General features: G+C 35.2%; 91 protein-coding genes, 2 tRNA genes and 18 pseudogenes (1 of these 111 only partly in view). 56 read left to right on the top strand and 55 right to left on the bottom strand.

Annotated features, from left to right (window positions below):
• The 4 genes and pseudogenes from ACFZP3_RS02310 to ACFZP3_RS02295 form a co-directional block, all read right to left on the bottom strand.
• Positions 1 to 12 carry the 5' end (the start) of a cytoplasmic incompatibility factor CifB gene (locus ACFZP3_RS02310; RefSeq protein ID WP_386086769.1) on the bottom strand. The gene continues 3,408 nt to the left of window position 1, outside the view, so the window shows 12 of its 3,420 coding nt (coding positions 1-12); its start codon is at positions 10 to 12; the stop codon falls past the left edge of the window.
• A gap of 53 nt (positions 13 to 65) precedes the next feature.
• The gene (locus ACFZP3_RS02305; protein WP_386086768.1) at positions 66 to 1,535 is read right to left on the bottom strand and encodes a cytoplasmic incompatibility factor CifA; all 1,470 of its coding nucleotides are present in this window, start codon (positions 1,533 to 1,535) and stop codon (positions 66 to 68) included.
• A gap of 289 nt (positions 1,536 to 1,824) precedes the next feature.
• Positions 1,825 to 2,358, bottom strand: coding sequence for a pyrimidine dimer DNA glycosylase/endonuclease V (locus tag ACFZP3_RS02300; RefSeq protein WP_386086767.1), 534 nt, complete (start codon positions 2,356 to 2,358; stop codon positions 1,825 to 1,827).
• A 20-nt stretch (positions 2,359 to 2,378) separates the two neighbouring features.
• A pseudogene (locus ACFZP3_RS02295) lies at positions 2,379 to 2,930 on the bottom strand (Rpn family recombination-promoting nuclease/putative transposase); the annotation flags it as partial.
• Here ACFZP3_RS02295 and ACFZP3_RS02290 point away from each other — a divergent pair.
• Positions 2,925 to 3,500: pseudogene (locus tag ACFZP3_RS02290) on the top strand (Rpn family recombination-promoting nuclease/putative transposase); the annotation flags it as partial. The pseudogenes ACFZP3_RS02295 and ACFZP3_RS02290 sit on opposite strands and share 6 nt — an antisense overlap.
• 320 nt (positions 3,501 to 3,820) lie before the next feature.
• On the opposite strand, the gene ACFZP3_RS02285 reads toward ACFZP3_RS02290, so the two are convergent.
• The 6 genes and pseudogenes from ACFZP3_RS02285 to ACFZP3_RS02260 form a co-directional block, all read right to left on the bottom strand.
• Positions 3,821 to 5,302 carry an ankyrin repeat domain-containing protein gene (locus ACFZP3_RS02285; protein ID WP_386087100.1) on the bottom strand — a complete coding sequence of 494 codons (1,482 nt, stop codon included), beginning with the start codon at positions 5,300 to 5,302 and terminating at the stop codon, positions 3,821 to 3,823.
• Positions 5,303 to 5,320: 18 nt separating this feature from the next.
• A pseudogene (locus ACFZP3_RS02280) lies at positions 5,321 to 5,458 on the bottom strand (ankyrin repeat domain-containing protein); the annotation flags it as partial.
• Positions 5,449 to 6,792, bottom strand: a complete 1,344-nt coding sequence (locus ACFZP3_RS02275) for an ankyrin repeat domain-containing protein (protein ID WP_386087099.1) — start codon at positions 6,790 to 6,792, stop codon at positions 5,449 to 5,451. The gene ACFZP3_RS02275 and the pseudogene ACFZP3_RS02280, both read right to left, overlap by 10 nt.
• Before the next feature lie 987 nt (positions 6,793 to 7,779).
• Positions 7,780 to 14,895 (bottom strand): annotated as a pseudogene (locus tag ACFZP3_RS02270) (ankyrin repeat domain-containing protein); the annotation flags it as partial.
• Between the two features lie 54 nt (positions 14,896 to 14,949).
• Positions 14,950 to 15,282: a hypothetical protein gene (locus ACFZP3_RS02265; RefSeq protein ID WP_386086766.1), complete on the bottom strand. Its 333-nt coding sequence runs from the start codon at positions 15,280 to 15,282 to the stop codon at positions 14,950 to 14,952.
• A gap of 331 nt (positions 15,283 to 15,613) precedes the next feature.
• On the bottom strand, positions 15,614 to 16,747 hold the full coding sequence (locus tag ACFZP3_RS02260; RefSeq protein WP_386086765.1) for a hypothetical protein: 1,134 nt from the start codon (positions 16,745 to 16,747) through the stop codon (positions 15,614 to 15,616).
• 743 nt (positions 16,748 to 17,490) lie between these two features.
• On the opposite strand from ACFZP3_RS02260, the gene ACFZP3_RS02255 reads away from it, so the two are divergent.
• The 5 genes and pseudogenes from ACFZP3_RS02255 (at position 17,491) to ACFZP3_RS02235 (ending at position 23,932) form a co-directional block, all read left to right on the top strand.
• Entirely contained in the window at positions 17,491 to 17,694 is a 204-nt protein-coding gene (locus ACFZP3_RS02255) for a hypothetical protein (RefSeq protein ID WP_386086764.1), read from the top strand.
• Positions 17,695 to 18,414, top strand: coding sequence for a hypothetical protein (locus tag ACFZP3_RS02250; protein ID WP_386086763.1), 720 nt, complete (start codon positions 17,695 to 17,697; stop codon positions 18,412 to 18,414).
• Positions 18,415 to 18,437: 23 nt separating this feature from the next.
• Positions 18,438 to 19,668: pseudogene (locus ACFZP3_RS02245) on the top strand (IS256-like element ISWpi15 family transposase).
• 236 nt (positions 19,669 to 19,904) lie between these two features.
• A complete protein-coding gene (locus tag ACFZP3_RS02240) occupies positions 19,905 to 21,674 on the top strand; it encodes a hypothetical protein (protein ID WP_386086762.1) in 1,770 nt (589 codons plus the stop codon).
• A complete protein-coding gene (locus ACFZP3_RS02235) occupies positions 21,665 to 23,932 on the top strand; it encodes a hypothetical protein (RefSeq protein WP_264735337.1) in 2,268 nt (755 codons plus the stop codon). The genes ACFZP3_RS02240 and ACFZP3_RS02235 overlap by 10 nt, the downstream gene beginning before the upstream one ends.
• Positions 23,933 to 24,021: 89 nt before the next feature.
• Here ACFZP3_RS02235 and ACFZP3_RS02230 read toward each other — a convergent pair whose 3' ends face one another.
• The 5 genes from ACFZP3_RS02230 to ACFZP3_RS02210 all read right to left on the bottom strand — a co-directional run bounded on the left by ACFZP3_RS02230 (position 24,022) and on the right by ACFZP3_RS02210 (position 28,267).
• Positions 24,022 to 24,999, bottom strand: coding sequence for a hypothetical protein (locus ACFZP3_RS02230; RefSeq protein ID WP_264735336.1), 978 nt, complete (start codon positions 24,997 to 24,999; stop codon positions 24,022 to 24,024).
• A gap of 95 nt (positions 25,000 to 25,094) precedes the next feature.
• Positions 25,095 to 26,198, bottom strand: a complete 1,104-nt coding sequence (locus tag ACFZP3_RS02225; RefSeq protein ID WP_309166543.1) for an ankyrin repeat domain-containing protein — start codon at positions 26,196 to 26,198, stop codon at positions 25,095 to 25,097.
• A gap of 170 nt (positions 26,199 to 26,368) precedes the next feature.
• Positions 26,369 to 26,584, bottom strand: a complete 216-nt coding sequence (locus tag ACFZP3_RS02220) for a hypothetical protein (protein WP_264688148.1) — start codon at positions 26,582 to 26,584, stop codon at positions 26,369 to 26,371.
• 174 nt (positions 26,585 to 26,758) lie between these two features.
• Positions 26,759 to 27,937, bottom strand: a complete 1,179-nt coding sequence (locus tag ACFZP3_RS02215) for a hypothetical protein (protein WP_265044988.1) — start codon at positions 27,935 to 27,937, stop codon at positions 26,759 to 26,761.
• 138 nt (positions 27,938 to 28,075) lie between these two features.
• Positions 28,076 to 28,267, bottom strand: a complete 192-nt coding sequence (locus ACFZP3_RS02210; protein WP_386086761.1) for a hypothetical protein — start codon at positions 28,265 to 28,267, stop codon at positions 28,076 to 28,078.
• 61 nt (positions 28,268 to 28,328) lie between these two features.
• Between ACFZP3_RS02210 and ACFZP3_RS02205 the strand changes: the two genes are divergently transcribed.
• From ACFZP3_RS02205 to ACFZP3_RS02195, 3 genes are all read left to right on the top strand, one after another.
• Positions 28,329 to 28,496: a hypothetical protein gene (locus tag ACFZP3_RS02205; RefSeq protein ID WP_386086760.1), complete on the top strand. Its 168-nt coding sequence runs from the start codon at positions 28,329 to 28,331 to the stop codon at positions 28,494 to 28,496.
• Positions 28,481 to 28,774 carry a transposase gene (locus tag ACFZP3_RS02200; RefSeq protein ID WP_253309376.1) on the top strand — a complete coding sequence of 98 codons (294 nt, stop codon included), beginning with the start codon at positions 28,481 to 28,483 and terminating at the stop codon, positions 28,772 to 28,774. Before ACFZP3_RS02205 ends, ACFZP3_RS02200 begins: the two co-directional genes overlap by 16 nt.
• A 158-nt stretch (positions 28,775 to 28,932) precedes the next feature.
• A complete protein-coding gene (locus ACFZP3_RS02195; protein ID WP_151807721.1) occupies positions 28,933 to 29,421 on the top strand; it encodes a transposase in 489 nt (162 codons plus the stop codon).
• A 179-nt stretch (positions 29,422 to 29,600) separates the two neighbouring features.
• Here the strand turns inward: ACFZP3_RS02195 and ACFZP3_RS02190 are convergent, their stop codons facing one another.
• Positions 29,601 to 30,767, bottom strand: a complete 1,167-nt coding sequence (locus tag ACFZP3_RS02190) for an aspartate kinase (RefSeq protein WP_386087098.1) — start codon at positions 30,765 to 30,767, stop codon at positions 29,601 to 29,603.
• A 90-nt stretch (positions 30,768 to 30,857) separates the two neighbouring features.
• Positions 30,858 to 31,794 (bottom strand): annotated as a pseudogene (locus ACFZP3_RS02185) (IS481 family transposase); the annotation flags it as partial.
• 127 nt (positions 31,795 to 31,921) lie between these two features.
• Here ACFZP3_RS02185 and recJ point away from each other — a divergent pair.
• Positions 31,922 to 33,661, top strand: coding sequence for a single-stranded-DNA-specific exonuclease RecJ (gene recJ, locus ACFZP3_RS02180; RefSeq protein ID WP_386086759.1), 1,740 nt, complete (start codon positions 31,922 to 31,924; stop codon positions 33,659 to 33,661).
• Between the two features lie 18 nt (positions 33,662 to 33,679).
• On the opposite strand, the gene ACFZP3_RS02175 is transcribed toward recJ, so the two are convergent.
• Positions 33,680 to 34,852, bottom strand: a complete 1,173-nt coding sequence (locus ACFZP3_RS02175) for an NADH-quinone oxidoreductase subunit D (protein ID WP_253309374.1) — start codon at positions 34,850 to 34,852, stop codon at positions 33,680 to 33,682.
• Between the two features lie 274 nt (positions 34,853 to 35,126).
• Between ACFZP3_RS02175 and ACFZP3_RS02170 the strand changes: the two genes are divergently transcribed.
• The 6 genes and pseudogenes from ACFZP3_RS02170 (at position 35,127) to ACFZP3_RS02145 (ending at position 40,079) form a co-directional block, all read left to right on the top strand.
• Positions 35,127 to 36,305, top strand: a complete 1,179-nt coding sequence (locus ACFZP3_RS02170; RefSeq protein ID WP_386086758.1) for an aspartate aminotransferase family protein — start codon at positions 35,127 to 35,129, stop codon at positions 36,303 to 36,305.
• An 88-nt stretch (positions 36,306 to 36,393) separates the two neighbouring features.
• A complete protein-coding gene (locus tag ACFZP3_RS02165) occupies positions 36,394 to 37,677 on the top strand; it encodes an HlyC/CorC family transporter (protein WP_386086757.1) in 1,284 nt (427 codons plus the stop codon).
• Positions 37,678 to 37,690: 13 nt separating this feature from the next.
• Entirely contained in the window at positions 37,691 to 37,957 is a 267-nt protein-coding gene (locus ACFZP3_RS02160) for a DUF2312 domain-containing protein (protein WP_064125346.1), read from the top strand.
• Positions 37,950 to 38,615: a UbiX family flavin prenyltransferase gene (locus ACFZP3_RS02155; RefSeq protein WP_253309371.1), complete on the top strand. Its 666-nt coding sequence runs from the start codon at positions 37,950 to 37,952 to the stop codon at positions 38,613 to 38,615. Before ACFZP3_RS02160 ends, ACFZP3_RS02155 begins: the two co-directional genes overlap by 8 nt.
• Entirely contained in the window at positions 38,599 to 39,477 is an 879-nt protein-coding gene (folD, locus tag ACFZP3_RS02150; RefSeq protein WP_253309370.1) for a bifunctional methylenetetrahydrofolate dehydrogenase/methenyltetrahydrofolate cyclohydrolase FolD, read from the top strand. The genes ACFZP3_RS02155 and folD overlap by 17 nt, the downstream gene beginning before the upstream one ends.
• Positions 39,478 to 39,694: 217 nt before the next feature.
• A pseudogene (locus ACFZP3_RS02145) lies at positions 39,695 to 40,079 on the top strand (transposase).
• Between the two features lie 47 nt (positions 40,080 to 40,126).
• On the opposite strand, the gene ACFZP3_RS02140 reads toward ACFZP3_RS02145, so the two are convergent.
• The 4 genes and pseudogenes from ACFZP3_RS02140 to ACFZP3_RS02125 form a co-directional block, all read right to left on the bottom strand.
• Complete coding sequence (locus tag ACFZP3_RS02140) at positions 40,127 to 40,342, bottom strand: transposase (RefSeq protein ID WP_373457553.1); 216 nt, start codon at positions 40,340 to 40,342, stop codon at positions 40,127 to 40,129.
• A 2-nt stretch (positions 40,343 to 40,344) separates the two neighbouring features.
• Positions 40,345 to 40,689 (bottom strand): annotated as a pseudogene (locus tag ACFZP3_RS02135) (transposase); the annotation flags it as partial.
• Between the two features lie 12 nt (positions 40,690 to 40,701).
• Positions 40,702 to 41,563 (bottom strand): IS630 family transposase gene (locus tag ACFZP3_RS02130; RefSeq protein WP_386086489.1). Its coding sequence is split into 2 segments (ribosomal slippage): positions 40,702 to 41,239 and positions 41,238 to 41,563, totalling 864 coding nucleotides; the frame shifts between segments, so codons are not numbered across the junction.
• A 65-nt stretch (positions 41,564 to 41,628) separates the two neighbouring features.
• Positions 41,629 to 41,832: pseudogene (locus tag ACFZP3_RS02125) on the bottom strand (transposase); the annotation flags it as partial.
• 223 nt (positions 41,833 to 42,055) lie between these two features.
• Between ACFZP3_RS02125 and ACFZP3_RS02120 the strand changes: the two are divergent.
• From ACFZP3_RS02120 to hemA, 5 genes and pseudogenes are all read left to right on the top strand, one after another.
• A pseudogene (locus ACFZP3_RS02120) lies at positions 42,056 to 43,071 on the top strand (IS110 family transposase).
• Between the two features lie 223 nt (positions 43,072 to 43,294).
• Entirely contained in the window at positions 43,295 to 43,495 is a 201-nt protein-coding gene (locus tag ACFZP3_RS02115) for a hypothetical protein (protein ID WP_265017217.1), read from the top strand.
• 803 nt (positions 43,496 to 44,298) lie between these two features.
• Complete coding sequence (gene htpG, locus ACFZP3_RS02110) at positions 44,299 to 46,203, top strand: molecular chaperone HtpG (protein ID WP_386086756.1); 1,905 nt, start codon at positions 44,299 to 44,301, stop codon at positions 46,201 to 46,203.
• 159 nt (positions 46,204 to 46,362) lie between these two features.
• The gene (locus ACFZP3_RS02105) at positions 46,363 to 49,017 is read left to right on the top strand and encodes a lipase family protein (RefSeq protein WP_386086755.1); all 2,655 of its coding nucleotides are present in this window, start codon (positions 46,363 to 46,365) and stop codon (positions 49,015 to 49,017) included.
• A 68-nt stretch (positions 49,018 to 49,085) separates the two neighbouring features.
• On the top strand, positions 49,086 to 50,294 hold the full coding sequence (gene hemA / locus ACFZP3_RS02100) for a 5-aminolevulinate synthase (protein WP_253307234.1): 1,209 nt from the start codon (positions 49,086 to 49,088) through the stop codon (positions 50,292 to 50,294).
• Positions 50,295 to 50,412: 118 nt separating this feature from the next.
• On the opposite strand, the gene ACFZP3_RS02095 is transcribed toward hemA, so the two are convergent.
• From ACFZP3_RS02095 to rimM, 3 genes are all read right to left on the bottom strand, one after another.
• Positions 50,413 to 51,108 carry an inositol monophosphatase family protein gene (locus ACFZP3_RS02095; RefSeq protein ID WP_386086754.1) on the bottom strand — a complete coding sequence of 232 codons (696 nt, stop codon included), beginning with the start codon at positions 51,106 to 51,108 and terminating at the stop codon, positions 50,413 to 50,415.
• A gap of 8 nt (positions 51,109 to 51,116) precedes the next feature.
• Positions 51,117 to 51,683 carry an elongation factor P gene (gene efp, locus ACFZP3_RS02090; protein ID WP_386086753.1) on the bottom strand — a complete coding sequence of 189 codons (567 nt, stop codon included), beginning with the start codon at positions 51,681 to 51,683 and terminating at the stop codon, positions 51,117 to 51,119.
• 62 nt (positions 51,684 to 51,745) lie between these two features.
• The gene (rimM, locus tag ACFZP3_RS02085) at positions 51,746 to 52,252 is read right to left on the bottom strand and encodes a ribosome maturation factor RimM (protein WP_386086752.1); all 507 of its coding nucleotides are present in this window, start codon (positions 52,250 to 52,252) and stop codon (positions 51,746 to 51,748) included.
• Positions 52,253 to 52,512: 260 nt separating this feature from the next.
• Here rimM and ACFZP3_RS02080 point away from each other — a divergent pair, with 260 nt between their 5' ends.
• On the top strand, positions 52,513 to 56,067 hold the full coding sequence (locus tag ACFZP3_RS02080; protein ID WP_386086751.1) for a DEAD/DEAH box helicase family protein: 3,555 nt from the start codon (positions 52,513 to 52,515) through the stop codon (positions 56,065 to 56,067).
• On the opposite strand, the gene ACFZP3_RS02075 is transcribed toward ACFZP3_RS02080, so the two are convergent.
• Positions 56,048 to 57,244 (bottom strand): aspartate aminotransferase family protein, encoded by a 1,197-nt coding sequence (locus tag ACFZP3_RS02075; protein WP_386086750.1) that lies wholly within the window; start codon positions 57,242 to 57,244, stop codon positions 56,048 to 56,050. The genes ACFZP3_RS02080 and ACFZP3_RS02075 overlap by 20 nt on opposite strands.
• 65 nt (positions 57,245 to 57,309) lie before the next feature.
• Between ACFZP3_RS02075 and ACFZP3_RS02070 the strand changes: the two genes are divergently transcribed.
• Both ACFZP3_RS02070 and ACFZP3_RS02065 read left to right on the top strand, forming a co-directional pair.
• The gene (locus ACFZP3_RS02070; protein WP_264688069.1) at positions 57,310 to 58,737 is read left to right on the top strand and encodes a sensor histidine kinase; all 1,428 of its coding nucleotides are present in this window, start codon (positions 57,310 to 57,312) and stop codon (positions 58,735 to 58,737) included.
• Positions 58,738 to 59,016: 279 nt separating this feature from the next.
• Positions 59,017 to 59,976: pseudogene (locus tag ACFZP3_RS02065) on the top strand (IS630 family transposase).
• A 179-nt stretch (positions 59,977 to 60,155) separates the two neighbouring features.
• On the opposite strand, the gene ACFZP3_RS02060 reads toward ACFZP3_RS02065, so the two are convergent.
• Positions 60,156 to 61,766 carry an ankyrin repeat domain-containing protein gene (locus ACFZP3_RS02060; RefSeq protein WP_386086749.1) on the bottom strand — a complete coding sequence of 537 codons (1,611 nt, stop codon included), beginning with the start codon at positions 61,764 to 61,766 and terminating at the stop codon, positions 60,156 to 60,158.
• Between the two features lie 141 nt (positions 61,767 to 61,907).
• Between ACFZP3_RS02060 and ACFZP3_RS02055 the strand changes: the two genes are divergently transcribed.
• The 6 genes and pseudogenes from ACFZP3_RS02055 (at position 61,908) to ACFZP3_RS02030 (ending at position 67,577) form a co-directional block, all read left to right on the top strand.
• Entirely contained in the window at positions 61,908 to 63,095 is a 1,188-nt protein-coding gene (locus ACFZP3_RS02055; protein ID WP_253307243.1) for an MFS transporter, read from the top strand.
• Positions 63,096 to 63,155: 60 nt separating this feature from the next.
• A complete protein-coding gene (locus tag ACFZP3_RS02050; RefSeq protein WP_253307244.1) occupies positions 63,156 to 63,461 on the top strand; it encodes an integration host factor subunit alpha in 306 nt (101 codons plus the stop codon).
• A complete protein-coding gene (locus tag ACFZP3_RS02045; protein WP_253307245.1) occupies positions 63,461 to 63,796 on the top strand; it encodes a MerR family transcriptional regulator in 336 nt (111 codons plus the stop codon). Before ACFZP3_RS02050 ends, ACFZP3_RS02045 begins: the two co-directional genes overlap by 1 nt.
• A 53-nt stretch (positions 63,797 to 63,849) precedes the next feature.
• Positions 63,850 to 64,455 (top strand): murein hydrolase activator EnvC family protein, encoded by a 606-nt coding sequence (locus tag ACFZP3_RS02040; RefSeq protein ID WP_253310003.1) that lies wholly within the window; start codon positions 63,850 to 63,852, stop codon positions 64,453 to 64,455.
• Positions 64,456 to 64,467: 12 nt separating this feature from the next.
• A complete protein-coding gene (gene leuS / locus ACFZP3_RS02035; RefSeq protein ID WP_386086748.1) occupies positions 64,468 to 66,975 on the top strand; it encodes a leucine--tRNA ligase in 2,508 nt (835 codons plus the stop codon).
• Positions 66,976 to 67,192: 217 nt separating this feature from the next.
• Positions 67,193 to 67,577: pseudogene (locus ACFZP3_RS02030) on the top strand (transposase).
• 18 nt (positions 67,578 to 67,595) lie between these two features.
• Here the strand turns inward: ACFZP3_RS02030 and ACFZP3_RS02025 are convergent.
• From ACFZP3_RS02025 to ACFZP3_RS01980, 10 genes and pseudogenes are all read right to left on the bottom strand, one after another.
• A pseudogene (locus ACFZP3_RS02025) lies at positions 67,596 to 67,943 on the bottom strand (IS110 family transposase); the annotation flags it as partial.
• Positions 67,944 to 68,244: 301 nt separating this feature from the next.
• Positions 68,245 to 69,324 carry a DNA replication/repair protein RecF gene (recF, locus tag ACFZP3_RS02020; protein ID WP_264328634.1) on the bottom strand — a complete coding sequence of 360 codons (1,080 nt, stop codon included), beginning with the start codon at positions 69,322 to 69,324 and terminating at the stop codon, positions 68,245 to 68,247.
• Between the two features lie 16 nt (positions 69,325 to 69,340).
• Positions 69,341 to 69,808, bottom strand: a complete 468-nt coding sequence (gene bcp, locus ACFZP3_RS02015; RefSeq protein WP_264688477.1) for a thioredoxin-dependent thiol peroxidase — start codon at positions 69,806 to 69,808, stop codon at positions 69,341 to 69,343.
• Positions 69,809 to 70,110: 302 nt separating this feature from the next.
• A pseudogene (locus ACFZP3_RS02010) lies at positions 70,111 to 70,326 on the bottom strand (PD-(D/E)XK nuclease family transposase); the annotation flags it as partial.
• A gap of 9 nt (positions 70,327 to 70,335) precedes the next feature.
• Positions 70,336 to 70,665: pseudogene (locus ACFZP3_RS02005) on the bottom strand (ankyrin repeat domain-containing protein); the annotation flags it as partial.
• Positions 70,666 to 71,047: 382 nt separating this feature from the next.
• Entirely contained in the window at positions 71,048 to 72,130 is a 1,083-nt protein-coding gene (locus ACFZP3_RS02000; protein ID WP_386086747.1) for an RDD family protein, read from the bottom strand.
• Between the two features lie 273 nt (positions 72,131 to 72,403).
• Positions 72,404 to 73,492, bottom strand: coding sequence for a Fic family protein (locus ACFZP3_RS01995; RefSeq protein ID WP_253309131.1), 1,089 nt, complete (start codon positions 73,490 to 73,492; stop codon positions 72,404 to 72,406).
• A gap of 227 nt (positions 73,493 to 73,719) precedes the next feature.
• Positions 73,720 to 74,073: a DUF4143 domain-containing protein gene (locus ACFZP3_RS01990; protein WP_265016809.1), complete on the bottom strand. Its 354-nt coding sequence runs from the start codon at positions 74,071 to 74,073 to the stop codon at positions 73,720 to 73,722.
• Between the two features lie 853 nt (positions 74,074 to 74,926).
• Complete coding sequence (locus tag ACFZP3_RS01985) at positions 74,927 to 75,145, bottom strand: type II toxin-antitoxin system RelE family toxin (protein ID WP_253309132.1); 219 nt, start codon at positions 75,143 to 75,145, stop codon at positions 74,927 to 74,929.
• A 15-nt stretch (positions 75,146 to 75,160) separates the two neighbouring features.
• On the bottom strand, positions 75,161 to 75,379 hold the full coding sequence (locus tag ACFZP3_RS01980; protein ID WP_253309133.1) for a hypothetical protein: 219 nt from the start codon (positions 75,377 to 75,379) through the stop codon (positions 75,161 to 75,163).
• A gap of 150 nt (positions 75,380 to 75,529) precedes the next feature.
• On the opposite strand from ACFZP3_RS01980, the gene ACFZP3_RS01975 reads away from it, so the two are divergent.
• The 7 genes and pseudogenes from ACFZP3_RS01975 to ACFZP3_RS01945 form a co-directional block, all read left to right on the top strand.
• The gene (locus ACFZP3_RS01975; RefSeq protein ID WP_253309134.1) at positions 75,530 to 75,994 is read left to right on the top strand and encodes a hypothetical protein; all 465 of its coding nucleotides are present in this window, start codon (positions 75,530 to 75,532) and stop codon (positions 75,992 to 75,994) included.
• Between the two features lie 105 nt (positions 75,995 to 76,099).
• Positions 76,100 to 78,034, top strand: a complete 1,935-nt coding sequence (gene mnmG, locus ACFZP3_RS01970; protein ID WP_386086746.1) for a tRNA uridine-5-carboxymethylaminomethyl(34) synthesis enzyme MnmG — start codon at positions 76,100 to 76,102, stop codon at positions 78,032 to 78,034.
• A gap of 5 nt (positions 78,035 to 78,039) precedes the next feature.
• On the top strand, positions 78,040 to 79,707 hold the full coding sequence (locus tag ACFZP3_RS01965; protein WP_386086745.1) for a M24 family metallopeptidase: 1,668 nt from the start codon (positions 78,040 to 78,042) through the stop codon (positions 79,705 to 79,707).
• Positions 79,708 to 79,826: 119 nt separating this feature from the next.
• Entirely contained in the window at positions 79,827 to 80,192 is a 366-nt protein-coding gene (locus tag ACFZP3_RS01960; protein ID WP_096641498.1) for a hypothetical protein, read from the top strand.
• 620 nt (positions 80,193 to 80,812) lie between these two features.
• Entirely contained in the window at positions 80,813 to 81,010 is a 198-nt protein-coding gene (locus ACFZP3_RS01955; RefSeq protein ID WP_264688017.1) for a transposase, read from the top strand.
• A 232-nt stretch (positions 81,011 to 81,242) separates the two neighbouring features.
• Entirely contained in the window at positions 81,243 to 81,371 is a 129-nt protein-coding gene (locus ACFZP3_RS01950) for an IS3 family transposase (protein ID WP_353270857.1), read from the top strand.
• A gap of 63 nt (positions 81,372 to 81,434) precedes the next feature.
• Positions 81,435 to 81,581, top strand: a pseudogene (locus ACFZP3_RS01945) (transposase); the annotation flags it as partial.
• 252 nt (positions 81,582 to 81,833) lie between these two features.
• Here ACFZP3_RS01945 and ACFZP3_RS01940 read toward each other — a convergent pair.
• Positions 81,834 to 83,030: a hypothetical protein gene (locus ACFZP3_RS01940; RefSeq protein WP_253309138.1), complete on the bottom strand. Its 1,197-nt coding sequence runs from the start codon at positions 83,028 to 83,030 to the stop codon at positions 81,834 to 81,836.
• A gap of 1,389 nt (positions 83,031 to 84,419) precedes the next feature.
• On the opposite strand from ACFZP3_RS01940, the gene ACFZP3_RS01935 reads away from it, so the two are divergent.
• The 8 genes and pseudogenes from ACFZP3_RS01935 to ACFZP3_RS01900 all read left to right on the top strand — a co-directional run bounded on the left by ACFZP3_RS01935 (position 84,420) and on the right by ACFZP3_RS01900 (position 89,552).
• Positions 84,420 to 86,213 (top strand): reverse transcriptase/maturase family protein, encoded by a 1,794-nt coding sequence (locus ACFZP3_RS01935; protein WP_386086651.1) that lies wholly within the window; start codon positions 84,420 to 84,422, stop codon positions 86,211 to 86,213.
• A 168-nt stretch (positions 86,214 to 86,381) separates the two neighbouring features.
• Positions 86,382 to 86,576, top strand: a pseudogene (locus tag ACFZP3_RS01930) (PD-(D/E)XK nuclease family transposase); the annotation flags it as partial.
• Positions 86,574 to 86,768: a hypothetical protein gene (locus ACFZP3_RS01925; RefSeq protein ID WP_386086744.1), complete on the top strand. Its 195-nt coding sequence runs from the start codon at positions 86,574 to 86,576 to the stop codon at positions 86,766 to 86,768. The pseudogene ACFZP3_RS01930 and the gene ACFZP3_RS01925, both read left to right, overlap by 3 nt.
• A 166-nt stretch (positions 86,769 to 86,934) precedes the next feature.
• Positions 86,935 to 87,201 (top strand): hypothetical protein, encoded by a 267-nt coding sequence (locus tag ACFZP3_RS01920; protein WP_265017506.1) that lies wholly within the window; start codon positions 86,935 to 86,937, stop codon positions 87,199 to 87,201.
• Positions 87,202 to 87,209: 8 nt separating this feature from the next.
• A complete protein-coding gene (locus ACFZP3_RS01915; RefSeq protein ID WP_253309103.1) occupies positions 87,210 to 87,449 on the top strand; it encodes a reverse transcriptase N-terminal domain-containing protein in 240 nt (79 codons plus the stop codon).
• Positions 87,450 to 87,604: 155 nt separating this feature from the next.
• A complete protein-coding gene (locus tag ACFZP3_RS01910) occupies positions 87,605 to 88,024 on the top strand; it encodes a reverse transcriptase domain-containing protein (RefSeq protein ID WP_386086743.1) in 420 nt (139 codons plus the stop codon).
• Positions 88,009 to 88,755 carry a group II intron maturase-specific domain-containing protein gene (locus ACFZP3_RS01905; RefSeq protein WP_386087097.1) on the top strand — a complete coding sequence of 249 codons (747 nt, stop codon included), beginning with the start codon at positions 88,009 to 88,011 and terminating at the stop codon, positions 88,753 to 88,755. The genes ACFZP3_RS01910 and ACFZP3_RS01905 overlap by 16 nt, the downstream gene beginning before the upstream one ends.
• A complete protein-coding gene (locus ACFZP3_RS01900; RefSeq protein WP_386086742.1) occupies positions 88,752 to 89,552 on the top strand; it encodes an Rpn family recombination-promoting nuclease/putative transposase in 801 nt (266 codons plus the stop codon). Before ACFZP3_RS01905 ends, ACFZP3_RS01900 begins: the two co-directional genes overlap by 4 nt.
• 34 nt (positions 89,553 to 89,586) lie before the next feature.
• Here ACFZP3_RS01900 and ACFZP3_RS01895 read toward each other — a convergent pair whose 3' ends face one another.
• A complete protein-coding gene (locus tag ACFZP3_RS01895; protein ID WP_386086741.1) occupies positions 89,587 to 90,150 on the bottom strand; it encodes a latrotoxin-related protein in 564 nt (187 codons plus the stop codon).
• 47 nt (positions 90,151 to 90,197) lie between these two features.
• Between ACFZP3_RS01895 and ACFZP3_RS01890 the strand changes: the two genes are divergently transcribed.
• On the top strand, positions 90,198 to 90,455 hold the full coding sequence (locus ACFZP3_RS01890; protein ID WP_301282656.1) for an ankyrin repeat domain-containing protein: 258 nt from the start codon (positions 90,198 to 90,200) through the stop codon (positions 90,453 to 90,455).
• A gap of 158 nt (positions 90,456 to 90,613) precedes the next feature.
• Here the strand turns inward: ACFZP3_RS01890 and ACFZP3_RS01885 are convergent, their stop codons facing one another.
• The 5 genes and pseudogenes from ACFZP3_RS01885 to ACFZP3_RS01865 form a co-directional block, all read right to left on the bottom strand.
• Positions 90,614 to 91,723 (bottom strand): hypothetical protein, encoded by a 1,110-nt coding sequence (locus ACFZP3_RS01885; RefSeq protein ID WP_386086740.1) that lies wholly within the window; start codon positions 91,721 to 91,723, stop codon positions 90,614 to 90,616.
• Positions 91,724 to 92,098: 375 nt separating this feature from the next.
• Positions 92,099 to 92,235, bottom strand: a pseudogene (locus ACFZP3_RS01880) (IS4 family transposase); the annotation flags it as partial.
• A 204-nt stretch (positions 92,236 to 92,439) separates the two neighbouring features.
• Entirely contained in the window at positions 92,440 to 94,251 is a 1,812-nt protein-coding gene (gene glmS / locus ACFZP3_RS01875; protein WP_253309670.1) for a glutamine--fructose-6-phosphate transaminase (isomerizing), read from the bottom strand.
• A gap of 32 nt (positions 94,252 to 94,283) precedes the next feature.
• Entirely contained in the window at positions 94,284 to 94,730 is a 447-nt protein-coding gene (gene yajC / locus ACFZP3_RS01870) for a preprotein translocase subunit YajC (RefSeq protein WP_253302548.1), read from the bottom strand.
• Positions 94,731 to 94,867: 137 nt separating this feature from the next.
• Positions 94,868 to 94,944, bottom strand: a tRNA-Asp gene (locus ACFZP3_RS01865).
• A 192-nt stretch (positions 94,945 to 95,136) separates the two neighbouring features.
• On the opposite strand from ACFZP3_RS01865, the gene rpsB reads away from it, so the two are divergent.
• The 7 genes from rpsB to ACFZP3_RS01830 are packed head-to-tail and all read left to right on the top strand — an operon-like array spanning position 95,137 to position 99,958.
• Positions 95,137 to 95,985 (top strand): 30S ribosomal protein S2, encoded by an 849-nt coding sequence (gene rpsB / locus ACFZP3_RS01860; RefSeq protein WP_386086739.1) that lies wholly within the window; start codon positions 95,137 to 95,139, stop codon positions 95,983 to 95,985.
• The gene (gene tsf / locus ACFZP3_RS01855; protein ID WP_386086738.1) at positions 95,966 to 96,826 is read left to right on the top strand and encodes a translation elongation factor Ts; all 861 of its coding nucleotides are present in this window, start codon (positions 95,966 to 95,968) and stop codon (positions 96,824 to 96,826) included. Before rpsB ends, tsf begins: the two co-directional genes overlap by 20 nt.
• Before the next feature lie 10 nt (positions 96,827 to 96,836).
• Positions 96,837 to 97,571 carry a UMP kinase gene (pyrH, locus tag ACFZP3_RS01850; RefSeq protein ID WP_386087096.1) on the top strand — a complete coding sequence of 245 codons (735 nt, stop codon included), beginning with the start codon at positions 96,837 to 96,839 and terminating at the stop codon, positions 97,569 to 97,571.
• A 7-nt stretch (positions 97,572 to 97,578) separates the two neighbouring features.
• Positions 97,579 to 98,136: a ribosome recycling factor gene (gene frr, locus ACFZP3_RS01845; RefSeq protein ID WP_164224746.1), complete on the top strand. Its 558-nt coding sequence runs from the start codon at positions 97,579 to 97,581 to the stop codon at positions 98,134 to 98,136.
• A gap of 6 nt (positions 98,137 to 98,142) precedes the next feature.
• On the top strand, positions 98,143 to 98,646 hold the full coding sequence (locus ACFZP3_RS01840) for a hypothetical protein (RefSeq protein ID WP_264688263.1): 504 nt from the start codon (positions 98,143 to 98,145) through the stop codon (positions 98,644 to 98,646).
• Entirely contained in the window at positions 98,647 to 99,342 is a 696-nt protein-coding gene (gene uppS, locus ACFZP3_RS01835; RefSeq protein ID WP_015589050.1) for a polyprenyl diphosphate synthase, read from the top strand.
• Entirely contained in the window at positions 99,332 to 99,958 is a 627-nt protein-coding gene (locus ACFZP3_RS01830) for a phosphatidate cytidylyltransferase (RefSeq protein WP_386086737.1), read from the top strand. Before uppS ends, ACFZP3_RS01830 begins: the two co-directional genes overlap by 11 nt.
• A 24-nt stretch (positions 99,959 to 99,982) precedes the next feature.
• Here ACFZP3_RS01830 and ACFZP3_RS01825 read toward each other — a convergent pair whose 3' ends face one another.
• Together ACFZP3_RS01825 and coaD are read right to left on the bottom strand one after the other, a co-directional pair.
• Positions 99,983 to 100,174 carry a zinc-finger domain-containing protein gene (locus ACFZP3_RS01825; RefSeq protein ID WP_253309666.1) on the bottom strand — a complete coding sequence of 64 codons (192 nt, stop codon included), beginning with the start codon at positions 100,172 to 100,174 and terminating at the stop codon, positions 99,983 to 99,985.
• A gap of 68 nt (positions 100,175 to 100,242) precedes the next feature.
• A complete protein-coding gene (coaD, locus tag ACFZP3_RS01820; RefSeq protein WP_253309665.1) occupies positions 100,243 to 100,749 on the bottom strand; it encodes a pantetheine-phosphate adenylyltransferase in 507 nt (168 codons plus the stop codon).
• An 81-nt stretch (positions 100,750 to 100,830) separates the two neighbouring features.
• Here coaD and ACFZP3_RS01815 point away from each other — a divergent pair.
• Positions 100,831 to 100,903 (top strand) — tRNA-Phe (locus ACFZP3_RS01815).
• An 80-nt stretch (positions 100,904 to 100,983) separates the two neighbouring features.
• Positions 100,984 to 101,985, top strand: coding sequence for a gamma-glutamyl-gamma-aminobutyrate hydrolase family protein (locus ACFZP3_RS01810; RefSeq protein WP_264688494.1), 1,002 nt, complete (start codon positions 100,984 to 100,986; stop codon positions 101,983 to 101,985).
• Between the two features lie 120 nt (positions 101,986 to 102,105).
• On the opposite strand, the gene ubiH is transcribed toward ACFZP3_RS01810, so the two are convergent.
• The 9 genes from ubiH to ACFZP3_RS01765 form a co-directional block, all read right to left on the bottom strand.
• A complete protein-coding gene (gene ubiH, locus ACFZP3_RS01805; protein ID WP_386086736.1) occupies positions 102,106 to 103,254 on the bottom strand; it encodes a 2-octaprenyl-6-methoxyphenyl hydroxylase in 1,149 nt (382 codons plus the stop codon).
• 529 nt (positions 103,255 to 103,783) lie between these two features.
• Positions 103,784 to 104,794, bottom strand: coding sequence for an Mrp/NBP35 family ATP-binding protein (locus ACFZP3_RS01800; protein WP_253309664.1), 1,011 nt, complete (start codon positions 104,792 to 104,794; stop codon positions 103,784 to 103,786).
• Between the two features lie 545 nt (positions 104,795 to 105,339).
• Positions 105,340 to 107,169, bottom strand: coding sequence for a translational GTPase TypA (typA, locus tag ACFZP3_RS01795; protein ID WP_253309662.1), 1,830 nt, complete (start codon positions 107,167 to 107,169; stop codon positions 105,340 to 105,342).
• 105 nt (positions 107,170 to 107,274) lie between these two features.
• Complete coding sequence (pyrE, locus tag ACFZP3_RS01790) at positions 107,275 to 107,871, bottom strand: orotate phosphoribosyltransferase (RefSeq protein WP_253309661.1); 597 nt, start codon at positions 107,869 to 107,871, stop codon at positions 107,275 to 107,277.
• 3 nt (positions 107,872 to 107,874) lie between these two features.
• Positions 107,875 to 109,059, bottom strand: coding sequence for a dicarboxylate/amino acid:cation symporter (locus tag ACFZP3_RS01785; RefSeq protein ID WP_386086735.1), 1,185 nt, complete (start codon positions 109,057 to 109,059; stop codon positions 107,875 to 107,877).
• A gap of 1,007 nt (positions 109,060 to 110,066) precedes the next feature.
• Entirely contained in the window at positions 110,067 to 111,392 is a 1,326-nt protein-coding gene (locus ACFZP3_RS01780; protein WP_264688260.1) for a dihydroorotase, read from the bottom strand.
• A gap of 122 nt (positions 111,393 to 111,514) precedes the next feature.
• Positions 111,515 to 111,706, bottom strand: coding sequence for a hypothetical protein (locus tag ACFZP3_RS01775; RefSeq protein WP_264732080.1), 192 nt, complete (start codon positions 111,704 to 111,706; stop codon positions 111,515 to 111,517).
• Positions 111,707 to 111,744: 38 nt separating this feature from the next.
• The gene (locus ACFZP3_RS01770; RefSeq protein ID WP_386086734.1) at positions 111,745 to 112,758 is read right to left on the bottom strand and encodes a hypothetical protein; all 1,014 of its coding nucleotides are present in this window, start codon (positions 112,756 to 112,758) and stop codon (positions 111,745 to 111,747) included.
• Between the two features lie 101 nt (positions 112,759 to 112,859).
• The gene (locus ACFZP3_RS01765) at positions 112,860 to 113,039 is read right to left on the bottom strand and encodes a hypothetical protein (protein WP_253302580.1); all 180 of its coding nucleotides are present in this window, start codon (positions 113,037 to 113,039) and stop codon (positions 112,860 to 112,862) included.
• Between the two features lie 22 nt (positions 113,040 to 113,061).
• Here ACFZP3_RS01765 and ACFZP3_RS01760 point away from each other — a divergent pair, with 22 nt between their 5' ends.
• Positions 113,062 to 114,882, top strand: coding sequence for a heme lyase CcmF/NrfE family subunit (locus ACFZP3_RS01760; protein WP_386086733.1), 1,821 nt, complete (start codon positions 113,062 to 113,064; stop codon positions 114,880 to 114,882).
• Positions 114,883 to 115,343: the final 461 nt, after the last annotated feature.

Below are 115,343 nucleotides of genomic sequence, written 5' to 3'. Positions count from 1 at the left end.
ACCATTACTCATACAAAATACCCCTTATTTACTACGACCAGAAACACCAAGAGTTCATAAGTGGATTACTTATTACCACTAAGCGTAAAGACGCTTTTTTTCTTATAAGAAGAAACACCACTTACACTAGGAGTTCCAAGCTCAGACTGTGGACCATCATCAACTGGCAAAGTTGTTTTCTTACTACCATGAGCTTTAGATCGTGACCGTAAATTATTCCAAGGACCATCACCTACAGGCGGTAAAATTGTTTTCTCTAACTCAGAGAATAATTCTTCCGCAAACAGACCGTAATCTACATTTACTCTTTTACCTTCTCTACCACATAATCTAAGACTTTTTATTATCCTTCCCTTAAAGAACTCAAATCTTTCAGGAAAGCTATTTTTAGCAAATAACATCATATCTAGTATTTCTTTTTTCTCTATTTCTTTTTCCTCATCAGACTTATAAATGTCTTCTCGTTTCCAGTTAATTATTAACCCTGCAAGCATGTCCTGTATAGGAACTATACAATTAGAAATATTAACAGAAATCTTTCTGTATTCAATAAAGCAGTCACATTTCCAAATCTTCATAATAAGAGATCTAGCTTGAACATTTGATTCAGGATTTTTCAACATTACATTTGAAAGTGAGTAAAGAAGGAGGTCATACTCATCCTGTGAGAGTATTTCCTTTGAATGATCACCTCGTGCTGAAGCTTCCTCATAACACCAGCACTGTACCAAATCATGAACCGTATCAAAAAAACATGACTCTATTAATTCAGCAAGAAGAGCATATACTCCCTTATCTTTCTGCAATAATTTCTGTAAAAGAGTATCTTTATCGACTATCTTATTTACACAAAAATCTAAAATAGGAGCATCTTTCTCAACAGATTGAACGCGGGACAGAGCAATAATAGCTTCTGTAAGTTTCTTTTCCTTATCTTCTTCTTTTAAATGATTATAAAAATACTCTACTCCTTCACTCCACTTAAGTTTTACAGCACTGTCAAAGCCTTCTACTGCATCATACTTCTTTAATTCCCCAGATTCTCTATCGATCCAGAAGTTGAACACATCACCTTTTCTCTTCATGCTATTTAATAGGGAGTTTCGTATGTATTTATCAGTTATAAGATTACCGCTACCATCAAGTGTGCCAGGAGGAAAACTGTTCTTGTAAAATTCAAATCTTTTTTGAAAGAATGGATGAATTTTATCCACTACACAGTAACTACAAGCCATCTCATATTTGCGAAGTGGATTATCTATTCCACCTATTTTCTCTTCAGTAAACCTTTGACCTAAAGCAGCATTATCCAACCTTACACCTGACCAGCAACCTTCATCTTGGAATACATTGTGCAAAAACTTCAACTTATCACCCTTAAAGTATTTTATGTGCTCCATAAAGTTATCTTGAAGGACTCCCACCCATCTCTTGATAGCTGACTTCCTCCCGGCAGCAACTGTTGGATCTGGATGTTTAATAGCTTCCTGTAATTTTTTGGACATCGTAGCCCGAAGCTCTTTCTGTGTTGGCATTAACCCCTCCTATTAAGTATTTATATAAAAAAGGCATTGTATAGACATTAGAATGGATTGCAATATTAAAATTACTAGAATAGAGGGTTTAATAAAAAAAACGTTATGGCTAAAACTTCTTTTCTTGAATTTTCTCAATATAATCAACAGAAAACCCTGTTATTTCAGCAATAACATCAATAGAAACACCCGCCTTGAGTGAATTTTTAGCCACAGCTATTTTAGCCTGTTTTTCGCCCTCTTCCCTGCTTTTTTCATGTCCGATTTGGATGGCTTCTTTATTTATGAGCTATATTAGCTGTGGTATTGTGTAGCAGATTATCCAACCTGGTGCTTCTCTACCTTTTTCCCACTTAGCAAACCTCATCTTTTCTTTTAGGTAATATTCTCTATAGGCTTCTATTGGATTACTACATTTATATCGATCAGGTAACGCTTGTGTAAAAATTTGTATATCAGCTGATTGAAAAATTAGCAAATCCTTATTATTATCACACCAATCTATAACTTCTTCGGATTTATGCGTTCTTTTGTATCGCAAGCTATACTCTATGCACAATTCTTTTCCATGCTTTATCAACCAATTAAAGTTTCCTTTTGAGTGTCTAGCCCATAGAGAACAAGGGTGGTTTTTGTGAGTAAGTTTATATGGAACTTCTATATTCTGGTCTGTGATGCTGACTAAAGGATTTGGCACTTTTAATGCTATTGAAAAAACATTACTTAATAACTGAGCAGTTTCTAATGGCATTTTTACTATATGCTTATCACATAAAATTTGTGCCGCAATTGCTGGGTTTTCATCTAGTACAAAGATGTTCATCTAGACACCCAAAGATAGAATTAGCTTAAGTCTTTGACTTCGTTAACTGTAAGACCAGTAGTTTGAGCTATTATATCGATAGAAACCCCTGCTTTAAGTAGGTTTTTTGCGACTTCAATTTCCCTTTCTTTTCTGCCTTTTTCATGACCGATTTGGATGCCTTCTTCTCTGCCTTTTTCAGTAGCATCATCAAGTTTTTGAGCGAGGACAGCCTGTTCATCAAGAATACGTTTTATTTCCTGTTCATAGGCAATAAATTCTTTTTCTGACCAGTTAAATCTATTTAGCTCTTCATAGGCCTTTTTAATTATTACATCACTACCTATTATTTTTTCCAGCTCTTCTTCACTAGTCTCATCTGCATATCGAAAAAAATAAACCCATTTTTCAACTATATTTTCCAACTGATCTTCCTTATTCTTTGGAAATTTTGGCAACTCAATAAATATAAAATAGAAATCTTTTAGATCATGCTCATTAGTGTCTTCATCTCGAATAGTATGCTTTGATTTGTACTCAGATTTATTAGGAAACAGTACACAATCTGCTATAGCAATGAAGATAATTTCCTTATTGCTATTTCTAATTGTAATTTATTTCCTGATAAGCTTGATTATATATCTAGCCATACCATAAGAGATGAAAAAACTAATGAGCATGACTTAAAAGATTTTCAATTTATCTTCATTGAGTTACCAAAGTTTCCCAAAAGTAGAGAAGAGCAGCTAGAAAATATAGTAGATCGTTGGCTGTTTTTCTTTAAATATGCGGAAGAAACAACTGATGAAGATTTAAGGAAAATAGCAGAAAAATCACCAATAATAAAGCTAGCATATGATGAGTTAGATAAATTTCATTGGAATGAGAAAGATCTTGTAGCTTATGAAGAAAGGGTAATGGATTTACAGAAAGAAGCTGCTATCTTGGAACAAAAACTCGATGATGCTAAACATGAAGGAATCCAAATTGGAGAAGAGAAGGGCAGGAAAGAAGGCATCCAAATCGGCCATGAAAAAGGTAAAATTGAAGGTAAAATTGAAGTAGCAAAAAACTCACTCAAGGCCGGTGTATCTATTGATGTTATAGCTCAAATTACTGGTCTCTCTCATTCTGAAATTTCACAACTCAAAGAAAAAACATAATTATTCACTTTAACATTTATGAAAACCTTCTCTAAGTTAGACATATCCCCTAATTAAGAATCTAGTGAGCTGTCTAAAATGGCTATAAAGATTGCACATAGAATTATATAAATTACTATCATAACGTTACCCAAACTTCTACATCAAAGCTACGTGCTGTAAGTTCAATATGGAAAACATATTAACCACTTAGCATTTAATGTCTACTTCATCCATTTTAGTATTAAGACTATCAAACTTGCTACTGGTTTCCCTAATTATTTTGGCTACCCTCACTTTAAATTTTCCACTACTTGACATATTACCTCTTACATTATAACCTACCTATTGATATTACCTCCAAGCTTGGTTACTCCTATCTCAGAAAGACAAGTTGATACTTCTGAATTGCTGTGAACTGAAGCATTACTTAAATAACTTTGAGGCTCTAAACTCATTTGCTTTGCATCATCAACTTCTAATCTACCATCTCTGTTGTGTAATATCTGCTCTATTGATTGATTTAGCAGACCCTTATTAAATTGAGCTATAAACTTGTCAAACTTTTTCGGACTTAACTTACCAGGGCATCCTGCTTCTCTACCAGGACATGCTTCTTCTAGGTATGAGTTTAAAATTCCCGAAATCTCATCAAATTTACCACTCATGATTTTTCCTGTAACTTCTTTCTGTATTTCCACAAAATCAATATTTAATCGATGCATTGATACACCGCTTTTTAATCCAGCTTGCTCTACTACTTTCTCAAATCCCTTTGTAATATTAAGTACATATCCCTGTGCTTCTAGTGGAGATATAGACTGATCTACTGTAGAAATATACTTTTGACCCGTTACCTTTCTAACCAGCACGTCAAGCAATATTATTGTACCATTTACATCCATTTTTGCATCAACTTGTGAGATTGGACTTGAAGTGTTTGATGTTTCCTTAGATAATGTAGGTTTAGAATTTAATAATCCACCTACAGAGCCTTTTACCCAATTAAATAAATCATTTATCCAGGAAGATGGTTTTATTGCACTGCTTGTTGCTATTTCAGGTTGATTACTTGAATCTATAGCAAGTGGTTTTCTTGACATATGGTGACGAGCATGATCTCCATGGTGATGACGGCGTTTGCGTTGAACAGTTTTGTCTCTTTCTTCTTTGATTTTCTCTAAATATTTTACAACATCATTATGTTTTTTCCAAGAAGCAAGATCCAACGGTGTTTTATCATCCTTGTCTTTAACTTCAAAATCAGCACCTTCTTCTATAAGGTATTTTACTACATCTAAATGACCATTTCTAGCAGCATAGTGTAGAGGAGTCCTACTAGTGTTATCCTTAGCATTAATGTCAGCAACTTCCTTTATAAGATACTCTACTCCGGGTAAGCAACCTTCAAATGCAGCCCAGTGTAAAGAAGTCCTTCCATTACTACTCTTAGTATTAATATAAGCACCCCGTTTGATACATTCTTTAACTTTATCAAGGTCTCCGCTTTTTGCAGCATTCAATAATTCTTTATCTAGATCTAATTGTGCTTGCCTTAAGACTTCCTCTATATCTTTGTAACCACTTTGAATAGCCAATTCTAAAGGTACATCACCATCCATGTCTCTAGCCTCAATGTTAGCGTGCTTATCAAGAAGAAATTTTACTATATCCAATCTGTTCACCCTAACAGCAAGATGCAAAGGTTTTTTATTATAGTCGTCTTGAGACTCAATATTAGCACCTTTATCAATAAGAAATTTTACCGTATCCAAATTACCCTCTCGAACAGCAAAATGTAAAGGTGTTCCCTGATACGTTATTTCATTATTAAATTTAGCACCCTTACTAACGAGAAGTTCTACTGCATTCCATTTACTTTCTCGAGCAGCAAAAAGTATAGGTGTCCAACCATTCCTATCTAGAAGCTCAATCCTAGCACATCTACTAAGAAGAAGCTGAATCATACCTAAGTTACCTTCTTGAGCAGCATAGTGTAAAGGCGTAGAACCATATAATCATCACAAAGAAGTTTTATTTTGCTCAGATCACCTGCTTTGGCAGCAAGATGTAAGGGTGTTCTACCAAGTTTGTCTTGAACCTCAATGTTATTACTATTTGGGATTTCTAAAGACGTAGAATTTTCTTGTAAGTTACCTATCAAATCTGAATTATGTATTTTACCAAGGTAGTTTATTACATTAGAATAACCACCACAAGAAGCATAATATAGAGGTACCCAGCCACCATGATCTTTAATATTAACATCAATTTTTTCTTCGTCTATAAAATATTTTACTATATCTAGTTTACCATTGTAAGCAGCATAGTGAAGGGGAATTCTACCACTATTATCTTTAATTTTTAAACTACTTTTTTCACCTACCACAAGATATTTTACTACATTTAGCTCGCCCCCATAAGCAGCACAATGCATAAGAGTTCGGCCATCGCTATACTTAGCACTTAAGCTAGCTCCTTGACTTACAAGATCTTCAACTTTGCTAAGATTTCCATATTGTGCTGCAATCAATAATTCTTTATCTAATTGCACTTGTTTTAAATACTCTACAATATTATTGTGTTTTTGATCAGTAGCAATACCCAGCAATGTTTTACCACCTTTGTCTTGAGTATGAACGTCAGCTCCCTTATCTACAAGGTACTTTACCATGTCTAAATGACCATTCCAAGAGGCATAGTATAGAGGAGTGCGACCATCTCTATCAGTATCATCAATGCTCATTCCTTTGCTGAGGAAAAATTCTATAATGTTTTTGTTATTGTTTTCAGCAGCAATGTGTATAGGTTTCCTGCCAAAAATGTTCTCAGCGTTAATATCAGCACCCTTTTCTATTAAAAAGTTAGCAACTTCTAAGTAGCCTCTCCATGCAGCAAAATGTAGCGGTGTCCAACCATTTTTATCAGTATCATTAATATCAACACATTTGCTAATAAGGTACTTTAGTATATCCAAATTACCACTATAAGAAGCATCACATATAGAGGGGCCACAACGATGATCTTTACCCTCTAAACTAACGCCATTTTTAACAAGGTATTTAAATATACCAAAGTGACCTTTTAATACAGCATTGCGTGCAGGGGTATTACCATCTCTGTCTTCAGTATTAACATTAGCTCCTTGATTAACAAGGCCTGTTACTTCACTAATATTGCCAACTTTTGTTACATTCAACAATGCATGATCTAATTGTGCTTGCCTTGAAACCCTTACTATATCTAAACTAGAACCAGCATCTGCATTTCTCGTTTTTCTTACATTAGACCCACAATCTTCAATTATCCACATCCCTTGCAGAACCTGATCTCCTGGAATCCAAGTAAATACTCTACGCCTATCATTGTCATATTTAGCATAATCAGCAGCATATAAATGTTCTTTAAGCTTAACATTCATTATAGAACAGTTGTTACCATCAGGTTTAATCATCCACACATCTCGTGCAACTCCTCCACCTGAAACCCAAGTAAATACCATTCTCCTGTCGTTGTCATAATTGAAATAATCACTAGCAGCATATAAATTTTCATTAAATTCAGCATTCACTATATTAAAGTTGTCACCATCAGGTTTAATCTTCCACCTAAACTTATCATTTTTTTCATCCTTTGAAATCCAAGTAAATACTCTTCTTCTATTGCTGTCATAATTAAAACAACTATTAGCAGCATATAAATATTCATTATGATCAATATTTTTAATGCATACTTCTGACGCAAATACTGCATTTCTCACTGATTCTGGCAATCTGCCTTTTAGTTTCTCAAGGTTAGATCTATCTTCTTGATTGACATCAGAATAGTTCTTCATCTCCATTACTTCTTTGACATAGTAAGCTAACTTAAATACTGCATCATTATTTAAATCATTATTTCTTTGCATTGCGTTAAATACAGCCACATAACCCAATATACGCTGACTAACATCATTATGGCTTTCTACACAACTTAATATTTTTTTCGTATCTACTTTCCCATATACGTCATTTATCACTCCCTTAATTGTATTATTAAACAACCTTTGATCGAAATTATAAATGTCATTAGCAAGTGTATTAACCGAACCATAACGATCATGTAACATACCATCCTTTAGCTTCTCTTTTACTACATTTTTTATTGAATATTTTAACTTTTCTACAAAAAACTCTGCCCATCTTTTTACGTTAGGCACGGTTTCTGCTTGATTAATAATCTCCTTCTTTAAAACCTTAACCCTTTCCATCATCTTATATGGATCGTTGTTTCTATCCTCAATACTTGTTGCATCCTTACTAAGGAAGAATTTGACCACATCTAAATTACCATTGCAACCAGCTATACGAAGAGGTGTTCTACTATCTTTATCTTCAGCTTTAATATCATAACCTTTATCGATAAGGAACTCAGCTATATTTAATTTACCCTCCTGAGCAGCTAAGTGCAGAGGAAGGGCGTCCTTATTTTCAACACTAAAATCCTTTCTATCAAAAAGAACTTTTACTACATCCAACCTACCTCCTTGAATAGCCATATTTAAAGGTGTTAATTCATGCTCATTTCCAATATCTATACTTTTAATCTTTTTTATCAAATCCTCAGCTTTACTATTATTTCTTTGCAATGTTGCATTAAATACCTGCTCTTTTAATAAATCTACTTTTTCCTTATAAAAATCCTCTATAATATCTTCTGAATTACAAGTAGAGACTATGCATTTCAAATTAGAAATCGTTGTATCGTTAAAAGCAAACATCACCTCTCTTGCAGGTTGATAAGTGTTCCAACCTTCCACACTTGCTAAGATATTATTATTATGTGACAACACCAAATCATCATCAGTAATCCCCATATCAAAATCCACTATGGATTTATCTTTAAAGTCAACCACACCAATATCATTATTATTAATAGGTTGATTATGATAAATCTGTAACCCTTGTTCGTCTGATTGATAATACCTGAAAAAGCTAGGATTCATTTCTACGTGCTCAAGCCCTAAGTTTGTACTATCAATTTTATAAAGCTCATTGTTTATTCGTAATACAATTTGTTGATTCTCTGGATTTTGAAAATAATCAACTAAACCAATGGATAAAGACCATTTAGTACCTACACTATCAAATATTGTAATATCTTGTATCTTTAAACTATCCTCTGTAAGGTCAGAGATTGATTTGCCATAACATTCATTTATATAATCCCTTTTACCTTCTTCTATGCTTATACCATCAACATCTGTTACACTTAACTCAGCAAAATCAATGATACTATAAGGTATGTTTTGATAAGACACCACTTTGTTTTTTATTTTTAAATTGAGCCTTATTGGCGACAATGAAGTTTTGCTATTTAATGTATCTGGTAGTTTGATAATATACTGGTGTTGCCCTTTCTCTCCTTCTATTGTAATGTCCTGATAGTAATTACACAGCATCAGATAGTCATCATAACCATAGTTCCGTCCACCATTAAGGTATTTCTGATAACTACTTGTAACGTCAGAGCTACTATAGCTAAAATCAACAATGACTTGACCTGAGTACATGCCAGCAATTATCACTTTTTCACTAGGTACTCCCATGTGGTTTTTAATAACTTCTACTTGAGATACTGGTATGTCAAAATTATTGTTATTGACAATATCTTTTGCAATTTGGTAAGTATCAAGTAATTGTTGGTCTAGAATACTTGCTTGTATAAATGCTTTTAACTTTTTTGCACTATTTTGTATTACCTCTCTACTAATATCACTTCCTGAACTTTTCAGCTTTTGATATCTAATATCTTCTATTGTATCAGACAAAGACTTATCTTGTATTGCAACAGACTCTGTTATTCCATTGCTATTTACTTGAATTACTAGATTTTTAAAATCATTGATTTTAGTACTTGAAACAATACTTTGTGTATTATTAGCTAAAACATCTAAGCTATAGCCGACCTTTTCTATATCTTCACTTATTCCCCACTGTGTGATATTAGCAACTTGAACCTTTATTATGTCAATATTTCCTTTTATTTTTCCTGTACTGCCCAAATCACTTACTATCTTAGCATTATCACTATCTTCATTAACAACAAATATTGTTTGTTTTAATCCCCTGTTATGCACATTTTCTTTGTTAACTACTCTAACTTCATAATCTTTGTCTGTGCAGTTAAATGAATTCTGCCAAACTTCCGCGTTTTTTACATTAATTAATCTCGTTTCACAGTGAGTAGTAATATTTTGCTTGTTGTCAGAGTTAGATACATAGTTATATGTGTTAACCAATCTTATGTTATTGCTATTACCATAGTGTATAGTTCCGCTATACAAATCAGCAACGATATTATTAGCTTTAACATTCATTACCACAGTATTTTCTTTTTCTGTTCCGCCTTTAAAAGTACCAGATGTAGAATTGTTAATAACAAAGATAGTTTCATTATTTTTTGAGCCAATATAACATATACTACTACCACCTGGAACATGCATCACTGCTGGATAATTTGCGGCTGCTGTTAATGTTTTAGGGCCTGAAATATACAATATTAATCCTCTAGAAAATGTTTGCTTTTTTGTATTATTTTGATTAGTAAAAATAAAAGGTTCACCCGAGAGAACAAAGGTCTCTTGACAATTTCTATATATATTATCATTGTTACATGGGTAATATATATTATCACCACGTGTATGTTTTGTATTAATTACTTTACTGCATTGAGATCCCTGTGTTAGATGTCCTAATGGTGCACTTACAATTCTCAACCCGCTGTTGTATTCATCTTGAGTTATATGGGGAAGATATTTTACTTCCTCACTAATTAAATAAACTTTTTTCTTTTCTTGTGTGGCAAGAAATTCTTCATACTTCGCTTTATTCTTAAATCTTGTAGCACCTATGTCATCCAGCTGATAAAATTTTAAATTGAGAGTTTGAGATATATTCAATAAAGATAAATCTTCCTTTACATTAGAAGTCACATCAACCTTATTGAAAGAGATACTTTCATCTCCTTTTTCTAATTCACATACCCACTCCCAGTGATCCATGTAACTACTATATTCATCAACCCCAATATATTCATCAGTCATCCCCATACGTATGGGCTTTTTGCCACGGTTTTTGATTATCTCACTATATTTTTCTTCAATACTAGTAACATACTGCACAACTGCAGCTATATTAGGATCAGAATTAAGGTAACTTATGGCATTGTTTTTCACAGTATTCAAATAACTCTTTATCCTTATATAGTCTTCGTATATTGCTTTTTCAGAATTTGAAAAAAATATTTTAGCACGATCGATATTAGATATGGGAATTTGTGCTGCTACTGCTTGCGCTTCCATTGTTCTGCTGTATAAGGATTGATGCAACGAAAACACAATATCAGGAACCATAGTAAATACTGATATCCTACCTAAAACTTTGCCTGCAGCAGACAACCCTCTTAAAATTTCAGTGGTCGCACTAGCCATAGTAACTACTGCTAACCTGCCTAAACCTTTGCCTGCAACAGATAACCCTCTTAAAATTTCAGTGGTCGCACTTACACTTTTTACTGTAAAACTAATTCCTGCACTTATAGGCCTTATACTCATGCTTGCTAGCTTTACACCACTACTAGCTGTCCAATAATAATTTAATGGATGATGGTTGCCTTGAGCCATTTCCTTTATACTATACCCAAATTGATAAGCAATAGTTGCAAATGTAATACTTTGAACTACAGGATTACTGATAATCTTAACAAAAGTTTGACGTACAGGCTGTGGTATTTTACTAACCAATTTTCCTACTTTACTATTAGGAGAAATACTTACACTTGTCCTAACATCATCCATAGCATCAAGTATACCGTTGATACCAAATACCTGCTTTAAAGCATCATTATTATGCCGTTCAAGTGTTGCTGTATCACATATACTATCAAGCAAGTCATATATAGCCATCATGGAAAAAAACTTTCCACCTTTTGCTCCTTTTATTTTCGCTGAATCAAATTTATCACGATCAAATGCAATTCCTTTTTCTTGAAGGCTGCTTTCTACATTATTAATGTAATCTACAAAAACTTTTTCACCAAGATCATCAAAATGACTTTTAAATCTGTCAAAAGTATCTTCCCTAACACCTTTTGCTAGCAAGTTCTGTTTAATTTCCTCTACAATATTAGAGTAATCTTGATTAGTTTGAACATTACCTATGTCTTCAATGTATTTTTTATTCTCTAACAACTGCTTATCATTTGATAGTTGATGTAATTTATTATGAATTTTCTCTCTTTCTGCATCTGTAGTAAAATTTTTAATTATATCATCGAATTTTACTTCATAGCCATCGATGCTTAAATAATACTCAATATTTTGTCCTTTTATTTTTTCTTTTATAACGCGATCCTTATCTCTGCCTACTTTTACTAAGATCTCAATACCATCACTATAATCATCTACAAAATATCTTTCTGCATTCTTCATTTCTATAATATCACCTATTATCAATTTTTTATCATTACCATTGTTATCTTTTACTTTTACATATACATCAGTCCTATCAGCATTGCCTATCATATCAAACACTTGCTCACGACCTATATCTACAATTTCATTAGTTAAATCCTTAGCATTATCAATATCAAATAGCTCTTTAACACGTTGCTTTTTTTCTTCATTTGTAATCTTTTCTTCATCAAGCGAATCTATGCAGGCCATACTTACACTTCTTTCTCTTCTTGGTTTTTTACTTGGTGGATACTCCGGCGATGAAGATTTTCTTTTAGAACACTGCCCTACAGTAGGTAACATATGAACTGAACTATGAACTACTTCAACAGGAATAAATCCTTCCTTAGCTGTCCTACTTGTTAAAATAAGTTTATTTGGATTGTTCGATCCTTTATCGAAAACAACACCGATAAACTTTACCTCATCACCATCTGTAAGAGTTTTATAGGTAACACCTTCTTTGTATTCTTCATTTATTTGATCATTTGCTTCCCTCAATAAAGCTTGAGCTCCTTTGCCCTGCCTTGATGTCTTAAGTTCCAACCCTATTGGTGTGTACTCCTCAGCATTTCCACCTTGAGCTACAAACTTAATACCATGAACTAGCATGTCAATACGTTCCCCTCTACCAGTTTGAAACTCAGTTAAAACTAATGCTCTGGTTTCTGGTGATTCCTGTAATTTTAAGTCACTATAATAACTAAACACTCCATTCAATATTCCCTGAAAATGAGCTTCTTTATTAACGAGACTCTTAAAAGGAAATATTCCTTCTCCAATTTTTTCTAATAATCCGCTATATCCTTTTATTGATAAAGATTGGATATCTAGTGCTTTATCAAATGTTTCTTTTAACTCATTAGGATAAGGAACTTTTTTGAAAGTACCTTCAAATCTCCCAACTCCGTTGTTGTACCCTTGTAAAGAATTATATTTTTCAGCCCAAACAGTAAGATATCTTTTAAAATCTGACTTGTATCTAGTATCAAAATTAAGACCTAATTCAACTATTTTCCTACCTCCTATCTCTCTACCTAATCTATCAAGGGGAAGCGCTTTATTCAGAACATCCTTTCTGTTAGCTTCAACAATATTTATTACATAAACTAACTTATCTGTATTTTCTGGAATAAGCACCATTGTTACAACTGCATGGCTTGCATCAAGGTTAGTTGATAGTGCTTCTCTGCCTCTTTGAGCTGCTAGACGTCCAGGTCTACCAGAATCGGGATGCGCTTCGGTAGGTATATTATCTCCATAGATAAAAATGTACTTTTTTAAATTTGCTCCTGAATCTTCACTTAATAATAATGATTGCCCTAGTAAAAACCTACTGAAATAATGATTATCTCCCTTCTCTGGTGTACCAGGAAACGTATGATAAATACGTTCTAAATTATCTTTTACCTGTTCTTTTAATTCCCTTTTACCAATTGTCTGCGTGTCCAAATCCTTAGTAGATTCTAATATTTCTTGAAAAAGAGGAATTATCTCTTCTCCACGATTTGATACTTTAATATCAGAGATAGGAGACGAATTATCAAGATTGACACCAACACATAAAATGTTGTCTGCAGTAGTTAAAACTCGCTGAACATTTGGTTGGAAACCTTGTGCATACCTTTCTGCTTGTTGCAAAGCCTTATCTGGAGTAGCATTACGAAGTACTCCTGCTTTTAACTCAATAATAATGGGAATAGAGTCTAATGCACGATCAGGACCACGAGCTAGCAGGATAATATCTGCATAACCCCTACCTACAAATTGCTCTGGATAAACTCTAAGATTATATCTATAGTGGAAATTCATGAAAACACCTACCATAAATCCATGATGTGCTGCTTCACGTGCACTACTATCATAGGTTAATGAGTTTTCATATTTAGAATGAACTCTCCCAATCTCTCTAAGAACCACCTCAAGAGATCTTTCAACTATTGTCTCATCAAAACCAGTTAACCCAGCTATATCAGCTTCCGGATTACTCCATATTCCTTTTTCTATTTCACGTAATCCCTTGCTAGTAGCAGAATTAAGTATCTCTTTAACTTCCATATTAACAAAAATACCATCCTTTCCTTTATAGATCTGTACTAATCTAGATTCCATTTTTCCATTAATTTCATTCTTAATCTCTTCAATTCTATTCTTAATATCTCGTTCAGTCAGTCCCTCAGAAGCTATATTCTCCTTTAATACGTTCTCCAACTCACCAGAAGTAAATTGATGGCCACGCTTACCTTCTGAAATGGAAAATAAATCTATATTATTAATAGCGTCTTCAGCATTTCCAATTTGACCATTTTTAACAATAGCTACTTTTAAAGTTTTCGAAGTATCAAAACTAAAATAAATCTTTTTAATATTTAACTTTCCTGCAATTTCTGTATCCAGCAAAGTAGAAAAGCTCCCTAAGAAGAAGTGAGTAAAAAATCCTGCTTTTTCTACAGAGTGTAAATAAGATGGAATCTGATCCACAAATGATTGAAATCTTGTTTCGAAAGATTTAAAATCCTCTCCTTGCTTACTTGTGCCAACTTCTGTATCTGCTTCCTCTATCAATAACTGTATTAACTCAAAATCTTGTGGTCTTCCTTTACCCATGACTTTTTTTAAACCTTTCGCAAGCTCTACATCATTATCAACAATACCTCTCTCAAGACCAAAATTATAATGGTTTCGGTTACCCAGTGCGCCAACATGAAATAACTGTATTTGAATATTTCCGTTTTCATATCGACTTTCAGTTGCACCAGAAACACTAATCCTTGCGCTGAGCATTTCACTCATTGCTTTTATTTCAGGCTCACCTCCCCAAGTATTAGGGTTCCTCATGTTCTCTAAGTAATTCTCAAAATTGCCCTCAATAAAACCTTCGAACTCGTTTCTATGAGAACTTATATGATCAACTACTCGATTGCGAAATACATTTCTTACTAAGTTTGCAAATGTATCATCATAATTCGCAGTACCTCAATTCCGAACCAAACCTCTAATATGATCTAAATTTTGGATTACAGCTTCTTCATTTCCAAATAAAGCTTTATACCTCCTTCGAAATAAAGCGTCGTTGTTTCTCACAGGTATTAAGTAAGCCATAGTAACAGACCAAAATAAGCAACTACCATCTCCTGGAACATCAATTCTTTTAAATCTACTTTCACTTTCGGAATTAGCGTCAGACCTCCGATAACGCTTGAATTGAGAAAATTCTTTAGCTTGCTCTATATATTGTATTTTACCCGATGATTCGGTAATCTTTGAATTAACGCCTAGATGATCTGTTGGATATTGTGTCTTTAACATAAAACCCCCCTTCATTATATTATACTAAACCCACTATACCAAGCTTATTATATAACAATCAGAGATATCAATAATAAAAGCTATTTTTACCCATATGCTGGCTTATGTATATAACATTTGTATTATAATGCAACATCTTTTTGACAGAAGCTAAAGTAGTAACAAGAAACCACCACCTGCTTTATAGAATTGCCTTATAATACTTCTCAATTACCCAAACCTAATTGTTCACATGCTTTGCTTAATTTAACCTCAGTTAAGCTAGTAAGCTCTTCAGCTGTAGACTTACCGTATGATAAAAATTTATTTAATGAATCAATGTCTCTTTTCTCTAACACAGATCGTATATACTCTGCTTGTCTAGAATCCATAAATTCTTTGATTTGATAGGATTAGCCTTATCTAATATTGCCCATACCGGTGCCATATAACCTCCATCAATTAGAGGCACCAACAACCTTCCTTGAAGTACTGAACTACTCTTCATTTCTTCATTTAATAATAAGGCACGATGGCTATCAAATCCCTCTTTCGTCCACATATGCATAAAAAGCCTTATTCCTTCATCTACGCAAGATTTTGAATAGCTTTCTATTTTTCTTATATACTTTAACCAAACACAATAATAATCTCCTGAAATACTACTTGGCTTTAAGTAATTAAATAGTTCTCGAAATTGATCAAAGCGAAATGCACTCTGTAACGTTTTTAAACTACCATAATAACCATTTTCAGCTAAGTCTCTTTTTAGAAGTTCTGGATATTTATCAGGACTTATTTGGCTAAAGCAAAATTCGAATATTTCAGGATAACTATTACAACGAATACCTGCTGCATATACCGCTGTTTTCATGAAGATCTCATCCTTTTTCTGTTCACTCATCTCACTTTCAGGTAATGATTTTATTTTATTCCAGAAGAATTCCACTGCCTGCTCTTGCTTAAAACTCATAGCACACTTAAGCCCGTACTCATATGGATGACAGCCATCTAAATTTAATTTAGAGATATAACCGCTGACAAAATGTGACCAAAAAACTATTAAAAGGTTCCCTGATAGGGTCTTAACTAAGTGACCATACTCCAATAGACTGCTCTTACCTTGAGCTGATAGTTTATTTTTCCTCTCTTCAAACAAAGCAACAATATCCTCTTCTAGGCAATAACGACAAGCTGTCTGATATCTCTTTTCAGAGCTAAATGGATTATTTGAACCTTGCGTAATCAATTTTTTGCCTACTACTTGCCTATCAAGCTTAACTCCGTGTAAATTGTCTACTTTTTTCCAACAATCCTCACTAGATAGCACTTGTGCAAGAAAATTACATCCTTTCTTGCCACTTTTTTGGTGTAAACGCCAATTTGCATAGCACCAGCGCTCAATTTGAAAAAGCTTAGATGCTCTATAGGGATCATCCTCTTTAATAGACGAAAACAAAACTTTTGGAATATCTGAACGCAGCATGATCACCTCTCTATGAATGGAAAAAAATGGAAACTGTTACGTTTAACATACACTACAGTAACTTGATACCATTGCTAGTAAGATATCCCGTTTCTAAGTTTTGTCAATCATCAACTTGAAAAATTTTTTAGACTTGAAATAGTTTTCAATAAAAGCCTCTTGATAAGGTCAATCTGATCTTTCATTTTTTTTAAATTCTGTTTTTATCATACGCTTATTAATTCTTCCGCAAGTAAAATACTATTAATTTAGCAAAATATATTATTAAAATCTCAAGCAAATTAACCATTTCCAGTGCTCAAAATCAAGGAACGTGAGAACTGTTTTTCTTGGGATGGATTGGTCTAACGCTTGTTCTGTGCGAACTTTTCTATATAATAATTCTACTATATCGTAAAATCAGCTATATTAGCCTATTTTTGTGATATTTAGGTGCGAACTAACGTACCTAGCTTTATTGCAAAAATTTCACACCTTTATTTGCACAACCCTATTTTTACCCAATAAGTTCTCACAAAGGTAGGTACTTTTTTGCAATTTTAGAAAAAGTCAATAATTAGATTTTTTGTGGTGCTAATTGACTTACATTTTTATTGAAAGTATTTTTTGAAAAAGGTAGTTGACTTACTAATCAATTTTGTTATACATAATAATTTTTATTTTAAGAGGAGGTTATATGTTTGGAGTGGATACTGCAGTTATTGCTGCTGGAGTTGCTGGTGCTGCAGTTGGTAGTGCTATTGGTGGTGTTAGGTGGTATTGTTGGTAGTGCTACTGGAAATCGAGCTATAGCTGAGAGAGATAATACTATAGCTATACTAGAGGATGTTGTAGCTGAGAAGGATAACGCTATAGCTGTGCAAAATAATACCATATCTCAGAAGGAAGAAATGATATCAAAATTAGAAGCTGAGAATAAGCAAATGTTAGAAAGTTTTGAGAAATAATTGACAGAAGTTAAAGAGGAGTGTAATTCTGCAATCGCAGCAATAAAACAAGAAAACAAAAATCTAACAGACAAACTTAATGAATCAATTAACAAATCTAAAGAGGAGAGAGAAAAGTCTACGGAGGAAAGAGAGAAGTTGCAAAAGGAAACAGAAAGGTTGCAAAAGCTGTTGAAAGAAGCAGTTAAAAAAGGGGAGGAAACAGGGGGAAGGAATCAAGCGTTGATTAATGAATTAGAACAAGGGATAAAAGATTTAATGAAGCAAGCGGAGGAAGATGAAAAAAGGTATAAAAAGGAAAGAGAGAATTCTAAAGTTGAACAAGAGAACTTAAAAGAGTTAATAAGAGAGATGTCTAAAGCAAAAAAAGAAGCGGAGACAAGACATCAAGAAGAGATGAATCAAATGAAGCAAGAAAGGAAAAGAGCAGAGGAAAGACATCAAGAAGGGATGAATCAAATGAAGCAAGACAAGGAAGATTTTAAAAAAGAGTTAATGGAGGGCCAAAAAGAGTTAATACAAGAGCTAATGAGACGATTTCAGGAGAATCAAGAAAAGAAAACTAATAAAGAAAGAAGTGAAAGTAGGTCAATTAATCATGATATACATGAATCTCAAGCCTCTAATTTAGTAGCTGAGTCTTCTGATGAATTGAATACTGGTCCAAGCTCGGGAGTGTTAAATAAACTGTGTCAAACCGAAAAAAAAGTAATAAATTGATATAAAAAAATGGAGGTTTGACAATGAGTCAGAAAGTAGTAAACAGAACTACCGGTTTGGTAGATTATAAAGAATTAGAAACAAATATCCTGTCGTCTATACGAGAAGGAAGACCGTTGACAGGGAGAAATGGAGCATTAACACCGTTTATAAAAAAGTTGCTGGAGGTAAGCCTGGAAGGTGAAATAGAAAACCACTTGTCGGCTGAAAGCGAAGAGAATAATCGAAGAAATGGGAGGAATGCAAAGACTTTACGTACAAGCGCAGGGTCATTTGAGCTTTTGACGCCAAGAGATAGGGAAGGAAGTTTCGAACCACAAATAGTCAAAAAAAGGCAAACAAACTTACATCCAGAGCTTGAAACGAAGATTTTGAGCACATTTGCCAGTGGTATGGGCTATAGAGATATAGTGTCACATGTTGAGGAAATTTATGATCACAAAATATCGGCGGCAGAGATATCAAGTATTACTGACAAATTGCTACCAGTAATCAACGAATGGCGTAGTCGCCCGCTGCAGTCTGTATATCCGATAGTTTTCATGGTTTTTTAAAGTCAAAGAGGACGGGCATTGCGTAAGTAAATGCATGTATAACATATTAGGCATAGATCAAAATGGCAAAAAAGAAGTATTAGGTTTTTATTTGGCTGAAAGTGAAGGAGCTAACTTCTGGTTGGGAGTGCTAAATGACCTCAAAGAAAGAGGAGTAGAAGATATCCTTATTGCCTGCGTTGATGGGCTGAAAAGCTTTCCTGCAGCTATAAACAGTGTCTTTCCTAATGCGGAAGTGCAGATGTGTATAGTGCATCAGATACGCAACTCACTGAAGTATGTGGCCAGTAAAGATGCGAAGAGTTTTTTGAGCGATTTAAAGAAGGTATATCAAGCTTCAAGCAAGGAAATTGCCGAGAATTATCTGTTGGAATTGGATGAAAAATGGGGCACAAAGTACCCTATGGTTATAAAATCTTGGCAGAATAATTGGGAAAACTTGTCTGGTTATTTTAAGTATTCTGGTCCAGTTAGGAGGATAATCTACACCACCAATCCCATAGAGGGGCTACATAGGCAAATTAGGAAATTCACTAAGACCAAAGGCTCATTTACCAGCATAAATGCCTTGTATAAGCAGGTATATTGTGCTATAAAGAAGGCAGAGGAAAAGTGGACGATGCCTGTACATGATTGGGCATTAACTATCTCTCAACTTGATGTTTTCTTTCCTGGCAGATTGAAAATTGAGTTGAACTAAAAATGCGGTTTGACACAGTTTATTTAACACTCCCCCAAGCTCTGATATAGACGAGCCTGTATTGTCTAATCACGTAAGTAATAACCTCAGCAGATGATTTATAATGTTATAGTTATAAGGGGGTTTTTGTGAAAAATAGGGATCTTGTAGTCCTCTTATTAATTGTAGCATTAGTGGTTCTTTTGCTTATTTTATTGTTAATGTATTTTTTTAAATGGAAAAAGGAGGGTAGTAAAATGTTACCAAATAAAAATGGTGGTGCTAGTAGCACTGGTATGGGAAGTGTACAACATAAAGAAGTTCCTAATGTATCACTTAATTCTCAAGGTGTAGAACGTAAGGATAAAGAAATTCCTACTGCATCTAATTCTCAAAGAGAACAGAGGCAAGATGATTTAACAGTAATAGATCATATGACTTTGGAAGATACGCTCAGGATACTTAAATCTGATAACGTGTTGTCTGAGCTTGATGATGATCTAAAGGACGTTAAAGCGGGAAAGAGAACTATAGAAAACCACAAGGAATATTTTAAAACACAAGTTGACAAGAAACTTACACAACTTTGTAAAAAATATCATCCTAACTCGCCAAAATGGCACAGTATACCTGAAGAAGAAAGACCAAAAGCTCAAGCAATACAGGCAAAATTAGATGACATACGAAGTATATTGAAGCATTTTAATGAAAACTTTTCCCAATGTGATAATTTTAAATACAGCTATTTTAGCAAAGTACGAGTTGATTTTTTAGGTAACAAGGAAAAATTAAAAAACATAACTTACACAGTACTAAACAAGCTAGGCGAGTTATCTCATATTAAGTACGAGAGGTTGGTACCTGATCTCAATGGGTTTTTAAGGTCAAGTCAAGCTAGCATGAAAGGTTTTATCTCAAATAATGTGGACCACTTCCAAAAAGAAAAAGATAATGCTGAATGTTATTTTCAAAGTTATTTAATTGGTTATGAAGAATTGCGTACTAATCTAGAGTTGTTTTGTGATCTATGCAAAGAAAATGATCGCATGGAACCTATTGCAACTCAGATGTTAGAAGAGTGTAAAACTCAGGGTAAAATATTAAATAAAGTTTCTGGTCATTTAATAAATCACGAATATTCTTATTGCATTAATGATAAACGAAGTTACGAACAAGCAGAGAAAGATTTTACTTTACCGTTTATAGAGTATACTAACATTTTAACTATATGTAATGAGATAGTTAATACAAAAAGGTGGAGAGAGCTTGTTAGTAATGAAACGATATATAAAACTGTGGCTGATAACAAGGTTGTTAGAAATTTAAATAGCTTTTTATCATTGCATGAACTTTCTCATTACCTTGTAACATATTATTGCTATGGAAATGAGGAAAATGGAAAATTAGCTGCTAAGCTTTTGCATATTAACTCATTGGATAAAGAACATGCATTACAGCTGCTTGTTCAAATAATCAATGTATACTCAAATTGTCTAGAAAAGGAATTTCAGCCTGAAAAGGATTTTTATGAAAAAGTTGCAGAAGTGCAGATGAATTTTCTGAGGACAATGAAAAATTTGGGTGATGAATTTTGTAAAGATCTGAGGCAATACAATGAGCAACTTTACGAAGTGCATTTGGAGCGGAATGAAGTAGTATCAGAGATGTGCGAACAAATTCGCGAGCAAGGAGAATTTTATAAACAAGCTTCAGAGCTTTGTGAACAAGCTTCAGAGTCTTGTAGGCAAGATTCAGAGTTCTTAATAGGACATTTAGAACGTGAGGAAGCAGCCAGTGCAGAAAGGGAGGAAAGGTTAAAAAAAATGATTGAAAGTGTTAAAGAACAACGCAACAAACTTAGTTGTAGCTCATCTAGCCAGCAACAGCCTGCAAACCAAGCAGATGATCAGCCAGATCCAAGTAGCGAGCTAAGTGGAGTGCAGCCAATATCGCGCAGTCAGTCACTGGATTCTTCACATTCTAACGATAGTGATGTTGAAATAATCAGCAGATCACAATGTCGTTAATGTGGCAAGAAGAAGCAATTAATTTTCTTGCTGGGCAGAGAAAATATAGAGTACTATGGTGGGGTTTTGGCCCCACTCTGCTTGAGAGTTTATGCAAAAAGAAAGGCTTTAATGCTAAAAAACTTTTAGAAGATAAGTTTTCTGAAGGAATAAAAGAACAGTGTATAACATTGCTTGAGGCTTTTGGTGAGGAAAAGTTGTATTGGTGGTGGCCGTGGAGTGGTAAGCTAAAAGATGCTCAAATAGATAAGAAACAATGTCAGAGGGCAGGAGAATATGGGAACTATTCTTGGTTTTGGAAGATAGTTTTGGGTCTATTTACTTCAGTTTTGATTCATTGCCGGGTTCTACAATGGAACAGTTTAGTTACAAATTATTATGGGGGTTGTATGTTTAAAAAGGGAAGTTTTGAAGGCAGAAATCAAGCAAGAAACAGAAGTCAAGAAGTACCAACAACATCGACTAATATTTCTGATAATTTAAATAAAGGACCTGATTTGATGACTCTGGGTGATGTATTAAAATTGTTTGGTTTACCTAAGCTGCTACAAGAACTTGACGTTAGTCTTGAAGAGGTAAGAAGGCATATAAAGGATGAAAAAGAACATGAACAACGTGTTAAGGATGCTGATAAGGAAATCAGGAATTTGTCTTTAAAGTATCACCCTGATAGAGTTCAAAATAGAGGTGGCTCTGATGAAGAAGTAGCACAAGCTAAAGAGATGCAAACCGCACTGGGTACAACAAGAACGGTATTAAATAGCCTTACTAAAGCATTTTTAAAGGATCTTGATGTTGACTATAAGTATGGGTTTTATGCAAAAATGGAAATTAGTTTACTAGGAAATGAAGATGAGGTAAACAAGCTGAATTTTGGAATATTAAATAAATTAGCTAGAGTGTCAGAAATTAAACAAGGGAAAATAATAGCAAACATAAATAGCTTTTTAAAGGCAGGCCAATGTGGTATAGAAAGCTTTATTAATGATGAGTTGGATAATTTTAAAAGAAATAGAGATGATGCTCTACTCTATTTAAGCATGTGTGTTAAGGGATATAAAAAATTAGTTAAAGAGTTTAATGAAGTAAAAAAAGAGTGTGGGAAAGTGTGCGAGAAAGATAAAGCACTGAAAGGTATATATTCTTCAATATGTAATATGTTAATTGAGAGTGAAATGCAATTGGATATGTTGCAAGAATTAGATGAGTTTGCTACAGACTCCTTACAAAAAAAGTTTCAACCTCCCAGAGTTTATGAAGATGCGGATGAATATTTTGTGCTACCGTTTATAGAATATGTTAGCGTTTTATTGATGTGCAGTAAGATGTGTGTTAACGTAGAAAAAAAGAAAAACAAAGAGAAGAAATCATGGTTTTCTTTCCTTCTGGAAGGGAATTCATCACAGGAAACGAAGGAAAATTCAGAGATTAATTTTGAACAAGAAAGGGTGTTATACGGTTATGCGCATTGTTTAGCATCGTATTTTAACGGCAATAATGAATACGGAAAAAAAGTAAGAGACATCCTTGAAATAACAGGTAATAAGGAAATCAGCCATGAAAAAGTGAGAAATAGATTTTTTGAAATCATAAAAATAATCAAGAATAATTTAGCACATAAATTTAAACCTGATTCTTATATAGAAGGTGGTGTTGGAAAATATATTATGGAAGAGTACATTAAATGGACAAAGATTATGGATGATGTATTGAAAAGAGCAGAGAAGTCTATAGCTGATACTGACACTTATATAGAGAGCTCTAGAATAGAGAATAAGAAGCTTCGAGAAGATTGTGATAGGGTCATAAGAGGGAATGCAAAACTTGAAGAAGAATGTAGGAGATCTACAGAAGAGAGTAGAAAAACGAGAAAAGAGTTACAAAACTTTACGCAAGAATTGTTTAACTATATAGGATATAGCAGAATAGCTCAGAATGAAGAGGCAAGTACTAGCCAACAACAACCCTATGCTCAAGGTACTAACGATCAACAACAAGAATCAGCTATTCAGGCTTCTAATGCTAAATTTGATCAGCAACAAAAACCAAATGCTCAAGCTGCCAATGATTCAAATGTGCTGCCAATGTCGCGTAGTAGGTCGTCAAGCCTGTCAAGTTCTGGCAGTAGCAATAACGATCAGTCAGGTCCAAGTAGCAGGTTAAGTAAAGTGCAACCAATTCCACACAGTCAGTCATTAAGTTCTTTATATTATAACGATAGTGATATTAAAATAGACAGCAGATCACAATGTCGTTAATCTGACAGGCGTAGCAAGTTAAGCGGAAATGGCACAAGTGTGAAAGGAGGTAATGTTAGGTTAATGGTTTAAGAGATTTTCTAAAGAAATTATCTTATAGCTTCAAGATTGTGTAGGCCAGTCACTTGACATATTACATTGGTAGGAATACCCACTTCAAGTAGATTTTTTGCCATTTCTGTTCTCCCTATTTTTTTACCCTTTTCTTTATCAATCTGTATTCTTTTAGATACTGACATAATTAATGAATAAAATTTATCACGTATTTCTTCATCCTCAATTTTATTATACTCTCTCACTAAATCTAGTACTCCATTTTCTCCTTCTCTATCCTCATTACTTCTTTCAATTTCAACATTGCCTTTTTCTATTAGTTCACTAATTTTCGGCAGTAGAGTTTGAGCGTGCGTTGATAATTTGTCTGCTGCGTTACATAGTTTTCCTATTGTCATGATATGTGTTCCTTGCTCATAGCGTCGTATTTGACCACCTGTTAAACCGACTTCATTTCCTAAATCCTCCTGAGAACGTCCTCTTGCTAGCCTCCAGTCTTTCATATTTTCCCCTGTTTTATAGGCTATAAAATTAACTATCTCTGTTTTATTATGTTTCTCAAGTTCATCTTTAGACAAGCCTGTTGTTTGGAGAATGATATCAACAGAAATACCCGCTTTAAGTAAATTCTTTGCTACTTTAATCTTTCCTGCTTTTTTACCTTCTTCTTCCCCCACCTGGATAGATTTATTTAATGCAGAGGCTATCTTACATAATTCCTGGTTCCTAAATTTTTTACATTCTCTAACTAGATTTAATGTTTTTTCTACCTCACCTTTCTCTGATGCCATCGATTCAGGCAGTAGTTTTGCCATATCAATCATTAGTTCCACTACTATCATACAGAATATAATGATTGAAATCGGATTTTCCCCTCGCTCATATCTGGACATTTGCTTCTCTAATACTCCGACTTTACTTCCTAGACCTGCCTGAGTATATCTTTTCTTTTCCCTCTCATGTTTTAATTTTTTCCCTACTTCGTAGTCTGTTAACTTTGTGTCATTAGTCATGTCTCTTTAAAAGAATCTCAAGAAAAGATATACTCTTTAACCTAAGATTCTATTAAAGGAGACTTTCCTTTGCACTACCGTAAGAGAGTAAGACTTCAGTAAAAATCATATTTGATGATGTCCAAGCTGTCCTTCTCAACGTTTTCAACATTTTCGGGAATAGTTAATTTTCTTGTTCCTGCTATGTATTCAACTACCTCTAAATAATCATCATTCCATTGACCATTAAGGGCATAATGTAATGGTGTATTCCCATATTTCTTAGTGGCCTTAATTTCAGCTCCTCTCTCTATGAAATATTTTACTAAATCAATGTTAGCGTGGTAAGCAGCCCAATGTAGAGGCGTTCTGCCCTCATTGTCAGTTACATTTATATCCACGTTTCGCTTCTCCACAAGATACTCTACTACTTCACTATTATTCCAATAAGCTGCCCAATGTAGTGGTGTACTACCTAGATTATCAGTGACATTAAAATTTATTCCTTCTTCTTCTACTAGATATTCAAGGACACATGACATACCAGACTCATCGCCTATAGCTGCATAATGTGCTAGCGTACAACCATTGCTACTAATGGCATTCTTGTCGGCACCATCTTCTATAAGATTTTCTACCACATATGAGTACCCACAAAAAGCAGCTATATGCAAGGGTGTTATCCCATGTCTATTAGTTGCTTTCACGTTTGCTCCTTTTTCTACTAGATATCTAGCTGTTCTCTCACAACCACCATGAGCAGCGTGATGCAGAACAGTATTACCCTTCTTGTTTGCTGCATTTATGTTGAAGTTTTTTTCTTCCACTAGATATTGAACTATTTCTAACTTACCGTCTATAGCAGCTATATGCAGAAATGTTTCACCATTTTCTTTAGTAGCATTAATATTAGCTCCTTTTGCTATAAAATGTCTTACTATATCTAAGTTACTTGCTTCATGTAGAATGTTATCACTAACATTAGCCCCTTTCTCTACAAGATATACAGCTATATCTGTGCTACCTTTATAAGCAGCAATATACAAAGGAGTATATCCATACCTATTAACAGCATTAATACCAGCACCTTTTTCTATAAGATGTTTAACTGCTTCAAGATTACCTTCTTCCACAGCTAAATGCAAAGGCGTATTCCCTTCATCATTCTTAACATTAACATCTTTCTTATCTACTAAATACTTTTCTATGATATTACACATACCAACCTCACTAAATTAATAAAACTATTCCATTCTACAGACACAAACATTATTTTTTTATTAACTGTAAAACCCGTATAAATTCCTATATGCACTGCTTATTCTCTCTCATGAGGATACTCCTAATCGTGTTAATATCTTATATGTATTAATTAATAAACTCACTTTCTTCACTCTTCAATGGCCTCTTCTATAACAGCAGCTATTTCGTTCAGCTTCTTCACCTGATTAACCTCTGGGTTCTCACGCATTTCCTTTAGCACCTTTTGATAAAGATCTTGTCTTTTCTCATTATCGAGCAGTTTGCAGTATAGTTTTAGCTGCTCAGGGGTCTTTGATAGTAGTCGTGCTAACACTGATTCTCTGTTATTGTTATTATTACTCATGTAAAAATCCTCACTAATTAACGCTTCAATTTTTTTTAATGTTTACTACTATTTTCTTAGTAGTATTGGCATAAAGCCATCTATTTTGGCGGAAGTCAAGAAATTTTTTAAATATTTATTTGTTATTAATAATAGTAAGGATATCAATATATTAATTTCGGTAGAGCATTTCCTTCACAAACTAGGAAGAGATTTAACATCTAGTTGCTCTACATTTTCCACTTTCTCGAGCTGTGTGCTGGGCTTTAGTGCATCATACAACGCAAAACTTATACACGCTAATCCAACACTTCCCCCAATAATCGCTATGGCATACATTTTCAATATATAAGCTACAACACTACTGACTAGTAACGCCGCACCAACACTACCAGCCAAGATTGCTCGTCTTTGTTGCATTGATGGTTTTTCTTTTTTGTCTGCAGTATTTTCTTTGCTAGATCCATTATCAAAACATGCAGCAGAAGAAAGGCTGTTGGAAGCATTTGGCTCTTGTATGTCAGTTTCTGTTACAGCAGTTTCATTTTTTTCGCATATTCCAGTATTATCGAGCTTTTCTATTGAAGCAGCGATGTGCTCTATAGCTATTGTATTACTTTCATTACTATTTTCGCATGGCTCAAGATATTTATGTTCTATAGATTCTTCAAGACTACTTTCATTATTATTTTCATATGCGTTAGCCGGTGCCTCGATATTACCGATAGTATCTTGAAGCACTTTTTCACTTCTAGCTGTAGTAGTTTTGGCTGTTACAACAGTGGGCTGCTGGGTTGCTCTCTTATTAAGAATATTTCCCAGTTCTCTTACAGCTTCACTATTTTCACACGCTTCAGCATAGGTGAATGGGGTGTAAGTCATTTCCTTGCTATTTGAATGTTTTATAATTATTCTCTTTTTTAGAATATCTTTCAAAATACCATTTTCCTCAGAGATCTTTAACACTGCTCTAATCATGTCATTGTCTCTACGTGATATAGCATCTGTAAGTATTGTATGAATTTCTTCCCGACCATCTGAATGTTTTGTGGTCATCTCTTCATTCAGAACTTCCTTTAATAGTTTTTGTTTTTTGGCTTCTTCTAAAAGATCTTTTACAGCTTGATTATTTTTATGACTTATAGCATAATGTAGTAGTGACAACGTCTCCTCTCTACCATGATACTCGTAAGTTATTTTTGCTAAAAGAATCGTGCTTGCGTTATAGCTGGACTTTTTGAATATTCCATTTTTGAACTTTTCGGCAACACCTTCCCCTTCTTCTATTTTTCTTGCTAGTTTTTGTATATTCTTTCTATCTTTATCTGTTAACTCATATATATCACATACTAATGTCAGTTTTGACGTTTTCATAATGTTTTCCCCTATTAAGATTTATTGATTTAGTGGTAGTAGTTGCAGTTGCTCACCCCATAAAGTTGGTACTTTCTTTCAATCAAAGGTATTCTACTGTTTTAAATTCCATGTAAAGATTTAGCTTATCTTTTACATCTAAACAGCATTAACACGATTTGCCTTTTTGTAGATGAGTAATTCTCTAGGGATTATCCTATTGAATTCTATGATATTATTTTTTGTAACATTGTCTAAAGTGCCCAGACACTGGGATCCAGGAAACTTAACTCTACACCAAGTAAATGTACAATAAGAACTAGATTCCAGTGTCAAGCACTGGAATGACAAGTTCTCGGCAACCCCTACATCATACCGCCGCGGTATCTCTTAGCCGCTAACAAGTAGCGGGATGACGATTGTCAGGGTGTCATCCCAGCGCCCCTATGATTTCATCCGAGTAGCTGACACTGGGATGGCTTTGTTGCATCGCTCAAGTGAAAAGAACTGGCAGTTACTGACAAAATTCATTATAAATAGCCATTTAACTGTTGAAGAAAAAATATGCCACAAAAAATGAGAGTCAGTAACTGCCATGAATATAACAAATTTCTCCAAGAAAGAGGAAGCATTTTTTGTTATATCAATGACGCCATAGAAAATTGGTACGAGAATTGTCCAAAAATGCAGGGCGGCAACTATATTTATAGTGATAAAGTTGTGATTTTGGTGCATATAATCGTCAGTTTCTTTAGAATTGGTTTAAGACAAACAGTCGGGTTTATAAAAGGGTATTTGCAACAAATAGGAAGAGATTTGGCAGTTATCAGCTATTCACAAGCATCAAAAGAAACTTAATATTAAGATAAATGATTGCAGAATTGATAAAAATAATATGGAAGATATCGAAATTGCTATAGACAGTACAGGAATTAGTATATACAACAACACACAGCAAGGAAAATAGCACTGACAGAAAATATCGTGGCTATGAGCAAACGAGAAAATTGCACGTAATGTTGAATATAAACAACAAAAAAGCCATAGCTGTAAAATACAGTAACGGTGTCTACTCTGATCACTATGGAGCTTGTGATTTGCTAAAAGAAGTTGATTTTCAGCATGCCATAAAAGCACTATATGCAGATAGAGCATGTGATAGGCACAAGTTTTATAAGTTGTGTAACGAATATGATATAAAGACAAAAATTCCACCAATAAACAATGCGGCAGAACATCCAGAAATAGATTATATGTCTGACAGGAATGCTGCTATTAGGTTAATAAAATTATACGGTGAAGATGGCATGAAAGAATGGAAAAAAGAAGTAAATTATGGGAAAAGATCTTATATTGAAGGGTTTTTCTCAAGATTAAAGCAAATATTCGGATTTAGTTTTAGGAATAAATCTGAGATAAATCGAGAAAAAGAACTGCTAATCAAATGCTATTTGCTTAATAAATTCACTGATATTGGTATGGCTAAATTTGAGATAGTTACATGAATTTACCATAAATCACCATCTCATAAAGTGTGATGCAACAAAGCCATCCCAGTGTCTGGGCACTGGGATGACACCGTCATAAAGGAACCAGTGTCAGCTACTTGGATGACAGGAGAATGACACCCTCCTTGGTAGGCCCAAATTGCAATGTTCGTACAGTTGTGGACGTCGAGCCTATCCTAGTGTTGCATATCAAGCTCATACTCAGTATGTAAATCTTTGACCAAAGCTACAACGTATTCTTTTTGAACAATTATACTGATTTTGATTTCGGATGTTGTGATAGCAAGTATTTCTATCTTTTTTTCGCTTAAAACCTTGAGTGTGCGGTGCATCACTTCAGTGTTAGACATAACACCAATACCAATTATTGAAATTTTAGCTACATTATCGTTTATAGCATAATTTTCATTCTTATTCAGTAACTTTTCCATTAAATCAATATCAAATTTGGAGATAACAAAACTTGACCCATGTATCATATCAATTTTAACGTTTGCCCCTACTATATCTCTTAAAGTACGCAAGTTATTTGCAAGGTTAGTGAAAGTTACAAGAGCTTCATTAGTGCTATAAGCTATTCCAGTAATTAAGTATCTCTCTAGTACATCCCTTTTGTGTAGTACTGTGGTGCCTTCTACTTCTTTAAAAGTGGATAGCACTTGCACTTTAATGTTATGCTTCATTGCAAGTTGTACTGAACGATTATGCAGTATTTTAGCACCAGATGACGACATTTCCAACATTTCATCGTAAGAGATAAATTTGAGCTTGCGTGCCTTTGGAACAATTCTCGGGTCTGCTGTATATATTCCATCAATATCAGTAAAAATTTCGCAAGTTCTAACACAAAAGGCTACCGTGAAGGCAACTGCTGATATATCAGAGCCTCCTCTTCCAAAAGTAGTGATTCTATCATCATTTATACCCTGAAAACCAGCGATGATCGCAGCAGTATAACCCTCAGCAAAAGATCTTTTCACACGGTCAATCTTTATTGTTTTTATTTTAGACTCAGAATAAAAATCATCAGTTACAATCGGTAACTGCCAGGCAAGCCACGATTTAGCATTAACTCCGATCGATTGGAGAGTGATAGCTAATAGACCGCAAGAAATTTGTTCTCCTGCTGAAAGCATAACGTCATACTCTGATAACTCTTGTCTGCAACTTAAATTTGAGATTTGCCTAGCCTGAAAAGCCATTTGGTCAGTAAATCCTGCAACAGCAGATACAACAACGATTACATTACAACCTTTCTCAATATCGTTTTTTATCAAATTTGCAACTCGGTTTAAATCAGTTAGCGAAGTCCCACCAAATTTTTTTATGATTATTTTGTCCATAGTTACAATATAACTCTCTTCTGAAGAAAAATATAGTTTTTGTAGAGATAGAGGTTGTCCGGAAACTAGAATTAAGGTAGAGTATAAGATGTATGGTTCCAGAGTGTGATGGTGTGGATCTATTATAAATAATTCAGGAGACTTTGTCAACTGAGAACATATAAATTCAAAAGGCGTAAGACCCCTAAGAGCTTTGAGTCTCTTTGCATAATTGTAGGCCATAACAAAGTCATAAAGATGCTCCTTAAGTTGCTGATGCGAACGATAGTAATATTTCCTAACCGTAGCATTCTTTAAAGTTTTATTCATACGTTCAACTTGTCCATTTGTCCAAGAATGGCTAACTTTTGTCAGACGATGTTCAATGTTATTTTCTTCACAAACTCTATCAAATATGTGTTGGAAGGCGTATTTATGGCGCTTCTGATTTGTAAATTGTATGCCATTATCTGTCAAAATAGTGTGGATTTTATACGGTAAAATTCTAATCAGATTACCTAAAAACTCAGCAGCTATGGGTTTTGTAGCACTTTTGTGCAACTCAACGTAGGTGAATTTGATCTATTGCAATAAACAAATACAGCTTTCCTTCTTCTGTTCTAACTTCCGCGATATCAATATGGAAATAGCCTATAGGATATTGTTTGAATTTCTTTCTTGATTTAACTTCACCATCGACATCTGGTAGTCTGCTAATGTTGTGCCTTTGTAAACAACGATGTAAGCTGGAGCGACTCAAATGTGGGATTGAGGTTTGCAAAGCGTAGAGACAGTCATCTAATGGCAATAGAGTATGCTTACGAAATGCAACAATTATAGCCTCCTCTTCTAAAGTTAAAACAGTTGATCTTGGATGCTTTGGACCCATACCAGCATCTTTGGTAAATGAGCGTTTTCTCCACTTAATAATAGTTTTTGGTTTAAGGTTATAACACTTGGAGAGTTTTGCTATGCTCTCTTTACTATTTTGTATTGCTCTACGAATTGTCTCTGTTGTTCTGGCGCACCCATGTAATACTTGTCCCATAATTCCTCCCTTTGATGATATTTTTTTCTCACATTTTATCATACCATCACACTCTGGAACTGTGCATCTAATACAATTATAGAACAAGTTTAAAAGTTCTGGTAAAGTAGTTTTATTTACAAAGAATATGCTACTTGAAATTGAAAAGCGCAGCATAACAAATGCATTGTGGAAGTTGCAAGAAGCAGATCAAAGGGAAATCTTAACTCTTATACAGAGATTTGAGTTGCCAGAAGTACTAGCAAGAATATTGGTTACTCGTGGTGTTAACATAGAAAATGCGAGCGACTTCTTATATCCACTAATCAGATCGCTATTACCAGATCCCTTTCACCTTCTTGATATGGATAAAGCTGTTTCTCGTATAATACGGGCAATAAAAAATAATGAAAACATTGCAATATTTGGTGACTATGATGTTGATGGTGCAACGTCGTCAGCATTGATTAACAGGTACCTGAGAGCAATCGATATACACTCTATAATCTACATTCCAGATCGTGTTGATGAGGGCTATGGATTAAACACAGATGCTTTATTACAACTTAAAAAAAACGGGATCGATTTATGTATTTCCGTTGATTGCGGTACGCTTGCATATCAACCAATAGAAGATGCAAAGGTCTTTGGTCTTGATATTATAGTTGTCGATCATCATCTTGGTACGGAAAAGTTACCAAGCGCCGTAGCAGTTGTTAACCCAAACCGCCTTGATGAAAGCTCTCCTTATACTAACCTTGCAGCAGTTGGAGTGTCATTTCTGCTGATTATTGCTCTTAATAAAAGCCTACGTGAGCAAGGATTTTTTACCAACAAAAAAGAACCAGATTTATTTGATCTGCTGGATTTAGTTGCCCTTGGAACTGTTTGCGATGTTATGCAGATTACAGGCCTCAATAGAGCATTTGTCTCACAAGGATTAAAAGTTATGTCAGCAAGAAAAAACGTTGGCTTGCGTGTTTTATTTGATGCTTTGGGGATCCTTGAAAAACCAAGTGTTTCACGATTAGGGTTTAGTATTGGGCCATGCATAAATGCTGGAGGAAGAATTGGAGAAGCATCGCTCGGTGCAAGGTTGCTTTCCACCGATGATGATGAAGAGGCACATTCAATCGCGCTAAAATTAATAGATTTGAATAATGCAAGGAAAGTGTTAGAAAATGAGGCTCTCTTGGAAGCTACAGCACAAGCGGAAAAATTTGCCCAATTAGGTGTAAATTTTATAATGGTAAGCGGCAACTGGCACCAGGGAATAATCGGTATAATTGCATCGAGGCTAAAGGAGCAGTTTCACTTACCAACAATAGTGATGTCTTTAAACAATGGAATAGGAAAAGCAAGCTGTAGATCAATTTTGGGAGTTGATATCGGTGCTGCAGTCCTTTCCGCAAAGTTTACAAATTTAATTATTGAAGGTGGTGGCCATAGTATGGCGGCAGGATTTTCAATTAAAGAAGACAAAATAAATGATTTGCATGATTTTTTTACTGAAAGATTTTCAAACTCTATAAATGAGAAAACTTTAAAAGCTGATAGTATAGTAACTGCTAAAGCAATAAATTTATCTTTATGGAATCAATTGCAACGCTTGGGACCATTTGGAGTTGGGAATCCTGAACCAAGGTTTATTATCCAAGGAGCAAAGATAAGAAAGCCTGAAGTTATAGGAGTTGACCATATAAAATGTTTTATTGCTGATGATAATATTATGGTAAGAGCTATTGCATTTCGTTCTGCAAATACTCATCTTGGCTCTGCTATCATGCAGGGTAATGTTAAAGCTATTTTGGGTAAAATCTCTATGAATTACTGGAATGGCAATGAATTTGTACAATTTTTAATAGAAGATGTATTGACCACTAGTTGAGTTGCTATTTTACAATAATTACCTATCAATCTCACCAAAAACTATATCGAGTGAGCCAATAATTGCTGCAACGTCGGCAAGCATGTGTCCTTTTGCCATAAAATCTAAGGCTTGTAAATGTGCAAAGCCAGGTGCTCTTATTCGGCATCTGTAAGGTCTATTGGTACCATCTGAAACTATATACACTCCAAACTCGCCTTTTGGTGCCTCAACAGCTGTGTAAGCCTCACCTTTTGGTACATGATACCCTTCCGAATAAAGTTTAAAATGGTGGATGAGAGCTTCCATAGATTTTTTCATCTCCGCTCTTGGCGGTGGAGAAATTTTTCTATCTTCAGTTTTTACTGGCCCTTCAGGCATTTTCTCTATACACTGCTTCACTAAGCTAACAGACTGCCTGATCTCTGCCATTCTCACTAGATAACGGTCATAACAGTCGCCATTTTGGCCGATCGGTATATCAAAATCTAGTTGATCATATATCTCATATGGCTGGCTTTTTCGCAAATCCCAAGCAAGCCCAGCAGCGCGCAACATTGGGCCACTAAAGCCCCAATCAAGTGCTTGCGCTACTGATATTTCACTAATTCCTACAGTGCGTTGCTTCCATATTCTATTTTCTGTTAAAAGTTCATCAACATCGTCTATATACTTTGGAAATTGCTCTATAAACTTTGCAATATCCTCAATCAAACCTTCTGGAACATCTGCTGCAATTCCACCTGGCCTGATGTAAGCTGCGTGAAACCTTGCACCTGAAGCTCTTTCGTAAAATTCCAGTATTTTTTCTCTTTCTTCAAAGAGCCATAAAAGGGGAGTCATTGCTCCAACATCAAGTGCTTGAGAAGAGACGTTCAGTAAATGATTTAGTATTCTCGTCAGTTCACAAAACAAGACACGTAAATACTTTGCCCTAATTGGAATTTCGCATTGCAACAATTTCTCCACACACAGTGAATATGCATGCTCTTGTGACATTGGTGATACATAATCAAGGCGATCAAAATAAGGCAAAGCTTGAAGGTACGTTTTATGTTCTATTAATTTTTCAGTACCGCGGTGCAAAAGCCCAATATGAGGATCAGCTCTCTCAACCACTTCGCCGTCCATCTCTAAAACAAGGCGCAACACTCCATGTGCAGCTGGGTGCTGAGGGCCAAAATTTAACATCATTGTCTTTAGATCGGGCATGTCCAGTAGTTTAAGATATTAAAATTGTATAGGCTAAAGTGCGCTCAAAGTCAATAGACTTCTTGCATAGGCTACAACTGTCATTCAATAGAAACAAAAACTTTTACAATGCTAATAAGTGTTGGTAAAACTAAGTCACTTTAGCTATAGAATGACAAAAAAGGTTTGCATTAGCCAAATTTTTAGTTGAGGTAGCATAAGAGGTTAAAGGAAAAGCTTTGTGTTAATGGATTCATTTCAGGTATAATACAGATAATACCACAATACTTATAAAATGGATCATGTTGTTAATGCGTACAATAGACTTGACACTCCTATAGTTAGGGGAGAAGGGGCATATCTTTTTGACAAAGATGGTAAAAAATATTTAGATTTTGCTGCAGGTATTTCTACAACTTCTTTAGGGCATTGTCATCCATACATTACAGACAAACTGAAAGAGCAATTGAGCTCACTATGGCACTGCTCTAACATTTTCACTATTCCCGAGCAAGAAAGGCTTGCTGAACGTTTAACAACCCTTACTTTTGCAGATAAAGTTTTTTTCTGCTCAAGTGGGCTTGAAGCAACAGAAGCTGCAATTAAGTTTATTCGTCGTTACTTTTATTCAAAAAGGCAAGCAAAACGTAATCGTATTGTTACAATTGAAGGAGGGTTTCATGGCCGCAGTATTGCTGCAATTTCTGCTGGAAACAGTGAAAAATCACGCGAAGGTTTTGCTCCGCTTCTTTCTGGTTTTGATAAAGTGCCAAGAAATGACATTAAAGCTTTGGAGAAAAAAATCAGCAATGAAACAGCTGCTGTGTTTTTAGAGCCCATACAAAGCGAAGGCGGAGTATATCCACTAGACGTAGAATATCTTCAAAAAGTAAGGAAAATAACAAAAGCTCAAGGGATAATTTTGTGCTTTGATGAAGTGCAATGCGGATATGGACGCATCGGTTCTTTATTTTATTATCAAAATGTCGGCATTGAACCTGATATGCTAACCTGTGCAAAAGCTATGGGTAACGGTTTTCCTCTAGCTGCATGTTTAGTAAAAGATTACATAGCAGAAGCAATCACTCCAGGAACTCATGGATCAACCTATGGTGGCAATCCACTTGCCATGACTGTTGGTAATGCAGTGCTCGATATAATGCTAAAAGAAGGCTTTTTTGATCATGTTAAGAGAATTAGTAAATATTTAAAAGAAAAGCTGTTGCCTTTAGCTAAAGAATTTCCTGAGATGATTTCAGAAGTTCGTGGAGAAGGGTTACTAATGGGAATAGAACTAGCAACTCCTGTAGCTGATAAAGTTATTAGTCGATCTCTTGATAAAGGTTTAATAATAACTAGGGTTTCAAACAACAAAGTAGTAAGGATAACCCCACCACTTATCATTGAGGATGAGCATGTGAATGCGGCGTGTAATATGCTTTATGATTTATTTTTTAAGATTAAAGATATATAAAATTCGGCAATATAAATTCAGGCTTGCAAATACCTCTCATAACATGTAAAATTAATTTTATTTTTTATCACAATAACATCGTACTTTAATGGATTGGTTATTGGTCTTAGTATCATCAGCAATTTTTATTTTGTTAATTTTATCGTTTTTGTTCTCAGGAGCAGAAATAGGCTTAACCTCAATTAGCCGTTCTCGAGTTAATAAGCTAAAGCTAGACGGTAACAAAAGAGCCAGGATAATAGACCGCTTATTAAATAAGAAAGAATTGACAATAGGAACGGTATTGCTCGGCAATACAATTATTAATATTACTTGCTCTGCTTTATTTACAGCAATATTTATCAATCTTTTTGGAAATGAGGGCATTCTCCTATCAACAATTATAATGACATTTTGTATTTTATTATTCTGCGAAGTTCTACCAAAAACTTATGCTATTCAAAATCCTGAAAAATTTGCATCATTTTCTGCTTATTTTGTATTGTTTTTTGTAAAGATTTTTTCTCCATTGACGCTAGGTATTCAATTTATTGTTAACCTCATCCTGAAATTATGTGGGCTGCATAAAGATAAGGAAGTAATATCTGCAGCGGATGCAATGCGTAATATGATTACTCTTCACCGCAGTGAAGGAACTATGTTACAACAGGATTTAGATATGCTAAGCAGCATACTTGATTTGGCTGAGACAGAAATATCACAAATTATGACCCATAGAAGAAATTTATTTTCTCTTGATATAAATCGAAGTAAAGAAGAGTTAATAAGGGAAATTTTAACTAGCAGTCATAGTAGGATACCTTTATGGCAAAAAGAACCAGATGATATTATCGGTGTAATTCACGTGAAGGGTCTAATAAATGCCTTGCGTGAAAAGAATAATAAAGCGGAAGAAGTTGACATTACCCAAGTTATGTCAAAGCCTTGGTTTATACCAGAAAGTACACCGCTCAGCGTGCAACTTCATAACTTCCGTAAGAACAGGAAACACCTTGCATTTGTTATTGATGAGTATGGAGCACTGCAGGGAATTGTAACTCTTGAGGACATACTGGAAGAAATAGTTGGAGAAATTTCGGATGAACATGATTTGATCACGGAGAATTTCATAAAGAAAATATCTGACAATATGTATCACATAGAAGGAAAATCTACTATTAGGGACATTAACAGGCAGTTACACTGGAATCTCCCTGATGAAGAAGCTACAACTCTAGCAGGTATGATTGTGAATGAAATAGAGCGCATTCCTGACGAAGGCGAGGAGTTTTCCATGTATGGTTTTCGCTTTAAGGTTTTAAAAAAAGATAAAAATATTATTACTGTTGTTGAAGTGCAAGTAAAAACTGGTAATACTAGTAGCAGCAATTAATTAGTGGAGTTTCATGGAAGATACAGTAAAAATAACGGCTGAAGAGTTGAAGGGTTACATAGAGAGAATCGAAAAACTTGAACAAGAAAAGAGGGATGTGCAAGATCACATTCGTGATGTATATGTAAAAGCCGCAGATGAAGGTTGGGATATAAAAGTGATGAAACAAATTATTAGGCTGAGGAAGATGGATGATGATGACAGAGAGGAACAGGAAATATTGCTTGATACCTATAAACGTGCATTGGGAATGAGCTACGAAGAAGAGTTAAGTGAATAGCAGAATTGTAATTGGAATAAGTGGAGCATCTGGTTCTATTTACGGTGTACGTATTTTAGAGGCGTTAAGAAATATTAATAGATCTCTTATCCCTGTCATCCGAGTAGCTGACACTGGGATCCAGGGAAAAAGAAATATAGATTCCAGCGTCACGCGCTGCAAATTTGGTTATGAAACTCATTTAGTGATAAGTCGTGCTGGAAAAATAACTCTAGCTCATGAGATTAAAGAAAAACTTGAAGATATTACATCACTTGCAGATTTTTACTATTCTGAAGAAAAAATAGGAGAAAAAATAGCAAGTGGCTCATTTAAAACCTCAGGAATGATTGTAGCACCATGCTCTATGAAGACAATGTCTGAAATTGCATCAGGTGTTACTTCCAATCTATTGACAAGGGCTGCAGATGTAACGCTAAAAGAAAGAAGAAAATTAATTCTTATGGTGCGAGAGTCACCACTACATCTTGGGCATTTACAAAATATGTTAAAATTAACGGAGATGGGAGCAATAATTGCTCCACCAGTGCCTGCTTTCTATATTAAACCAAAATCGTTGGATGATATTATTAATCATTCTGTTGGCAAAGTATTGGATTTATTTGATATCAAATTACCTGACTTTAAGGAGTGGCAAGGAAGTGACAATTATTATTGATGGTAAAAAAATAGCAAACGACCTATGTGAGAGGCTATCACAAAAAATTGATATTTTAAAGAGAGAGTATAACATTTTTCCTTGCCTGAAAGTAATTCTCGTGGGCAGCAATCCAGCAAGTCAGGTTTATGTTCGCAACAAACAGAAAAAAGCGGAATCAATAGGCATAAGTTCTGAGACCATTGTTTTGCCTAATAATATTTCAGAAGATGAATTGATTGAAAAAATCAATGAGTTAAATGAAGATCGATCTGTGCATGGCATTTTAGTACAGTTGCCTTTACCAAATCATATTAGTGCAAGCAGAGTAATTAACGCAGTAAGTATTGAAAAAGATGTAGATGGCTTCCACGATGAAAACGTTGGTAGATTAGTTAAAGGTGAAAAAAACTGCCTTATACCTTGCACTCCTAAAGGTTCTTTGCATTTAATTAAATCAATTGAAGAGAACCTTTCCGGTAAAAACGCAGTGGTGATTGGTAGGTCAAATATCGTGGGCAAGCCAATGTTTCACCTATTGCTGCAGGAAAATTGCACTGCTACCATCTTGCACTCACAGAGTAAAGATTTAGCTGAATATTGCTCTAAAGCGGATATAGTAGTTGCAGCAGTCGGAAAGCCAAATTTTGTTCAAGCAGACTGGATAAAGAAAGGTGCAATAGTGATCGATGTTGGCATAAATAGTGTTAATGTAGGAGAGCTTGTAGGTGATGTTGACTTTGAGGGAATAAAAGGGAAAGCCAAAGCTATTACCCCAGTACCCGGAGGCGTTGGCCCAATGACAATTGCATTTCTAATGATGAACACTGTTATTGCTGCTTGCTTGCAGAAGGGAGTTGATGCTTCTAATTTCATTAGTTGAGGTATGAAGAGGAAAGCTATATGAAGATAGAATGTACCACATCTCACAATTAATAAAAAATTGAGATTTTTGAAATTCCTCAGTAGTCAAATTTATTAAATATTTAGGATCATCATCTATTCTTTTTTCTCTACAAGTATAGTATTTTCAAAAGCGAATGATAAAGGTATAATATATTCTATACTGAGAATATGCACGAGCTCCAAGAGGAGAAAAAATATATGCTGATGTTCCAGGAAAAAAGCGGGAAAGAGTGAGTATAATAGGTGGATGGATTGAAAAGAAGTTTATTGCACCAATGACCTTCACAGGAGGGTGTAATAAAGATGTATTTAATGTATGGTTAGAGCGAACCACAATTGCAGCGTAATACAACCATAGTTATGGATAATGCTACATTCCATAAAACTCCCAAAACAAAGTCATTAATAGAGTCTTTTGGCTGTCATTTGCTTTATCTTCCAACATATTCACCCGATCTAAATCCGATAGAGCATTGTTGGCACACCATCAAAAGTCGCCTCAGACCTCTAATGCATCAATGTACAGACTTACACCTTTTAGTTGGTAATACCATTTTAGACGTTTATCATTCGTTTTAGAAAATACTATACTTGTAGAGAAAAAAGAATAGATGATGATCCTATAGCTAACCCAAGAAAGGGTTACCTGAATACTGAAAAACAAAATCAATAGCAGAATTGATATCAGGCCAAAAGCTTGGCAGCGCTTTTTTTATGGCATGCTTGATGGCAAACCAGAACTTCTCAATTGGATTTAAATCAGACGAGTATGGCGGCAAAAATAAAACTTTACATCCAACACTTTCTATTGGGAGTGTTAAATAAACTGTGTCAAACCGCATTTTTAGTTCAACTTAATTTTCAATCTGCCAGGAAAGAAAACATCAAGTTGAGAGATAGTTAATGCCCAATCATGTACAGGCATCGTCCACTTTTCCTCTGCCTTCTTTATAGCACAATATACCTGCTTATACAAGGCATTTATGCTGGTAAATGAGCCTTTGGTCTTAGTGAATTTCCTAATTTGCCTATGTAGCCCCTCTATGGGATTGGTGGTGTAGATTATCCTCCTAACTGGACCAGAATACTTAAAATAACCAGACAAGTTTTCCCAATTATTCTGCCAAGATTTTATAACCATAGGGTACTTTGTGCCCCATTTTTCATCCAATTCCAACAGATATAGCTCTTCTCATAATAGTCAGAATAAAAAAGCAGAATCAACAGCTTGACGGAAAGACTTAAAAATAGGGATATTTTTTCTAGCTCTATTCTTTATAGCAAACCAATTATGCTCAATTTCGTTAAAGTCTGGAGAATATGGAGGAAGATAAAGAATTTCAGCACCAACTCCTCTAGCAAGATTATCTATTTTTTTAGATTTATGGAATGTAGCGTTATCAAGAATTACAGTTTGGCCAGACCTTAAAATTGGAGTTAAAAACTGCTCAAACCAAGCCTCGAAAACATCCTTATTGCAGTATCCTTCAAAGGTCAATGGAGCAATGATCTTCCTTTTATTTAGAGCTGCAATCATACTGACACGCTGAGTTTTTTTACCTGATTTTAATGAATGAAACCTCTCTCCTTTTCTGCAATATCCGTATGGGTAGTCTTCTGTATTATCTATTCCAGATTCATCAATATATACAAGATTTTCATGACGTTTTGTTGCTATAACCTTTAAAAATTGAGCTCGCTTTCCTTCATTTCTTTCTTTATATCCGTAGGTCTTTTTTTCTTGTAAATCCAATATTTTTAAGTGCGCGGTGAATCGTTTGTCGACTGATATTACCCCAGAGTTTAGCCATCTCTGACTGAGTTTTGCCACCATGGTTTTTTGCAAATTTGGTAAAAACATTCCAGTCAGTAATTTTATGGTTATATCCTACGCTTCCAGGCTTTTTTGACTGAAAATCTCCCGTTTCCTTACGCCTTTTCTGCCACTCATATAGAGTCGTTTTTCCAATTTTAAATCTCTCTGCAACAGTTGCTCTACTTTCTCCTTCATCCAATGCCTCCATTGCTTTTTTCCTTAAATCGTAACTATACGCTGCTGGCATACAAACCCCACTACCATAAATCCATATCTTAACTTGTTTGGATTATTATGAGAAGAGCTATAATTCTCGGCAATTTCCTTGCTTGAAGCTTGATATACCTTCTTTAAATCGCTCAAAAAACTCTTCGCATCTTTACTGGCCACATACTTCAGTGAGTTGCGTATCTGATGCACTATACACATCTGCACTTCCGCATTAGGAAAGACACTGTTTATAGCTGCAGGAAAGCTTTTCAGCCCATCAACGCAGGCAATAAGGATATCTTCTACTTGTATCTTGTCAAAAGCATCTAATGTTTTAAGCTTAAGCATTAGGTGGAGAAGGGAGGAACTCTGTGCTTCTTCTTAGATATAAAATCTGTAGAGGAGATAAGAATTCCCTTCTCAAAAGTATAGGCTGGAAGGTATCGTAGAAAGACCTGAATGGTTCTAATTCTGTATTCACAAGACTAGCCTTACTTTTCATTTTTAATGGTAACGTATGGGGTTATATATGATCAACAACTTTTTGGGCATAGATATATCAAAAGATCGCTTTGATGTTTTTCTCTCATTTATAAGCAAAAAAGGAAAGCGTGAAACTAGAAAAAGAAGCTTTAAGAACGATGGTTTCAAAGTCTACTGAATTTTCTACACAAACATAATGTAGAAAAAGTAAAAACCTGCATGGAATCTACTGGTTGTTATAGCGAAGCACTGGCTGAATTTCTACACAATGCTGGACATTTTGTAAGTGTTGTAAATCCTTATTGCATAAAATCTTATGCAAGGAGTAAGCTGATACGACAAAAGAATGATCAGACCGATGCAGAAGTTATTGCTGATTATTGCCAAAGACAGGAACCTTCTAGTTGGACACCACCTTCTCCTGAAATGAAAAAATTAAAACATCTTTATCGTTGCTCAGTTGCGTTAAAAGATGAGTTAACATTAGTAAATAACCACTTAGAAAAAAAAGAGAGACTGCCTAAAGAAGTTGCAAATGCTTGGGAAGACCTTGCAATGAATATAGCTCAAAAAATAGAAACAATAAAAAACTCCGTACGTGAACTATTAAATCAACACAAAGAATTGTTGGAAAATTTTCAACTTCTATTGACTATTCCAGGCATAGGAGAAGAATCAGCAATAGCTATTTTAGCTGAAGTTTCTGATATAGAGGTTTTTAGAGATGCCAGGCAATTGGCAGCATATACAGGAGTTATACCACGAAATATGACGTCAGGTTCCTCTGTATATGCCAAACCCAGATTAAGTAAATCCGGTTCACAAACATTACGTAAGGCACTTTTCTTTCCTGCCATAGTAGCTAAGAATCACAATCCTATCATTATGAGCTTTTGCCAAAGATTAAAGGAAAAGGGTAAGCATAATATGGCCATCGTTGGTGCTGCAATGCGTAAGCTACTCCATATCATTTTCGGTATTCTGACATCCAAAAGTGCTTTTGATCCTAACCATATCAAAAACTACAGGGCTAGGAGGTTGACTGAAGGTTTAGTACTTTAAAATCAAAAATGCTTCCTATCTATCTTATGTAAAGTGGTATCTTACACAAATTTATTGAATGTTGTTGGTTAGTGGATATGTTGATAAGTAAACTTCATCTGTTTTGTGCGTATAAAACTAATTTACTTATCAACATATCCACTAACTATAATCTGTGTACTGTTACACAATTGGAAGTATTTTTTGATTTTATGATGCAACTTGGGAAATTTTTATAATTTTTTTGTTGACTAACAAGACGGTATCTCCTGTCATTCCAGTGCCCAGATACTGGGATCCAGTTTCACCTTATGATGGTGTCATGAAAGTAGCTGACACTGGTTTCCATCCAAGACGGTGTCATTCCAGTCTGGAATCCAGAAAAAAGAATGGTGTCATCCCAGTGCCCAGACACTGGGATCCAGGAATTTTATTAAGTTGGTAAGCATAAAAATAGATGTTTTACGTTAAAATACAACGTTTTCGATGAGATTATATGGAAAACTGGATCCCAGTGTCAAGCACTGGGATGACAAAAAAAGGAGTACTGGAATGACAGCAGTCCTACGTCATACCGCGATTCATTCGCGGTATCTCAGCCGCTAATTGTTCTCCCTCGTCATACCGTCACGGTATCTCTAGATCCCGCTAACAAGCAGCGGGATGACGATTGTCGTTTAGCTATAAATATTTAAGAAATTTACCAAACGGAAAAAAAGGCAAAAGAAGCCCTAGTCATTGTCTATTTTCAGTATTGGCGTTTTTTAAGTCTTAAACACCGCAATTTAGCTGCTTTTAAATGCAACCCACCTTAGTTTAAATGTTTAAGAAATTTACTAAGCAGAAAAAAAGGCAAAAGAAACCCCGTGTTAGCTAGTTGTCACTCTCTAATCCTGCAAATTGGCGTACTATACTGTCTTAAACGACTTATAAGCGCGTTTCAGCTTATATAGGTAAAAACCCAGAAATGTTGTGAAGACATAAGGTGCACATAGTGCAAAAAATTAAAAATAAGACGCCAACTACGTTGTTTTCTTGCTGTTTAATCTGCACAGATGAAGATAAATGAATACCTTCAGTTTCATGATAAGGGGGTTGGCGAAGGGTGTCAAGGAATTTTTATGCAAGAGATCCCATAAATTGGGTGTCATAATATGGCGGCTACATTAATTTTGGCGTGCGTGACCTTGAAAGATTGCAGTGCAATACTTAGATTATTAGGGTAGTAGGCAAATAATGGAGCTCAAAATGCATAACGTACAAGAAACTGAAAATTTAAAATTTGATGCTGAAGTAGGGAAAGTACTGAATATAGTGATTCATTCACTTTATACTAATAAGGACATTTTTCTGCGTGAGTTAATATCAAATGCATCGGATGCATGTGATAAATTGCGCTATGAATCTCAATCTAATTCAAATTTGCTAGATTCAAGTGATGAGTTAAAAATCACTATTAGCTCCAATAAAGATAAGAACGAGCTATATATCACTGATAATGGCATCGGAATGAACAGACAAGATTTAATAGATAACCTTGGTACAATTGCAAGCTCTGGTACGCAAAAGTTCTTAGATGCGATTAAAAATAGCAAGGATTCAAGCCAAGCTGTGGAGCTGATTGGGAAGTTTGGTGTTGGTTTTTACTCAAGCTTTATGGTTGCATCAGAAGTAATAGTAGAGTCAAGAAAAGCTGGAGAGGAGGAGTCTTGGGTCTGGAAATCCAAGGGAGATGGAGAGTATTCGATAAGTAAACTAGATAATCAAATTTCTCGTGGAACTAAAATTACACTCATTATGCGTCCTGAAGAGAATGAGTTTTTAGATAAATTTCGTGTTGAAAACATTGTCACTACTTACTCTGATCACATAAATTTTCCTGTTGAATTCATAAATGAAGAAGGAAAAAGTGAAAAGTTAAACAGTAAGGCTGCAATTTGGACTAAGCCAAAAAATGATGTTACTCAAGAGGAACACAATGATTTTTTCCGCAGTGTTGCTCACGTTGGCGGGGAGCCTTGGATGATATTGCATAATAAAAATGAAGGTGCAATAGAATATACAAATTTGCTTTATGTTCCCTCTATTAAACCTTTTGATTTATTTCATCCAGATAGACGTTGCTCTGTTAAGTTATATGTAAATAAAGTATTTATCACTGAAGATAACGTACAGATCATACCGCAGTATTTACGTTTTCTGAAAGGTATTGTTGATTCACCGGACTTGCCTCTTAATATCAGCAGAGAAACGCTGCAGAATAATCGTGTTGTTGAGCAAATCAGAAAATCCTTAACTAAACGCGCGATATCAGAGCTCGGTAAAAAGGCAAAAGAGAATTTAGAGGAATATACAAAATTCTGGACCAATTTTGGTGCAGTATTAAAAGAGGGTCTTTGTGAAGCTATGCCAACTGATGAGAGAGAAGCGCTACTCTCGATTTGCAGATTTCATAGCACTGGTGATGAGAAATTAGTCAGCATTGATGACTACATAAGCAGAATGAAGCCTGAGCAGGAACATATCTATTATCTCACCGGGAATAGCCTCGATTCAGTGAAAAACAGTCCGCAACTTGAGGGATTCGTCAGTAAAGGACTAGAAGTGCTCCTATTTGTTGATCCAGTTGATGATTTCTGGACTAGCGTGATTCATGAATATAAAGATCAAAAATTTAAGTCTGTGACCCGCACTGATGTTGATTTGGAAAAATTCTCTTCAGAAGAAGATAAAAAAGATGAGGAAAATAAGCAAGATGAAGAAAAGACTGAAGAAAATACGGACTCTATACTGCAATATTTCACCAAGGTTCTTGGCAATTCAGTGAAAAGCGTGAAAATCTCAAAAAAACTGACTGACAGCCCTGTATGTCTAGCAGTTGATGAAGGTGCTATGGATCTTCGCATGGAGCGTTTTTTGCGTGAACAAAAGCAGCTAAATTACCGCACGCCAAAGGTACTGGAAATTAACACTAAGCATCCTGTAATAAAAAGCATAATGAAATCTCACGCTGAAAATGGTGAAAACCCAACATTGGAAGACATGATTCATTTATTATTTTACCAAGCTTGCATCGTGGAAGGTGAAGAGATGGATGATGTAAGTCTGTTTGCTAAGAGAGTTAATAATTTGCTTGGCAAGATTGTTGTCTAATACTATACTAGATTAGTTATTTATGTGAGGTAATATATAATTAATCTACTTAGAAAACCTATTCCACAAACAGCAGGTGTTACAGGAAAAGGTAAAAGCAGGAATAATTCTAGGAATCTAACTAAAATTGCAGGATTTAACCAAAAGAAGTTATTAGAGATGATCAACTTCGCTATGGTAGGCTATTATGTTAGTGATTGTGGTTGTAAAAACAATGAGTTTGTTAAGCTAAAGAAAGGAGGATATAAAACTCCTGCTCAACTTGAGAAAGAGGGTTACAAAGTTGTTCAATTTCATGGCATTATTTCTGACCAAGAAGTTCGACATACTGGTTATGTTTTCATAAGGGGTAAGGAAGTAACTATAGCATACCGCGGTACTTGTAATTCTTATGACTTCAAGAGAGATGTTGAAATACCTTTAATTCGTCAATATGAACTTCTGCCCAAAGGTGGTAAAATTCACCTAGGCTTCTACTCCGTATTTGAAAATTCCTGGGAGAGCCTTTACGGGATATTAAAAGGATATGCTAACGATCAAGGATTAGAAATCAGAGATTTAAAAATTAATCTTACAGGTCACAGCATGGGAGGTGCTGTCGCTAACATAGCTGCTCTATGTTTAAGTGTAACAGAGGATGCAAAAGATTTGCATATTGCAACTTTTGGTGCACCAAGGGTTTTTAACCGTAATGCTGCTAAAGTCTGTAATGAGCTCTTCGGAAGAAAGACTATTAGAGTAGTTGATCGATCAGATTCCATACCTTCATTACCACCTAATTTTATGGGCTATAAACATGTAGGCAAACAATTAAAAATAGGAAGACATTCCGTGCCGGCGCTACATGACCACAAATTGGAAGTTTATCATGATCTTATTTTAAAAATAAAGCCAAAAAATTTTAAGTCGGATAATAATATATCTGCAACATGCTACATCCTTTCCCGGACTGCTAGGAAAGTGTATGATGTACTAACTGTACCCAGTTGTCTTATTCTAAGCACCCATTCAAGTAGCGATAAACAATATTTTGAACGAGTGAAAGATCAACATAAGAATGCTTCATTCTCTGAAATAATTAATATATATTCTGAGCTCAGCAATAGAAATGATAAATTTCTTGACAAAGATAGAAGAAATGGTATTATGGGTGACATAAGGGCTTCAATAAAGAAGCCCAGAGGCAATTATAATAAGGAGGGTGTAATGACCAAATTTAAAGAACAAAGTGAAAAGTCAGTCAGTTTGGGAGGAGGACTTCCTAATATTGACAATTTGACTAATTCTAAAGGAGGATCGACGATCAATTTGAGGGAACAAAACAAAAGGGATGAGACTAGTTTGGTAGAATCGTTTGAAAAATGGGCCAATTCGGGGGAAATTTTTGATATTGGCAGTCCGAATAATCTTGAAGAAGGTGAAAAGACTGTGGTTGAACGTGTAGAATATTTTAACAAGTATTTGAACAATCCTAAACCTAGTAAGCACACCCTTCTAGGAGTACCTACTATGGGTGTCAATCAGGTCCATTTAAAACAAAGTAAAAAGAAGTCAGTCAGTTTGGGAGGAGGACTTTCCGATGTTAATATTTTGACCAATTCGGGAATAGAAACTCCTGATGCTGACAAGTCGACCAACTCTAAAGAGGAGAGACAAAGTAAAAAGGGGTCGGTTCAGAAAAGACTTTCTAATTTTTTCCGTCCTAAAAAAAAGACACAAAGTAATGAAAGGTCGACCAGTTTGAGAGAACTTTTTACTCTTCGAGAAACGATAAATGAGGCCGAGGCAGAAATTAATGGTTTGCAGGGCGAGGAAAAGAATCAACAAGAAAGCAAACTTAAAGAAATTAAGGAATTGTTTCCGTTTTCTAGGATTCAAACTAACCAAGGAAAGGCCATAGAAGAAATTCTTTGTAATGTTCTTGAGAGTGTTGATCTTGAGACAGTAAAACTTATAGTGGGACAGAAAAAAATTTATATAACTGCATCTGCTGAATTTGCTTTACGGGAAGCATTAAGCAAAGCCAAGACAAAAGTTGCTAGTTTAGAGGGCGAGGAGAAAAGTAAACAAGGAGGCAAACTCAGAGAGATTGTGAAACTTCTTAGTGAATGGCTTGTAATTCAAAATGATCATGCACCATCAGTAAGTGATGAGCTAGATTCTTCAAGTAAAGATGTTAGTGATACTACAGGTACTCTTGCTAATCAGTCTACTGAATACATAACACTACAAACAAGTGATACGCCAGATTCCTCAAGTGATGAGGAGGATAATCACCAGCGTGAAAGTGAAGATAATCCACAACCAGAAACTTTAGTTAACGATACAAACACCTTGGATGATAATGCTAGTCTCTCAAGCAGTGATGAGCATAGCAGCACCTCTTCAAATGCTGGCGATGTGTCTACAACTGAAGATATTACTGACAATGAAGAGCCTGTGGTAACTACAACAGATAGTAAAGAGGGTAATGATCAACCTACAGGTAAAGGTGATTCACAAGGTCCGCAGATTATTGTCATCGGTAATTCTAATAACGTAGTTGTTGAAGATAACGATGTTGAAACGCACCCACAAAGTACAAAAAGTAGTAAGCTGCCTGTTATAGCTGCTTCTGCACTAGCACTAGCTGGAGTTGCTTCGGGAGCGGCTATTGTAGTTTGCCTAGAGATGTTAGCAGTGGGAATAGCAGTTGGAGCTTGTTGTTTAGTTGCTGCTGTAATCATATATTGCTGTAACAGACCTTCAAGTTCACTTGAGGGTGGTAATGTTGAACCTGTAGCTAACAGAAAGTTTGTTGAAACAGTAAGTTGAAGAATAAATATTGTAGTTTACCATTTAATAATTTATTATAATTATATTAATTATTAGCGAATGAAAACTTGGTAAACTACGAAGAAATATTCTTAAACAAAATCAAAGATATAAAAGATGAGGGGCGCTACCGTGAATTTATGCACTTTGCGTCATTGCCAGGTAGGCTCCCCCACATTATGGACTATGAAAGAAATAGGGAAGTAATAGTCTGGTGCAGTAATAACTATTTAGGAATGTCACAAAATGAGAAAGTTATTGCCGCTATTCAAAATTCATCAATTGGTGCGGGGGGAACAAGAAATATATCTGGTACAACAAAAGAGGTTGTAGAACTGGAAAAATCCTTAGCTTGTTTGCATAAAAAAGAGGCTGCTTTAACTTTTGCTTGTGGCTACCTTGCTAACCAGACAACACTTAGCACTTTATCGTCTATTATCCCAAATGTAGTAATTTTTTCAGACGAGAAGAACCATTCTTCAATGATAGAAGGCATAAAATCAGGAAAAAGACCAAAACATATATTTAAACACAATGATGTTGATCACTTAGAGCAGTTGTTAAAGTCCGTAGACACAAAAACACCAAAGATAATAGCACTTGAATCCGTATATTCAATGGATGGCGATATAGCGCCGCTTGAAGCGATATGCGATCTTGCAGATCAACATAATGCAATCACCTATTTGGACGAGGTGCACGCAGTTGGCATGTATGGTTCACATGGTGGCGGAATTGCAGAAAGAGAAGGCCTGATGGATAGAATAACCGTCATTCAAGGTACACTATCGAAGGCTTTTGGAGTGATGGGTGGGTATATAGCGTCTTCAAAGAGCTTGGTAGATGTAATAAGAAGTTCCGCTCCAGGATTTATTTTCACCACTGCTATGTCGCCTGTTTTAGCAGCGGCAGCAAAGGCAAGCGTTGAACACCTAAAATCGAGCAACATTGAAAGGGAAAAGCAAAAGCAAGTCGTTGAAAAAGTAAAAAACTCACTGAGAAATACAGGAATTAACTTCATTCCAACAGAAACTCATATAATTCCAATAATAATTGGCGACCCAGAGTTATCCAAAGGAGCATCAAAATTATTATTTGATGAGCATGGAATATACGTTCAACATATAAATTATCCAACAGTGCCAAGAGGAACTGAGCGTTTCCGTATTACCCCTACACCTTATCATACTGATGAAATGATAGAACATTTAACAGAATCTCTTGTAAAAGTTTTTGAGAAGTTGTCTATCTCTGTAGCCTGTTTATGCTATAGCTAGTACAGCCCTACGTCATACCGCGATTTATTCTCGGTATCTCAGCATGGATTCCGCTAACAAGTAGCGGAATGACGAGTTTTACGCTTATCAAATTGTAGGTAAACATAAATTACTTTAGCTATAGTTTTATATCTCCAGCAATGATTAGCCCGTTGTCTTCCATTAGCCTTCCACCGCTTTCTTGCAGAAAAAGTCTACCGAGCAAGGCTTTATATTTGTTAATTCCAGAGTAAATTATTCCACTGTGCCTTCCTGCTGCAAGGTACGCAAAGCCTAAAATTGTTGAACCGATGGAGCGTACATTACTATTGCCAGGCAGCAATTTATTTAATAAATTACCACTTACATCTATTAGACCCCCTTCACGGCTTTTCACCCGCATTTTTATATGACGAGATCTAAAATCCTCAAGAAAAGCACCTTTCTTTTCTTCTGCCCAAAAAGTTTCTCTAAGAGCCGGAGCATCAATTACAGCTGCCACAACTTTATTTTTATGAATGAGACAGACTGATACTGCAAAATAAACCATGCAACTAGAAAAGTTCTCCCTGCCCTCTATAGGCATAATAAACCAAGTGTAACCGTTATCTTTTATTTCTTGGTCAGTATCATCTTCGGAAATAAACCCATAGTCTCGTTTGTAGTCGTGCAAGCAATCGTATATGGTTTGCTTGGATTTTGAATAAGTTTTATTAATGAAGTCTGCTGATTTAACATTAGAAATTTGCAATTCATTAAAATCGCGCATAAGCTGCCTGGAAGCACTACGCACAGAATCAAGCATCACATTAATTCGTGGTGATGAGATGGACATTCTTCCTTTTACTCTTTCACTCTTTCATAATAGCTGTCATCTGGAGTATATACTACAATTTTATCCTCTTCTTTTATAAACTGAGGCACGTTAACGCGCATTCCGTTTTCTAAAATTGCAGGCTTATAAGAAGCAGTAGCAGTTTGTCCTTTAATAATAGACTCTGTTTCTTTCACAGCAAGTGTAACATAATCAGGTACATGCGCAGAAATTATTTTGTCTTGATAAGTTACTACTTTAATTTTCATATTATCTTGCAAATAAATCTTTTTTTCTCCCAATAAGTCCAAATTTATAGTGATTTGCTCGTAATTACTTGGATGCATAAGATTTACAATGTTTCCTTCAGTAAAAAGGTAAACATACTCCTCTTCATCTAAAATTGCTCTTCTGATTGTTGCATCAGAGCGAAATCTTTCATAGTGTTTTGCTCCGGTTTTAATGTTTTTCATTTCAGCTTGTATGTATGCACCACCTTTACCAGGTTGAGTATGCATAATACCTACAACCAAAAATAATCCGCCGTTATGTTCCAACACCTGACCTGGTCTGATATCGTTAGCTCTTTCTGCCATAATTACATTTTCAGTTCGATCTTACAATTATAAATAGCTTTATATAAATATCAAAGTCTTTATTAGTCAATAAATTCTGGCATATTGAGCACCATATACCTCTCCTTCATGTTTATGTGCGGAAACATTTCTTTGGTAAAAGACAGCATAATGCGTTTTTTTGTGCTGATAACTAAAATTTCTAATATATCCCCTGAGCCGAAATTATATATAGATTTTACATTGCCATATAATTCATTACTTTCCAGCCTTACTTCCATATCTACAAGGTCACTTTGATAAAATTCATTCTCATCATTTAGCTTCGGTAGCTTGCTTCTTTCTATATACAGCTTCTTATTCCTTAAAAGCTCTGCTTCATTACGGGAATTTACTCCGCTGATTGTAGCTATTACTAGATTATCACCTATGACGTATACTAAGTCTATTTTATAATTCTCATCACCACTTATTAGCTCACCATATAAGGAGATATTTTCAGGTTTTTCGGTAAAAGTTTTTAATTTAACAGCTCCTTTAATTCCGTGAGGAGAAGTAATCATTCCGAGGCATACCAGATTGTCGTTCATATTAAGATGATAACTAATGTTGGATTTTTTGTCTATAAGGCATAAAATACCTAAAAATGTTTGTTGTAATTCTATCAATACAATGTATTATGGAATACATTGTATTGATAGTGGGAAGATATGAGTCAATGTATTACTAATCAAATAAAAGAGCTTATCCCTCATTTAAAGGAAGTTAATAGTAAGCTACAAGGTGAATCTATAAAGCTCTTCAGTGACAATCTATAATAGTAGAACGTCGTAAACCTGTTGTTGAAGAGATGCTAAAGCATCTAGAAAGTTCTTCCATCACTAACTGTAATACTATGATTGATGCAGAAACTGGGTTTGGCAAGACTTATGATATTGGATTGTGGAGTCATGCGCTAGCTCAAGCAGGATATCACCATTTAGTTGCAGTGCCAAATGGTAATTTAGTTGAACAAGCTAAGAAAATGATAGATGGTGCATTTACTGTAGATGTTAAAACACCTAAAACTGTGCAAGAAATTAAAGATGCGCTGAAAGTCACTGAACCTACAACAATTATAGTAACACATGATCTGCTTTTACAGCAAGAGAATGATCGAAAATTTGAAGAGCAAAACGGTGAAAAGCCTAAATTGTGGGTTAGTATTGATGAAGCAGATAGCATTAACAAGCAGCAGGCCTTTGAAAATATGTGCAAACTTGATGCGGAATATCCTACGACTTACCTAACCGCAACACCAAAGAAAAGGATCTTAAACAGATGTGGAAAAATTATCAGTCCTACAAGATCAAGTAGACGCTGCATTGCAGACACTATCAAAACAGTAAATGTTATTGCAAAAACTAATGAAAGAGAAAAATTCAATCGAGCATTCGTGGTGAATGTTGCTGCTACCATAATACCTTTAATTACATTATTCCCTATTATAAATAGTAATGTTGCTGCAATAATTGGTCTAACTTCAGATTATTGGCTGTATTCCGCTTTAATTAATAATCTATACTTTACAATTTCTTTCGTTATACTTTCTATAGTAATGTTGCCAATTTGGTGGGTGTTGACCAAAATAACTGGAGTAGAATCAAAAGAACTGCTCCTTAGGTTTGCTGCTAACGTGCGCAGCTTATTTACTAGGGAAAAGTCTAGTCCAGCTCATGAATATGTTGAAGAATGTGAAGAAGTTTTTAATTACAATAAACTTGTTGACTCTGATAATCTGCTGGAATCTGTAAGGTGGAACGTACAAAGCCCAATTGGGGAAAATGCTCTTATTCTAGTTGATGATGTGAATAGCATAATTAACCTTAGCTTTGCATTGCAAGGTAAGAATAATTTGGTATATGAAGATGGTACGCGTTATGAAGTTTATAATAAATTTCAGCCTGAAGGGATGTCGTACCAAGATTACAGACTCAAATTACGTCAATCAAACTTTATAAACTGCGTTAAAAAGCAACACCCTGGTCTAACGGAAGAACAGATATCTAAATTGAAAGACAAGGTAGATTTTAGCAATACTGCTAAGTATCTAGAATACAGAGTAATGCACTCAATGATTGATCTTACACTTTCGTATTTAGTGGAATGCGATAACACCGCTTTGGATAAACAAAGAAGAAAAGATTTAGGTGGATTAATAGAAGAGGTTAAAAATAAGGTTAGTACTGCTAATGATAGCAGCATTACAGATTTTCTAAAGAAAAAAGGTTTTAGTGAGAAATTCGCTAAGGATGAGCTTTTACCACAGATAAAGACAGTAATTAAAGCATTGAGTAAAAGCAATGATAAACAACGCAGTCTAATAGTTGATAACTGGCACTTAAGCAAGGAGTTACATAGTTTCATAGAACAACAGGGGGATGTACTACATAACCTAAACGACTTCTGCGAAAAAAATAAATGTATTTTTACAGGATTTGGAAAAAATGATCTTGATATTAGACAAGATAAACCTTTCTTTAAAATCATGCATGATAGCAAAAGTCAATACGAAGCTGACTATTGTAATTATGACCAAGGCGATTTAAATACATTAGCTAAATATGCGTTGACAACAATTATAGACGAATCAAAAAGTCGTGGTTTCGATAGTGAGTATAATCACGTTGCATCAATATTTACAGATTCAACTAGTCAGTTCAACAATCCAGCAGAAGCTTTGCAGAATTTGGGAAGAAATAGAGAACGCAATCCTAACAGGCAACCTTGGTTTTTTGCTGCTGGAGGTGAAAAAATTGAGTTATTTGTAGATAAAGTTTTAGCAAAATTAAAAAGCGCACCGCAGGATTTTTGTCAAAAGGTTTTATTTCCAGCCACTGATAGGTACAATAAACTAATAAAAAATAGAATGGGAATAGAGCTTGGAGAAAAAATAGAGATCTATATTAGCGAAAACATGGATGCACTAGGAAATATCGATGACGCAGCTCTGAAAAAATTTTCAAAGGATTTGATAAAAGAGGTGTATGAAAAAGTACATGATATAAATGATTTTGACGTAGGAAAGACAGAAGAAGATTTACGTAAGATTTTAAAAAGTACAGAAAAATATCTTTGTTCATATGAAGACAGAATTAAAAACAACGGTAAATTATCTTGCACACGCTCAGTTCTATTTTCTGTGGGAAGTGCTATTGTAAAGTCCATGTATTATCTATGGGCAGGATTTGACTATTTAGTCTTTTTAGCTAAAGCGTATAATGTAGGTAAGTCTGAAAATGCTGATGCAAAGGCATATGTACATATAATCAGAAACTGCTACTTTGAAAGTAGTGTGAAGGCTCAAAATATGTTAAGTCATGTATTAAAAATTGCCGGAGAAAATGATGATAGTTTTACACAAAATAGTTTGTACGAAGGCAATGGAGATAGGTGTAAAGAAAAAATCATCTCATATTTTCAATCCAAACAATATATATATGCATTAGATAAAACGATTTCTCGCATTGAAAATGAGCATTTAGCAACAGTTTTGAAAGCCGTAGGTTGCAGAGATGATGCTAATAAAACAGCACAAGAAATTAAAGACTTTTTGTACGATTTAAAGAATTTAAGCTGCGCAGACTTTAGAAAAAAGCATTATTGTGGATGTTCATATAAAATGAGCAATTTATACAAGATCAATAATCAAATTAGTATGGTAATTGATGAAGTTATAGATTGCCATAAATGGCGTCATGGAGTAATTTCAAAGCGGGACAATCTTTTGAGAGGTTTTTTTCCAGAGTTGGAAGAAAATTTTGGTTTAGAACTTAAATTAAAAACTAACCATAATATTTTTAAAGTAAAAGTTAACAATAACTTTTCTGAATTGTATCGCAAGAACTGGAAAGAACATTCTAGACAAAGGATGGTCTTGGGTACAGCTATGCTATTTATCGGACTTATAGTTTCAGCGAAGCTTATATATGAAATATCATTAGGCCATACTATGCTATTGCCATCACTTTGCGGTTTCATAGCATTTGGACCGCTAGCATTTTTGTGTGGTGCATTATTATGTGGAATAACGACCTATTTAGTGAAAGGGACATTTTTTCTTTTTGGAATACCAATCCTGTTAGAGGGATTATCGAAATGCGTTTTTAGAAACGATTTAGTACAGGATTTATCAGAAACGACATTATCATTTGGTAATAGCGTTTTCTTCCAGGTTCCAAAAAGCATCTTACAATCATTTATATTTGAGGATGCAACAAAGTTTGACTCACTAAGTGATATAAATGGACTTACATTGATAAAAGAGCAAGATAAGGTAAAATGCATGAATGAAGTAGCTACTACTATAATTTCGGTACAAACAACAGTTGGTAAACAGCCAGATCTTACGTGTGTATTTGCTTGATTTCACTAGAAGATTTCTCAGATAAATATTGAGTCAAAATCTCGATGCCTTCATCAATTTCTTTCTCGGTGATAATTAGTGGAGGTAAAATTCTCACAACGTTATCTGATGTTACCCCAACAGTAAGCAAGCCGCGATAACTTAGCTCTTCTGCAAACTTTTTATTGTTTGCTTTCACCTTTATTCCAAGCATTAACCCTTTCCCTCTCACTTCTTCTATTATTGGAAATTTACTTGCTAAGTCTTCTAATTTATTTTTTAAATACTTACCTCTAATTTCAATATTTTTCAAAAAGCCAGGACTGAGCAATTCTTCGAGCACAGCATTACCTACTGAGGTTGCAAGCGGATTACCACCAAAAGTGGAACCGTGCATACCGACCGCCATATACTTAGCAGCCTTTTCAGTTGCAAGACAAGCCCCTAGCGGAAAGCCTCCTCCTATTCCCTTTGCAAGAGCACATATATCAGGTTCCACTCCTATATGTTCGTATGCGAATAATTTTCCTGTCCTACCAGCACCGCATTGTACGCAATCAAAAAATAACAATATGTCATTTTCATCACACAGCTTTCTTAGTTCTTTCATAAAGACTTCATTCATTACTTTGATACCACCTTGCCCTTGTATTGGTTCTATTAATATAACGCCTATACCACTTGAAATTGCTTTCTTTACACTCTCAATATTGGGCTCGATATTATCACACCAATCAATACAGGGACTCAGTAATTCAGAAAATTTCTGTTTATCGTTTGCAGCACAAGTTAGGAAGGTTCTTCCATGAAATGCACCATGGAATGTTAAAATTCTGTGACGGTTTTTATTGCCTTTTCCGTTTTGATAGACCCTAGCAATCTTAAGCCCACATTCTACTGCCTCTGATCCAGAATTTGAGAAAAATACAGTGTCAGCGAAACTGTTGTTTATTAATTTTTCTGCAAAATTATTGGCAGCAGGTATATTATAGGTATTTGATATATGCCATAATTCTTCTCCTTGCAATTTTAGAGCACTAATTAATCGCGAATTGGTGTGACCTAAGCTACTAACGGCTATTCCAGAGTGAAAATCTACGTAGCGCTTACCGTCAATATCATACAAGTAAATACCTTTACCATAAGAAAAATTTATGTTAACAGGAGAATAAACTGGCAAAATAGGAGAAATTGTCATAAAATATTATATGCTAAATTTTATTATTAATAACATAAAAACCGTTGTTTCACAATAAGAAGAATATGTATAAGCTAGGTAAATCAATGTTTTCTGCGCTGGAGAAAAACAAATACACAAAAGTTATTGCATTACTCTCATCGATCTTTATGATTTTATTCAGTGTGATATATTGTAATTATTTACTAAGGAGTAATTTCCTTTCTTCTTACCGTGATTCAAGTGTAAACTTAAAAAGTATACTGGAAAATGGCATAATAAAAAAATACCATTATTTACTAATAGAAAAGCATCACATTAAATACAAAAATTTTGACTACATAAACCAACTGGTAAAACTGCGTGCTGAATTATTACAATCAGTGAGCAAAGTAAAGGATTTCAGCTTAATACTGTATGATCAAAACAGCAGAATAATATTCAGTAATTTTAACACTCAAGATTATGATTATGAACAGTTACTTACAAACGATGAAATTGATGAACTATTAAGTAACCAAGAAATATTTTATACTACAGGAAATACATTAACTTCTATTTTTCCTATATTCCATGAAAATAGCGTTAAACCTTCGTTTTTTTTGAAGATTCTTCGAAACTACAATAATTCTTATGTTATAGCATATGGCCTATTTTTAACATTTTTGGGCTTATTATTAATAATTTTAATATTAATAATGTTCTATTTGCAATTTTCTAATACCCAAATGCTAGCCAAGCAACATAAAACTAACATTGAATTACAGCAGATAAAAGAGGCATTAGAGCAAGAAAATGCAAATAAGCTAAAATTTTTTGCAAGCGTTACACATGAATTACGCACACCTCTTAATGCTATTATTGGATTTGCGGAGTTGATCAAAAATGAAACTTTAGGTTCAATGGATAACTCTCAATACAAGGAGTATGCAGACGATATATATAATGCAGGAACACACTTACTTACCTTAATTAATGATGTGTTAGATTTTTCAAAAGCTGAATCAAGTAGTTTAACAGTAGAAAAAGTGAAGTTTAACCTGAACAAAATAATAGATTCATGCGTAAATATGCTATTACCTAAATTAAAAGAAGCCGGGATTAATTTAAAAAAAGAGACGACTAATAAACAATTATTAGTCATTGCAGATCCTAAGAGAATGAAACAAGTTATAATAAATTTATTATCAAACTCAATCAAGTTTACTCCCAAAGATGGTTTAATAAGAATGGTGATAAAAGAAAATATAGAAAAAAACTTATTAACTATTGAGTTTCATGACAATGGAATAGGAATAATGCAGCAGGATATATATAAAGTTATGTCTGTTTTTGGCCAAGCAGATTCGGGATATAGAAATGAAGGTACGGGCATCGGATTACCGCTAAGCAAGAAATTAGTAGAGTTAATGGGTGGAACTTTCGACATTAAAAGTGAAGCAAAACTTGGTACTACGATAACATTGAACTTCTTTTATGAAGAACAAACATGTGAAGATTCGATTGATTTTTAATAGGATCTATTTGATATTGTCTTGAAAACCACACTTTATCAAAAGCAGCAAGCCGAGAAGGTAGGTACCGTCTGGCTAGTCAACAAGAAAATTATAAAAATTGAATCTCAAGCTGTATTGTAAAATCAAAAAATACTTCTAACTGTGTAGCGGTATACAGATTATAGTTAGTGGATATGTTGATAAGTAAATTAGTTATACCAATTCCCGCTATACAAGTAACGGATAGACAATAATGGAAAAAAGCCATACTGGAGTAAGTAAAATAGCGAGGTTTAAATGGCATTAAGATCAAAATTATTGGATGAAAAAGTGAGCAAAAGAAATGCTGAAGAAAGTAAGAAATAATGCATATGTTGCAAAAAAACTAAATGCTGTAATTGCAGCAAAAAAGCATAGTATAACAGCCGTAGCAAAAATATGTTGCATTTCAAGAAAGGCACTTACTGCATGACCTAAAATTTGGCAGAGAAGAAAAATTATTTGCTCCACCTCAACGCCGTAGAAAAACTATATTGAACCAAAGTCAACGTGAACAAGTTGAGGTGTGGATAGAGGAAAACCCCAATATTACTATAAAAGAAATGAAAATAAGAATTCAGGAAAGGTTTGGTTTAGCAAGTCTACAGTACACCGTAATATGCAAAGAATGAAATTCTCATATATCACACCAAGACCAGTGCATAACGGACAAGATAAAAGTAAACAAGAGGAGTTTAAAAAAAAAGATCTTAATGAAACTATTGTCATGTATCCTGAAAAAGAGCTGTTTTTCTTCGATGAACCGCGGTTTGGCACACATTCAAAGATTGGACACGGGTGGTTTAAAAAAGGCATTAGGACACAGGTTAAGGTAAAACTAGGTAGGAAAATTTTTATCTCTATAGTGCACCAGAAATGGAGAGAGTTCTGGCTCAAACGTCAATACTGATTGTATGAATATATTCCTTGAGCAGATGTCACAATATTTAGGAACAAGGGAAGCATTTCTTATCATGGATTGTGCTAGTTGGCATAAGTCAAAAAATTTAAAGGTGCCTAAAAATATTGACATTATATACCTACCTCCATATTCACCTGACTGTTGAGAGGTTTTGGTTATACATAAAACAGAACATTTTGCGCAATAAAATCTATGATACAATTGCTCTGCTTGAGAGCGCTTTGTGCAAATTTATTGCCTCTCTTTCTCACTCCACAATTAAACAACTCTGCAATGCCTCTTATTTGATTCACTAATAATGAGAATTGGTATTAGAACAATTGGGGAGAAATCTTGATAGGTTAAAAGAACAAAACCCTAAGCCACGGAGTTTTATAAGTGAATCAGCTATATCTCAAGTTATTGATACTTTACATAAAGCAACTAAAAACCAGGCTGTTGGTTAGTACCGTTACAGATAGAAACATCGTAGAGCTTACTTGACACCATGTAAGCACCAACCCCGGCTATTAATGCAGACACAACTATTGCCAAAATGGGTAGTTTGAACTGAATAACAGACCAAAGCTGTTGCTAGTGCAGCAACAATACCAACAGCAATTGCAATTTTTTGTTTTCTAGAAAATATTGGTGGCTCTTTTTGAGAATAAACACCAGAATTAAAAGTAGAACGTCCAGTTACCATAGGTTTTTTATCTGTGTAACTAGTATCACTTATCTCATTCCTGTTTTCTTTAGCAGCATTACCTTTTGATTTTTCCTTACCATGCTGTTTTACAGTATCCTGATCATCTTTATTAGGCTTTTGTGCAACATACTCTTCTGTTATGCTGTCTTCCTTTTTCTTTACTTCAGTCGGTGCACTACTAACTCTGGATTCACCCCAAAGCTCTTGTTTTATAGCCTCTGTGTTTTCCCTGATATAGCGAAATATTCTGTATGACAAGATTTGCGATTTTTGAGATGATAGGTCTTTGACTACAGGATTATCTTCAAAACAAGAAATAATCTTATCGAATAAGTCATAATATCTAAGAGAACCATCTTCAATCTCAATAACAGGCCATCCTGTTCCCTGAGAGAACTCTTGCTCAACCTCACCTTCAGCAATAGTACCTTTAATGACAAGCTTTATATCTGGTATTCCAAGTATTTGAGGTATCACTTTGCTGCAAACTTGAATGCCCATTACACCAATTAGACCATTTCCTGCTATAATATCAGCAAGTGATCTAAGATCTTTATTCTGTTCTACTACCTCAAATAACTTTCTGTGGTACTCTATTGAGTCCTTTTGCTTCTCTAAAAACTTTTGTATAGAGGTGACAAATTTCTTATCATTTATGTGATGACCATGAAACTGCATGTCAATAAGACCTTCAGGAGTCTTACTAAAATTGTTACTAGCATAAATATTAGCCCCATATTTTATAAAAAGTCCTATTAAGTCAGTAAGTTGTTTTTTGAAAGCTTGTTCTCTTATGTCAAATGATTGACGAATAAGCTGATGTAAAACAGTATTTTCTTTATTATCTACCACTTCATTAATGTTTGCTCCATTTTCTAATAGAAGTTTTGCTGCCTCTACATTAAGACTCTCATCAGAATAACGGCACGCTATAGATAACAGGGTTCTTGAATCTGTAGCACCATCGTCTATTGCATTTGGATCTGCTCCAGCGTCTAACAATAACTTTACTACTTCTTTATTATTGTCTCCTTCGGTGTAAACAGCTTCACTTAGTGGAGTACTATTGTAGCTATCTCTTACATTAAGATCAGCCCCTTTCTCTAATAGACGTTGAACCAATGGCATACATGCAGTTTCTTTTTCTCTGCAATTAATTGCGCTATGTAATAGCGTCGTCTCCGTAGTGCCATACAAACCACCAGATAACTTGAACTTAAAACTTGGATCAAATTGACTACTTCCCCACTCTTCATATATAGTACTAAGATTTTCTCTTAACTGATTTTTTATTTCCTCATAAATTTCAGCATGACCAACCCTACCGGAATTAATGTTATCACTTATTTTTGCAATGATATTATTAAACTCTTTGAATTGAGACTCACGTGGTGCCATATTAATCTAACCCTAGGATAAAATTATTTAATTGTACAATAAAGCTAAAGGAAGTCAAGTCCAGCACTTATTCAGGAAACAATAGCTTAAAAAGAGACTTAGTGTTAAATTTCTAATAGATTACTTATAAAAATAAATCTTATGGAAAGCAGAGCTAAGGCTTGGTTCATTTGGCTGATCAGTAACTTGGTTGTTATATTCAGCAATATTCAGATAGTTTATACTTTTATAAGTGTGAATCTTGAAAAAGAACTTGGACTTACAATCGCGCAAGTTGCGCTAGCTAACTCAGTATATACTTGGACTTTTGCTATCTTACAATTTTTTAGTGGGGCAACGTTTAATGTTTTTTCCAGTAAAAAAATTTATTTTTTCTCGTTATCAACTATGATCTTGGGGTTTTTTGTCCTTATTAATAGTGATAATTTTTCCCATTTGATTTTATCTCAAGTATTGATTGCAACTGGAGCATCATTTGGTTTTATTGGTGCTGCTCATACAAGTAGCATATGTTTTTCCGTTGCCCAATTTGGATTAATGTTTTCACTAGTGCAGACAATTTCAAGTCTTTCCGCTTTGGTGATTCAAATGTTGTTCTCTAGCTTGCTTGCCGAAGGTGCAGATTGGAAGAATCTGATTGTATGCATAATACTATTTGGTGTGTTGATATTTGTACTTACGCTTTTTTGTCCAAACACACTTCCAGAAAGCAGTTCAGAAGAATGCACAATAAAAAGCTCTATAAGAACAGTAATGTGCTCTGTACTCACAGTGCTAAAATTAAGAGATATCTGGATAACTTCAGTGGTGGGTGCTATTACTTTTGGAACATTTTTAGCACTGAATACCTTGTGGGCTCCAAGGTTACTGAGCAACTCAGAACTTGATGCAGTGGAGTCAGGTGTAGCAACCGCAATATTATGGCTTGGTCTTGCAGTTGGTGCTCCAATTGCAGATCGAATCTCAAATCTATTTAAAAATAGAAGGCATGTAATCTCTGCTTTTGCTCTGTTACAAGGTATTTCAATGATTATTTTGTTGTGCAGCCACTTAACAGTCCACGTTGTGTACTTTTGTATGTTAATGTTCGGGTTTTTTGCGGGAGGACATATGCTTAATTTTACTGTCGGCAGCGAGATTGTGAAACGAAAATACATTAGCACATCATCATCCATTATCAATGGGTTTATGTTTATTGTCAGCGGAATTATAGTGTCAATGCTAGCACTTTTTACAGATCATCAAATGGCGCTTTTTGCAATATTTGTAATGTTGGCAGTTGCTAGTATTTTAAATTATGCTACAGAAGAGACATACCCTAAAAAATAAAGTAGCTGAATCTCGAGTCGATTGCTATATTATATTTACGTATTGTAATATTTATCAATAATGGATCACGTTACAACAAAAGACACAACAGTAACTAAGGCAACGATAGCTGAAAATATAAACCAAGAAATAGGATTATCAAAGGAAGACTCTGCTTCGATAATAGATGATATATTGAACGAAATAAAGACAAGCTTGGTAAAGGATGGAATAGTAAAAATATCGTCATTTGGAACATTCTTGGTTAAGAAAAAGAAGGAAAGACCAGGAAATATACCAAATACATCAGAGAAAGTGATGATTCAGGCAAGAAATTCAATTTCTTTTAGGCCTTCAAAAATTATAAAAAAATTAATCAATAATTAATGAATAAGGAAAAATTATTTTATACGATTGGGGAAGTAGCTGAAGAGCTACATTTGGAACAGCATGTTTTAAGATTTTGGGAAGGTCAATTTCATCAAATTAAGCCTACAAAGCGTAAAGGAAGAAGGCTATATGATCTTAAGTGTATAGAGGCCATAAAGAAAGTAAAATACATGCTATATGATAAAGGATATACAATAAAAGGAGTGCAAAAAGAATTTGGTAATGATATAAAAGTCAATCTTGATCCAAAGAATTTGTTGCAAGAACTTACCGATTTGAGGGATTATTTAACTAGTAAAATAAATAACGAGGAAAGTAACGAACAGGCGTGAAACACTACGTCTCGCTAAAATTTTGGAGTTTTGTGAGAGTTGATATATCTAAAATGTGGCATATAGCTTCATTTCTTATATTATTAGCAATATTAATAGGCTGTGGCCTGCAAAAACCTGCACCTGTGCTGCTTAAAGGCGAAGAATTTTACGGAAAAAGAGAGCTGGAATATACAAGAGAGTACCATTTAATTAGGGAGCCTTTAATAAAAAAAGAAAATAGAAAAGCCATCATAAACAGGATATACAAAGATAACAATAATGCACAAAACGTGGGGGTAAATTGCAAATTTGTAATGCCAGTTAAAGGTACAGTTATTTCAGCTACCTCTTCTGATGAAATGTGTAAGGATGGCATAAAAATTGCTGCTCAAAATGGAACGAATGTAGTTGCCTCTGCACCCGGCAAAGTGGTATATGTAGGCAAAGGGCTGAGATGGTATGGAAATTTAATTATAGTAGAACACAAAGATAATTACATGACTGTGTACTCCTATTTAAAAAACATACATGTTGAAATTGGTGATAAAGTAAAGCAAGGTCAAGTGATTGGATCTGCAGGTAAATCAAGCACACAAGATAAAGATCCACAGATGTGTTTCACAATACGGCATAATGGCCAAGCGGTTGATCCTTTGATGCATGTGAACTGTAATTGAATTTGGATTTATATGAAATATGATTTTAAAAGTGTTGAAAAATTTTATCAAGATAAATGGGATTTTTCTGTAAGCAAGAATAGTGAACAAGAGAAATGTTACGTATTGGAGATGTTTCCATATCCATCCGGTAAAATTCATATGGGGCACTTACGTAACTATGCAATAGGGGATGTGATAGCGCGTTACAAGAGAGCTCGTGGATTTGAGGTTTTGCATCCAATTGGCTGGGATGCGTTTGGATTACCAGCTGAAAATGCAGCAAGGGACAATAATATTAGCCCTGAAACATGGACAAAAGAGAATATAGATAATATGCGTACACAGTTGAAATCTATAGGTCTTTCTTATAATTGGGAGCGTGAACTCTCCACATGTGAGCCTGATTACTACAAACACGAACAAAAATTTTTCCTGGATTTTTTAAAGCATGGGCTTGCCTATCGAAAAGAGTCATGGGTTAACTGGGATCCAGTGGACCAAACAGTGCTTGCAAATGAACAGGTGGTTGATGGAAAAGGGTGGCGATCAGGTGCAGTTGTTGAAAAACGTAAGTTGTCCCAATGGTTTTTAAAGATTACTGATTTCGCTGAAGACTTACTCAAGTGCCTGCAAAGTTTGAAAAATTGGCCAGAAAAAGTCAAAACAATGCAGGAGCGTTGGATAGGAAAATCTGAAGGAGCAACTATAGAGTTTGAAGTAGTTGGCTTAAATAAGAAATTGAAGGTTTTTACAACTTATCCTCATACTTTATTTGGGGCTTCTTTTTGTGCAGTGGCAGCAGAGCACCCTATTGTGCAGGATTTAAAAAATAAAGAAATACAGGACTTTATCGATAACATAAAAACAAATGGGGAGAATGATGAAAAAATAGGAGTTTACACCGGATTAAACGTTAAGCATCCATTTCTTGATAAGGAATTGCCGCTTTACATAGCGAATTTTGTGTTGATGGAATATGGGGAAGGTGCGATTTTTGGTTGCCCTGCACATGATCAGCGTGATTTTGAATTTGCACAGAAATATAATTTGCCGATTATTCCCGTTATTTCTTCAGCCCACTTAGGTGTCATTCCAGCGCGTGACGCTGGAATCCAGAATTCTTACAATGGATCCCAGTGTCGAAGCACTGGGATGACAAAGGAGGCGTATACTGGCGATGGGGTAATGTTCAATTCTGAATTCTTAAACGGATTAACGGTAAGTAGAGCAAAGGAAGTAATCATTAAAAAGCTCAAAGAAAAAGGGATAGGTGAGAAAACAACAAACTATCGTTTACATGATTGGGGAATTTCGAGACAACGTTATTGGGGATGCCCTATACCTATAATATATTGTAAAGATTGTGGAACTGTGCAAGTGCCAGAAAAAGACCTTCCTGTAGTTCTACCTGCAGATGTAGAATTTACAAGTGGTGGCAATCCGCTGGATAAGCACCCAACTTGGAAGTTCGTTGATTGCCCAAAATGTGGAAAGCAAGCAGAGCGTGAAACTGATACATTCGACACCTTTTTTGAGTCTTCCTGGTATTTTGCTGCATTCTGTAGTGAAGATAAATCAATAGACAAAGATGCATGTAATCGTTTTATGCCTGTTGATTATTATATAGGTGGGATAGAACATGCAATTCTGCATTTGCTTTACTCACGATTTTTCTGCCGTGCTTTAACCAAATGTGGCTATTTTGCTATTAAAGAGCCTTTCTCTACTTTAATCACTCAAGGAATGGTCTGCCATGCAACTTATAAAGACGAAAATGGTAAGTGGCTATTTCCCGCAGAAGCAAAAGAGTTGATTGCACAAGGAGCTAAGGTTCAAGTGGGCAAAGTTGAAAAAATGAGCAAGTCGAAAAAGAACACAGTTGATCCAAATTTTATCATAGAAAAGTATGGTGCTGATACTGCTCGCTTGTTTGTGTTGTCCGACACTCCTCCAGAAAAAGATATGGAATGGTCCGATGATGGCATGGAAGGTTGTTCTCGTTATGTAAATAAATTGTGGCGTATGGTCATGCAGCTGAGACCTGTAAATATACACTATGATAATGAAAGTATTACGGGTGGACTTCTAGAGTACAGAAAAAAAATTCATAAACTCTTACACGGACTTACAGATGACTTGGAAAACTGCAGATTAAACTGTGTAGTGGCAAAATTTCGTGAGATGACGAACTTAATAGCTGAAATAGATGTAAAAACTGGAAAATCTCTTATTGATGAAGGTATATGTATACTAATCAGAGTAATTGAACCGTTCATGCCACATCTAGCTGAAAGCCTATGGCAAGAAATAGGAGGTCAACCTTGGCCAAAAGCTGATGAATCATTATTAGTTGACGATACGGTAACTATAGCAGTGCAAATCAATGGAAAATTACGCACAACAATAAAGGTAGCAATTAACTTACCTCAAGAAGAATTGAAGAAAATAGCGATAGACTCTGTGTCCAGTAAGATCGGTCAAAGCAAAGTTCGCACTGTATATGCTGTACCAAATAAGATAGTAAATATAGTTATATAAAAAATCCGAGTGTATCTGTTCAGGCAATGGCGTCAACTTAAGGGAAAATATCAGTGATAGTGTATAAAATTTCTCTCTAAAATTTTTACTATTAAATTACCCAAAAGCTGCAATAAACAGCACTTTTGTTTCTGTTTTATAGTATTTTCAAAAGCGAATGATAAAGGTATAATATATTCTATACTGAGAATATGCACGAGCTCCAAGAGGAGAAAAAATATATGCTGATGTTCCAGGAAAAAAGCGGGAAAGAGTGAGTATAATAGGTGGATGGATTGAAAAGAAGTTTATTGCACCAATGACCTTCACAGGAGGGTGTAATAAAGATGTATTTAATGTATGGTTAGAGCGAACCACAATTGCAGCGTAATACAACCATAGTTATGGATAATGCTACATTCCATAAAACTCCCAAAACAAAGTCATTAATAGAGTCTTTTGGCTGTCATTTGCTTTATCTTCCAACATATTCACCCGATCTAAATCCGATAGAGCATTGTTGGCACACCATCAAAAGTCGCCTCAGACCTCTAATGCATCAATGTACAGACTTACACCTTTTAGTTGGTAATACCATTTTAGACGTTTATCATTCGTTTTAGAAAATACTATAACTGCTAACATTGTTTGCTTTTATGCCTTGCCTCAGGCAACATATCTTTGCTTAGAAAGAAAGCAATAGCTCTTGCATCATGCTTGTCTGTTTTGTGTATAGAGCGGCGCACAACTTCAAACTGTCCGGGAGCGACTATTACCACACGCTTAACGTAAGGTGAAACTGCATCATAAAAGAAACAGCTATTGCCTGTTGCTTCTATAGCCACTTTATCTGTTTCTTGAAGATTTTCGATAAAATTATCCAAGTCTTTTAAGCAAAACGTTTGAATATACTCTGGCTTCCCTTCTTGCAGATAACAAGCAGTAAAGCTATTAGTATAACTCCAATGTGACGCATTTTTTCCTCCAATTGCATATTTCAATATATCAGAGTACCGGTTGTTCCAAACTCCTATACGAGTTCATCACATTTTGTGAGCCTCGCCGGTGGCAGAATCTGGGTCACGAGGTCTTCTTCCTACACTCCATGTAAGAGAAGAAAGTGCCTCAAAAGAAGTACCAACCTGCCACCTATCCACTCTGAAAAGTTATTATCTTCTCTTGCTTTCAACCAAGCAATACTTATTCATATCATCTGGGTAAGGTCACAGTCATATAATAAAAGACCAAGGACGTAAGTATTTTTTTCCTTTTGCAGAAGAATATTGTCACTTATTTACTTAACAATTCAAAAAACTTGAAAGAATAAAGATAGCTATTGAAATTATCTTGATTTACATCAGTTATCCAAGTTTGACATTGAATACTTAACACTTCCTCTATTAACGCCTTTCTGTAATGTTTATCCAGATGAGACATTATATCATCAAGTAGAAGAAGTGGTGCCTTATTGTAATGAATACACCTTGCTTTTACACTGGATAAAATAATAGAAAGCAGTAATAACTTTTGTTCTCCAGTGGAGCACAGATTTATTGGTACGTTTCTTTTTTGACAAAAAACCCGAAAATTATCGTTATGCACACCAAGGGTTACTCTACCAGTCAATGAATCTTTTTCTCTGTTTTCCTTTAGACGATTCTGAAAATATTCTGCAGTATCGTCCAAAGTTAGCTGGCTGCTGAATTTCAAACTTGCCTTCGGAAAAAGCTTACTGGAATGGTTATCAATTGTATCTTGTAATATTTTTAAAACAGACGATCGCATATGTAAAATACTAACTGCATTAACGGCCATTATGTTTTCAAGACTAGAGAACCAGTTTTTGTTTAAAATGTTCTCCCTCAATAGTTTACTTCGCTCATGTTTAGCTTTTCTATATTTCATGTAGCAGCAAGTGTAATTTTCTTCAAACAGTGAAACTATACGGTCTAAAAATTTTAATCTGTCACTTGGAGAATTAAGAAGAACATAGTCCATTTGTGGAATCAGCCATATTACATTGGATATCTTATACAGAGATGAATAACTTGATTGCGTTTTTCCATCAATTTGTATTAGTTTCTTATCAAAACTCTTTGCGATACCAATTGAATTAAAATCCGTTCCATTAAAAAAATCATAGTGCACTACCCAATCTTCATTACTGAATCTATTTTGTATCTCACTGGCTTTTGCTTTTTTCATTCCATTGCTTTTAGCAAGCAACGAGATTGCTTCAAGTATATTAGTTTTACCAATACCATTTTCGCCAGTTATTACAACTGAGCTATCATCTGAATCCAGTTCAAAGTTTGAGTGGCTACGAAAATTATGTAATTTCAGCTTTTTTATGTAGCAATGGGTAGCCATTAACCTATTCTTTAGTTTACATTCTCCTTACTTCTTCCAGAACCTCATCAACATGCCCACTAACTTTTACATTTTTCCAGATCTTCACTACTTTACCTTTTTTATCTATTAAAAAAGTAGTGCGCTCTATTCCCATATACTTTTTGCCAAACATACTTTTCTCTACCCAAACACCATATTTTTCCAACATTTCAGCATTCTCATCAGAAACTAAGGAAAATGGCAGAGAATATTTTGCTTTGAAGTTAGCGTGGCGCTTAACACTATCTTTTGATACACCAATTATCACTGTGTCAAGGGAAGAAAAATCATCTATTTTATCTCTAAAGCCTTTTGCCTCCATCCTACAACCCGGAGTATCGTCTTTAGGATAAAAATAAAGAACTACATTTTTTTTATCAAAAAATTCACTCAATGATAAATTTTCACCAGAATCTGTTGGTAAGCTAAAATCAGGTGCATTATTTCCTACTGCTAATTCCATACCTTGCTCCATTAATAACACTTTTATGGTATTATAGTAATATGGTGCATTATTTCCTACTGCTAATTCCATACCTCGCTCCATTAATACCACTTCTGTGGTATTATAGTAGTATGGTACATTATTTCCTACTGTTAATTCCATACTTTGCTCCATTGATAACACTTTTATCTATAGTAGTATATTGTAGTCAGAGTATCAAATTTTATATATAGCTAACAGATAAGATTCTTGATGGGGGCTTATTGATAAGTTTCTGCCTTGTATCTTGTAAAAAGCATCTAATGCTTTAAGCTTAAGCATTGTAAGTCATGCTCATTAGTTTCCTCATCTCTTATAGTATTGCTAGATATATAATTGGATTTCTTAGGAAACAAAATACAATTTGAAATCGCAATAAAGAAGACCTTCTTTAAATTAGTGTATCTGCCAGACTGTCTTGAGTAAACTTTACCAGCATATGCTTGTGCGCGTTTTTCAAAGCCCTTGTCGCGAGCGAGCTGCATTTCGACCACAAATGCAGCCTTGTAGAGAGGAGTATCATCACCATTGGTCTTAGCATTAATATCAGCCCCTTTTTCTACAAAATATTTCACTGCATTTAAATTACCTTGCTTGGCAGCTAAGTGTAAAGATGTGTTGCTATATTCCTCTATAACTTGCTCTTTTCCTGTTTCAGTAGACAAAATTTGTTTGAGATCATCTATAAAATCTTTTAAATCTTCTATATCACCTAAAAGTTCCCTGGCTGTTTCTAGAGTTTTCTCCTGCCCACGTTTTGTAACTAAGTACCGATTGACTACCTGTAAACCACGCTTCCAACCCAGTTTATCTACCAGCCGATATGCACGATACATAAGGACTACTGAGTAATATATACCTCTTCCCATATCTCGCTTTGAACGACTAAGTTTAACTGTATCATCTATTAGCCCACTTACCCCTACATCACTAATTTTATCACTAAGACTTTTTTGCTTTAAAGTGCTAGACCGTAACAACTGAATGGTATTATATCTTGTAGCTATTTTACCAGTTAACTGTTGCTGACCTATAACCATTTCACCCCCCTTAAGTGTAATTAGAAATTACCCTCACTGTAAAACTAAATGGTCGTAAACAATTTATGTAAATACTAAGTATAGCCTTGCTTATAACACGGATATTTTTAGTGTCAACAACTTTTTAAGTAAATTTTATACAGATCAGAAATTGAATAGAAAAAACAAAACACGTAAATTAGCCTGTAGGTTTATTTATCACTATTACTTCTGCTTTCTTTTTTACAGCTACTGTTTTTGCAATTTTATCATGAAAAAACTGCTTTCGTTTGTCAAATATTGCAGATACAAAAATTAGTATTATAGCTGTAAAAATTAAGTCTGATAAAGGTTCAGGCCACCATTTAGAAGTATACTTATCAAAAAATAATATATCCATAATGAATAAAGAACTCAATATGAAGCTAATAACTTCAAGAGAAACATACCTAATTGTTGCTTGCATTAGAGTAATATTGTTAAGTGTATTTGCATCTTTTATACGGATACAGCATAACAATTGCCCTAGAGTACCACTAAATCTTCTTGTTATGAATATTCCGAATACTATTGATAGCAAAAAAAATAAGCAAATGTATATGATTAATAGTTGAGATTTAGCAGGGTGAAAAATTATTTTTACAAAAGGAAAATAGACTAAAGAAATTCCCATAATAATAAGACGGTCAATAATATATGCTATAGCACGCCTAGTTATTCCCACATATACATAGTTTAATCTTGGATAGCATTCTTCAGACTTATGATCCATTACTACTGTTTTTGCAATTTTGTCGTAGAAAAGCTGCTTACGTTGATCAAATATTGCAGGTATTATGATCAATATTGGTAAAATTAAAAACCACTCAGAAATATAGAGAGGTACAAACAAAAATGCCTTGAGAGTGCTTCTCATCACTACTTGCATTAAAGCAGCGTTTTTAAGTGTGCTTGCATCTTTTATGTATATACCAAGTAGCAATTTTCCTGGAGTCCAACCAAGTCTTGTTATCATTAATACTTCTAATGCTATATATACTAAACTTTCTAGTAATGTACCTAAGTCTTCTAATATTTCATATCGTTCTGATATAAGGCCTGTATCAATGTCAGGATCAAGAAAGAAATAATTAAAAAAGTTGGCAAGGAATTCTTCTGGTAATATAAATAAAATTAATGAAAGAAACGATGAACAGCAGACTAGGAATATCGTTTGGTCAACTATATATGCTGCAACGCGTTTATTAATTCCCGCATAGTTATCCATTTTTGTATCCAACACGATTGCCTAACATACCATACTAGCAGTTAAATAATAGTAAAATTGTACTCCTTGTCTTCTTCTTGCTTTCAACCAAGCAACTGGGTAAGTTGATCTATTTCATTTATTGGCACAATTTGCGTGTCTGCTTAAGAAAGTTCACAGAAATACTGTACATTTTTAATAAAATCACTCTGAAGCGTGCTTGATTTCAATACCCCATTCTGCTAGTACTCATGTCCTACTTGCCTTGAGTGCGTGCTTTTAACCCGAATTCTAGATTAGAAACAGTTTTTAGTTTGAAATCAAATCCTCATATTGCTTGCTAAGCTTGTATTTTCTTCCTCTGTTGGAAAAGTCTACAACCTCAATAAATCCCATTTCTACCCACTTTTTACAAAGCTGAGCACTGGTGCGAGGCTTAAAATTAAATAATTTGCCTACTTGACTAGCTGTAATCATGGAAAATTCCCCAAAGAGCTCAAGAGCCCTACGCTGTTTAGGATCAAGTTTACGTATAAGATCAGTCTGGTCAGTTCTGTGCCCTTCCTCGTTTATACGCTGTAAAACATTCTCAAATGCAATTGCCACACCTTCCACAAAATAATCTATCCACTTGGTAATATCTGCTTCAGCTCTTCCCATGTAATAGTTGTGCGATGGACCTATACTGATTGCTTCATAATACGCTCCTAGATTCTTGGCATAATATTCTTCCAATGAATAAAGTCCTTTTAGGTCATATCCACCAAGGTGTAAAATTAATGTAGTCAACAATCTTGCAGTACGACCATTACCGTCATAGTAAGGGTGAATTGTTACAAATTGATAATGCGCAATACCTGCAATAATTGGGCAAGGCACTTGCTCACTGTCACGAATCCAATCAATCATACTGCTCATGAGCTTTGGTACATCCTTTGCTTCAGGTGGCATATAAATTATTGCACGTGTACGGCTATCACGAATGACGTTTTGACCATCACGATAAGGTGTTGGTTTTATTTTAGATTTTCCACTTGCTATTACTAGAGCATGCAGTGTTTGAACAGCTTTCTCAGTAATGGGTATTCTCCTTGCTGCCCATTGTTCAATTCGAGTTAAGGCTGCATAATATCCTTTAACCTCATTTTCATCTCTCTTATACCTCGGAAAGTGACCTTTATGCTTTAAAATCTCTTCAATCTGTTTAGGCTCAAGTCGATTTCCTTCAATCATAGTAGAATAGTGTGTCGTATAGAGCCTTGCAGTTTCACGAAGAGATGAAAGCATTGATACAGTGAGTGGTAAATGTAACACTTTTTCCTTTGCTGCCTCAATTCTTATAAGGCAGCTAGCGATTTTGGAGGTAATTGTATAATTTGGTGTAAATTTTATCGGCATAATATCTGCATTACATTGCTTCTATATTATGCTGATAAAATGCAGATAATGCAACATTTGCAAATCTAAATACTGTAGATTACTTTCTGGATAGTTGATCTATTTCATTTATTGGCACAAGTTTAACTTTTGCGTGTCTGCTGACCTGTATAACCCCTTAGCTGTTTGAGAGAGTTCACAGAAATACTGTACATTTTAAAAAAAATCACTCTGAAGCGTGCTTAATTTCAATAGCATCCACCCCATTCTGCTAATAAATCTATTTCGTGTCCCGTTCGGTCACGCCAAAAGTATAGATTGGCAGGTAATCCCTGATTGAGGCGCTTCTTGAAAATCTCCAAAACAATCAAATTTTCAAACAGAGCTCCTTTAAGGTAGTACTCCTTTTCAAGGCCAACAAGCAAGTCATAGAAGTATAACTTTGGCATCTTGATTAAACGCTTGTTGAAACTTTGGTGAAATGGTTGAAGAAAAAATATTAGGTAACTAGCTTCCAAAATATTCAGCCACTGCTGCATAGTTGTATGAGAAGTGCCACAATCTTGAGTAAGAGATAAGCTACTCGACCTAAGGTTTGCAATGTTTTTAAGTTGTCGAACGTCTCGCTCAATGTAGATAACTAGCCAGTGGATGCATGTTAAGGCCAGGACTTAAAAATAAATGTTTGTAGGCATCAGATAAACTGAAATGCCTATGCGCCCTGAAAGAGATATAGGGAAAATTTTGAGACCCTGTTAGTACACTTTGCAGGTTCTTAAAGATATCTCAGGATCAAAAATTGCGCCCTTTAGCTAGAAATGCCCTATGAAAACGAGATTCTTCTAAAGATACGTACATGTTTTGTAATAGTTGTTTTACCAGACTCTGTAATGTCCAAAGCAGTTAGAAAATCTTTCTAAAACTGGGGTTATAGAACGTAAATACATAAATTGAATTTTATAGTTTCAATATGCAAGAATACTATAAAAGGTTAAAGATGGCAACACTTACACGAACATTTGCTCGCTGAACTTTCTACAAAAACATAGTTGATTGGAATTAAGTCGATAAACAACTCAACGTCCATCGACCCTGAGCCCTCCTTCCTGATCCATTCTCTACCTTAAACCGGAGGCTCCTCAAACTCTAAATCTTGTTTTCGTCGCCTCTCCCCTAATTATATACTATATTATATATAAAATATAATATAGTATATAATTAGGGGGGTAGCCAAAAAAATGAGTTATTTTTGAGCTGAGCAAAGCCACCTAAGGTAGAGAATGGATCAGGAAGGAGGGCTGTATAATATATATAATCTTTATGATTTTCTGTATAATTTACTTATGTAACTTGATAAAAAAGGAGGGTAAAATTTATTGAAAAATATATTTATTGATTATCTTCAAAGCCTTCTCGTAAATGGTGTCTCTATGTCCTATTGCAACGATAGTTACTTCATATTTCACAGTGTTTACATGATATATAATACGGAACTCTTAGTCTTCTAAACCCTTTAAAGCTATAGTGTAAAGGCTCACCAAGATTCACTGGATCGACCGTAAGCCGTTCCTGTATTGCTTTATTTACTCTTGATTCTATTGTTACCGGTAAAGCTGGAAGATCTTTTTCAGTAACATTCTTTAAAAATTTAATTTTGTAATGCTTTATTTCCACTTGGCGTCTTTATGATCAACATCTCCACTTAACGTCTTCGTAATCAACTGTTTCTGCACTTTCAATATCATATTGATCAGCAACCACAGATAATAAAAAGTCATCCATTTCAAGTTCAATTGCTTCTCCGAGTAGTTTCTCTGCTAATTCTTGAGCAGGCTGCTTAGTAAGTTCAGATAACTTAGTAAGATTCTGCAAAATTTCTTTACTGAGAGCTATGTTAGCGTTTGCCATATGTTTTACCAAAATCTACTACTGTAATAATTATACAACATTTTTCTAAATTTTTCAATAAAGAAAGGAAGTAGGGCTGTATAGAAATACATTTTGTTTTTATAGAATATCTTCTATAATTTCTGTATGTAATAGTTTTTAGGTATGACTATGAATGAAGACAAAGAGCATTTAATATTTGTGATTGGAGCATCATTAGTAGGCCCTGCAATAGGGGCACTTACAGGTTTGGGATTAAGTGTCACAGCTTTTTCACCTTTAGCCATAGGTGGAATTGTTGGTTCTATAATTCCAGCAGCGGCTATATTTTTTTTTGCAGGATGTTTGCTGTGCAAATCTGATGGAATAGATTCTAAAAGAGGTTGTACAGTTTTCAGTATTGCAGCACCCATAAGCGCTGCAATTGGAGTTGGTCTTGCTGCAGCTGCAACTGCTATTTCTCCTGGTATAATGCTTGGAGCCGGATCTGCAGTTTTAGCAGGTGCAACAATAGGAGCAATAGCAGTAATAGCGCCAATTGCAGGGTTCCTTATAGCTGACAAAGTGAACGATTATATTATCTCTCCTATAGTTGAGCACTTTTCTTCAAAAGGGAAGGAAGAAAGTTTAAGCTAATCAAGTAAGGTTTCTGTTATTCCAGTGTGTAACATTGGAATAACAAGATTTGACATTAACCGTTGATAATCGGAATATTAGTAGAGTAGAATTACTCAAAAAAGCATGCATAAATATGACGTAGTAGTAGTAGGTGGTGGTCATGCAGGGTGCGAAGCTGCTGCTGCGGCAGCTCGCCTTGGTGCAAACACGCTGCTTATAACTCATAAAATTTCAACTATAGGAGAAATGTCCTGCAATCCAGCAATTGGAGGAGTTGCAAAGGGTGTTGTAGTCAGGGAAGTTGACGCTCTTGATGGAATAATGGGAAGAGCAATCGATCAAGCAAGCATACACTCAGTCATTTTAAATAGCAGCAGAGGTGCAGCAGTATGGGGACCACGTGCACAGGCAGACCGAAAATTATATAAGCAGGCAATACAGGAAATTATTCTAAATTATAACAATTTGACGGTAAAAGAAGAGTCAGTTGACAATTTTCTTATAGAAAGTAATGGCAATGGAGAACCGTGCATTAAAGCTGTAATGATAAGCTCAGGTGAACGTATATCAACAAGTAAAGTCGTTCTAACTACAGGGACTTTTCTGCGGGGTGTGATTCATATAGGAGAGCAAACAACTCCTTCAGGAAGAATGGGAGATAAGTCTGCAGTAGAACTTGCAAATACGTTGAAGAAGTATGATTTTAGATTAGGTAGACTGCGTACCGGAACTCCACCAAGGCTTGATCGTAATACTATAAACTTGTCAATATTGCAAGAACAAGTGGGTGATAACCCACCTGTGCCGTTTTCTTATCTCACAGAAAAAATTAACCAACCTCAGGTATCATGCTTTATTACCCATACTAATGAAAATACGCATAAAATAATTAGAGAAAATCTTCATAGGTCAGCTTCTTCGTATTTGGATGACATTGTTGCACCAAGATACTGCCCATCCATTGAAGTTAAAGTTAATAAATTTGCAGAAAAAAGTAGTCACCAAATATTTTTAGAACCAGAAGGGCTGGATGATGATACTGTATACCCAAACGGAATTTCAAATTCATTGCCTGTTGAAGTGCAAAATGAAATGATAAAGAGTATCAAAGGACTTGAAAACGCAGAAATATTGAGGTCTGGATATGCAGTTGAGTATGACTATATTGATCCACGAGAACTAAGCCATACTCTTGAAACTAAGAAAATTAAAGGTCTATATTTTGCTGGCCAAATTAATGGCACCACTGGATATGAAGAAGCAGCAGGGCAAGGAATTATCGCCGGAATTAATGCAGCACTCTCTGCATCTGAAAAAAAAGAAAGCTTTGTTCTTCACCGCACAGATTCATATATCGGTGTAATGATAGATGATTTGGTCACCAAAGGGGTGATCGAGCCTTACAGATTATTTACCTCACGTGCAGAATATAGGCTAGCTATCAGGTCAGACAATGCGGATAGAAGATTAACACAAAAAGGTTATGATATTTCCCTTGTGTCGCATGAGAGATACTCTATTTTACAGAATAAACTTGAATCCATTAAGCAGCTTGAAGAGAAGTTAGGGAGTCTGACGATTACTCCTGAGCAGCTTAGATCTTATGGTATTAAAATATCTTATGATGGGATAAGAAAAACGGCATTAGATTTACTTAGCTATCCAAACATCGACTGGAATAAATTACAAGAAATATGGCCGGAGTTAAGCAGCGTCACGCGCTGGAATGACAAAATGGGACACACCAAAGCGGATAATAGAGCTAAGAATGAAATATGCGAAGCAGTTGAAATTGAAGCAAAATACAAACCTTATCTAATAAGACAAGAAGCAGATATGAAGTTTTTACGAGAGGAAATTAACACTCAAATTCCAATTGATTTTAACTATTCACAAGTTAAAGGCCTGTCAAGTGAAGTAATAGAAAAGTTGGAGACGATAAAACCAGCGACGATTGGCATTGCAAAGCAAATACAAGGCATCACTCCCGCAGCGATAGTGAGCATATTAGTGTACCTTAGGAATAAGAAAACGAAAGTAGCTGCTAGTTTTGCGTGAGGTATATGTCAAAAATCGAAGAATTTCGTTCTTTTATGTGTGAAACAAATGTTGACGCATTTATGTTGCATACTAAAGATGAATATTTAAATGAGTATTCAGAGGAGCTAACAAAGCTGTGTGGCTTTACAGGAACAAATGGGCTACTTATCGTTACAAAAGACAACAAGTGCCCATTTTTTACGGATGGACGCTATATCACACAAGCTCGCAATCAGCTCGATCGGGGCAATTTTCAAGTATATAATATACAAGAAGAGGATCCACGCGAATGGGTAAAAGCAAACTTAACATTGACCACCTCACTAGGTTACTATTTGCAATATTTTACCATAGAAGATATAAGAAAGTATGAGAATATCTGTAAATTAATACCCTGTTTAGCTGGAAAAAAAAGTGACTATCGAAAACAAGCAGTGGTTTTACATTCTATTAAATATGCTGGTGAAAGTAGCAAGAATAAATGTGAAAAAGTCGCTAAAAGCATAGATAAAGAAGCTGAAGCAGTGCTTTTAACTGATCCAAATTCAATTTCATGGCTATTAAATTTAAGAAATGAAAATGCCAAATATACTCCATGTATATTGGGCCGTGCTATATTGTATAAAAGCGGTAATGTTGATTTGTTTATTCAAGATAAAGAACATTCAACTATAGAAGCAAATTTAGGCAATCATATAAATATTTTTGATATTAGTGAGCTAGAAAATTCGCTGCACAGGCTAAATTCAATAGTTATAGATCCAAACACAACTCCAATGAGTATCATGGCTGTAATAAAAGATAAACAGGTAGCTGAAAGAGAAGATCCTTGTCTAATTTATAAAGCAGTAAAAAACCAAACTGAAATAGCTGGGGCTATAAATGCGCATATCAGAGATGGAGTGGCAGTTACAAACTTTCTACATTGGCTTGAAAGTAATGTTGGTACAGAACTTGAAGCTGAAGAAAAGATTTTAGAATACAGAAAAGAACAGAATTTGTTTAAGCAACCAAGTTTTCCAACAATTTCCGCATTTAATGAAAATGGTGCAATAATTCACTATCGTGCAAGCAGTAAGACGAATAAGGTAATTCAGAAAAGTGGACTATATTTGATTGACTCTGGTGGCCAATACCTTAATGGCACAACTGATGTGACAAGAACTGTAGTGGTTGGTAATCCGACTAGTGAGCAAATAACCCACTATACAATAGTATTGAAAGCTCACATTGCTGTAGCAAGTGTCATCTTTCCTTCTGGCACTACTGGTGGAGAATTGGATATATTGGCACGTACGCATTTATGGAAATTTGGAATGGAGTATATGCATGGTACAGGGCATGGAGTAGGAAGTTACCTATCAGTACATGAAGGACCACAAGCAATATCAAAGGGCAATAAAGTGAAACTCACGCCAGGAATGATACTTTCCAACGAACCTGGTTATTACATTCCGGGAGAGTATGGAATAAGAATTGAAAATCTGATGTATGTCGACAGACAAGAAAATAGCCTTTTACATTTCAAACAACTGACCTTCATTCCATATGATAGAAGGCTAATAGATGTGCAAATGCTTACTAAAGATGAAATTGAATGGATAAATAGCTATCATCAATTTGTCTATGAAAACTTAGAAAATAGCGTAAAAGATAAGGAATGGTTAAAGAAGGTATGTGACCATTTGTAAGCAAAGGAGCATTTTTTATTGTTTAAAAAGTATTAATGCAATTGTGATAGGTATTTTGTATTGTTTTTAATTTAAAAACGATATATAATAAAGAATACGTATTTTAAGATAGACATATTATGATAGACAAAGGACAAGAAGATGAATTTATGAAGCAGTATATGGATACTTGCAAAGAGCAAATAGAAAAATTAGCCAAGGATCCTGAATTGCTTAATCAGACTTTAAAACCATTTATGCAAATGTCCCAGCAGCTTATGGCTGGCGGTATGTTAGAAGGGGCTATGCCTGGCATGGTACCTGATTTGGGTAGTATGGATGTTAACAAGATGATTGCTCAGATGAAGGAAATGATTGACTACATAAGAGGTAACTATAAGGAACTAATGAAAGAACATAGCTCGCAGATTCAAGAGCTTGATGAATCCAGTAAAAAGCTAAGAGGCTTAGTTAAAAAATTGATAGAAAAGATCGAAAGTAAATAAACAATATCTAACGCAAGTCTCTTCTGTCATTCTATGCACAGCTGCATAAGTGTCTAGTGACCTTACCCAGAAAAAGTAGAGAGAAAGTTAAGACGTTTTTGGAGTAAAATAAAACGTTTTTTCAAAATATGGCAAATAGAAGCAGCAGGATTCAAATTAGAAGCTGTTAAGCTGGTTAAAGAAACAGAAGTAAAAAAATAGCAAAAGATCTAGGCATAGATGGCAGTATGTTAAGTAAATGGGTAAGAAAATATGATGGAAAAATGTCAGAAGCATACGCATTTCCAGACAAAGGCTCCTTATGACAAAGAAAGATTTGATCTAAAAAAAGAACTAGCAAGAGTAACAAGAGAAAGAGACATTTAAAAAAAAGCCCTGACCAAACAAAAAGAGTAAAGTATTCTTTTATATAGAAATTGCTATAAAATACAGGAACTATGTAGGGTTTTAGACATATCTGCTGGTGGTTATTATAAATGGGTTGCTAAGGGAAAAAGCAGTAAGGAATTAGCAAGAGATGGGCTTCTAGCAGATATTCAAAAAAAGCATCCAAATGCAGATCCCTAAAATTCACGCTGAATTAAAAGCTTTAGGCAAAAATTAAAACAGTACAAAGTGTTATGCAGAAAAATGGTATTCGGGCTATATTGAGAAGAAAATTTAAAACTAAGAAGCAACAAACGGACAATAGAGTCGTAGCTCTCAATATATTAGACCAAAACTTTATTGTCGATCAACCAAATAAAATATGGGATTACTTATATAAAAACCAAAGAAGGATGACTATATTTGGCAGGATCTATATTCACGCATGGTAGTTAATGAGCAGTTCAATAAATAAACAATTGGTTGTTGACTCTTTATTGATGGCCGTTAATAAGCGCAAACCCGATAAAATCTGCTGTTACATAGCGATCAAGGGTCACAGTATACCTCTCAAAATTACCAATTTCTATTGAATACAAAAAACATCATTTCCAGCATGAGCCATAAGGGATGTTGTTACGATAACTCTGTTGCAGAAAAGTTCACTCAAAAGGGAGCTGCTTATTGATACTTCTCGCTCAACAAACCAGAACTGCCATATTTGAATACATAGAAATCTTTTATAACAAACAACGTAGGCATTCTACTATTAATTATTGCATTCCTGCACAATTTGATGCATCATTCTCATGACAAAAACGTCTTAATTTTCTCTCCACTTTTTCTGGGTAAGGTCAGTCTGAAAGAACGAGAAAATTAATAGAAAGTGTTGGATGTAAAGTTTTATTTTTGCCGCCATACTCGCCTGATTTAAATCCAATTGAGAAGTTCTGGTTTGCCATCAAGCATGCCATAAAAAAAAGCGCTGCCAAGCTTTTGGCCCGATATCAATTCGGCTATTGATTTTGTTTTTCAGCACTCGGGGAAACCTTACTTAGGTTAGCTATATACAGCATATTTATAAGTATAATAAGATTATATTAAAATTTACTTACTTATTAATATGCTTGATTAGATATAAGTAAAATGTCATATGGGATGGCTTTGTTAGCTGCTTTAGGTGGTGATAAATGGATAGTCAAGCAAAATTACATTTGTAACTTTACTTGACTTGTCCGTTTTTTTATATCTTTATTACAATCATAACCTCTAGCCCTAAATTACACCTCTTGCTGTATTAGATGGACGTAGAACAGGACCCAATTTTGTGTTTAGTTGTTCTGGAAGACTTTCTAAAAGATCCATAACTAGTTTTGGCTGCTCAGGCTCAGCAGAATCAAGATTACTGCTTGGTTGTGAATCTTTCGGTTGCACGGTAGAGCAAGCTTCTTCGTATGATGGTGGTTGTTGTACTTCTGAAAGATTTGGGTACAATCTTGGCTGCTTAGGTCCATCGTATGGTGGTGCCGAAGGTTTTTTACCATAATCGCCTACTTCTGTTTCTTCTTGTTCTAATTTCTTCACATCTTCAGTATTAGTTGCTTTATCTACATATTTTGGTCCTTCTATAAAGTCTTGCATTTCTTTTGCAAAACTATGCTCTAGATAACAACTTGCTAAGTAAGCTACACCTGCTATTATAAGCGTTAATGCCATAACAATGAAAGGTGAAACTGCTATATACCTAAAAACCGTTACTTCATGCATACTCATATGAGTGGGTGGGTTAATGGCTATTATTATTGGGAGAAAGAAGAATACAGAAGTAAGCATTAATATTATAGCAGTGATACCTAAACATCCTAATGCTACTTCTTTTAATAATCCTCCGTTTTTCTTTTTATTATTAAGGCTTTGATATATTTCATGAATGTTAGTGTTGTTAGTATAGTCTTCTAGTTCTTTTGAAATCTCAGCCTTTAATTCTTTAACCTCATTTTCTAGTATAGAATAGTATTTTTGCTTCAATTGATCACTCAATACTGATTTACCGTCACTAAGAACATTTAAAATGTCTTGTTTGCATACCTCAATTTTTTTAGAAATTTTAGAATTGTTTTGTAGCTCCGCTTCTTGTATATCTTGATCCATTTTGGCCTGTAATTTTTTACTGATCTCATCAAAATCTTTAGATAAATTCCTGTGAACAAGGTATTTTAATATAATAGGTAAAGCTAGTGCATTTCCTCTATAAAGTGAAGATAAAAGCTGCAAAGCGAAAGAATTAGGTATTGCTTCTCTTGGTAGAGTTAAAGTTTCATTGTATCCATGTTCGATAACTAACTTTACTGAAGGTTCTTTGAACCTTTTTCTATCATCTATATGAAATACCCCTTTAGCAAAGAAGTTTTCTAATTTCTCAAAAGGACAACAGTTTTTCTCTAATTTTACTTTTATAATACTGCTTAACATTGCAACCTCACTAATTATTTTATGCACGCAGTTTAACACTATTTTAATTATTTGTCAAAAGAGTGTAATTATTAACTATAATATTTAATTAATAAGGCTTTGTTTTTTTTAATAAGAAGCAATCTAAGATAGACGGCTGCTATAGCTAAAGTGGCTTAGGTTTACCGATAATTTGAAAAACAACAAATTCGTCATTCCGCTACTCGTTAGCGGAATCTATCCTTGGCGGTATGACGTAGGAAAACCTTTCTTGGGTTAGGTGTGCCGTAGAGACACAAAGAATGTTCAAGTAAGAGCAAACTAAGTGCAAAAGCTACGCAATAGATGAGGGTGGGCCCCTCGGAGCCGGTTTACAAGAGCAGGCTTCAAACAACTATAAGCTGCTTTGGCAAGGTAGTGAGCGTTATGGAAAAGGCACAATTATATGTCATGTAAGGAATGGAGAGATGAACGAAAGTGAACCACTGATGAAGTGTCGAAACCTTTTAAATGACGTCAAAACCAGGGGTCTAACTTAACCTGGGATAAATCTATCGGGAGCTTGTTTACCGGATAGGTGGCGTCCGGCATAGAGGTGGCGTGAATCTATTTTGGGCTATTGCGTGGAACTGCGGGAACCTGTCGTTTCGATGATAAGGGAGAAATCCAAGGAGCTAAACTCCAAGGGTGAGAGTACCGATGCGAAAAACAGGGGCGCGTAGTAGTGAAGAAGTCTCTGTAATGGAAATGGAGCGAAGGGATTTAGTTTTAATTGTTTTGTCAACCAGAAATGGGATGAGCAATTGATTAAAACAGAGTCCTTGATTATGCTATAATTAGTAGCAAGGGCCGAATAATGGGAGCTGTGTGAGTCGAGAGTGTGCGCCGTGGTACGCATTAAGAAATACTTAGCAGAGCTAAGCGGGGTTCAGAATAAATGGCCTCGAGGTGAACAACTAACTTTAACCCGAAAGGGAAGGAGGACAAGAGCATGTATGTAAAGCGAGAGTTATCTGAAGATGTGTAAGATAACGGCTTGCAACACCTGATCAATATGGTTAAAGCTAAACTGCTTGAATTCTAATCTTCAGGGGTGGGACTTCACATCCATGGGTATCGCATTTAAAACCCCATGTCTACGGTAAGCACAGATTAAACTTTCGTTTGTGTGACATTCTGGCTGTAGAACGATAAGTAGTGAACTTATTTAAGAGGATGAATGGAAAACCTAAGTTGATCTAGAACAGTTCTTAGTGACGGAACATGGGATGACCTAAGGAACGCGAGTTCTATGGTTACGGAGTCATCGTAGTAGTCGTGAAAGTAACGAATCACCGGGGAGCGTGGGAAAGCCACATACAGGGCAAAGGGTGACAGATAATTGAATGTTGAAATTGGGAGGTACGCAAGATGCGGAAAGCTGAAACAATACTTAACATTATACGTGAACGTGGACAAAGAAATTTGCCGGTTAAAAACGTATATCGCCTACTTTATCAGCGTGATCTTTACCTTCGAGCGTATGGCAAACTTTGTCGTAATAAAGGTGCTATGACAGAAGGTGTGACAACTGAAACAGTTGATGGTATGTCTTTGGAGAAAATCGATAAAATCATAGAGGATTTACGCTATGAGCGATATCGGTGGACACCAGTAAAACGTATCTATATTTTAAAGAAGAGTGGTAAACGCAGGCCGTTAGGATTGCCAACATGGTCAAATAAGTTACTTCAAGAAGTAATCCGATTAATATTGGAAGCCTACTATGAGCCTAAATTTAGTGAATGTTCACATGGATTTCGACCAAAGCGTGGATGCCACACTGCATTAAGAGCAGTAATGCAAAAAGGCAGAGGTACAAAATGGTTTATAGAGGGAGATCTCAGTGCATGTTATGACTCAATTGATCATACTATGTTGTTGAAAATACTGAGTGAAAGCTTCCAAGATAACCGTTTTATTCAGCTAATCAATCGACTGCTAAAAGCAGGATATATGGAAAATTGGAAGTACAATAAGAGTCATAGTGGGGTACCACAAGGTTCTATTATTGGTCCAATTTTGAGTAACATATTACTCGATCGGTTAGATAAACATGTGGAACATATACTAATACCATCAAATAACCGAGGTAAGCGAAGAAAGACAAATCCAAAATATTTAAGGTTAACCATGCAAGTATCGATGATGAGAAAACAAGGGAACTGGGATCAAGCAAAACAACTGCGTCAATTAGTGCAGGGTATGCCATCTAAGGATTCTTGTGATCTAAATTATCGACGTCTTTGGTATGTTAGGTATGCTGATGATATTCTGGTAGGGTTTGCAGGACCAAAAAATGAAGCTGAACAAATTAAAAATGAGATTGCTAAATTCCTCAATGAGGAGCTCAAACTTATGCTTAATGAAGATAAAACGCTTATTACACACGCGTGTGATAGCAAAGCCAATTTTTTAGGTTATAAAATACACGTCTTGCATGCAGATGATAAACATGATCATCGGACACAACGATGTATTAATGGTAGTATTGGGTTACGTGTACCACATCATATAAAGCAGAAAAAGTGTTCTGAATATATGCGTTGTGGAAAGCCTATACATTTACCTCAACGTACACTTGATACAGCTTACAGTATTGTTGCTCAGTATCAAACTGAATATCGAGGAATTGTACAATATTACAAAATGGCCTACAACCTTCACACACTAAGTTATTTGAAGTATGTGATGGAAGTATCATTAGTAAAGACTTTAGCATCTAAATACAAAACAACTTGCAGGAAAATTTATAGAAAATTTGGTGCAATGATTGAAAACGACGAAGGTGAAAAACGAAAAGTCATCCAAGTCAGAGTAGATCGTTTACCATCAAAGATACCATTAATTACACACTTTGGTGCTGTGTCACTAAAATGGAATAAATGGGTAAGTATAAGTGATAACCTTATACCAATATGGAATAAGCGTAGTGAAATAGAGCAAAGACTATTGGCACAAACTTGTGAATTATGTAAATCACAAGAGCAGATTGAAGTACATCACGTACGTAAACTTGCTGATTTGCTAGGTAAACGTAATACTGAGCTACCGAAATGGAAAAAGAGAATGATTGAACGACAGAGGAAGACTCTTGTTGTTTGTCATGAATGCCATAAGAAAATCCAATATGGAAAATATGATGGTGACTCCTTAAAACGTTAGATTATTGGAGAGCCACGTGATACGGAAACGATCATGCGTGGTTCGGAGAGGGGTTGTTGGAAAAGTACTTAACAAGTAACTCGCTGGCTGCCCACTCTACCTCACGTAGGGTTCTGCGAGGGGCCAGGAAGGAAGTTTTCCTGGTCTACTCTCCTCGCCTTTCGCCGTATCTTTGGTACTGAAAAGAATAAAGATATCCTCATTCACTTCCTCAATGATATTCTGGGTTTTGCTGGCAAAAATGCAATACAGGATATAGAGTTTTTAAGTACTATTCAAGACCCTGATATCGCCGCTAAAAAGCAAAGTATTGTTGATGTTCTCTGTAGAGATTCTACAGGTGCTCAATACATTTGCGAGATGGTGCGACCTGAAAGTCTTCGGTCATATTGTTTAAAGGGAGAGGAATTCCTTCAGAAAGAAACTGAAAGAGTTCTAAAACTTATTAAACCAGATGTTTTGCCATCTGAGTCTACGCATCAGTGCGAATCGGGTAACCGGTTGGTGCCGAGCGATGCGGACAATGAACCTCCTCTTGAAAAAGAAGATGCGTAATCGTAAGAGGAGCATAAACTACAAGCATCATGTGGTTGGAGGGCTAGGCTAGTGGTATGGTGAACGTAAGTGAAGCTTCGTAAGTATCGTAAAAATTGAAGAGCTAAAGATGCTGATAAGCTCTGACCAAAAGGTAATGTGGATAAGTTACATTTTTCATCTCTAGATGTACGCAAATAATAACTCCACCGGTATAGAGAAGTCACCTAACCCACTGTTGTATGACAGAAGGAACAGGGTAAGCCTGTATTTCCGCCTATATGGCAAGCAAACCGCAAGGAACGCTGATGAAAATGCAGGTAAAGGAAAATGGAGAAAGCGAATGCCATTTTGTAACGAAATGGATAGAATTTGTAACATTAATTCGCGTGAAAACGAGCAGACTTCCATTTGGTCCCTCGTGACAAGAAACTTTGTCAACCACTTAAGGTAGGAAAGCAGATGATTACAAGTAAAACTGTAAGTGCACCTACCAACAGCTCCGAAGCATGGAACCAGTTGCCATGGAAGAAATGCCAAAAGGTTGTTATGAGGCTACAAAGGCGTATTGTTAAGGCTGTTCAAGAAGGAAGATGGAGTAAGGTAAAATCTTTACAACATCTCTTAACACGCTCTTTTAGTGGAAAAGCTTTAGCCATTAAAAGAGTAACTGAAAACCAAGGAAAAACACAGCAGGTGTAGATCGTCAACTATGGTCAACTTACAATGCTAAATTTCAAGGAATAAAGCAGTTAAAACAAAGAGGGTATAAACCTTCTCCGCTAAAACGAATTTATATCAGTAAATCTAATGGCAAAAGAAGACCTCTTGGAATACCCACGATAAAAGATAGAGCCATGCAAGCATTATATTTGTTTGCTCTGGAACCGATAGCTGAAACAATCAGTGATCGTCACTCTTATGGCTTTAGATCTAAAAGATCCTGCGCGGATGCTATTGTTGCTTGTCACTTATTACTGGCAAGGCGCAATCGACCACAATGGATACTAGAAGGTGATATCAAAGGGTGCTTTGACAACATTAACCATGAATGGCTTATGAAGCACATTCCTATGGAGAGAAAAATTCTCCATAGTTGGTTAAAGGCTGGTTTCCTAGAATCAAAAACCTTGTACCCCACAACTGCTGGTACCCCGCAAGGAGGTATAATCTCTCCAGTACTAGCTAACTTTACCTTAGATGGTCTTGAAAAATTATTAGAAAGTCGTTTTGGTAAACTAGGTAGCAAAAGAAGAGAAAAATCAGAAGTGGAGTAAATTTAATCAGATACGCAGATGACTTTATCATCTCAGGAAACACATGTGAAGTACTGGAAGATGAAGTCAAGCCATTAGTATCATCCTTCCTTTGTGAGAGAGGTCTAGCTCTGTCAGAAGAAAAGACAAAGATTACATTTATTACAAAAGGGTTCGATTTTCTCGGTTGTAATGTACGTAGATACAGCAAGAAATTAATTATTACGCCTTCGAAGGAAAGTGTTAAGAGGTTTCTTAAAAAAGCGCGTGCATTAATAAAAGCAAATATAGGTAGTTCACAAGCTGTAGTAATTAAATCACTCAATCCTCTACTAAGAGGATGGGGAAACTATTACCGTCATGTGTGTGCTAAAAAAGCGTTTAGTAAGATCGACAATGAAATTTGGCATAGTTTATGGAAATGGGCAAAGAAAAGACATCCCCGTAAAGGGTTACGTTGGATAAAGAATCGCTACTTCAAAGTAACGAATCATCGTCAATGGGTCTTTGCTACTTCTGTATGCAAGAACAAACCAAAGGAAATAAGGTTTATGAGCTTACTCAAACTAAGCGATATTCCTATTAGACGTCATATTAAAATCAGGGCGGATGCAAATCCACTTGACTTAAAATGGAAAAAGTATTTTGATAAAAGAGTGAAACGAACAAGAATGTTAGCAAGCTCTTTCTCAAGAGAAGGTTCTCTACTGTTAGTGTCACCACTAAAGATGCTGTTTTCCGAGGAATCATGAAAGACAAGCCGGTTCGAGAAAAGAAGAACTTAGATAAGGGGCTCAAGCGCAGTGCTGGGAAACCTGCATGCTGCGTTTCTAAGGGAGGGAGTAGTAGTAATACTACTTCCTTACCTAACCAGGTCGCTAAAACTAAAGGCTTTGAAAAACGCGCTCAATACTATGCAGCTAAAGCTTATTCAAGACAAGCTGATAAGGGCGATCAATACCATAACCTTAAGGAAATTATCTTCATTGCTATAGCAGATTGTGTACTGTTTCCTAATAAATCTGAGTACAAATCAAAGCATACTATTCGAGATGAAGACACTAATGAACACGATCTAAAAGATTTTTATTTTATATTTATTGAATTGCCAAAATTTCCGAAAACAAAAGAAGATCAGTTAGAAAATATAGTTGAAAAATGGATATACTTCTTTAAATATGCAGATGAGACTAGTGAAGAAGAGCTGGAAAAAATAATAGGTAGTGATGTAATAATTAAAAAGGCCTATGAAGAGCTAAATAGATTCAATTGGTCAGAGAAAGAATTTATTGCCTACGAACAGGAAATAAAACGTATTCTTGATGAACAGGCTGTCCTCGCTCAAAAAATTGATGATGCTACTGAAAAAGGCATAAAAATCAGACATGAAAAAGGCAGAGCGGAAGGTAGGGAAGAGGGCAGAAAAGATAGGGATATTGAAGTCGCAAAAAACCTACTTAAGGCTGGCGTTTCGATTGATACCATCTCCCAAGCGACCGGTCTTCCTAAAGCTGAAATAAAACAACTTCAGGAAGAAAATACTTTTTAACCATTTTTGTTAAGCTCTTCACAAAAGAGGGATTTCATAGCCCTAAAACATGCTTTATGCCTTTAACTACTGATGTATCGCTTAAGAAGGTATCAGGCTTTTTAGATGGCTCCATTGCAACTACTTTCCTTGAAACACTAGATGTTGGCTGATCTGCAGTCTGCTTTTGTTGTAGAAATACAGTTTCCTTTTTAGCTAAAAACTCTTCTAGATGGCTTTTCACATGAACTAGAAACTCACCAGTTTGTTCAAACTCTGGACAAGCTTCTTTTGCAGATGAGTATAAGGTTTTTGATATTTCAGAGAATTTACCACTTCTTATTTGCCCGGCCACCTTTAAGAATACTTCTACAGGATTAAATTTTAGATTTGTAACTGGTATTCCTGACTCAATAGCAGCACCCTCTAATGCTTGTTCAAATTCTTTTGCAATAGGTAATGCATAAATTTGCGCTTCCTGTTCAAAAATACTCCTTATATCGTTAGAAATATACTTTTGGCCTGTAACTTTTCTTATAAATACATCTAATAAAAGAAGTGTACCATTTGTATCAATACCTTGAGCTGTAATAGCTTTAGAAGGTTGGGAATGCTTCATATCTATAGCTGGCTTAAAAGGAGAAGAGATAAACTGAGGAGGCCAACATTCATGCTCAAGCCCAGAATGGTGCAACACCTTTGCACTTTGCTGCTTCTTATGGTCACTTAGATACAGCCAAGTTTCTTGTGGAAAAAGGGGCTAATATTAATGTTGAAGATAATTATAAAAATACCCCTATGGGTTTAGCTATTGCACAAAACAAGCAAGATATTATAGAATTTTTTAATGTACTATTACCTACTCCTAACTCTAGTCTTGAAGGAGTTTCTACCTGTAGTGGCAATACTAGGTTGCAGAAGTGATTTTTGGGAGCTATTCAAAACCTCATACGCTCAAGGTAAGGAGAAATAGCAGGGAAATAAATATTGAGTTAATAATTTAGAGATTCTTCTTAAGAAATTATTTTCTTGATGATTATGATTTTTTGAATATACACTTTTATGTTGGATTCAAAGAAGACTCAACAATTAGCTGTTCTATATCTTCCACTTTCTCGAGCTTGGTGTTGGGATTTATGATATTGTACAGCGCAAAGCTCATACACACCAATCCAACTACTCCCACAGCTACTGCTACTGTGACATCGATTTTCAAAACATAAAATACAACACCGCTCACCAATAACGCTGTGCCAACAATACCTGCTACGATTGCCTGTCTTTGCCGTGTTGAGGGTCACAGTGTTGCCAGATCCACTACATGGCTCAGCGAAAGATGGGCTGTCAGCTCTATCAACGGAAGTTGGCTCTACAGTAGTTGAATCATTTTGCACTTCTTCGCTGCTTTCACATATAGGTTGAAGATCTTCACTATTTATATTACATAATTTAGTGTCAGTTTCTGTAGCTTTATCAATTACGTGAGTAGCATCTTTATGCTCTATATTTATTACACTATATTTACATACTTCATGCACTTCCTTACTATTTTCATCTTTAGCTGTAGTAGTTTTGGCTGTTACAACAGTGGGCTTCTGGGTTGCTCTCTTATTAAAAAGTTCTCCGGAGAATTTTAAGATTTCTTCTACAGCCTCACTATTTTTACGTGCTTCAGCATAGGTAAATGGGGTGTAAGTCATTTCCTCGCCATTTGAATGTTTTATCGTTATTCTTTTTTTGACAATCTCTTTCAAGATACCATTTTCCTCAGAGATCTTTAACACTGCTCTAATCATGTCATTGTCTCTACGTGATATAGCATCTGTAAGTATTGTATGAATTTCTTCCCGACCATCTGAATGTTTTGTGGTCATCTCTTCATTCAGAACTTCCTTTAATAGTTTTTGTTTTTTGGCTTCTTCTAAAAGATCTTTTACAGCTTGATTATTTTTATGACTTATAGCATAATGTAGTAGTGATAATGTCTCCTCTCTACCCTGATACTTGTAAGTTATTTTTGCTAAAAGAATCGTGCTTACGTTATAGCTGGATTTTTTAAATATTCCATTTCTGAACCTTCCAGCAATACCTTTCCCTTCCTCTATTTCTCTTGCTAGCTTTTGAATATTCTTTCCATCTTTATTTGTTAACTCATATATATCACATACTAATGTCAGTTTTGACGTTTTCATAATGTTTTTCCCCTATTAAGATTTATTGATTTAGTTGTAGTAGTTGCAGTTGCTCGCTCCATAAATTTGGTGCTCTTTTTCAATCAAAGGTGTCTTGCTGCTTGAAATGTTTTCCTTGTAAAAATTTAGCTTATCTTTTACATTGAAACAGCATTAAGACGATTTGCCTTTTTTTGGATGTAGAAATTTTCTAGGAATTGTCTTCTTGAGTTCTATGGTATTTTGTTTAACATTGAAACAAGAGTCTGTTGTCGTTTAATCTGCACAGATTGAAGATAAATGAATACCTTCAATACCATGATAAGGGGGGCTGGCGGAGTTTGTCAAGTAGGTTTTTTCGTCTCTATTCCCAATAAAAGTTCGTTATTGGTTATGCAGGAAGTCTAATACTGTCGTAAAAGGAAGTTTTCTTGTGCGTGTGAAACTTTTTTTCCAACAAAATGGATCTTCTGAAAAGTTTTCGAGTATATTGTATTTTTAATTTGTAAAATAAGATTTTTCCCTTTTTGCATGTTTCACCTAAAAAGGACACATTTTAGACTTCTTTGTTGAAATAAAACAGAAACAAAAGTGCTGTTTATTGCAGCTTTTGGGTAATTTAATGGTAAAAATTTTAGAGAGAAATTTTACACACAATCGCAGACATTTTTCCTTAAGTTGACGCCATTGAGTGAACGGTTACCTTAATTAGAAGTCTAGCTTTAACTTTAAATGGACTACTCAACCGTGACAGACTTAGCTAAATTTCTTGGACAATCGGCATCTAACCCTTTTTTTGCTGCAGTATAGTAAGCAAGGAATTGCATAGCAACACTATAGATGATAGGAGAGATAAAATTATCAGTGTCTGGAAGTTGCACCACATCTGCGCAAACTCCCCTTAGGAATGGCGCTCCTTGCTTATCACTGAAGGCAATTACTTTGCCTTTTCTTGCAATAATCTCTTGTATATTAGATAGCGTTTTAAAGAATAAACTATCATAAGGGATAATTGCTATAACAAGCACAGTAGAGTCTATTAAAGCAATAGAACCGTGCTTCATTTCTCCCGCTGCAATACCAATTGTATTGATGTATGAAAGCTCTTTTATCTTCAATGCACCTTCCATTGCAACTCCGTATGAACTTCCTCTGCCAATTAAAATAACGTTATTGTGCTCTAATATACTACCTGATATATGTTGTATTTGCATCACATTCAAAACGTGCTCAACATACTCGGGAATAGAATTGATAGCACTGCTTAGCTGTTTTATTCTCTCTCCACCCAGTATACCTTTTATTTTTCCAAGCTCCACGGCAAAGCATGCTAAAGTTGCAAGTTGCGCAGAAAAGGTTTTTGTTGAAGCAACACCAATTTCTGGCCCAGCAAGAGTATGTAACACAATATCTGAGATCTTTTCAATGCTGCTGTTAAATGTGTTAGTTATACTAATGATTGTTTGCTTCTGTGATTTCGCATAACGCAGCGCTTCTATGGTATCTGCAGTTTCGCCAGATTGAGAGATGAATAACCCAATGCTGCCTTCTTCTAGCTTGACGTTGCTATACCTAAATTCTGATGAGATTTCTAGATATACTCGAACTTGAGCGACACTTTCCAGCCAATATTTTGCTATTAGCCCGGCAAAATAAGATGACCCGCATCCAACTATAGTAATGTAACTCCGCTCAGAAAACAATTTTTTATTGACCTCTTTATATTGCTTGTAAAATTGATTTATTGTTTTGTTTAATGCACGCGGTTGCTCAAAAATCTCTTTTAACATGAAGCTAGGATACCCATTTTTGCTAATTAGAAAATCACTTGGACTACTATTTTCTATACTACGTTTAACTTGTGTACCATTGTTGTATATACTAACTCCACTAGATTTTATCACTGCAATGTCACCATCTTCCAAATACGATATTCTTTCCACAAATGCACTTAAAGCATTAGAGTCAGATGCAGCAAACACTGTGTTACAGTTATAGCCTATTGCTAAAGGCAAATTTCTCTTCGCAACAAATAAGGCATCTGGATATTCTGCAAATAATAAGACCAAGGCAAATGAGCCATGTAAGTTGTTTAAACACTTAAATAGAGAATCAACTGGCGACAATCCTTCATCAAGATATAAGGTTAGCATATTTGGTATGATCTCTGTGTCAGTATCAGTATGGAATAACATTCCCCTTTCTTCTAGACCCTTTTTTAGCAGATTGTAATTCTCAATTATGCCGTTATGAGCAACAACAACATTATTTGTATGAATGGGATGAGCATTTTTAAGGCCTGGAACTCCATGTGTAGCCCAGCGAGTATGTGCTATACCAACTGTACTGTGAGACATCTTGCTTTCATCAACAACTTCATACAATCTTTTAACTTTACCTTCTGATTTTTTGACTTCTATCTCGCCTTCGTTATTTATGATTGCTATACCTGAGGAATCATATCCCCTATATTCCAATTTTTGCAACCCAGTTAGTAAAGTTGGTATTACTGAATCACCGCTACTTACTACACCAAATATTCCGCACACAAATGGATCACCAAATGAACTTTCTTTTAAAGTTATGCAGCATTTTTGCCTTTATCATCTTTTCCCTTTTTACTTTCCTCTGGTGGTTGATTTTTATTCTTTTTATCACTCTTTTCGATTTTGCCTTTTTCAATTGGTTTAGCTGCCACTTTTTGAGTTTCTTTGTTTAAAACTTCAGATATAGCGGACTTTAGGACTTTCACCTCAACTTTTGGTGCTATTTCTATTATAAATTGTGCATTTGCCTCATCAACTTTATTAACTTCACCTATTATCCCGCCAGAAGTAATGACTGTATCACCACGTTTTATTTGATCTATAATTTTTCTATGTTCTTTTAGTTTTTTGTGGTTTGGGCGAATAATAAGAAAATAAAATACCACAAATATTAAAATCAATGGAATAAAACTAGCAAAAGATGCGCCGATACTTGATGCATTGCTAGTTGCATCTGCTGCAAAAACTTCAGAAATGAGCATATTTAATCCTAATTGTTAATGATAAAAACAAACCTATTTAAGTATTAATTACAATACCATGCCATGTCAAGTCTGGTGAAAACGTTTCTAAATACCGGCAATAATATTGCGGATTTTAGATTATGCTAAAACCACTATGGCGGGAGTGATGAGACTTGAACTCACGACCTCATGCGTGACAGGCATGCGCTCTAACCAACTGAGCTACACCCCCCCTAATTTCTTTTTAGCGTTTTCAGGCTTCGACTTTAAAGCTAATAAACATGTTGCCCTTTGTCAATATTTTTTGTTTGCGCTTTGCTGTCTTTTCTATTACTATGTAAATAATTTAATTTCACACATGGCTTGTACAAGTAGTCCCATTAGGGTTATGCCATGGAAGATAAACTATTTGGAGGAATGATATATGACAAATTTGCCTGAAGTCACTGTGCGTGATTTAGCCGAATCTGGTGTACATTTTGGTCACAAAATTGGTCGCTGGAACGCAAAAATGGCTCCATACATATATGGAGTGCATCAAGAAAATCGTATACATATAATTGACTTGCGAAAAACATTACCATTGCTACAGGTGGCCATGAAGGCTTTATATGACGTTGCATCTCAAGGTGGTCGCATTCTATTTGTTGGTACAAAGTTTCAAGCTTTTGATATTATTGCAAGTGAAGCGATTCGTTGTGGTCAATATTATGTGAATCATCGATGGCTTGGTGGTATGCTTACTAATTGGGGCACTGTTTCTTCTTCGATAAAAACCTTGATACAATATGAGAAAATATTAAATGACGAGGATAGCATTTTAACAAAGAAAGAATTGGGGAACATTGAAAAGAAAAAGCAAAAGCTTGATAAGGCGCTTGGTGGTATTAGAGAAATGGGAGCAATTCCTGATATCTTATTCATCATTGATACTAATAAAGAGCATATTGCGGTTAAGGAGGCTAAAAAGTTAGGAATTCCAATAGTTGCAATACTTGATACTAATTCTGATCCAGATGATATTACTTATCTAATACCTGGAAATGATGACTCAAGAAAATCAATAGAGCTCTATTGTAAATTAGCTACCGACTCTATATTAGCTGGAATAGAGTCTAGTCTAGCAAGATCTGGAGTTAAGATTGATAATATAAAAGGTGATGAGTTTATTCAAGAAAAAGAAGATAGTATTGTGCAAACTAAAAGGAAACGTAGTAAAGTTTACAAAGAAGAAGAAAGGGAGGTAGTAACAAATGAAGATGAATCCAGATAATATAAGGGAATTACGTGATAGGACAGGGCTTGGCTTAAGTGACTGTAAAAAAGCATTAGAAGAATGTGATGGTGACATCAAGAAAGCCGTTGATAAGTTGTGTACAATAGGTCTTGCTAAAGCTGACAAAAAATCTGATAGAGTAGCTTCAGATGGGCTCGTTGCTATGTGTTTGACTGAAAATTATGGTGCATTGGTTGAACTCAATTGCGAAACCGATTTTGTTGCAAGGAATGAGAAATTTATAGAGTTAGTTTCAAATTTAGCATCAATTGCTCATCAAGAACGCTGTATCAGCGTTGATGAGTTAAAAAATGCCAAGTATGAAAGCATTGGCACAGTGCAGGAAGCTATTATGAATGGTACGTCAGTTCTTGGTGAAAAGTTAGAGTTGAGCAAGCTTTGTTACCTAGAGACTAAGGATGGAGTTGTTGCTGGTTATGTACACGGTGATGTACGTGGTTTAGGTAAAACTGGCGCTTTAGTTGCATTGCAATCACCCGGTGATAAGGCAAAGTTACAGGAAATTGGAAAACAAATAGCGATGCACATAGTTGCTATGAAGCCTGAAGCTTTGTCTATAGATGATTTAGATCAAATGAAGTTGAAAAATGAACGTTCTATAATTGAAGAGCAAGTAAGGAGCTTAAATAAACCTGAAGAAGTAGCAAAAAAAATAGTAGATGGACGAATGGCTAAGTACTATGAAGAAGTTGTTTTACTAGAACAAAAGTTCATAAAAGATGATAAAATGAAGGTTTCTGATTTTATAAAATCAAGCGAGGTGAGTGCTATTAAATTATCTGATTACAAGTTACTTGTTTTGGGCAGTGCAAACTAAATGGCAAGAAATGTCTTCCTTAGCAGATAAAGTAAAATACTCTAGAGTGTTATTGAAGATCTCTGGTGAAGCTTTGATGGGGTCACAGTCTTTTGGCCATGATATGGGAATAATAAGCCAATTATGCAAAGATATAGCTGATGTTAACAGGCTTGGAGTTCAAGTATGTATTGTTGTTGGTGGTGGTAATATCTTTCGTGGCGCATCTGCGTCTTTAAGTGGCTGTGAAAGAGCAAGCAGTGATTATATTGGAATGCTTGCAACTATAATCAATGCTTTAATTTTACAAAACTTTTTAGAAAAAAATTTAGTAGCTTCTAGGGTATTATCTGCAATACCCATGGCCACTGTATGTGAACCTTACATAAGAAGGAAAGCTATTCGTCATTTAGAAAAAGGTAGAGTGGTAATTTTTGCAGCAGGCACAGGCAACCCATTTTTTACTACAGATACAGCTGCAGCCTTACGTGCTGTTGAAATGAATTGTGATGTTATTCTAAAGGGTACACAAGTAAATGGTGTATACTCCGCTGATCCGAAAAAAAATGAGGATGCTGTAATGTATGATAGGCTTTCTTACACGGATTTATTGACTCGTGATTTAAAAGTTATGGATGCATCAGCAATTTCACTTGCTCGTGATAATTCTATTCCAATTATAGTTTTTTCTTTGAAGGGAGAAAAAATAGTCAATATTATTAAGGGTCAAGGTACTTATACTATAGTTTCAGATTGTAAACAGTAGGTAATTTATGTTAAATGAAATAAAAGCTAAAACAAAAGAAAGAATGCTAAAAACTATTCAGTCCTTTCATGATGATATTAAAGGCGTACGCACTGGTAGAGCTAGCGCATCGTTGCTTGATGGTATAGTTGTAAATATCTATGGTGGACATCAAAAGTTAAATCAGGTTGCAGGCGTTTCAGTTATAGATAACAAAACCCTATCAATTAAAGTTTGGGATATTAATGTTGTAGGTGAAGTGAAAAATGCTATATTAAATGCCAACTTGAATTTAAATCCTGTTGTTGAGGGCAATACCATACGTATAGCTCTTCCGGATTTAACACAAGAAACCCGTGAAAAATTAGTAAAATTATTGCATCAGTTTTCTGAAAATGCGCGGATTGCCATCAGAAATATACGCAGAGATGTTATGGAAGAAATAGAGAAAATGAAGGGAAATAAGGAGATCTCAGAAGATGATTTTCATGGTGCTAAGAAGGAAATACAAAATATTACTGATGATAATATAAAAAAGATTGATGGTGAATTGTCCATCAAAGAAAAGGATATATTGCATCACTAAGGTAATATGAAAGAAACCTTCAGTAGTGAAAAAGAAAAAATTATATGCAAAGGTGTCATGGAGGTAGTCGACACACAACTGTATGAACGTTGCAATATTGCACAGTATTATACAGTAAATGATGTCATTCCAGTGTCCTCTTTTTTGTCATCCCAGTGCCTTTTTTCCCTGTCATCCCAGTGCGTAACACTGGGATACATCTTATTTTCATCATGGACATTATATGCTCTAAGAATCTGTTATCCATTTCCCTCTTTCCTGTCATCCCAGTGCGTGACACTGGGATACATCTTATTTTCATCATGGACATTATATGCCCCAAGAATCTGTTGTTCATTGCATAATTTGCAAATATTTTTATACTTAGATCCCAGTGTCACGCACTGGGATGACAGGAAAAAGGGCTACTGGGATGACACCTTTCAAGTAGAGATTGCTACTAAATCACTATTTTTGTACAGTGATATGTTAAGCACTCAGATGATATCGGGTGGTTTAGGTGAACTTTAAATGTTGAATCAAGAATCTTTACCGAAACATTTAGCAATTATTATGGATGGTAATGGTAGATGGGCGAACAATCAAGGAAAGGTAAAAATTGATGGTTATAAAAAGGGCAGTGAAGTTGCATACGATATTGCCAAGTATTGTACGGACCTAACCATACCCTACTTAACTTTGTATGCATTCTCTATGGAGAATTGGCTTAGACCCAAAAACGAAACTGACTGTCTATTTGATTTATTTTACTCCGTTTTAACTAATGAAGATAAAGTCAATTTCATTTGCAACTGTAACATTAAGTTGAATTTTATTGGCAATTTAAGTCTGTTATCCAGTAAAATATTGGATCAAATTAAAAAAGCAGAAGAAATGACACATAAGAACGATGGTTTATTACTCACTGTGGCAGTCAGTTACGGAGCAAAGCAAGAAATTACACAAGCTATAAGCAATATTATAAAAGAAAATATTGCTTATGTATCAGAAGAGGAATTTGAAAAATTTCTGTATACTAAAGATCTGCCAAAATTGGATTTATTAATTCGCACTGGCGGCGAAAAAAGATTAAGCAACTTTTTATTATGGCAAGCAGCTTATGCTGAATTGTATTTTTGTGATACTTTATGGCCTGATTTTTCTTGTCAAGATTTGAGTAAAGCATTAGAAGATTATACAAAAAGAGAGAAAAAATATGGTAGATAATAATTTTATAATTAGAATGTTGTCCTCAATAGTAATATTATTCATATTTTCCTTTGCTACATATTTCAGTGATTTATCGTTTTACCTATTAATTTTTTCAATAGCAGTTTTATCTTCTTTTGAATGGTATAATCTAACCCAAGGAAACAAAATTTTATACGTTTTCGCATTATTATTGATTGCACTACCAAGCGCCTCATTAATATATTTATATAACCTACCACAGGGAAAATACGCATTAGTATGGTTCGTCTTAACCATTTGGGGAATTGACATTACTGCCTACCTATTTGGTAAGAATTTTGGTGGAGATAAAATTTGCCCAATTCTTAGCCCTGGAAAAACTTGGACAGGACTTCTTGGTGCGATTTTAGCTGGAGTAGTGTGCACAATTTTTGGATCAATATTTTTTGGTCTATTTTCAATTTTTTATTCTCCAATCATTGGCCTTGCAATCGCTATTCTAGCGCAACTTGGCGATTTCACTGAGTCGCTTGTTAAAAGAGCTTACGGTGTTAAAGATAGTGGAAGTATGATACCTGGCCATGGAGGAGTGCTCGATCGTATGGATAGTTTCATTTTTACTGCCCCTCTTCTTGCTATTTACATAAGCTAAGTCTGCAGAAGAAACAAAGTGCCATTAGAGGTCATCCCTAGTCAGCTCCCCAACCGCTTCTACAGTACAGTCATGGACAAACGTCTTTTCACAATAAGGGCAGGCTATTTCCTCTTCTTCTCCCATATCTAAATATATTAATGGATGGCCGGAACCCTCATTATTCTCATCACCATGACAACAAACTTTTCTATTATTAACCCTCACTTTTGACATGCTACTCCTTTAGCTTATAACATTTTATATATTGAATATACCCATTCAGAAATAAAAAACAACAAGCACTATTCTCCATTTTTTATCCTATTCAGGTTAATCAATTCGTTTTGAACGCCTTTTGATACAAATTTGCTAACATCTTCTCCTAATCTTGCTATTTCCTTTACAAAACTTGATGAGATAAATTGAGTATCTTCAGAAGCAGGAAGAAATATGGTTTCGATTTCAGGAAGAAGTTTATAATTTACCCAACTCATTTGAAACTCGTAATCAAAATCCGATACTGCTCTTAATCCTCTAATAATAACAGAAGCATTCTGCTCTTTGGCAAACTTCACTAGCAACCCATTAAAAGATATAACATCTGCATCAATTCCTAGCCCTTTGATTTCACTTTCAGCCATGCTTGTGCGTAGCTTTGTGTCAAAGGCAACATGCTTATTAACGTTTTCTGCAACTCCTATTATTAATTTATCGACTAGTTTACACGCTCTTTTGATTATGTCAATATGCCCAAAAGTTATAGGGTCAAATGTGCCAGGGTAGATTCCTATTCTGTTATTAATGTTCATCCTTTATTTTTATATAAACTACTTTAAAAACTTTTGATAGACATAATAACATTTTTTATCTAAAAATGAAAGTATACAGTTGGCCTGATAGCTCAGTTGGTAGAGCAAAGGACTGAAAATCCTTGTGTCGCTGGTTCGATTCCTGCTCAGGCCACCTTCTCTTTCTTGGCAAATTTGCCTTTTTGTTATAAAATACTCTATATCGTAATATAAATATTAGAGAGGCAAGTTATGGTGTATAAATATTACAATAAAGTATTTAAGATCTTATTAATTATAGTTCTATTATTAAGCAATATTACTTATGCTGGCGTTAGTGAAAAACCGGCATCTCAACATGTAACCAGAAAAGAAGAACCAGCGTCAACTGCCTTGACGGCAGAAAATACAGTAAATAATGACATAGTTGTTGGTTTGTTGAAAACGGAAGAAGCACATGAGCTTGGGCTATCTCAAAATATCTACGAGATGTTTAATAACTTTGGGGTTAAGACTGTACTGATTGATTATAATAAGATAATTAGCCTTAAAAAAATTCAGACAGAGTCACTTAATCTCGCAAAACAAGATGAAACATTGGCAAAGAAGCTGACATTAGACCGAATAAAAATTGAAGTTGCAAAGTTTATTAAAGAGCACAAAATAAATAGAATATTTATTCCGGATAATTTACACTCAGCACCCACTCCTTGTCGCCAGCTTGTTACTGAAGCAATTGCAAAAATAGTGGATGATAACCCTGCAATTCATTTACTTGGCATATGTGAAGGCATAATGAATGCAAAGGGAATTGAAGTAGTGAGTGTTGTGAGTGATGAAGAGAAGCGAAGATCTCATTTAAAATCAGCATCTAATCCACATAAAGAGGATGCACCTCTCCAGCAGATAAAGATCGTTCCAAACAGTCGTTTAGCGGAATTAGTAGCTAAATTCTTAATACCTAATGAAAATGGCTGGTTTTCAACATATTTTCCAGATGCTCATTCAGGGGCAGTAAGTAATACACCAGAAAATAGAAGAAAATTGGAGTTACTTGGATATAAAGTTGCAGCATTTTCCAGTGATGGGGTAATAGAGGCTATTGAAGATAAGCACGGTAATATTTACTTTCAATGTCATCCAGAAGCTCTTGTTGTAAAATCAGATAAAAACCTCTATTTATCAAATCACAAGGAACGTCAAGTGTCTACACTAGTTGCTATAGCGATTATAAATGATTTTCTTTATCGTGCTTAATGGCTATAGCTTTAGATTTACCAACGATTTGATAAACGACAAATTCGTCATCCCGCTGCTTGTTAGCGGGATCTAGAGATACCGCGGCGGTATGACTTGCATTAGCTATAAAATAGTAGTTTATATAAATCCCATAGCATGCCGAATGAAGCTTTTTTTGAGAAAATTTGAATTTTCAACTGCAATCAAGCCAAGATTTCTTAGTGCTTTAGCGCAGAATATTCTGTTGGAGAACATCCTATTTAATCCATCAGTTGCAAGCGCCATTGTAAAATTATCAAAGTATCTGTTACGTGAAATTTTCTTTAATAAATAACTACTGCCAACATCAATACCAGATGCTTTTGCAGCAACTATGTGCTTTATAACACTTTCTACATCTCTAATTCCAAGATTAAGCCCTTGACCTGCAACTGGATGAATTGAATGTGCTGCATCGCCGATAAGAAAAACTCTACCCTTATATAACTTTTTTGCGAAAACAAAACTTAAAGGATAAAGTTTTCTTTCACCCTCTAATTTTATCTCTCCTAAATAAGAACCAAATCTTTTTTTGAGCTCTATAATAAATTCTTCTTCAGACAGATCCATTAGCATTTTTGAAATTCCAGATTTTTCTGTCCAAACTATCGAAGAAGTATAGCCACCCTTCATCGGTAGAATTGCAAATGGACCGCCAGGAAAAAAACGCTCTACAGCTAAGTTTTGGTGATGCAGTTCATGCTTTACATTAAATACTATGCTACTTTGTTTATAATCAAATTTCACTGTCGGTATAGAAAATAACTCTGGTAGTTTAGAGTTTTTGCCTTCAGCGCAGATAAGTAGCGATGATATTAATTCCTGGTTATTATCAAGAATAACTTCCACATATCCTGAATCACAAGCAATTGTTTTATAGGAATATGGAGAGTATATATTTAGTTTATTCAGAAAATTATTGTTGATTGCATTCCATATAGTAGCATTGTTAATAACATAACCCATTGGTTCTTCACCAACCATTTTATGATTGTAATGCACAGTAACCGCATCTAATATGCATATATCAAGTATTGGCTCAGCTTCGCTTTCTATAAACTGCCAAATCCCTAATTTTTCCAATATTTTTTTCGAGCCTTGAGAAATAGCAAATGCTCGGTTGTCATCTACTACACGTGGTAGACTATTTTTTTCAATCACAGCTACAGACACAGAGTCACAACTGAGGCCAATTGCAGTAATAAGACCAAGTAACCCACCACCTGAAATGATTACATCATAATTCATTTTATTCACGCTAATTGTAAAATTATATTTTATCTATTTTGAAAATAGTTTAAACAAACTTTGTATACTATGAGTAAAAGACTTTAAGGTTTTCCTATATACAAATTAAGTCTCTTAGAACCTGTCTTGAAAATGGCTAAGCATAGAAGTAATCATATTAGATTTCTTGCATAACCCAAACTAAGTAGAAAAAAGGCAACTCCCCTGTCATCCCAGTAGCCCTTTCTTGTCATCCCAGTGCGTGACACTGGGATCTCATTTTACTTTATAATGATGTCATGGAAGTAGCTGACACTGGAATTCAGAAAAAAGGATGATGTCATTCTAGTCTGGAATCCAGCCTTTCCATAATCATCAAAACGTTGTATTTTAACATAAAACAGCTATTTTTATACTTAATAAAATTCCTGGATCCCAGACTGGGATGACACCCTTCTGGTAGACAATGTTCGTACAGTTGTGGATTCATTCGCGGTATAAATTCCGCTAACTAGTAGCGGAATGACGGTTTTTCAAATTATAGGTAAACCTAATCCACTTTAGCTATAACATCTTTAGCAATGTCTTCATAAATCTCTGCCAAATCTTCACTTAGCATTAAAGGATTTCCACAATCAGAAGCATGACATATTTGTGGATCCAGAGGAATCCTGCCTAATAGTTTGATGCCCAGCTCCTCAGACATTCTTTTTGCGCCGTCTTTTCCAAATATGTATATTTCTGAGTCATTTTGAATGAAATAACTCATATTTTCCACAATGCCAATAATCGGTATACTGAGCTTTTTAAGCATATCATAAATTTTGCGAGCATCGATTAAAGAGAGCTCCTGTGGAGTTGAAACTATTATCGCCCCGGTTAAGTTAAAATTTTCCATAAGACTTAAATGCACATCGCCAGTTCCAGGTGGTGTATCAACTATCAAATACTCTATATCGGACCACTTTGTTCCCATGAGCAGATTATAAAGTGCTTTTGTGATCATAGGTCCGCGCCATATTGCTGCACGATCCTTGTCAACAAAATAGCCGATTGAAATAGTATGCAGTCCATACCTTTCTATAGGTATTGCTTTTCCACCCTGTATTTCTGGCTTTAATTTTTCAGTGCTAAGCATTTTAGGAATTGAAGGACCATATATATCTGCATCAACCAGCGCAACTTTATGTTTCAACTTTGCTAATGAGAGAGCAAGATTTAGCGCAACTGTGGACTTGCCCACACCGCCTTTACCAGAGGCCACAACGATTATATTTTTCACTCCTTCGATATGTAATTTAGCTTTTTGTTGCCCAGTTTGTTTTTGACAAGTAGCAACCACGATCACTTTTGTCACCCCCGGTATAGCTTTAACAGCTTGCTCACAATTTCTTCTTAATTCTTCGTTTGCTTGCGTGTTACCGGCAACTTCAAGCGCAAAACCAATGTCCCCGCCTTTAATAATGATTGAGGATATTATGCCAAGAGCGATCACATCTTTACCGCTTTTTTGCTCTATGACTTTTTTTAAGTTCTCTCTTACAATTTCTTCGTTGATCATTAGACCTCTTACATAGCAGATCCCAGTGCGGAACATTTGTTTCGGAAACAGTATGTTAAATGTTATAGCAGGTTTTGCCTAGAACACAAGCCAAGTACTGGTTCACTTTATGACAGTATCATGAAAGTAGCCTCTTTCTTGTCATCCAAGTAGCCCCTTCTCCTGTCATCCAAGTAGCTTGACACTGGTTTACTTTATGATGATGTCATGAAAGTAGCTGACACTGGTTCTTTTTTTCTAGATCCCAGTGTCACGCACTGGGATGACAAAAAAAGGAGCACTGTAATGACAGCAGTCCCACGTCATACCGCGATTCATTCGCGGTATCTCTTAACATAGATCCCGCTAACACGTAGTGGGATGACGGTTGTCGGTGAACCTAAGTTACTTTAGCTACAAACATTAAGAAATTTACCAAATAAAAAAAAAGGCAAAAGAAGCCCCGTGGTTATTATCCGCTTTAAAATATTGGCGTTTTTTATGTTTTAAACGCTTGACAAGCGAGATAGTACGCTGCTACGAAAATTACCTGCAAAAAGAAACCTCTACTCCTTATTCTTTGCCCTTCCTGCACGCTTACGTTCATTTGGATCAAGGAATTTCTTGCGTAAACGTATAGATTTTGGAGTTACTTCCACCAATTCATCATCATCTATATACGCTATCATATCCTCCAGTGTCATTATCTTTGGAGGAGTGAGTTTTATGGCTTCATCACTACCTGAAGCTCTTACGTTTGTTAATTGCTTACCTTTTAGCACGTTTATCTCCAAATCATTGTCACGGCTATGCTGGCCGACAATCATGCCACAATATACCTTATCCTGTGGCTTGATAAACATAATTCCCCTGTCTTGCAAATTGAAAATTGCATACGCCACAGCCTCACCCTTATCTGTAGAAATTAAAACTCCATTGCGCCTTCCAGAAATTGGACCTTTATGTGGAGCATAACTATGAAATAAACGGTTAATTATGCCTGTGCCCCGAGAATCAGTTAAAAACTCTCCTTGATAACCAATTAATCCTCTTGATGGCACTAAAAACGTTAATCTTGTCCTACCATTACCAGAAGGTCTCATGTCAGTCACTTCACCTTTTCGGAAGCTGAGTTTTTCCATGATGATTCCACTATATTCATCATCTACATCAATTACTACTTCCTCTATAGGTTCAAGTTTTTTGCCATCTTCTTCCTTAAATAGCACGCGAGGGCGTGATACTGAAAGCTCAAAACCTTCTCTCCTCATATTTTCAATTAACACTCCAAGCTGTAGCTCACCACGTCCACCTACTTCAAACGCTTCACCACTTGATGCCAAAGTTACGGTAATTGCAACATTTGTTTCTGCTTCTGCATATAAACGATCCTTTATAACGGTTGAGGTAAGCTTTGTTCCCTCTTGTCCGGCAAAAGGTGAATCATTAACACTCAGAGTAATCGCCATCGTCGGCGGATCAACTGGAGTTGAGCTTACTGCAGTTGTAACCTCTGGTACTGCTATAGTGTCAGAAACTGAAGCTTTCTCAAGTCCTGCAATTGCAATTATGTCTCCCGCCACAGCTTGTTCTACTGGAATACGTTTCAAGCCAGAAAATGAGAGCAACTTAGTTAATCTCCCTCGTTCAATTACTTTACCGTCCAGATCAAGTACCTTAAGATCTGAATTGACTTTTGCAACGCCCTGATAAACCTTTCCTGTCAATATTCTGCCAAGAAACTTATCAGACTCAAGTAGAGTGACCAACATAGCAAAAGGGGCATTTTGATCATAAACAGAAGGTTTTATATAATCTATAACCGTTGAAAATAATGGGCTTAAATCTTTTCTTTCATCAGAAAGCTCCTTAGCACACCAACCATTTCTACCTGAAGCATACAACACTGGAAAATCTAGCTGCTCGTTGGTTGCATCAAGGTTAAAAAATAACTCATATATTTCATTTAATACTTCATCAATTCTGCTGTCTGGTCGGTCGACCTTATTGATTATCACAATTGGCTTCAAATTTGCTTTTAGTGCTTTTGACAACACAAATTTAGTTTGTGGCATGGGACCTTCCGCAGCGTCAACCAGCAGCAACACACCATCTGCCATGCACAATACCCTTTCTACTTCTCCACCAAAGTCTGCGTGCCCTGGCGTATCAATAATATTGATTTTTTCATCACCCCACATTATTGATGTGCATTTTGCAAGTATTGTAATTCCGCGCTCACGTTCTTGGTCGCCACTATCCATAACTCGCTCTTGAACTTCTTGATTCTCACGGAACGTGCCACTTTGTTTTAACATGTTATCAAGCAAAGTAGTTTTACCGTGGTCAACGTGTGCGATTATTGCTATATTACGGATCGATTTAAATTCGTTCATTTTCTATCATTTCAAAATTAATTTAGTAATAAGTATACATAAAATACACTTGGAGTAAATAACTAAAGCTGTGTATAAGTGCTGTGTTTCCAAGATATTATAGGATTACTTTGTTAAATATTCTCTACTCCCAGGTTTTGTTATGGGTAGTTGTTTTAATTCACTTGGAAGTTCTTCCTCGCTGTAGTTTTGGATGTTCAGTTCAATCAAAGATATGACAGGAAAAGGCAGTTTCGTTTCACTATTCCTCTTTATTAGAGAAGCTTCAGCAATGACTTTACCTCCCTCCCCTTCTGCACATTTCACTGCTTCAAGTGAAGATTTGCCTGTGGTTATCACATCCTCGATAAGTAATATTTTCTCACCCTTTTTGATCTTAAATCCACGGCGTAATTCAAACTTGCCATTAACGCGCTCGCAAAACATTGTCTTTATTCCAAGCTGCCTGCCAATCTCATAACCTACAACTATTCCGCCAATTGCAGGAGATAATATTAAATCTATGGAGCTATTTAATTCTTTTTTTATTTTATCTGCCAGTAATGCGCAAACTTTCATGGCTCTGCTTGGATTTTCAAAAATTTTAGCGCATTGTATATATGTATTGCTATGCAATCCAGAAGATAAAACAAAATGCCCATGCAAAATTGCTTCTGCTTCTTTAAATTCTTTTATTATTAGGTTGTTTTCGTCTAATATCATTTTTTAAGTTTCACTATTACATTCTTTATTAATTATCTGAGTGATACAAATATCAGACCACACGTTTATTGCAGTTTCAAACATATCGATGATTGTATAAATAGGCAAAATCAGTCCCATAATATGCAGAGGAACATTCATCGACATGAGATAACTGGTTGCCATAAAATAGCACCCCATCGGCACTCCAGCGTTACCAATTGCTGCACTAGTTGCTAAAAAAATCCATATAAACATTTCGCTTAAGGAAAATGCGCATCCATTCATCTCTGCAACAAACATTACAGTGATTAGTATAAATGCAGCACATGCATTCATATTAATTGTTGTACATATTGGTAAAATAAAGGACGACAATTTCTTTGGCACCTTTAGCTTATTTTGCACACAGTCTATAGTTGTTGGCAATGTTGCACTGGATGATTTAGAAAAAAACGCAAGTGTGAGTGCCGGCATAACCCCTTTCAGCGTTTGAATTGGTGATATGCCTTTATACCACATAAGTAGCGGTAAAATAAGAAATGCCTGCACAAAATTTGCAGACATTATGCAAACAAAATACCATAAAAGACTGTAGAACTCGCTACCACCTTTTAATTCGTGCAAAAAACATGTAATAAAAGACCACACAGCAAGTGGAACAAGCTTTAGTAACCCCTGAGCAATTTTAAGTAACATATCGAAAAGTGCAGAGAATATTTGATGTAATATGTCCTGCTTTTCTTTTGAAAGTGAAACAATAGCTCCACCCATCAAAAAAGCGATCAATATGCTACCAATAACGTTATTTTCAAGAAAAACTTGCACAAAATTCGAAGGAATGAGTGATTTTAAGTATGAAAAGTAACTGTAATTGTTATTATCCAAACTTCCTATCGTGTTACATATGAAATTTTTTTTCACTGGGTCTATTAGCAGGTAAAACAATAATGCAACAAACGCAGCTATAATAGTTGTAAGCAGCGTATAAAATAGTGTTTTCTTAACTAAGGTTTTAATTTCGATTGAGTCTTTAAGTCCTGAAATTGTGGAAACTATTGATAGAAAAACTAAAGGTAAACTTATTAATTTCAACAAACTAACAAATATGTCACTAAACAGCTTTGCTATTTCAAATATAACCTCACTGTTTAAATAGTAAGCAACTATTGCAAACAGTATAGAAAAGAGTATTGCAAACTTGTGCATTGAAAATAAAACTTCAAAGTAACATTATACAACAATTTTGCTGTTTTGGAATCAGATTGATAGACAAAATAACTTTACAAATTAGGAAAAGATAAGAGGATGCGTTTATTCGGAGACAGTAGACTTCTTGCATAACCCAAACTAAGTAGAAAAAGGTATCATCCGAGTAGTTGACACTGGTTCCTTTATGACGGCAGTGCCCAGATACTGGAATCCAGCCTTTCTGCAATCTCATCGAAAACGTTTTTCTATGCTAGTTTGCTTGTGAGCAAGCAAACTTTCCTGGATCCCAATGTCTGGGCACTGAGATGACACCCTACTTAACCGTCATACCGCGATTCATTCGCGGTATCTCTTAACATAGATCCCGCTAACAAGCAGCGGGATGACGATTGTCGTTTAGCCATAAATATTAAGAAATTTACCGAATAAAAAAAAAGGCAAAAGAAGCCCCATGGTTAACTAGTTATTTATATGTACTTCAAAATATTGGCGTTTTTTTTCTAAACGCTTAATAACCGCGATTCAGCCGCTTTTAAATGCGACTAACCTAAATTACAAACATTAAGAAATTTACTAAGTGGAAAAAAAGGCAAAGAAACCCTAAGGTAGCTAGTATTCAAATTCTCCCTTGTCTATTTGACGTCTTTTGCTGTCTTAAACGCTTTATAAGCGCGTTTCGGCTTGTATAGGTAGAAACCTAAAAGTTTTATAAAAACATGAGGTGCACATAGTGCAAAAAATTAAGCATGATTTACGCCAAATACATTAAGTTTTTTTGTTATTAATCCACTGCAGAGATTGCGAAGGTAAATAATTAGCTTCAGTTTCATGATAAGGGAGCTGGCGGAGTTTGTCAAGGAAGTTTTTCGTTTCTATTCCCAATAAAAGTTTATTATATGGTTATGCAAGAAGTCTAGTGGAATTGGCTAATATTTCTTAATTTAAATTCAGGTGCACTTAGCCCATTCTGGTGATAACAAATTGGAACAGATAAGGTATGATAACTAACTTTTCTGTGAGTATATAGTTTTGCCAGACACAACAGTACGTACCACGTGCCCTTTTACTTTGCGCCCATCGAAAGGGGAATTCTTTGATTTACTAGCAAAGTTGTCAGTTTTAATTTCCCATTCATGATTGAGGTCAACTAAAATTAAGTCTGCAGCAAGGTTTTTTTGTATACGACCACGTGATACGTGTATTATATCTGCAGGCTTATATGTCAATTTTGCAAGCACATCAAGTAGACCCATTTGCCCACTGTGGTAAAGTTCAAGTGAAAGGGGCAGCATTGTTTCAAGGCCAACAATACCAAATGCAGCATTTTCAAGTGGAAGATCTTTAGAATTACGATCATGCGGAGCGTGATCGGTTGCAATGCAATCAATCACACCTGTCTTTAAACCTTCAACCATAGCTAAACGATCTTCTTCAGTGCGAAGCGGCGGGTTCATTTTTGCAATTGCTCCATGTTGTTTTACTATATTTTCAGTCAAAGTGAAGTGATGAGGGGTTACTTCACATGTAACATTTAATCCCAAATCTTTCGCACGTTTAATAGCATCAAGTGAATCTTTTGAAGAGACATGTAGAATATGGTAGTGCACATTTTCCATATCTTTCATGAGCAGTATATCACGATTTACCATAACCGATTCTGACGCACTCAAGATTCCCTTTACTCCCAATTCTTCAGAAATTTTACCTTCGTTGATTGCACCACCTGCTGATAAATTTAAATCTTCTGCATGTTGAGCAATAGGAACACCCAGCATACTTGAATAAAGCAGCGCCTGTCTCATAATCATTGGGTTCATAACTGGCATGCCATCATCAGTGAACCCAACCGCACCTGCTTCCTTTAAAAGTGCCATTTCAGTCAACTTTTCTTCCGAAGTGGTAATTTTAGCGTAAAATTCAACGTTTACATGTGAAGTTTCAAGTGCTCTATATTTCAAATATTTAGCCAAAACAACGCTATCAATTGCTGGAACAGTGTTCGGCTGACAAACTACAGTTGTAACGCCTCCCGCAGCTGCAGATTTGCTGCCTGTATATATAGTTTCTTTATGTTCTTGGCCTGGTTCACGAAAATGTACGTGAATGTCAATAAGGCCTGGCATTAGAACAAGCCCTTTACAGTCTATTGTTTCATCGACCCCACTTGTTGAAAATAATGATTCACCAAAGTCAACAATTTTATCCCCTTCAGTCAATAATGAACCTTTTATATCAAGCTTAGTTTCGGGATCGATAACACGAGCATTAATATATGCAATTTTATAGCCTTCCTTTTGCCCTGTTTGCAGCAAATTCCAAGTTTGAGTCATTATATTTGAGTATCGATTATAAAATAAATCTAAAGTTTTTTTAACAAAATACAACCAAATAAAAACGCAGACTAAAGTTGCGAGAGCTGTCTTGAATTAAAATTGTCCCAAAAATTTGGCTCTTATAACCGAGTTACTTCAGTTTTAACGTTAATATGAAAAACTCTTAGCTCTGTTGAAGGATTTTCCAGTTGAATATCTAGCTCATTCTGTATGTTCGATAAACAAATCAAAGCTGAGTCAAAATTTTCATCACACTGCTTCGCTTCATGCATACCATCGATTATTTCCTCTAATTCTTCCACATCATCCATTTCTTGCGGCGCACTTTTTAATATCGCTTTTATTTGGTTTAAATTTTGACGAATTTTCTCCTGATATCCAGCAATTCTCTCTTGATATATATATCAATTATTTTTTGACATGCGTTGCCTCTAAATGGATGTTCTTTTTTCTCTTTTATGTAAGAACTTTGAAAGTCTTTACAGTTAAGGATTGCTTCTCTATGTTTTTTTATGTCATTAATTGCACTGACTATCGACTTATCTATTTTCTTCAAATTTTCTTCCCGTCCTTCTCTTTTAATTATACTTTTGGATTCATTTTTCATTTGGTTCATTTTGTCATACAGGTTTCTGCATTCTTTGTAAGATACCATTGGTTGTAATATTCCTTCTTCTACACCTTTATTGTAAAAATTCTTCAACTCATTACTTGATAGTATTGTTATAGCATCTTCCCTTTTGCCTTGTGATTTAGGATACTTTTTATTCAATGAACTAACATGATTTAACAAGAAATCTTTAACTAGCTCTTCCTTTTTAACTTCAGCTAATTTTTCTAGTGTTTCTATATATTTCAGAACTTCCGCAAAGAGCTGTCCACCAGATGGAGCAAATCCTTGAAGTGGTTTACTCTGAGCTTTATAAAAATCGGTTTGTAAAAAATCTTCAGCTTGTTTTTTTATTACTGAAAGTTCATTGAAGGCTTTTTCTGGATTGATTTTTCTCAAAATACCAACAGTTTTTCTAATCGCTTTTTCTCTCTTTTTATTATCTTGCTTTTCATTTAATATCAGATGTTCAGTTTTGGTAAAAGCATTACCTTGATCACTCTTTGCAATGTTACAAACGATGTTTTTTACAACTTTTTCAGTTGCTGCATAATCTATTTCTTTTGCAAAGCAGTCAACAAATGATTGCCAAACTTTTTTATTAACAAGCTTACTTGTCTTATTTTCAAAATCTTCTCTACTTTTGAATCCTAAAATAGTATAGAGATTTTTTTCAACTATTGGTTCGGCATGTTGTTTTGCCACTTTACCTTTTATATTGAATGGAAATTTACTAATCTTAGTTGTACCCACAATGTTACCTCAATATTAACGCTATCTATAAAAGTATAAAGTTTAATATTTAATTTTTAATTAATACTAGCACAGCTAACTACGGGGGCATTATGCTAGCATCAATAGCAAGCGTCAATTAACACTTTAACTTCTAACTTGTCATCAGTAATATTGTTTATATAAAAACTATAATTTTTTATGCCTGAACTTGGGAATATATTGCTACTCATAGCCTGCTTATTGTCTTTGACATATTTGTTTTTACCGCTTAGTTCTTGTCGGTTTATTACCACTGCCATATTTTTTTGTGTATCAACATCAATGGCTATTTTGATCTACTGCCACATTACAAATGATTTCTCACTCGAAAACGTATATTACCACTCACACACAACAAAACCTTTGATCTATAAGATTTGTGGAGTTTGGGGAAATAAAGAAGGGTCTATGTTGCTTTGGACATTAGTGCTTACCTTTTACCTATTTCTGATGGGTATTTTTACTGATAACGACAGTAAATTGAAGAAAGTATCCTTGATCACCCAAGGCTTGATTTGCTTTTGTTTTTTACTGTTCACTTTACTTGAATCCAGCCCCTTCACTAAAATGCCAAGCGTTGAAAAAGATGGATTGGGTTTTAATCCGATATTGCAAGATATAGGCCTTGCTATTCATCCACCGATATTATATTTGGGGTACCTTGGATTTAGCGTTCCTTTTTCGCTCTCTATAGCTGGATTAATTGCAAATACTGAAGGAAATGTTTGGGCTAAAATTGTCAGGCCTTGGGTACTTATTTCTTGGTCGCTGCTCACTTTGGGCATCAGCTTGGGTAGCTGGTGGGCATATCGCGAACTTGGGTGGGGTGGATTTTGGTTTTGGGATCCAGTGGAAAACGTTTCTTTGATACCGTGGCTAATTGCAGTGGCGCTGACACATTTGTTGCTCGTTGTACGAAATTTCAATACTTTAAGGAATTTCGCTATTTTACTTACGCTTACAACTTTTATATTGAGTGTAACTGGAACATTTCTAGTCCGCTCAGGAATACTCACCTCAGTGCACACGTTTGCAGATGACTCAAGGTATGGACTGTATATATTAGCTCTACTTGGTGTAATTACAGTCAGTAGCTTAGTAATATTTGTAGTGTTTACGAGAAAAAATCGCACATCTTTCCAGTGCTCGACATTGGAATCCAGAAAGAAATCTGCTACTCAAGTGACAGAGGGTAGAAGATTCTTTTCACGCCTTACGATGATGCTGATGAACAATTTATTATTTATTACTGCCTTTTTCATCGTGTTCGTTGGCACTTTATACCCTACAGTGCTTGAGTATTTAACCGGTGAATTAATTTCAGTTGGAGCACCATATTACAATTCTTTATTTAATCCTATTGCACTGGCTATTCTAGTGCTCACCATGATCGGGCAATACTGCCTTTGGCAGGGAAATAGTCTATTGCCAATATTTCGTGAATACAGATTTTCATTCTGTAGTGCTGCAGCTATTTTGCCGTTTATCTTTCACATGGAGCTAATAATTGTGCTATCAATTACTATCTCCATAGCATTATTAATCTTTGTTTTAGAAGCATATAGTAAAAGAATTTGTTTATTTAAGGTAGCATTTGGTGAATCAATTTTATTAGCAAGAAAAGTTTCTAAATCCTACTATGCAATGATGGCAGCTCATGCTGGAGTGGCAATTTTAGTGCTTGGTATAGCTTATTCAGTTGGTTGGCAGGAGAAAAAAGAAAATTACTTAAAAATAGGGGATAGCATAACAGTCAATAAATTTAAAGTTACTTTACGAAATATTGAGCTAATAAAAGAAAAAAATTTCCATGCAGTGAGAGGTACAATGGATATCAGGAATTTGCTGAATAATAAGATATTGGGTGAGATAACCCCTGAATATAGATTTTACCTTGTGGAAGGTCAGAAAAATGTTGAAAGCAGTATCTACCACAATTTGCTTTCTGATATTTATGTTGTAATCGGTGAGATTGATAAGAGTAAGAGCAAAATCGCAGCTAAAGTGCACTATAAACCTGGAATGTCTATAATCTGGCTTGGATCCTTCCTCATCGCTTTTGGTTCGCTCCTTGCTGCTTTTCCTTTATTGAGAAGATTTTAATAGGACTCCTTTATACTATAACGAAAAAACTTCCTTGACAAACTCCGCCAGCGCCCTTATCATGGTATTGAAGGTATTCAGTTATCTTCATCTGTGCAGATTAAACAGCAAGAAAACAACGTAGTTGGCGTCTTATTTTTAATTTTTTGCACTATGTGCACCTTATGTCTTCACAATATTTCTAGGTTTTTACCTACACAAGCTGAAACGCGCTTATAAGTCGTTTAAGACAGTATAGTACGCCAATTTGCAGGATTAGAGAGTGACAACTAGCTAACGCGGGGTTTCTTTTGCCTTTTTTTCTGCTTAGTGAATTTCTTAAACATTTATAGCTTAAGTTAGTTGCACTTAAAAGCAGCTAAATTGCAGTGTTTAAGACTTAAAAAACGCCAAATACTGAAAATAGACAATGACTAGGGCTTCTTTTGCCTTTTTTTTGTTTGGTAAATTCCTTAATATTT

The organism is Wolbachia endosymbiont (group A) of Norellia spinipes, assembly GCF_964273535.1.
Note: the sequence above shows the minus strand (reverse complement) of the source record. Positions and strands in the feature narration are given on the sequence as shown.

Excerpts from the sequence above, each read along its gene's own strand:
- leuS (WP_386086748.1), top strand. The coding sequence starts at position 64,468 with ATGAAATATGATTTTAAAAGTGTTGAAAAATTTTATCAAGATAAATGG.
- ACFZP3_RS01900 (WP_386086742.1), top strand. The coding sequence starts at position 88,752 with ATGAAAGACAAGCCGGTTCGAGAAAAGAAGAACTTAGATAAGGGGCTC.
- ACFZP3_RS01940 (WP_253309138.1), bottom strand. The coding sequence starts at position 83,030 with ATGTTAAGCAGTATTATAAAAGTAAAATTAGAGAAAAACTGTTGTCCT.
- ACFZP3_RS01965 (WP_386086745.1), top strand. The coding sequence starts at position 78,040 with ATGTCAAAAATCGAAGAATTTCGTTCTTTTATGTGTGAAACAAATGTT.
- ACFZP3_RS02225 (WP_309166543.1), bottom strand. The coding sequence starts at position 26,198 with ATGTGTAATATCATAGAAAAGTATTTAGTAGATAAGAAAGATGTTAAT.
- ACFZP3_RS01830 (WP_386086737.1), top strand. The coding sequence starts at position 99,332 with ATGGTAGATAATAATTTTATAATTAGAATGTTGTCCTCAATAGTAATA.
- ACFZP3_RS02305 (WP_386086768.1), bottom strand. The coding sequence starts at position 1,535 with ATGCCAACACAGAAAGAGCTTCGGGCTACGATGTCCAAAAAATTACAG.
- rpsB (WP_386086739.1), top strand. The coding sequence starts at position 95,137 with ATGACAAATTTGCCTGAAGTCACTGTGCGTGATTTAGCCGAATCTGGT.
- ACFZP3_RS01910 (WP_386086743.1), top strand. The coding sequence starts at position 87,605 with ATGCAAGCATTATATTTGTTTGCTCTGGAACCGATAGCTGAAACAATC.
- ACFZP3_RS02230 (WP_264735336.1), bottom strand. The coding sequence starts at position 24,999 with ATGACTAATGACACAAAGTTAACAGACTACGAAGTAGGGAAAAAATTA.
- ACFZP3_RS01785 (WP_386086735.1), bottom strand. The coding sequence starts at position 109,059 with ATGCACAAGTTTGCAATACTCTTTTCTATACTGTTTGCAATAGTTGCT.
- uppS (WP_015589050.1), top strand. The coding sequence starts at position 98,647 with ATGTTGAATCAAGAATCTTTACCGAAACATTTAGCAATTATTATGGAT.
- ACFZP3_RS01925 (WP_386086744.1), top strand. The coding sequence starts at position 86,574 with ATGGTGCGACCTGAAAGTCTTCGGTCATATTGTTTAAAGGGAGAGGAA.
- ACFZP3_RS02220 (WP_264688148.1), bottom strand. The coding sequence starts at position 26,584 with ATGAGTAATAATAACAATAACAGAGAATCAGTGTTAGCACGACTACTA.
- ACFZP3_RS02040 (WP_253310003.1), top strand. The coding sequence starts at position 63,850 with ATGTGGCATATAGCTTCATTTCTTATATTATTAGCAATATTAATAGGC.
- ACFZP3_RS01915 (WP_253309103.1), top strand. The coding sequence starts at position 87,210 with ATGATTACAAGTAAAACTGTAAGTGCACCTACCAACAGCTCCGAAGCA.
- ubiH (WP_386086736.1), bottom strand. The coding sequence starts at position 103,254 with ATGAATTATGATGTAATCATTTCAGGTGGTGGGTTACTTGGTCTTATT.
- ACFZP3_RS01935 (WP_386086651.1), top strand. The coding sequence starts at position 84,420 with ATGCGGAAAGCTGAAACAATACTTAACATTATACGTGAACGTGGACAA.
- ACFZP3_RS01775 (WP_264732080.1), bottom strand. The coding sequence starts at position 111,706 with ATGGATGATGTGGAAGAATTAGAGGAAATAATCGATGGTATGCATGAA.
- ACFZP3_RS02175 (WP_253309374.1), bottom strand. The coding sequence starts at position 34,852 with ATGCCCGATCTAAAGACAATGATGTTAAATTTTGGCCCTCAGCACCCA.
- ACFZP3_RS02165 (WP_386086757.1), top strand. The coding sequence starts at position 36,394 with ATGGATTGGTTATTGGTCTTAGTATCATCAGCAATTTTTATTTTGTTA.
- ACFZP3_RS02190 (WP_386087098.1), bottom strand. The coding sequence starts at position 30,767 with ATGGACAAAATAATCATAAAAAAATTTGGTGGGACTTCGCTAACTGAT.
- ACFZP3_RS01980 (WP_253309133.1), bottom strand. The coding sequence starts at position 75,379 with ATGGCAAACGCTAACATAGCTCTCAGTAAAGAAATTTTGCAGAATCTT.
- ACFZP3_RS01825 (WP_253309666.1), bottom strand. The coding sequence starts at position 100,174 with ATGTCAAAAGTGAGGGTTAATAATAGAAAAGTTTGTTGTCATGGTGAT.
- recJ (WP_386086759.1), top strand. The coding sequence starts at position 31,922 with ATGCTACTTGAAATTGAAAAGCGCAGCATAACAAATGCATTGTGGAAG.
- ACFZP3_RS02070 (WP_264688069.1), top strand. The coding sequence starts at position 57,310 with ATGTATAAGCTAGGTAAATCAATGTTTTCTGCGCTGGAGAAAAACAAA.
- ACFZP3_RS01765 (WP_253302580.1), bottom strand. The coding sequence starts at position 113,039 with ATGGCAGTGGTAATAAACCGACAAGAACTAAGCGGTAAAAACAAATAT.
- ACFZP3_RS01780 (WP_264688260.1), bottom strand. The coding sequence starts at position 111,392 with ATGACTCAAACTTGGAATTTGCTGCAAACAGGGCAAAAGGAAGGCTAT.
- ACFZP3_RS02215 (WP_265044988.1), bottom strand. The coding sequence starts at position 27,937 with ATGAAAACGTCAAAACTGACATTAGTATGTGATATATATGAGTTAACA.
- ACFZP3_RS02050 (WP_253307244.1), top strand. The coding sequence starts at position 63,156 with ATGGATCACGTTACAACAAAAGACACAACAGTAACTAAGGCAACGATA.
- ACFZP3_RS01975 (WP_253309134.1), top strand. The coding sequence starts at position 75,530 with ATGAATGAAGACAAAGAGCATTTAATATTTGTGATTGGAGCATCATTA.
- pyrH (WP_386087096.1), top strand. The coding sequence starts at position 96,837 with ATGTCTTCCTTAGCAGATAAAGTAAAATACTCTAGAGTGTTATTGAAG.
- ACFZP3_RS01840 (WP_264688263.1), top strand. The coding sequence starts at position 98,143 with ATGAAAGAAACCTTCAGTAGTGAAAAAGAAAAAATTATATGCAAAGGT.
- pyrE (WP_253309661.1), bottom strand. The coding sequence starts at position 107,871 with ATGATATTAGACGAAAACAACCTAATAATAAAAGAATTTAAAGAAGCA.
- ACFZP3_RS02055 (WP_253307243.1), top strand. The coding sequence starts at position 61,908 with ATGGAAAGCAGAGCTAAGGCTTGGTTCATTTGGCTGATCAGTAACTTG.
- ACFZP3_RS02170 (WP_386086758.1), top strand. The coding sequence starts at position 35,127 with ATGGATCATGTTGTTAATGCGTACAATAGACTTGACACTCCTATAGTT.
- ACFZP3_RS02240 (WP_386086762.1), top strand. The coding sequence starts at position 19,905 with ATGTTACCAAATAAAAATGGTGGTGCTAGTAGCACTGGTATGGGAAGT.
- htpG (WP_386086756.1), top strand. The coding sequence starts at position 44,299 with ATGCATAACGTACAAGAAACTGAAAATTTAAAATTTGATGCTGAAGTA.
- ACFZP3_RS01760 (WP_386086733.1), top strand. The coding sequence starts at position 113,062 with ATGGCTATTTTGATCTACTGCCACATTACAAATGATTTCTCACTCGAA.
- ACFZP3_RS02075 (WP_386086750.1), bottom strand. The coding sequence starts at position 57,244 with ATGACAATTTCTCCTATTTTGCCAGTTTATTCTCCTGTTAACATAAAT.
- ACFZP3_RS01895 (WP_386086741.1), bottom strand. The coding sequence starts at position 90,150 with ATGAAGCATTCCCAACCTTCTAAAGCTATTACAGCTCAAGGTATTGAT.
- tsf (WP_386086738.1), top strand. The coding sequence starts at position 95,966 with ATGAAGATGAATCCAGATAATATAAGGGAATTACGTGATAGGACAGGG.
- ACFZP3_RS01800 (WP_253309664.1), bottom strand. The coding sequence starts at position 104,794 with ATGATCAACGAAGAAATTGTAAGAGAGAACTTAAAAAAAGTCATAGAG.
- ACFZP3_RS02195 (WP_151807721.1), top strand. The coding sequence starts at position 28,933 with ATGTTGAATATAAACAACAAAAAAGCCATAGCTGTAAAATACAGTAAC.
- ACFZP3_RS02275 (WP_386087099.1), bottom strand. The coding sequence starts at position 6,792 with ATGTGGATAATTGAAGATTGTGGGTCTAATGTAAGAAAAACGAGAAAT.
- ACFZP3_RS02265 (WP_386086766.1), bottom strand. The coding sequence starts at position 15,282 with ATGTTAAAGACACAATATCCAACAGATCATCTAGGCGTTAATTCAAAG.
- ACFZP3_RS01960 (WP_096641498.1), top strand. The coding sequence starts at position 79,827 with ATGATAGACAAAGGACAAGAAGATGAATTTATGAAGCAGTATATGGAT.
- ACFZP3_RS01885 (WP_386086740.1), bottom strand. The coding sequence starts at position 91,723 with ATGAAAACGTCAAAACTGACATTAGTATGTGATATATATGAGTTAACA.
- yajC (WP_253302548.1), bottom strand. The coding sequence starts at position 94,730 with ATGCTCATTTCTGAAGTTTTTGCAGCAGATGCAACTAGCAATGCATCA.
- ACFZP3_RS02260 (WP_386086765.1), bottom strand. The coding sequence starts at position 16,747 with ATGCTGCGTTCAGATATTCCAAAAGTTTTGTTTTCGTCTATTAAAGAG.
- ACFZP3_RS01955 (WP_264688017.1), top strand. The coding sequence starts at position 80,813 with ATGCAGAAAAATGGTATTCGGGCTATATTGAGAAGAAAATTTAAAACT.
- mnmG (WP_386086746.1), top strand. The coding sequence starts at position 76,100 with ATGCATAAATATGACGTAGTAGTAGTAGGTGGTGGTCATGCAGGGTGC.
- ACFZP3_RS01995 (WP_253309131.1), bottom strand. The coding sequence starts at position 73,492 with ATGCCGATAAAATTTACACCAAATTATACAATTACCTCCAAAATCGCT.
- efp (WP_386086753.1), bottom strand. The coding sequence starts at position 51,683 with ATGGCAGAAAGAGCTAACGATATCAGACCAGGTCAGGTGTTGGAACAT.
- ACFZP3_RS02205 (WP_386086760.1), top strand. The coding sequence starts at position 28,329 with ATGACGATTGTCAGGGTGTCATCCCAGCGCCCCTATGATTTCATCCGA.
- recF (WP_264328634.1), bottom strand. The coding sequence starts at position 69,324 with ATGGCTACCCATTGCTACATAAAAAAGCTGAAATTACATAATTTTCGT.
- ACFZP3_RS02045 (WP_253307245.1), top strand. The coding sequence starts at position 63,461 with ATGAATAAGGAAAAATTATTTTATACGATTGGGGAAGTAGCTGAAGAG.
- ACFZP3_RS02235 (WP_264735337.1), top strand. The coding sequence starts at position 21,665 with ATGTCGTTAATGTGGCAAGAAGAAGCAATTAATTTTCTTGCTGGGCAG.
- typA (WP_253309662.1), bottom strand. The coding sequence starts at position 107,169 with ATGAACGAATTTAAATCGATCCGTAATATAGCAATAATCGCACACGTT.
- ACFZP3_RS02095 (WP_386086754.1), bottom strand. The coding sequence starts at position 51,108 with ATGTCCATCTCATCACCACGAATTAATGTGATGCTTGATTCTGTGCGT.
- ACFZP3_RS02140 (WP_373457553.1), bottom strand. The coding sequence starts at position 40,342 with ATGCGGTTTGACACAGTTTATTTAACACTCCCAATAGAAAGTGTTGGA.
- ACFZP3_RS01920 (WP_265017506.1), top strand. The coding sequence starts at position 86,935 with ATGTACGCAAATAATAACTCCACCGGTATAGAGAAGTCACCTAACCCA.
- ACFZP3_RS02300 (WP_386086767.1), bottom strand. The coding sequence starts at position 2,358 with ATGAACATCTTTGTACTAGATGAAAACCCAGCAATTGCGGCACAAATT.
- coaD (WP_253309665.1), bottom strand. The coding sequence starts at position 100,749 with ATGAACATTAATAACAGAATAGGAATCTACCCTGGCACATTTGACCCT.
- ACFZP3_RS02060 (WP_386086749.1), bottom strand. The coding sequence starts at position 61,766 with ATGGCACCACGTGAGTCTCAATTCAAAGAGTTTAATAATATCATTGCA.
- bcp (WP_264688477.1), bottom strand. The coding sequence starts at position 69,808 with ATGGAATTAGCAGTAGGAAATAATGCACCTGATTTTAGCTTACCAACA.
- rimM (WP_386086752.1), bottom strand. The coding sequence starts at position 52,252 with ATGAACGACAATCTGGTATGCCTCGGAATGATTACTTCTCCTCACGGA.
- ACFZP3_RS02080 (WP_386086751.1), top strand. The coding sequence starts at position 52,513 with ATGCTAAAGCATCTAGAAAGTTCTTCCATCACTAACTGTAATACTATG.
- frr (WP_164224746.1), top strand. The coding sequence starts at position 97,579 with ATGTTAAATGAAATAAAAGCTAAAACAAAAGAAAGAATGCTAAAAACT.
- ACFZP3_RS02200 (WP_253309376.1), top strand. The coding sequence starts at position 28,481 with ATGCCACAAAAAATGAGAGTCAGTAACTGCCATGAATATAACAAATTT.
- ACFZP3_RS02160 (WP_064125346.1), top strand. The coding sequence starts at position 37,691 with ATGGAAGATACAGTAAAAATAACGGCTGAAGAGTTGAAGGGTTACATA.
- ACFZP3_RS02105 (WP_386086755.1), top strand. The coding sequence starts at position 46,363 with ATGATCAACTTCGCTATGGTAGGCTATTATGTTAGTGATTGTGGTTGT.